Annotated in this window: 103 protein-coding genes and 1 pseudogene; 61 read left to right on the top strand and 43 right to left on the bottom strand. The window is 61.6% G+C overall.

The window, feature by feature from the left end; all coding sequences use genetic code 11:
* Positions 1–34: 34 nt before the first annotated feature.
* The 3 genes from L4G42_RS08255 to L4G42_RS08245 form a co-directional block, all read right to left on the bottom strand.
* Positions 35–697: a response regulator gene (locus L4G42_RS08255; RefSeq protein WP_237251308.1), complete on the bottom strand. Its 663-nt coding sequence runs from the start codon at positions 695–697 to the stop codon at positions 35–37.
* Positions 694–1,581: a sensor histidine kinase gene (locus L4G42_RS08250; protein WP_419789358.1), complete on the bottom strand. Its 888-nt coding sequence runs from the start codon at positions 1,579–1,581 to the stop codon at positions 694–696. Before L4G42_RS08250 ends, L4G42_RS08255 begins: the two co-directional genes overlap by 4 nt.
* Before the next feature lie 306 nt (positions 1,582–1,887).
* On the bottom strand, positions 1,888–2,391 hold the full coding sequence (locus L4G42_RS08245; protein ID WP_237251306.1) for an Hpt domain-containing protein: 504 nt from the start codon (positions 2,389–2,391) through the stop codon (positions 1,888–1,890).
* Positions 2,392–2,942: 551 nt separating this feature from the next.
* On the opposite strand from L4G42_RS08245, the gene L4G42_RS08240 reads away from it, so the two are divergent.
* Together L4G42_RS08240 and L4G42_RS08235 are read left to right on the top strand one after the other, a co-directional pair.
* Positions 2,943–3,869 (top strand): chemotaxis protein CheV, encoded by a 927-nt coding sequence (locus L4G42_RS08240; protein ID WP_237251305.1) that lies wholly within the window; start codon positions 2,943–2,945, stop codon positions 3,867–3,869.
* A gap of 118 nt (positions 3,870–3,987) precedes the next feature.
* Positions 3,988–4,794: an MOSC domain-containing protein gene (locus L4G42_RS08235; RefSeq protein ID WP_237251304.1), complete on the top strand. Its 807-nt coding sequence runs from the start codon at positions 3,988–3,990 to the stop codon at positions 4,792–4,794.
* 345 nt (positions 4,795–5,139) lie between these two features.
* Here the strand turns inward: L4G42_RS08235 and L4G42_RS08230 are convergent, their stop codons facing one another.
* Positions 5,140–7,068 carry a transglycosylase SLT domain-containing protein gene (locus L4G42_RS08230; protein WP_237251303.1) on the bottom strand — a complete coding sequence of 643 codons (1,929 nt, stop codon included), beginning with the start codon at positions 7,066–7,068 and terminating at the stop codon, positions 5,140–5,142.
* 214 nt (positions 7,069–7,282) lie between these two features.
* Between L4G42_RS08230 and L4G42_RS08225 the strand changes: the two genes are divergently transcribed.
* Positions 7,283–9,193 carry an ATP-binding cassette domain-containing protein gene (locus tag L4G42_RS08225; protein ID WP_237251302.1) on the top strand — a complete coding sequence of 637 codons (1,911 nt, stop codon included), beginning with the start codon at positions 7,283–7,285 and terminating at the stop codon, positions 9,191–9,193.
* Positions 9,194–9,259: 66 nt separating this feature from the next.
* On the opposite strand, the gene L4G42_RS08220 is transcribed toward L4G42_RS08225, so the two are convergent.
* Entirely contained in the window at positions 9,260–9,706 is a 447-nt protein-coding gene (locus L4G42_RS08220; RefSeq protein ID WP_192172363.1) for a universal stress protein, read from the bottom strand.
* Positions 9,707–9,816: 110 nt separating this feature from the next.
* On the opposite strand from L4G42_RS08220, the gene L4G42_RS08215 reads away from it, so the two are divergent.
* From L4G42_RS08215 to L4G42_RS08185, 7 genes are all read left to right on the top strand, one after another.
* Positions 9,817–10,254: a hypothetical protein gene (locus L4G42_RS08215; protein ID WP_237251301.1), complete on the top strand. Its 438-nt coding sequence runs from the start codon at positions 9,817–9,819 to the stop codon at positions 10,252–10,254.
* A gap of 573 nt (positions 10,255–10,827) precedes the next feature.
* On the top strand, positions 10,828–12,975 hold the full coding sequence (fadB, locus tag L4G42_RS08210; protein ID WP_237251300.1) for a fatty acid oxidation complex subunit alpha FadB: 2,148 nt from the start codon (positions 10,828–10,830) through the stop codon (positions 12,973–12,975).
* A gap of 23 nt (positions 12,976–12,998) precedes the next feature.
* Positions 12,999–14,174, top strand: a complete 1,176-nt coding sequence (gene fadA / locus L4G42_RS08205) for an acetyl-CoA C-acyltransferase FadA (protein ID WP_237251299.1) — start codon at positions 12,999–13,001, stop codon at positions 14,172–14,174.
* A 102-nt stretch (positions 14,175–14,276) separates the two neighbouring features.
* On the top strand, positions 14,277–14,513 hold the full coding sequence (locus tag L4G42_RS08200; RefSeq protein ID WP_237251298.1) for a DUF1653 domain-containing protein: 237 nt from the start codon (positions 14,277–14,279) through the stop codon (positions 14,511–14,513).
* Positions 14,514–14,622: 109 nt separating this feature from the next.
* Positions 14,623–17,226, top strand: coding sequence for a type I DNA topoisomerase (topA, locus tag L4G42_RS08195; protein ID WP_237259940.1), 2,604 nt, complete (start codon positions 14,623–14,625; stop codon positions 17,224–17,226).
* A gap of 150 nt (positions 17,227–17,376) precedes the next feature.
* On the top strand, positions 17,377–17,898 hold the full coding sequence (locus L4G42_RS08190; RefSeq protein ID WP_237259941.1) for a DUF6586 family protein: 522 nt from the start codon (positions 17,377–17,379) through the stop codon (positions 17,896–17,898).
* Between the two features lie 75 nt (positions 17,899–17,973).
* On the top strand, positions 17,974–18,210 hold the full coding sequence (locus L4G42_RS08185; protein WP_065988573.1) for a hypothetical protein: 237 nt from the start codon (positions 17,974–17,976) through the stop codon (positions 18,208–18,210).
* Between the two features lie 98 nt (positions 18,211–18,308).
* On the opposite strand, the gene sulA is transcribed toward L4G42_RS08185, so the two are convergent.
* Together sulA and lexA are read right to left on the bottom strand one after the other, a co-directional pair.
* A complete protein-coding gene (sulA, locus tag L4G42_RS08180; protein ID WP_237251295.1) occupies positions 18,309–18,812 on the bottom strand; it encodes an SOS-induced cell division inhibitor SulA in 504 nt (167 codons plus the stop codon).
* Positions 18,813–18,823: 11 nt separating this feature from the next.
* Positions 18,824–19,432: a transcriptional repressor LexA gene (gene lexA, locus L4G42_RS08175; RefSeq protein ID WP_237251294.1), complete on the bottom strand. Its 609-nt coding sequence runs from the start codon at positions 19,430–19,432 to the stop codon at positions 18,824–18,826.
* Positions 19,433–19,661: 229 nt separating this feature from the next.
* Here lexA and L4G42_RS08170 point away from each other — a divergent pair, with 229 nt between their 5' ends.
* The 3 genes from L4G42_RS08170 (at position 19,662) to L4G42_RS08160 (ending at position 22,229) form a co-directional block, all read left to right on the top strand.
* Positions 19,662–20,372, top strand: a complete 711-nt coding sequence (locus L4G42_RS08170) for a TetR/AcrR family transcriptional regulator (RefSeq protein WP_237251293.1) — start codon at positions 19,662–19,664, stop codon at positions 20,370–20,372.
* Positions 20,373–20,477: 105 nt separating this feature from the next.
* A complete protein-coding gene (gene nagZ / locus L4G42_RS08165) occupies positions 20,478–21,479 on the top strand; it encodes a beta-N-acetylhexosaminidase (RefSeq protein ID WP_237251480.1) in 1,002 nt (333 codons plus the stop codon).
* A gap of 9 nt (positions 21,480–21,488) precedes the next feature.
* Complete coding sequence (locus L4G42_RS08160; protein WP_237251292.1) at positions 21,489–22,229, top strand: S-methyl-5'-thioinosine phosphorylase; 741 nt, start codon at positions 21,489–21,491, stop codon at positions 22,227–22,229.
* Positions 22,230–22,618: 389 nt separating this feature from the next.
* On the opposite strand, the gene L4G42_RS08155 is transcribed toward L4G42_RS08160, so the two are convergent.
* Both L4G42_RS08155 and L4G42_RS08150 read right to left on the bottom strand, forming a co-directional pair.
* Positions 22,619–22,843, bottom strand: a complete 225-nt coding sequence (locus tag L4G42_RS08155) for a DUF6555 family protein (RefSeq protein WP_037011182.1) — start codon at positions 22,841–22,843, stop codon at positions 22,619–22,621.
* 260 nt (positions 22,844–23,103) lie between these two features.
* Positions 23,104–24,246, bottom strand: a complete 1,143-nt coding sequence (locus tag L4G42_RS08150; protein WP_237251291.1) for an aldose epimerase family protein — start codon at positions 24,244–24,246, stop codon at positions 23,104–23,106.
* Positions 24,247–24,622: 376 nt separating this feature from the next.
* Here L4G42_RS08150 and L4G42_RS08145 point away from each other — a divergent pair, with 376 nt between their 5' ends.
* From L4G42_RS08145 to araH, 5 genes are all read left to right on the top strand, one after another.
* Positions 24,623–25,333 (top strand): FadR/GntR family transcriptional regulator, encoded by a 711-nt coding sequence (locus tag L4G42_RS08145; protein ID WP_237251290.1) that lies wholly within the window; start codon positions 24,623–24,625, stop codon positions 25,331–25,333.
* Between the two features lie 76 nt (positions 25,334–25,409).
* Entirely contained in the window at positions 25,410–26,288 is an 879-nt protein-coding gene (locus L4G42_RS08140) for an SMP-30/gluconolactonase/LRE family protein (protein ID WP_237259942.1), read from the top strand.
* Between the two features lie 164 nt (positions 26,289–26,452).
* Positions 26,453–27,463, top strand: a complete 1,011-nt coding sequence (locus L4G42_RS08135) for a substrate-binding domain-containing protein (RefSeq protein ID WP_237251288.1) — start codon at positions 26,453–26,455, stop codon at positions 27,461–27,463.
* A gap of 93 nt (positions 27,464–27,556) precedes the next feature.
* On the top strand, positions 27,557–29,086 hold the full coding sequence (araG, locus tag L4G42_RS08130) for an L-arabinose ABC transporter ATP-binding protein AraG (protein WP_237251287.1): 1,530 nt from the start codon (positions 27,557–27,559) through the stop codon (positions 29,084–29,086).
* Between the two features lie 58 nt (positions 29,087–29,144).
* Entirely contained in the window at positions 29,145–30,110 is a 966-nt protein-coding gene (araH, locus tag L4G42_RS08125; protein ID WP_237251286.1) for an L-arabinose ABC transporter permease AraH, read from the top strand.
* 83 nt (positions 30,111–30,193) lie between these two features.
* Here araH and L4G42_RS08120 read toward each other — a convergent pair whose 3' ends face one another.
* The 5 genes from L4G42_RS08120 to L4G42_RS08100 all read right to left on the bottom strand — a co-directional run bounded on the left by L4G42_RS08120 (position 30,194) and on the right by L4G42_RS08100 (position 34,457).
* Positions 30,194–30,664, bottom strand: coding sequence for a helix-turn-helix domain-containing protein (locus tag L4G42_RS08120; RefSeq protein WP_237251285.1), 471 nt, complete (start codon positions 30,662–30,664; stop codon positions 30,194–30,196).
* Positions 30,665–30,987: 323 nt separating this feature from the next.
* Complete coding sequence (locus L4G42_RS08115; protein WP_237251284.1) at positions 30,988–31,626, bottom strand: PqiC family protein; 639 nt, start codon at positions 31,624–31,626, stop codon at positions 30,988–30,990.
* On the bottom strand, positions 31,623–33,299 hold the full coding sequence (locus L4G42_RS08110) for a PqiB family protein (protein ID WP_237251283.1): 1,677 nt from the start codon (positions 33,297–33,299) through the stop codon (positions 31,623–31,625). The genes L4G42_RS08115 and L4G42_RS08110 overlap by 4 nt, the downstream gene beginning before the upstream one ends.
* Positions 33,289–33,906 carry a paraquat-inducible protein A gene (locus L4G42_RS08105; protein WP_237251282.1) on the bottom strand — a complete coding sequence of 206 codons (618 nt, stop codon included), beginning with the start codon at positions 33,904–33,906 and terminating at the stop codon, positions 33,289–33,291. Before L4G42_RS08105 ends, L4G42_RS08110 begins: the two co-directional genes overlap by 11 nt.
* Positions 33,903–34,457, bottom strand: a complete 555-nt coding sequence (locus L4G42_RS08100; protein WP_237259955.1) for a paraquat-inducible protein A — start codon at positions 34,455–34,457, stop codon at positions 33,903–33,905. Before L4G42_RS08100 ends, L4G42_RS08105 begins: the two co-directional genes overlap by 4 nt.
* 476 nt (positions 34,458–34,933) lie before the next feature.
* Here L4G42_RS08100 and L4G42_RS08095 point away from each other — a divergent pair, with 476 nt between their 5' ends.
* Complete coding sequence (locus tag L4G42_RS08095; protein WP_192172382.1) at positions 34,934–35,287, top strand: SPOR domain-containing protein; 354 nt, start codon at positions 34,934–34,936, stop codon at positions 35,285–35,287.
* A 202-nt stretch (positions 35,288–35,489) separates the two neighbouring features.
* Here L4G42_RS08095 and L4G42_RS08090 read toward each other — a convergent pair whose 3' ends face one another.
* Positions 35,490–35,810: an ElaB/YgaM/YqjD family protein gene (locus L4G42_RS08090; protein ID WP_192172383.1), complete on the bottom strand. Its 321-nt coding sequence runs from the start codon at positions 35,808–35,810 to the stop codon at positions 35,490–35,492.
* A 201-nt stretch (positions 35,811–36,011) separates the two neighbouring features.
* On the opposite strand from L4G42_RS08090, the gene L4G42_RS08085 reads away from it, so the two are divergent.
* Complete coding sequence (locus L4G42_RS08085) at positions 36,012–36,269, top strand: hypothetical protein (RefSeq protein ID WP_122534790.1); 258 nt, start codon at positions 36,012–36,014, stop codon at positions 36,267–36,269.
* Positions 36,270–36,454: 185 nt separating this feature from the next.
* Here the strand turns inward: L4G42_RS08085 and L4G42_RS08080 are convergent, their stop codons facing one another.
* Genes L4G42_RS08080 through L4G42_RS08070 form a run of 3 tightly spaced genes read right to left on the bottom strand, consistent with a single transcriptional unit; the run spans position 36,455 to position 41,101 of the window.
* Positions 36,455–37,408: an aliphatic sulfonate ABC transporter substrate-binding protein gene (locus tag L4G42_RS08080; RefSeq protein WP_237260746.1), complete on the bottom strand. Its 954-nt coding sequence runs from the start codon at positions 37,406–37,408 to the stop codon at positions 36,455–36,457.
* The gene (locus L4G42_RS08075) at positions 37,405–38,805 is read right to left on the bottom strand and encodes an LLM class flavin-dependent oxidoreductase (protein WP_237254266.1); all 1,401 of its coding nucleotides are present in this window, start codon (positions 38,803–38,805) and stop codon (positions 37,405–37,407) included. The genes L4G42_RS08080 and L4G42_RS08075 overlap by 4 nt, the downstream gene beginning before the upstream one ends.
* A 46-nt stretch (positions 38,806–38,851) precedes the next feature.
* Entirely contained in the window at positions 38,852–41,101 is a 2,250-nt protein-coding gene (locus L4G42_RS08070) for a TonB-dependent receptor (RefSeq protein WP_237259944.1), read from the bottom strand.
* Positions 41,102–41,320: 219 nt separating this feature from the next.
* On the opposite strand from L4G42_RS08070, the gene L4G42_RS08065 reads away from it, so the two are divergent.
* Positions 41,321–42,367 (top strand): LacI family DNA-binding transcriptional regulator, encoded by a 1,047-nt coding sequence (locus L4G42_RS08065; RefSeq protein ID WP_237259945.1) that lies wholly within the window; start codon positions 41,321–41,323, stop codon positions 42,365–42,367.
* 7 nt (positions 42,368–42,374) lie between these two features.
* Here the strand turns inward: L4G42_RS08065 and L4G42_RS08060 are convergent, their stop codons facing one another.
* On the bottom strand, positions 42,375–42,857 hold the full coding sequence (locus L4G42_RS08060) for an LEA/WHy family protein (protein WP_237254269.1): 483 nt from the start codon (positions 42,855–42,857) through the stop codon (positions 42,375–42,377).
* 42 nt (positions 42,858–42,899) lie between these two features.
* A complete protein-coding gene (locus L4G42_RS08055; protein ID WP_237254270.1) occupies positions 42,900–44,417 on the bottom strand; it encodes a nucleobase:cation symporter-2 family protein in 1,518 nt (505 codons plus the stop codon).
* Positions 44,418–44,809: 392 nt separating this feature from the next.
* On the opposite strand from L4G42_RS08055, the gene L4G42_RS08050 reads away from it, so the two are divergent.
* The 4 genes from L4G42_RS08050 to L4G42_RS08035 all read left to right on the top strand — a co-directional run bounded on the left by L4G42_RS08050 (position 44,810) and on the right by L4G42_RS08035 (position 49,455).
* Entirely contained in the window at positions 44,810–45,103 is a 294-nt protein-coding gene (locus L4G42_RS08050; RefSeq protein ID WP_237254271.1) for an ArsR/SmtB family transcription factor, read from the top strand.
* A 587-nt stretch (positions 45,104–45,690) separates the two neighbouring features.
* Complete coding sequence (locus tag L4G42_RS08045) at positions 45,691–47,124, top strand: NAD-dependent succinate-semialdehyde dehydrogenase (protein ID WP_237254272.1); 1,434 nt, start codon at positions 45,691–45,693, stop codon at positions 47,122–47,124.
* A 175-nt stretch (positions 47,125–47,299) separates the two neighbouring features.
* Positions 47,300–48,769 (top strand): MFS transporter, encoded by a 1,470-nt coding sequence (locus L4G42_RS08040; RefSeq protein ID WP_237260745.1) that lies wholly within the window; start codon positions 47,300–47,302, stop codon positions 48,767–48,769.
* 98 nt (positions 48,770–48,867) lie between these two features.
* Complete coding sequence (locus L4G42_RS08035; RefSeq protein WP_237260743.1) at positions 48,868–49,455, top strand: LysE family translocator; 588 nt, start codon at positions 48,868–48,870, stop codon at positions 49,453–49,455.
* A gap of 25 nt (positions 49,456–49,480) precedes the next feature.
* Here L4G42_RS08035 and L4G42_RS08030 read toward each other — a convergent pair whose 3' ends face one another.
* The 6 genes from L4G42_RS08030 to L4G42_RS08005 form a co-directional block, all read right to left on the bottom strand.
* Positions 49,481–50,314 (bottom strand): AraC family transcriptional regulator, encoded by an 834-nt coding sequence (locus tag L4G42_RS08030; protein WP_237259946.1) that lies wholly within the window; start codon positions 50,312–50,314, stop codon positions 49,481–49,483.
* A gap of 6 nt (positions 50,315–50,320) precedes the next feature.
* A complete protein-coding gene (locus L4G42_RS08025) occupies positions 50,321–51,949 on the bottom strand; it encodes a phosphoethanolamine transferase (RefSeq protein ID WP_237260741.1) in 1,629 nt (542 codons plus the stop codon).
* Positions 51,950–52,179: 230 nt separating this feature from the next.
* Positions 52,180–52,920 carry a substrate-binding periplasmic protein gene (locus tag L4G42_RS08020; RefSeq protein WP_237254276.1) on the bottom strand — a complete coding sequence of 247 codons (741 nt, stop codon included), beginning with the start codon at positions 52,918–52,920 and terminating at the stop codon, positions 52,180–52,182.
* A gap of 15 nt (positions 52,921–52,935) precedes the next feature.
* A complete protein-coding gene (locus L4G42_RS08015) occupies positions 52,936–54,294 on the bottom strand; it encodes a GGDEF domain-containing protein (protein ID WP_237254277.1) in 1,359 nt (452 codons plus the stop codon).
* A 2-nt stretch (positions 54,295–54,296) separates the two neighbouring features.
* Positions 54,297–55,094: a substrate-binding periplasmic protein gene (locus L4G42_RS08010; RefSeq protein WP_237254278.1), complete on the bottom strand. Its 798-nt coding sequence runs from the start codon at positions 55,092–55,094 to the stop codon at positions 54,297–54,299.
* A 533-nt stretch (positions 55,095–55,627) separates the two neighbouring features.
* Positions 55,628–56,923 carry an MFS transporter gene (locus L4G42_RS08005; RefSeq protein WP_237259948.1) on the bottom strand — a complete coding sequence of 432 codons (1,296 nt, stop codon included), beginning with the start codon at positions 56,921–56,923 and terminating at the stop codon, positions 55,628–55,630.
* 302 nt (positions 56,924–57,225) lie between these two features.
* Between L4G42_RS08005 and L4G42_RS08000 the strand changes: the two genes are divergently transcribed.
* The 8 genes and pseudogenes from L4G42_RS08000 (at position 57,226) to pstB (ending at position 65,380) form a co-directional block, all read left to right on the top strand.
* Positions 57,226–57,849 carry a glutathione S-transferase family protein gene (locus tag L4G42_RS08000; protein WP_237254280.1) on the top strand — a complete coding sequence of 208 codons (624 nt, stop codon included), beginning with the start codon at positions 57,226–57,228 and terminating at the stop codon, positions 57,847–57,849.
* A gap of 28 nt (positions 57,850–57,877) precedes the next feature.
* A pseudogene (locus L4G42_RS07995) lies at positions 57,878–59,947 on the top strand (2Fe-2S iron-sulfur cluster-binding protein).
* Between the two features lie 29 nt (positions 59,948–59,976).
* A complete protein-coding gene (locus L4G42_RS07990) occupies positions 59,977–60,180 on the top strand; it encodes a hypothetical protein (protein WP_237254282.1) in 204 nt (67 codons plus the stop codon).
* A gap of 179 nt (positions 60,181–60,359) precedes the next feature.
* The gene (gene bla, locus L4G42_RS07985; protein ID WP_237254283.1) at positions 60,360–61,250 is read left to right on the top strand and encodes a class A beta-lactamase; all 891 of its coding nucleotides are present in this window, start codon (positions 60,360–60,362) and stop codon (positions 61,248–61,250) included.
* A 390-nt stretch (positions 61,251–61,640) separates the two neighbouring features.
* Positions 61,641–62,660 (top strand): phosphate ABC transporter substrate-binding protein PstS, encoded by a 1,020-nt coding sequence (gene pstS / locus L4G42_RS07980; RefSeq protein WP_237254284.1) that lies wholly within the window; start codon positions 61,641–61,643, stop codon positions 62,658–62,660.
* 70 nt (positions 62,661–62,730) lie between these two features.
* The gene (gene pstC, locus L4G42_RS07975) at positions 62,731–63,726 is read left to right on the top strand and encodes a phosphate ABC transporter permease subunit PstC (protein WP_237254285.1); all 996 of its coding nucleotides are present in this window, start codon (positions 62,731–62,733) and stop codon (positions 63,724–63,726) included.
* On the top strand, positions 63,723–64,601 hold the full coding sequence (gene pstA / locus L4G42_RS07970) for a phosphate ABC transporter permease PstA (protein ID WP_237254286.1): 879 nt from the start codon (positions 63,723–63,725) through the stop codon (positions 64,599–64,601). Before pstC ends, pstA begins: the two co-directional genes overlap by 4 nt.
* The gene (gene pstB / locus L4G42_RS07965) at positions 64,601–65,380 is read left to right on the top strand and encodes a phosphate ABC transporter ATP-binding protein PstB (RefSeq protein ID WP_237254287.1); all 780 of its coding nucleotides are present in this window, start codon (positions 64,601–64,603) and stop codon (positions 65,378–65,380) included. Before pstA ends, pstB begins: the two co-directional genes overlap by 1 nt.
* 323 nt (positions 65,381–65,703) lie before the next feature.
* On the opposite strand, the gene L4G42_RS07960 is transcribed toward pstB, so the two are convergent.
* Positions 65,704–66,627, bottom strand: coding sequence for a LysR family transcriptional regulator (locus L4G42_RS07960; RefSeq protein ID WP_237254288.1), 924 nt, complete (start codon positions 66,625–66,627; stop codon positions 65,704–65,706).
* A 325-nt stretch (positions 66,628–66,952) separates the two neighbouring features.
* On the opposite strand from L4G42_RS07960, the gene L4G42_RS07955 reads away from it, so the two are divergent.
* The 3 genes from L4G42_RS07955 to L4G42_RS07945 are packed head-to-tail and all read left to right on the top strand — an operon-like array spanning position 66,953 to position 69,831.
* Positions 66,953–67,753, top strand: a complete 801-nt coding sequence (locus tag L4G42_RS07955; protein ID WP_237254289.1) for a glucose 1-dehydrogenase — start codon at positions 66,953–66,955, stop codon at positions 67,751–67,753.
* Positions 67,746–69,596 (top strand): glycoside hydrolase family 15 protein, encoded by a 1,851-nt coding sequence (locus tag L4G42_RS07950; RefSeq protein ID WP_237254290.1) that lies wholly within the window; start codon positions 67,746–67,748, stop codon positions 69,594–69,596. The genes L4G42_RS07955 and L4G42_RS07950 overlap by 8 nt, the downstream gene beginning before the upstream one ends.
* Positions 69,597–69,621: 25 nt before the next feature.
* Complete coding sequence (locus tag L4G42_RS07945; protein ID WP_237259949.1) at positions 69,622–69,831, top strand: hypervirulence associated TUDOR domain-containing protein; 210 nt, start codon at positions 69,622–69,624, stop codon at positions 69,829–69,831.
* A gap of 92 nt (positions 69,832–69,923) precedes the next feature.
* Here L4G42_RS07945 and L4G42_RS07940 read toward each other — a convergent pair whose 3' ends face one another.
* The 4 genes from L4G42_RS07940 to L4G42_RS07925 all read right to left on the bottom strand — a co-directional run bounded on the left by L4G42_RS07940 (position 69,924) and on the right by L4G42_RS07925 (position 73,508).
* Positions 69,924–70,985 (bottom strand): SDR family oxidoreductase, encoded by a 1,062-nt coding sequence (locus L4G42_RS07940; protein ID WP_237254292.1) that lies wholly within the window; start codon positions 70,983–70,985, stop codon positions 69,924–69,926.
* A gap of 123 nt (positions 70,986–71,108) precedes the next feature.
* Positions 71,109–71,591, bottom strand: coding sequence for a DUF2938 family protein (locus L4G42_RS07935; RefSeq protein WP_237254293.1), 483 nt, complete (start codon positions 71,589–71,591; stop codon positions 71,109–71,111).
* A gap of 532 nt (positions 71,592–72,123) precedes the next feature.
* Positions 72,124–72,477, bottom strand: a complete 354-nt coding sequence (locus tag L4G42_RS07930) for a hypothetical protein (protein ID WP_237254294.1) — start codon at positions 72,475–72,477, stop codon at positions 72,124–72,126.
* Between the two features lie 506 nt (positions 72,478–72,983).
* Positions 72,984–73,508, bottom strand: a complete 525-nt coding sequence (locus L4G42_RS07925; protein ID WP_237254295.1) for a GNAT family N-acetyltransferase — start codon at positions 73,506–73,508, stop codon at positions 72,984–72,986.
* 267 nt (positions 73,509–73,775) lie between these two features.
* Between L4G42_RS07925 and L4G42_RS07920 the strand changes: the two genes are divergently transcribed.
* Together L4G42_RS07920 and greB are read left to right on the top strand one after the other, a co-directional pair.
* Positions 73,776–74,759: a GlxA family transcriptional regulator gene (locus L4G42_RS07920; protein ID WP_237254324.1), complete on the top strand. Its 984-nt coding sequence runs from the start codon at positions 73,776–73,778 to the stop codon at positions 74,757–74,759.
* A gap of 125 nt (positions 74,760–74,884) precedes the next feature.
* Positions 74,885–75,358: a transcription elongation factor GreB gene (gene greB / locus L4G42_RS07915; RefSeq protein WP_172613149.1), complete on the top strand. Its 474-nt coding sequence runs from the start codon at positions 74,885–74,887 to the stop codon at positions 75,356–75,358.
* A gap of 78 nt (positions 75,359–75,436) precedes the next feature.
* Here the strand turns inward: greB and L4G42_RS07910 are convergent, their stop codons facing one another.
* On the bottom strand, positions 75,437–77,950 hold the full coding sequence (locus tag L4G42_RS07910) for an ABC transporter permease (protein WP_237254296.1): 2,514 nt from the start codon (positions 77,948–77,950) through the stop codon (positions 75,437–75,439).
* Positions 77,950–78,633 (bottom strand): ABC transporter ATP-binding protein, encoded by a 684-nt coding sequence (locus tag L4G42_RS07905; RefSeq protein WP_237254297.1) that lies wholly within the window; start codon positions 78,631–78,633, stop codon positions 77,950–77,952. Before L4G42_RS07905 ends, L4G42_RS07910 begins: the two co-directional genes overlap by 1 nt.
* A gap of 10 nt (positions 78,634–78,643) precedes the next feature.
* Between L4G42_RS07905 and L4G42_RS07900 the strand changes: the two genes are divergently transcribed.
* The 4 genes from L4G42_RS07900 to L4G42_RS07885 all read left to right on the top strand — a co-directional run bounded on the left by L4G42_RS07900 (position 78,644) and on the right by L4G42_RS07885 (position 81,308).
* Positions 78,644–79,249 carry an arylesterase gene (locus L4G42_RS07900; RefSeq protein WP_237254298.1) on the top strand — a complete coding sequence of 202 codons (606 nt, stop codon included), beginning with the start codon at positions 78,644–78,646 and terminating at the stop codon, positions 79,247–79,249.
* A gap of 174 nt (positions 79,250–79,423) precedes the next feature.
* On the top strand, positions 79,424–79,888 hold the full coding sequence (locus tag L4G42_RS07895; RefSeq protein ID WP_237254299.1) for a thiol-disulfide oxidoreductase DCC family protein: 465 nt from the start codon (positions 79,424–79,426) through the stop codon (positions 79,886–79,888).
* Positions 79,889–79,959: 71 nt separating this feature from the next.
* Positions 79,960–80,256: a hypothetical protein gene (locus L4G42_RS07890; protein WP_065988524.1), complete on the top strand. Its 297-nt coding sequence runs from the start codon at positions 79,960–79,962 to the stop codon at positions 80,254–80,256.
* An 83-nt stretch (positions 80,257–80,339) separates the two neighbouring features.
* Positions 80,340–81,308 carry a L,D-transpeptidase family protein gene (locus L4G42_RS07885; protein WP_237259950.1) on the top strand — a complete coding sequence of 323 codons (969 nt, stop codon included), beginning with the start codon at positions 80,340–80,342 and terminating at the stop codon, positions 81,306–81,308.
* Positions 81,309–81,482: 174 nt separating this feature from the next.
* On the opposite strand, the gene oprI is transcribed toward L4G42_RS07885, so the two are convergent.
* Complete coding sequence (gene oprI, locus L4G42_RS07880; RefSeq protein WP_003199355.1) at positions 81,483–81,734, bottom strand: outer membrane lipoprotei OprI; 252 nt, start codon at positions 81,732–81,734, stop codon at positions 81,483–81,485.
* A gap of 634 nt (positions 81,735–82,368) precedes the next feature.
* Here oprI and L4G42_RS07875 point away from each other — a divergent pair.
* The gene (locus L4G42_RS07875; protein ID WP_237254301.1) at positions 82,369–82,650 is read left to right on the top strand and encodes a GNAT family N-acetyltransferase; all 282 of its coding nucleotides are present in this window, start codon (positions 82,369–82,371) and stop codon (positions 82,648–82,650) included.
* Between the two features lie 65 nt (positions 82,651–82,715).
* Here L4G42_RS07875 and L4G42_RS07870 read toward each other — a convergent pair whose 3' ends face one another.
* Positions 82,716–83,792, bottom strand: a complete 1,077-nt coding sequence (locus tag L4G42_RS07870; RefSeq protein WP_237259951.1) for a 3-deoxy-7-phosphoheptulonate synthase — start codon at positions 83,790–83,792, stop codon at positions 82,716–82,718.
* A gap of 304 nt (positions 83,793–84,096) precedes the next feature.
* Between L4G42_RS07870 and L4G42_RS07865 the strand changes: the two genes are divergently transcribed.
* The 5 genes from L4G42_RS07865 (at position 84,097) to cysB (ending at position 88,095) form a co-directional block, all read left to right on the top strand.
* Positions 84,097–84,432: a YbbN family protein gene (locus tag L4G42_RS07865; RefSeq protein ID WP_237254303.1), complete on the top strand. Its 336-nt coding sequence runs from the start codon at positions 84,097–84,099 to the stop codon at positions 84,430–84,432.
* A gap of 12 nt (positions 84,433–84,444) precedes the next feature.
* A complete protein-coding gene (locus tag L4G42_RS07860) occupies positions 84,445–85,413 on the top strand; it encodes a putative 2-dehydropantoate 2-reductase (protein WP_237259952.1) in 969 nt (322 codons plus the stop codon).
* Between the two features lie 46 nt (positions 85,414–85,459).
* Positions 85,460–86,380, top strand: a complete 921-nt coding sequence (locus tag L4G42_RS07855; RefSeq protein WP_065988518.1) for a 5'-nucleotidase — start codon at positions 85,460–85,462, stop codon at positions 86,378–86,380.
* Between the two features lie 94 nt (positions 86,381–86,474).
* The gene (locus L4G42_RS07850) at positions 86,475–86,969 is read left to right on the top strand and encodes a universal stress protein (RefSeq protein WP_237254305.1); all 495 of its coding nucleotides are present in this window, start codon (positions 86,475–86,477) and stop codon (positions 86,967–86,969) included.
* A 151-nt stretch (positions 86,970–87,120) separates the two neighbouring features.
* Positions 87,121–88,095: an HTH-type transcriptional regulator CysB gene (gene cysB, locus L4G42_RS07845; protein WP_122534560.1), complete on the top strand. Its 975-nt coding sequence runs from the start codon at positions 87,121–87,123 to the stop codon at positions 88,093–88,095.
* Between the two features lie 124 nt (positions 88,096–88,219).
* Here the strand turns inward: cysB and L4G42_RS07840 are convergent, their stop codons facing one another.
* From L4G42_RS07840 to rloA, 5 genes are all read right to left on the bottom strand, one after another.
* Positions 88,220–88,954 carry a phosphoadenylyl-sulfate reductase gene (locus L4G42_RS07840; protein ID WP_237254306.1) on the bottom strand — a complete coding sequence of 245 codons (735 nt, stop codon included), beginning with the start codon at positions 88,952–88,954 and terminating at the stop codon, positions 88,220–88,222.
* A gap of 302 nt (positions 88,955–89,256) precedes the next feature.
* On the bottom strand, positions 89,257–90,600 hold the full coding sequence (gene pabB, locus L4G42_RS07835) for an aminodeoxychorismate synthase component I (RefSeq protein WP_237254307.1): 1,344 nt from the start codon (positions 90,598–90,600) through the stop codon (positions 89,257–89,259).
* Positions 90,601–91,002: 402 nt separating this feature from the next.
* Positions 91,003–91,971 carry an alpha-L-glutamate ligase-like protein gene (locus tag L4G42_RS07830; protein WP_237254325.1) on the bottom strand — a complete coding sequence of 323 codons (969 nt, stop codon included), beginning with the start codon at positions 91,969–91,971 and terminating at the stop codon, positions 91,003–91,005.
* Positions 91,971–93,521 carry an osmotic stress tolerance membrane protein RloB gene (rloB, locus tag L4G42_RS07825; protein ID WP_237254308.1) on the bottom strand — a complete coding sequence of 517 codons (1,551 nt, stop codon included), beginning with the start codon at positions 93,519–93,521 and terminating at the stop codon, positions 91,971–91,973. The genes L4G42_RS07830 and rloB overlap by 1 nt, the downstream gene beginning before the upstream one ends.
* A 4-nt stretch (positions 93,522–93,525) precedes the next feature.
* Complete coding sequence (gene rloA / locus L4G42_RS07820; RefSeq protein WP_237254309.1) at positions 93,526–94,089, bottom strand: retropepsin-like aspartic peptidase RloA; 564 nt, start codon at positions 94,087–94,089, stop codon at positions 93,526–93,528.
* A gap of 296 nt (positions 94,090–94,385) precedes the next feature.
* Between rloA and L4G42_RS07815 the strand changes: the two genes are divergently transcribed.
* The 5 genes from L4G42_RS07815 (at position 94,386) to prpF (ending at position 101,093) form a co-directional block, all read left to right on the top strand.
* Positions 94,386–95,093 (top strand): GntR family transcriptional regulator, encoded by a 708-nt coding sequence (locus L4G42_RS07815; protein WP_237254310.1) that lies wholly within the window; start codon positions 94,386–94,388, stop codon positions 95,091–95,093.
* Complete coding sequence (gene prpB / locus L4G42_RS07810; RefSeq protein WP_237254311.1) at positions 95,090–95,980, top strand: methylisocitrate lyase; 891 nt, start codon at positions 95,090–95,092, stop codon at positions 95,978–95,980. The genes L4G42_RS07815 and prpB overlap by 4 nt, the downstream gene beginning before the upstream one ends.
* A gap of 95 nt (positions 95,981–96,075) precedes the next feature.
* Complete coding sequence (prpC, locus tag L4G42_RS07805; protein ID WP_237254312.1) at positions 96,076–97,203, top strand: bifunctional 2-methylcitrate synthase/citrate synthase; 1,128 nt, start codon at positions 96,076–96,078, stop codon at positions 97,201–97,203.
* A 62-nt stretch (positions 97,204–97,265) separates the two neighbouring features.
* On the top strand, positions 97,266–99,860 hold the full coding sequence (gene acnD, locus L4G42_RS07800; RefSeq protein WP_237254313.1) for a Fe/S-dependent 2-methylisocitrate dehydratase AcnD: 2,595 nt from the start codon (positions 97,266–97,268) through the stop codon (positions 99,858–99,860).
* Between the two features lie 51 nt (positions 99,861–99,911).
* On the top strand, positions 99,912–101,093 hold the full coding sequence (gene prpF, locus L4G42_RS07795) for a 2-methylaconitate cis-trans isomerase PrpF (RefSeq protein WP_237254314.1): 1,182 nt from the start codon (positions 99,912–99,914) through the stop codon (positions 101,091–101,093).
* A 209-nt stretch (positions 101,094–101,302) separates the two neighbouring features.
* Here the strand turns inward: prpF and ppsR are convergent, their stop codons facing one another.
* Positions 101,303–102,121: a posphoenolpyruvate synthetase regulatory kinase/phosphorylase PpsR gene (gene ppsR, locus L4G42_RS07790; RefSeq protein WP_074887131.1), complete on the bottom strand. Its 819-nt coding sequence runs from the start codon at positions 102,119–102,121 to the stop codon at positions 101,303–101,305.
* 150 nt (positions 102,122–102,271) lie between these two features.
* On the opposite strand from ppsR, the gene ppsA reads away from it, so the two are divergent.
* The 8 genes from ppsA to L4G42_RS07750 all read left to right on the top strand — a co-directional run bounded on the left by ppsA (position 102,272) and on the right by L4G42_RS07750 (position 110,576).
* Positions 102,272–104,647: a phosphoenolpyruvate synthase gene (ppsA, locus tag L4G42_RS07785; RefSeq protein ID WP_237254315.1), complete on the top strand. Its 2,376-nt coding sequence runs from the start codon at positions 102,272–102,274 to the stop codon at positions 104,645–104,647.
* A 170-nt stretch (positions 104,648–104,817) separates the two neighbouring features.
* The gene (locus L4G42_RS07780) at positions 104,818–105,810 is read left to right on the top strand and encodes an alpha/beta fold hydrolase (protein ID WP_237254316.1); all 993 of its coding nucleotides are present in this window, start codon (positions 104,818–104,820) and stop codon (positions 105,808–105,810) included.
* 225 nt (positions 105,811–106,035) lie between these two features.
* Complete coding sequence (rraA, locus tag L4G42_RS07775; RefSeq protein ID WP_237254317.1) at positions 106,036–106,524, top strand: ribonuclease E activity regulator RraA; 489 nt, start codon at positions 106,036–106,038, stop codon at positions 106,522–106,524.
* Between the two features lie 51 nt (positions 106,525–106,575).
* Entirely contained in the window at positions 106,576–107,571 is a 996-nt protein-coding gene (locus tag L4G42_RS07770; protein ID WP_237254318.1) for a zinc transporter ZntB, read from the top strand.
* Positions 107,572–107,657: 86 nt separating this feature from the next.
* Positions 107,658–107,927 (top strand): CrfX protein, encoded by a 270-nt coding sequence (locus tag L4G42_RS07765; RefSeq protein ID WP_133770678.1) that lies wholly within the window; start codon positions 107,658–107,660, stop codon positions 107,925–107,927.
* Between the two features lie 2 nt (positions 107,928–107,929).
* Positions 107,930–108,754 (top strand): mechanosensitive ion channel family protein, encoded by an 825-nt coding sequence (locus L4G42_RS07760; RefSeq protein WP_037011040.1) that lies wholly within the window; start codon positions 107,930–107,932, stop codon positions 108,752–108,754.
* An 89-nt stretch (positions 108,755–108,843) separates the two neighbouring features.
* Positions 108,844–109,434: an RNA polymerase sigma factor SigX gene (gene sigX / locus L4G42_RS07755; RefSeq protein WP_237254319.1), complete on the top strand. Its 591-nt coding sequence runs from the start codon at positions 108,844–108,846 to the stop codon at positions 109,432–109,434.
* A 107-nt stretch (positions 109,435–109,541) separates the two neighbouring features.
* Entirely contained in the window at positions 109,542–110,576 is a 1,035-nt protein-coding gene (locus tag L4G42_RS07750) for an OmpA family protein (protein WP_237259953.1), read from the top strand.
* Positions 110,577–110,739: 163 nt separating this feature from the next.
* On the opposite strand, the gene L4G42_RS07745 is transcribed toward L4G42_RS07750, so the two are convergent.
* Complete coding sequence (locus tag L4G42_RS07745) at positions 110,740–112,440, bottom strand: bifunctional protein-serine/threonine kinase/phosphatase (RefSeq protein ID WP_419789352.1); 1,701 nt, start codon at positions 112,438–112,440, stop codon at positions 110,740–110,742.
* A 3-nt stretch (positions 112,441–112,443) separates the two neighbouring features.
* Entirely contained in the window at positions 112,444–113,655 is a 1,212-nt protein-coding gene (locus tag L4G42_RS07740; protein WP_237254321.1) for a nitrate/nitrite transporter, read from the bottom strand.
* Positions 113,656–114,288: the final 633 nt, after the last annotated feature.

Here is a 114,288-nt window from a genome sequence, read left to right as displayed (position 1 = left end):
AGATGAGCCGCGACCGCGCGCTCATCCGGCGCCGTCAGTCATCCAGGCTGATGATTCGCTCCCTCACACAGAACAGCACAAGCCCGGGAACGTCGTAGATGTGCAGCCGTTTCATGATCTGCGCGCGGTGGGTTTCCACGGTCTTGACGCTCAGGCCGAGGCCGCCGGCGATCTCGCGGGTTGAGGTGCCCCGTACGACCAGCCGCAGGATCTCCAGCTGGCGGGCGGTGAGGTTATGGCTCTCGGCGGGTTCGGCAGGCGCGACCTGGCTGCTGACCAACGCCTGGCTGATGACCGTGTGAGCGATGGCCGGGCTCAGGTAGCGTTCGCCATCGCGCAGGGCGTTCAGCGCGTGCTCGATCTCGCTGGCGGTTGCATCCTTGAGGAGGTAGCCGTGGGCGCCGCACGCCAGCGCGCGCATGATCAAACGCGGTTCGGTGTGCATCGACAGGATCAGCACCTTGCTGTGCGGCAGCGTCTGACGCAGGCGTTGCAAGGCGTCCAGCCCGTCGCTGTCGCCCATGGAGATGTCGAGCAGAATGATGTCGGGTTCCAGCTGCAGACTCATTTCCAGGAGCTGATGGCCATTGCTGGCTTCGCCGATGACGGCGTAACCCGGGATGTCCGACACCAGCGCGCGGACACCGGCGCGGATCAGTGCGTGATCATCGACCAGCAGCACCTTGCAAACGCTCACGGCTGGCTGCCATCGGCGCGTCCGCGGACACGCGGCGCCCACGGAAACAACGCCTGAATGCAGGTGCCTTGCCCGGGCTCGCTGGCGACGCTCAATTCACCCCCCAGCAGGCTGGCGCGCTCCGCCATGCCCGCCATACCGCGTTGCCCTTGACCGGCGGGGCTCAGCGCAGGAGCGAGTCCCTGACCATCATCGCGAATGCTCAGCGACAACCCTTCCGGCCGGCGCTGCAGTTGCACGCGCAGGTTTTGCGCCTGGGCGTGGCGCAGCATATTGGTCACGGCTTCCTGAGTGATGCGGAATGCCGCCACCGCGATTTCTTCGGGAATACCGTCCAGGCGCTGCTGGCATTCCAGACTCCACTGCACGGAAGTGGCCGACAGCGTGCGCAGCAAATGCGCGCGCAGGCTGGCTTCCAGTCCCAGGCTGGTGAGCTGGCGGGGGTTGAGAATGGCGGACACGTCGCGAACCTTCGCCAGGGTTTCATCGAGGGTGTTGATGAGCATCGTGCACTGCGTGTGCAACTCCTGCGGGGCGCGGCGCTGAAGCCAGTCACTCTGCATTTTTGCTGCCGTGAGCATCTGGCCGATGTCGTCATGCAGCTCGCGGCTGAGGCGATGACGCTCGGTCTCCTGCACCTGCAGCATGTGATCGGCGAGTTCCTTGGGCTGAAACTGAATGGTCCGGTTCGGGCGGGTCATGCTGTAGCAAAGGCCTGCAAACGCCAGCCCGTTGATAATTGCCAGCTCCAGCGGCAGAGCGCCGCTCGCCAGATACGCGATCACATTGCAGCCCGTGGTCGCCAGGCACAGTAAGGCTGGCCAGCGAACCGTGCTGCCGGGGTTCATTCGCTGAACGCCAGGGAATTTGCTGCTGCCATGCATAGCGAATGAAGCCATCGATAATAAATGTCTACACCTGACGGGTCCGCCAGGCCATTTGAAAGGGCACTGCGAAAAACACAATGCTGAACTTCCTCTGTATGGGTACAACGTGTCCGAGTGACGATTCGAATGGACAGAAGAGTGCTGCTTCAAGCGTCCCTTCGAGCGCGCCGATAGTACATTAATTGTCGGCGTTATTAAGGGCTGAGGTTGAAACCCGACTGACATCAATAACAAAGCCGATTGTCCGTTCAGTCAGCTTTTCAAGTCCGGAATGCGAGTGTGTTTTTAGATATCAGCAGGCATTCATCGCGTTTCACTGTGATCGGCGTGCCTGGATGCGAGCACGTCGCACTGCCCGGTGTTGACCGACCAGCCCGGGTTGACGGCGACGGTGTTGTCCAGCTTGCCGACCCCGCACTGGCAGGCGAATGCGTCCAGCAAACCGCGCTGCTCGCTGTCGTCCAGCGCCAGCGATCCGGTGTGGGGGTCGATGAGCTCAAGCTGCCAGGCCATCAGTTCAAAGCAGCGTTTGAGCGCGGGCAATGCCATGGGCCGCAGGTGTCCGGCCGCGTTGGCGAAATAAAGGAGATAACGCAACTGGCGGGCGAAATCACAGACCGTTTCAACGCCATGTGTGTCTGCCTTGCCGGCAAGTTGGTGCAATGTGGTGAGCAGACATTCCATCGCGTCACGATCATCGCTGATCAATTCCAGATGACTGAGGCATTCATCGGCGCGGCATATGAGTGTCTGGGTATCGCTGAGAAACTCTGCGTGCAACTGCTGCCATTCATTGCCGTTCAGCATGTGCAATCTCCACTCTTCGCAAATGGCGACGTCAGGTCGCGTGGGGCGAGTGGCCCAAAGTTAATGTTGAAGGCACTGGAAAGTCTGTAGGGCGTTTCTGATTGTTGCGAATGGTTGGGCAGGGTGGCGTGATCGGCATGAACGCGTGAAACGATCATCTGCGCGCAGGCTCCACGAGAACGGGCCTTTTCAAGGGTTGGGGCCAGTCGTGGGGAAACTTCCGCGAGCGCAACCGCATGCTTGACTCCATTCATTTACGAGAAGGGCGTCACAGTAATGGCTATTGGAAAGGCCGAATATCAGGTCCACCCCGATTGCTCTTAGGGGTTACCCCTACGCGTGGTTCCAGGCTGCAGCGGATCTCATCGGGCCGCGCATCTGAAAGCCGCGCCGTTCGCCGGTTTCCCAGCGCTCAGGTATGTCGACAGCTCTTTGGTGATGTTAATGTGACATCAATTGCGCAATGCGCGTTCTACCCCGATTAAGGTCTGTCGTGGGGCTGCCGATACAAGGTAAGCGGACTTACTTGAACCCTGCTCCAGGAGCAACAGATGGCTGGCATTCTCGACACAGTAGACCAACGTACACAGCTGGTAGGTGAGAACCGCCTGGAAATCCTCATGTTCCGCCTGGCCGGCCGACAGTTGTTCGCAATCAACGTATTCAAGGTTCAGGAAGTCCTGCAACTGCCCAAGCTGACGCTGATGCCCCAGCGTCATCCGTTCGTGTGCGGCGTGGTCAACCTGCGCGGCCAGACCCTGCCGGTCATCGACCTGTCCCAGGCCATCGGCATGCGTCCGCTGGTGCCGGGGCCTTCGAGCACGATCATCGTTACTGAATACAATCGCTCGGTTCAGGCGTTTCTGGTGGGCGGCGTCGACCGCATCGTCAACATGAACTGGGAGGCGATCCTGCCGCCACCGACCAGCGCCGGGCGTCAGCATTACCTGACCGCCATCAGCAAGGTCGACGACCAGTTGGTGGAAATCATCGACGTGGAGAAAGTCCTCGCCGAGATCGTGCCGTACAGCGCCAAGGTGTCCCGCGACAAGCTGGACGATCCGGTCCTCGCCCGCGCGATCGGCCGCGAAGTGTTGCTGGTGGACGATTCAAACGTGGCGCTCTCGCAGTTGCGTGACACTCTGGGTCAGCTCGGCGTGAAGATGCACGTTGCCCGTGACGGGTTGAAAGCCCTGAACCTGCTCAAGAGCTGGGCCGACACCGGCGAGGTCATGACCGACAAGCTGTTGATGGTCTTCACCGACGCCGAGATGCCGGAAATGGACGGCTACCGCCTGACCACGGAAATCCGCAACGACCCTCGGCTGCGCGGCCTCTATGTGGTGCTGCATACCTCGCTGTCCGGGAGCTTCAACGAGTCCATGGTCAAAAAGGTCGGCTGCGATAACTTCCTCTCCAAATTCCAGCCGGACAAGCTGGTCGACGTGGTCCGCGAGCGCCTCATGCTCGACAACTGATCCCGGTTCTGTTTCAAGCCCCTTGCTGTATGGAGGGGCTTTTTTGCATCTGTACTGCTTGGTTTCCTGACGTCTCGTATAGAGTGGTGGCTTTCCGCTCTGGCATAAGGATGCGTACATGTTTCACCTCAGCGCACTGTATCGGTACCCCCTCAAATCCTGCATGGCCGAGTCGTTGCAGCAGGCCAGTTTCGATGAGTTGGGCATGAGTGGCGATCGTCGCTGGATGCTGGTGGATGAAGCCAGCGGGCGCTTTTACAGCCAGCGTGCGCTGCCGCAGATGTCGCAGCTGTCAGTGCTGTGGAAGGGCGACGGCGTAACGCTGTCGGCCCCGGGTCTGGGCAGTCTGGATGTGCCGGTGCCAGTGGACGAGGAAGCCAATCTGCGCGGCATCACGATCTGGCGCGACAGTTTCCGGGTGCCGGATGCGGGCGAGGACGCGGCGCGCTGGGTGAGTGCGTTGGTGGGTAAGCCGACGCGGCTGGTGCATGTCCCGAAAGAGCGCGCTCGCTGGTTGCCTTCCGGCTACGGGGCGATTGAGGACAGGGTCGGGTTTGCTGACGGTTTTCCGTTGTTGTTGATCGGACAGTCGTCGCTGGACGATTTGTCGCAGAAGGTGGGCCGCCCGCTGGAAATGTTGCGGTTTCGCCCGAATCTGGTGGTGGCCGGCGCCGAGGCGTTTGCGGAGGATGGCTGGAAGCGGATTCGAATTGGCGGCGTTGAATTGCGGGTGTTGAAGCCGTGCTCGCGGTGCATCCTGACGACGATAGATCCTGCAACGGGTGAACGCAGCGAGGACCGCGAACCGATGACCACGCTGAAGACCTATCGCGAGCGGGAAGGTGAGATCTGGTTTGGGCAGAACCTGGTGAGTGATGGGCCAGGGCTGGTCAAGGTGGGGATGGCGGTTGAGGTGCTGGAGTAGTCGAGCGCTTGGCATTACGCCTTCCCGGCTAAAGCCGGTCCTGCGGGATGTACGCAATCTCACTGCAGGAGCCGGCTTGCTGGCGAACGCGTTGGGTCAGGCGCTGCATAAGCGAATGTTCAACCGCGTTCGCCAGCAAGCCGGCTCCTACGGATTGACATACAGCCCAGACTTGAGGTTTGACGCCGACTCGTTGTAGGAGCGCGCTTGCCCGCGAATACGCCGGGTCAGACAACACTGCCGTTGCTGACCCACCGCGTTCGCCAGCAAGCCGGCTACTACAGGTTCATCTGGCCCGACTGGCCAATGCAATCGAGCCGGCAACCGCAGCCCGACTGCCGTCCTTTACAAATCATCAAAGAACCGCTCATGCCAGTCCACCAGCGGCTGCGGTGAATTGAGCTTCTGGCCGTAGATGACCGCGTACGACAGCACGTTCTGCACGTACTGACGGGTCTCGTCGAACGGAATGCTTTCGACCCAGACGTCGAAGGCCAGATGATTGGCGCCCCTCAACCACTGACGGACACGTCCCGGGCCTGCGTTATACGCTGCCGAAGCGAGCACCCGGTTGCCATTGAACTGCGCATGGACCTGGCTCAGGTACGCGGCGCCGAGCTGGATGTTCTTGTCCGGATCAAGCACCTGCGCCGGCGACGCCAGGGGAATGCTGAATTTGCGCGCGGTCTCTTTGGCGGTCGCAGGCATCAGTTGCATCAAGCCTGCGGCACCGACGCCGGAGCGGGCGTCGTCCATGAAGGCACTTTCCTGTCGCGTGATCGCAAACACCCAGCTTGAATGCAGCCCGCGAACCTGCGCTTCACGCACCAGGGTGTCGCGGTGGGCCATCGGGAAGCGGATGTCGAGGTCGTCCCAATATTGCGCCTGACTGATGGTGCGGATGGCCGGGAAGTACCAGTGCATGTCGTAGGCCAGCTTGGCCTGGGCAACCATTTCGTCCCGGCTGAAGCGACGGGTAACGTGGTACCACTCGCGACGGCCGTCGACGATCTGCCCGCGATCATAAAACTCCAGCGCGCGGCGCACGCCCGGGGTGTTGCGCACCTTGGTCATGAGCGCCTGACTCAGCACCAGCGGCTTGTTGTTGAGCATGTACGGCGTCTGGGTGCGGTCGGCGGCAAGGAAGCCATAGAAATCACGCTCCTTCGCCACTGCCTTGTACAACCCCGGCAGCAGCGGGCTGTTGGGCTGGGCCAGTTCCAGGGAGCGGGCCTGCCAGTAACGCCAGCGGTTCGTGGTCGCCAGGTCTTGCGGCAGGCGGCGGGTCAGCTCGTACGCGTCACTCCAGCGACCCAGTCGCAGCAACAGGCGCAGGCGCCATTCGGTGACGGTGTTGTCGCGCAGGTCCGGGTCGTACTTGGTCATGACCTCAAGGGCACGGCCGTCATAACTGCGGGCGAGAGTCAGGCCGATTTCCTTGGCGATCTGGACCTGTTCTTCGTGTGAGAAATGCAGCACGGGAGCGTAACTGTCGAGCAGCTCCATCGCCCGCTGCGGATCCTGCTTGGCGAGGCGACGCAGGCCCAGACCTACCACATCGGACATGGCCTCGTCGGCCGGCATGAACTGACCCTGGTTGTTGACCATCTCGGGCTTCTGCGCCACGGCAATCAGTAACCGGCCCTGAGGCGCGAGGGTGGTCATGCTGTTGACCAGTTGATTGGCCAGTGCGTAGTTGCGACCTTGGGCGGCGAGCTTGGCGCGCTGCCAGCGTTTCTGCTCGGTCAGCTGACCTTCGACCGCCCACTGGGTGAAGAATGTATCGCAGGCTGCCGGCAGCGTCTTGCCGGTCATCCAGGTTTTCTCGGCGTTGGCATAGCCTTCCGCGCGCTGGTTGTGGCTGAGCTGATACGAGCCATACAAACAGTCAAGCTCGACGAAATTCAGCTTGGGGTCGTAATACTTGACGAAAGGCTGCCAGTCACCGCGCGAAGCCAGCAGGCGCAGCCAGCGAAGCTTCATGTAGTTGGCTTGCGGCAGGTCGCCATGCTCGGCGAAGAACTTTTCGATTTCCTCGTTGCTCGCGCTGTTCAGGCGGGCGGTGAGTTCGTCGTAGGCCAGATACGGTTCGAGGGGGTAATCCGCCAACGCGGCGGCATAGGTGCGATAAGGGCCGCCGTCGCCCTTGGCCAAAGCACGTTTGGCTTCATCGTAATACTGGCGTTGGGTGGTGAGATCGACCGCTTGGACGGACTGGGCAGCGGTGGCCGACAGAAGCAGGCAGGACAAAAGGCTGAAGAAACGACTGCGCATGAGACTTCCGTGCAGATGCATCGTGAAAAGTGCGGCTAGCTTAGCCTGTTGCCCGCGCGGGTTGAAGCGCTGCCTCGCCCGTCGTGATAGATGGAAACAAAGCCCGGCCTACAATCGGCCGGCCACCGGGTCCGGACGACGTCCTGTCATCGATTAGCCGCCCATCTGCCGGGTTATCTCAGGTAGAATGCGCGCCCGGTTTTTGGAGAAGCTCATGACCCTGCTCAAATTCAGCGATGTGTCCCTTGCGTTCGGCGCCATGCCGTTGTTGGACAAGGTGTCCTGGCAGATCGCCCGTGGTGAGCGGGTCTGCATCATCGGCCGCAACGGCACTGGCAAGTCCAGCATGTTGAAGCTCGTCAAGGGCATTCAGATGCCCGACGACGGTAATGTCTGGCGCGCGCCCGGCCTGAAGATCGGCGAGCTGCCCCAGGAGTTGCCGGTCGCTGACGGCCGTACAGTGTTCGACGTGGTTGCCGAAGGCCTGGATGGCGTGGGCGAACTGCTCGCTCAGTATCACCACCTGAGCCAGAACATCGTTACCGCCGAAGACCTCGACAAGCTGATGCACGTGCAGTCGGACCTCGAAGCCCGTGACGGCTGGCGCCTGCAGCAGTTGGTGGACAGCACCCTCAGCCGTCTGCAACTGCCGGCCGACAAGACCCTCGCCGAACTGTCCGGCGGCTGGCGTCGCCGCGTGTTGCTGGCCCAGGCCCTGGTCTCCGAGCCTGATCTGCTGATGCTCGACGAACCGACCAACCACCTGGACATCGGCGCCATCGCCTGGCTCGAAGAAGCATTGAAGGAATTCCAGGGCGCGGTGTTGTTCATCACCCACGACCGTTCCTTCCTGCAAAACCTCGCTACGCGCATTCTCGAACTCGACCGTGGCGGCCTGATCGACTGGGACGGCGACTACGCCAGCTTCCTGGTGCACAAGGAAGCCATGCTCTCGGCGGAAGAAACCGCCAACGCGCTGTTCGACAAGCGTCTGGCCCAGGAAGAAGTGTGGATCCGTCAGGGCATCAAGGCCCGTCGTACCCGTAACGAAGGCCGCGTGCGCGCCTTGAAGGCATTGCGCGTCGAGCGTAGCGACCGTCGCGAACGCACCGGCAAGGCCAACATCCAGCTCGACACGGCAGACAAATCCGGCAAGCAGGTGATGGTGCTCGACAACGTCAGCTTTGCTCACCCGGGCGGCCCGATGTTGATCAAGGACTTCTCCATGGTCCTGCAGCGCGAAGACCGTATCGGTCTGCTCGGCGCCAACGGTACCGGCAAGACCACGCTGCTCAAGCTGATGCTCGACAACCTCCAGCCCACCAGCGGCAAGGTGGAAGTCGGTACCCGTCTGGACGTCGCCTATTTCGACCAGTTGCGTCACCAGCTCGATCTGGAAAAGACCGTGATCGACAACGTGGCCGAAGGCCGCGACTTCATCGACATCGACGGGCAGAGCCGCCATGTCCTCAGCTACCTGGGCGATTTCCTGTTCAGCCCGCAGCGGGCGCGGACGCCGGTCAAGGCATTGTCGGGCGGTGAGCGGGCGCGTCTGCTGCTCGCCAAACTGTTCAGCAAGCCGGCCAACCTGCTGGTCCTCGACGAACCGACCAACGATCTGGACGTCGAGACCCTCGAGCTGCTTGAAGAAGTGCTGTTGACCTTCAAGGGCACCGTGCTGATGGTCAGCCACGACCGGGCATTCCTCGACAACGTCGTCACCAGCACCCTGGTGTTCGAAGGCGAGGGCAAGGTCCGCGAATTCGTCGGTGGCTATCAGGACTGGATTCGTCAGGGCGGCTCGCCGCGTCTGCTGGGCGTCACCGACAGCAAATCCGGCAAGTCCGAGCTGGCCACTGCCGTGGTTGAGGCCGCACCCGTCGCGGCGGCAGAAATGCCGGTCGCCAAAAAGAAGCTCAGCTATAAACTGCAACGCGAGCTGGAAGCGCTGCCTGCGCAGATTGACAGCGTTGAAGCGCAAATGGCTGCGCTCACTGCCGAGATGGCCGAGGCCGGTTTCTATCAGCGTCCTGCGGAGCAAACCACAGCCGTGATGGCGCAGTTGGAAAGCCTGCAAGGCGAACTGGACGGGCTGCTTGAGCGTTGGGCCGAGCTGGACGAGTGATCGGTAACCTGCGGCAATAAAAAAGCCCGGACCTTTTTCAAGGGCCGGGCTTTTGCATGGGCGCGCTTATTTTTCCGGGCGCTTGATCAGGCGCACTGCCAGCACATCACACGGCGCGCCGTGCAGCACGTCGTTGGCGGTAGAACCGAGCAGCAGAGACAGGCCATGACGGCCGTGGCTGCCGACAACGATCAGATCAACGTGGTGCTCTTTCGCCAGGTTGTGGATTTCCTGACGCGGCTGGCCGTAGGTCAGATGGCTGTCGCCGGTTTTAACGTCGGGGTATTTGCGTTTCAGCGCTTCCAGCTTTTCCTTGGCCTGATCGAACTGCTGTTGCTGCAGCTGCGACAGATCCATCGGGACATCGCCACCGAAGGCCATGGCCATGGGTTCGACGATGTGCACCAGCGAAAGCTTGGAGTGGCCGGCCAACGCCAGCGCCATGGCTTTTTTGATAACCGGATCGCACTCTTCAGTGAGGTCCACGGCTACCAGGATATGTTCATAGGACATGGGGTGTTCCTTCTGAGGTTTGCGATGGTTTTGATTATGGCTCTTTTCACGCGCCTCTGGCACGCCGATGTGGTCCGCCGCCCGCCGCTAGCCGCGGGGGGCGTACAAATATGACGGTGTGGATAGTCCTGTCAATCATTGCGGTGGTTTTAAGTCCGCTGGTCTGGCTGCGACCCTCGCGCTCGCAGAGCGGCAGAATGGCCATGCGCATGCAGGCGCGGCGAATGGGGCTGGCCATGCAGCTGATCCCTCAGGAGTGGCCGCATTGGTTGCCCGCCGAGCCACCGAGTCCGTGCCCGCAGTATCATCGGCCACGTACCGCGCGGGCGCCCGATGTCTGGGTGTACTGGCAGATGGAGCCCGGCGTGTGGGTTAACCAGTGGCGCGAGCCGTGTGAAGATCCGCGCCTGCTCGAGCCGTTCAAGACGCTGCCGGCGGACGTCTACAAGATGGAAGCGGGCAAGCAGCTGATTGCCGTGTACTGGGCCGAGCGTGGCGAGCCTGAAGTATTGCAGCACATTGCAGCAGTGCTGAAGGCCTTGGCGTAACCCGTCCCGATGCCCGAATCGCGGGCATTAAAAAGCCCGATAGCAACATCGGGCCGGGGTTGGCCAGGCAGGCCGTAATTCATGTGTGGTGCGGTGCAATGCCGCGACCGTGGTCAATCGCGCTCATCTGACGGCAGTCTAATGACCCGTCTTGATGCGCAGTGCGCTGAATGTAGACCTTAATGGTGCATTTGTCTGCTGCCCCGCTGTTTATTTCATGCTGCCTTGTGAAGCCGCTTCCCGCCTCCACGCTCCATCTTGTTCAGTTTCATACCCCTACGATCATGCGCCTGAATAGCCTTGTATCAGGCGCACGTTTTACCTGCGATTTGCCGGTTTTGCCCGCTGTCTCCTGAATTGACAATTGCTGGAATATGGCAGAAGGTAGCCGCACCCAAATCAAACGGGCGTATGAATTGAGCGTTTGCCGTAGGAATGCTCTGACAGACGCTCGAATCGCGTCGACGGGGTGACTGGCGTTTGGTGTTTCGCCTCGACGGCAACGTCGTGCATAGCGCCGGATCTCAGCGTCTGACGCGTATTGTTCAGCTTCCATATCGTGGAGATCAGTTGATGATTTACGAAGGTAAAGCCATCACGGTTAAGGCTCTTGAAAGTGGCATCGTCGAACTGCAGTTCGACCTCAAGGGTGAGTCCGTCAACAAGTTCAATCGTCTCACCCTCAACGACCTGAGTCAGGCCATCGAAGCCATCAAGGCCGACAGCTCGATCAAGGGCGTCATTGTCACCAGCGCCAAGGACGTGTTCATCGTCGGCGCCGACATCACCGAATTCGTCGATAACTTCAAGCTGCCGGACGCTGAACTCGTCGCCGGCAACCTTGAAGCCAACAAAATCTTCAGCGCCTTCGAAGACCTCAACGTACCGACCCTCGCTGCCATCAATGGTATTGCGCTGGGGGGCGGTCTGGAAATGTGCCTGGCCGCTGACTTCCGCGTGATGTCCGCCACCGCCAAGGTCGGCCTGCCTGAAGTCAAACTCGGTATCTACCCGGGCTTCGGCGGCACGGTCCGTCTGCCACGCCTGATCGGTGTCGATAACGCAGTCGAGTGGATCGCGTCCGGCAAAGACAACAGCGCAGAAGATGCACTGAAAGTGGGCGCCGTCGATGCGGTGGTCGCCCCGGGCAAACTGCAGGAAGCTGCACTGGACCTGATCAAACGCGCCATCTCCGGCGAGTTCGATTTCAAGGCCAAGCGTCAGCCCAAGCTGGACAAGCTCAAGCTCAACGCCATCGAGCAAATGATGGCCTTCGAAACCGCCAAGGGTTTCGTGGCAGGCCAGGCCGGCCCGAACTACCCGGCCCCGGTCGAAGCGATCAAGACCATCCAGAAAGCCGCCAATTTCGGTCGCGACAAAGCGCTGGAAGTGGAAGCTGCCGGTTTCGTGAAGATGGCCAAGACTTCGGCTGCCGCGAGCCTGATCGGCCTGTTCCTGAACGATCAGGAGCTGAAAAAGAAAGCCAAGGTCTACGACGAAGTGGCCAAGGACGTGAAGCAGGCCGCCGTATTGGGCGCCGGCATCATGGGCGGCGGCATCGCCTATCAGTCGGCGGTCAAAGGCACGCCGATCCTGATGAAGGATATCCGTGAAGAAGCCATCGCCCTGGGCCTGGGCGAAGCGTCGAAGCTGCTGGGCAAGCGCGTCGAAAAAGGCCGTCTGACCACCGCGAAGATGGCCGAAGCGCTCAATGCGATTCGTCCTACGCTGTCCTACGGCGATTTCGGCACCGTCGACCTCGTCGTCGAAGCCGTTGTCGAGAATCCGAAGGTCAAGCAAGCCGTGCTGGCCGAAGTGGAAGGGCAGGTGGGTGACAACACCATTCTCGCGTCCAACACCTCGACGATCTCCATCAGCTTGCTGGCCAAGGCCCTCAAGCGTCCGGAGAACTTCGTCGGCATGCACTTCTTCAACCCGGTGCACATGATGCCGCTGGTTGAAGTCATCCGTGGCGAGAAGTCCAGCGAAGTCGCCGTGGCGACCACCGTGGCTTACGCCAAGAAGATGGGCAAGAACCCGATCGTGGTCAACGACTGCCCGGGCTTCCTGGTCAACCGCATCCTGTTTCCGTACTTCGGCGGTTTCGCCAAGCTGGTCAGCGCCGGTGTCGATTTCGTGCGCATCGACAAGGTCATGGAAAAATTCGGCTGGCCGATGGGCCCGGCGTACCTGATGGACGTGGTCGGCATCGACACCGGCCACCACGGTCGCGACGTCATGGCTGAAGGCTTCCCGGACCGCATGAAGGACGATCGCCGCACCGCCGTCGACGCCTTGTACGACGCCAATCGCCTCGGCCAGAAGAACGGCAAGGGCTTCTACGTCTACGAGACCGACAAGCAGGGCAAGCCGAAGAAAGTGGTCGACGCTTCCGTGCTGGAAGTGCTCAAGCCAGTGATCTACGAGCAGCGCGAAGTCAGCGACGAAGACATCATCAACTGGATGATGATCCCGCTTTGCCTCGAGACCGTGCGTTGCCTGGAAGACGGCATCGTCGACACGGCTGCCGAGGCCGACATGGGCCTGATCTACGGCATCGGCTTCCCTCCGTTCCGCGGTGGCGCGCTGCGCTACATCGACTCGATCGGTGTCGCTGAATTCGTTGCCCTGGCTGACCAATACGCTGATCTGGGCGCTCTGTACCACCCCACTGCGAAGCTGCGTGAAATGGCCAAGACCGGCCAACGCTTCTTCGGCTAAGTGCCCAACGAACAGGTGAAGATATGAGCTTGAATCCGAGAGACGTCGTGATTGTCGACTTCGGTCGCACACCGATGGGCCGCTCCAAGGGTGGCATGCACCGCAATACCCGCGCCGAAGACATGTCGGCGCACCTGATCAGCAAACTGCTGGAGCGCAACAACAAGGTCGACCCGGCGGAAGTCGAGGACGTGATCTGGGGCTGCGTCAACCAGACCCTGGAGCAGGGCTGGAACATTGCGCGCATGGCGTCGCTGATGACCCAGATTCCGCACACCTCCGCCGCGCAGACGGTCAGCCGCCTGTGTGGATCGTCGATGAGCGCGTTGCACACGGCGGCTCAGGCGATCATGAGCAACAACGGTGACGTCTTCGTCATCGGCGGTGTCGAGCACATGGGCCACGTCGGCATGATGCACGGTGTCGACCCGAACCCGCACATGTCGCTGTACGCCGCCAAAGCCTCCGGCATGATGGGCCTGACCGCCGAAATGCTGGGCAAGATGCACGGCATCACCCGTGAGGCGCAGGATGCTTTCGGTGTGCGCTCCCACAGGCTGGCGCAGAAGGCCACGCTGGAAGGGAACTTCAAGGAAGAAATCATCCCGATGCAGGGCTACGACGAGAACGGTTTCCTGAAGATGTTCGACTTCGACGAGACCATTCGTCCGGAGACGACGCTGGAAAGCCTGGCCGCCCTCAAGCCTGCGTTCAACCCGAAAGGCGGTACGGTCACGGCCGGCACCTCGTCACAAATCACCGACGGTGCTTCGTGCATGATCGTCATGTCCGGCCAGCGCGCCATGGACCTGGGCATCCAGCCGCTGGCGGTGATCCGCTCGATGGCAGTGGCCGGTGTCGACCCTGCAATCATGGGTTACGGACCGGTTCCGGCGACCCAGAAAGCGCTCAAGCGCGCAGGGCTGAGCATCGCCGATATCGACTATTTCGAGCTCAACGAAGCTTTCGCTGCACAGGCCCTGCCGGTGCTGAAAGATCTGAAAGTGCTCGACAAGATGGACGAGAAGGTTAACCTGCACGGCGGCGCCATTGCCTTGGGTCACCCGTTCGGTTGCTCGGGGGCGCGGATTTCCGGCACCTTGCTCAACGTGATGAAGCAGAATGGCGGCACTCTGGGTGTTGCTACCATGTGCATCGGTCTGGGTCAGGGCATCACCACCGTATTTGAACGCGTCTAAACGGTGTCAGTGTGCGAGCCGGGGCCTGGTGCCCCGGCTTTTGTTTTTTTCCGGAAATGTATTTTCGCCATTTTTTTTCTTGTCACACCCGAGGTCCCCCGCATGCCGCTACAGCCAGGTCTCTACCGTCACTACAAAGGCCCCGAATACCGTGTTTTCGGTGTCGCGCGGCATTCGGAGACTGAAGAGGAAGTGGTGTGCTATCAAGCGCTGTACGGCGAATACGGCCTGTGGGTACGCCCTTTGAGCATGTTTCTGCAGTCAGTTGAGGTTGACGGCGAGCAAGTGCCGCGCTTTGCTTTGGTTCAGGCCGAACCGGATCTTTTTCCCCGGCCCTGAAGCGGGGCCTTGCAGCAGCCATTGCTTGACCTCACCTTTCAGCCACTATATATAGCGGGGCCTCGACGGCTCTGACGTCTTTTTTCTCGCATTAGGAATTTTCCGATCCATGGGCAAATCGCTGGTCATTGTGGAATCCCCGGCTAAGGCCAAGACCATCAACAAGTACCTGGGCAACCAGTACGTGGTGAAGTCGAGTATCGGCCATATCCGAGACCTGCCCACCAGCGGTTCGGCTAGCGCCTCCAAAGAGCCTGCTGCCAAGCGCGGCAAGACCGCGGCCGAAGCGCCTGCGCTGTCGCCCAAGGAAAAGGCCAAGCGCCAGCTTGTGGCGCGCATGGGTGTCGATCCGGATCACGGCTGGAAGGCCAGGTACGAAATCCTTCCCGGCAAAGAGAAGGTGATCGACGAGTTGCGCCGCCTGGCCAAAGACGCCGACACCATCTATCTCGCGACGGACTTGGACCGCGAAGGGGAAGCCATTGCCTGGCACCTGCGCGAAGCCATCGGTGGCGACGATTCGCGCTACAAGCGTGTGGTCTTCAACGAGATCACCAAGAAAGCCATCCAGGAAGCCTTCTCCAAACCGGGCGAGCTCGACATTGACCGCGTGAACGCCCAGCAGGCACGCCGGTTCCTCGACCGCGTCGTTGGCTACATGGTGTCGCCGCTGCTGTGGCAGAAGATCGCCCGCGGTCTGTCGGCCGGCCGTGTGCAATCCGTTGCCGTGAAGCTGGTGGTGGAGCGCGAGCGTGAAATCCGCGCGTTCAACCCGGAAGAGTACTGGGAGATCCACGCGGACCTCGGCACCGCCAAAGGCGCCAACGTACGCTTTGAAGTCGCCCGCGAAAAAGGCGAGGCCTTCAAGCCGCTGAACGAAGCGACCGCCATGGCGGCGCTGGAAAAACTCAAGGCCTCGGCCTACAGCATCAGCAAGCGTGAAGACAAACCGACCAGCAGCAAGCCTTCGGCACCTTTCATCACTTCCACGCTGCAACAGGCCGCGAGTAACCGCCTGGGCTACGGCGTGAAGAAAACCATGATGATGGCCCAGCGTCTGTACGAAGCCGGTTACATCACCTACATGCGTACGGACTCGACCAACCTGTCGGCTGACGCAGTGGCCATGGCCCGCACCTACATCGAAACCGAGTTCGGCAAGAAGTACCTGCCGGAATCGCCGATCGTCTACAGCAGCAAGGAAGGCGCGCAAGAGGCTCACGAAGCGATTCGTCCCTCCGACGTCAACACACACCCTAGCAAGCTGACCGGCATGGAGCGTGACGCCGAGCGTCTGTATGAGCTGATCTGGCGCCAGTTCGTGGCCTGCCAGATGCCGCCTGCACAATACCTGTCGACCACCGTCAGCGTCGCGGCTGGCGATTTCGAGCTGCGCGCCAAGGGCCGCATCCTGAAGTTCGACGGCTACACCCGCGTGCTGCCACAAATGAGCAAGCCGGGCGATGACGACGTACTGCCGGACATGGCCCAGGGCGACAAGCTGAAGCTGATCAAGATCGATCCAAGCCAGCATTTCACCAAGCCGCCTGCGCGTTATTCGGAAGCGAGCCTGGTCAAGGAAATGGAAAAACGCGGCATCGGTCGTCCATCGACGTATGCGGCGATCATTTCGACGATTCAGGACCGTGGCTACGTGGCCCTGCACAACCGTCGTTTCTATTCGGAAAAGATGGGCGATATCGTCACCGAGCGCCTGTCCGAAAGCTTCTCGAACCTTATGGACTACGGCTTCACCGCCGGCATGGAAGAGAACCTCGACGACGTGGCCCAAGGTCAGCGCGACTGGAAGAGCGTCCTCGACGAGTTCTACGGCGACTTCAAGAAGAAACTCGAAGTGGCCGAAGCGCCCGACAGTGGCATGCGCGCCAACCAGCCGGTGATGACCGACATCCCGTGCAAGGTCTGCGGCCGCCCGATGCAGATTCGTACCGCGTCCACCGGCGTATTCCTAGGCTGCTCGGGCTACAGCCTGCCGCCGAAAGAGCGCTGCAAGGCCACGGTCAACCTCACGCCGGGCGACGAAATTGCCGACGACGATGAGGGCGAGTCCGAATCGCGTGTATTGCGTGGCAAGCATCGCTGCCCCATCTGCAGCACCGCGATGGATGCGTACCTGCTGGATGAGAAGCACAAGCTGCACATCTGCGGCAACAACCCGGATTGCTCGGGTTACGAGATCGAAGAGGGCACGTACCGCATCAAGGGCTATGAAGGCCCGAGCGTCGAGTGCGACAAGTGCGGCGGCGAAATGCAGCTCAAGACCGGCCGTTTCGGCAAGTTCTTCGGCTGCACCAACTGCAAGAACACCCGCAAACTGCTGAAGAGCGGTGAAGCGGCGCCGCCGAAGATGGACCCGGTGAAGATGCCGGAGCTCAAGTGCGAGAAGGTCGACGACACCTACATCCTGCGCGATGGTGCTTCGGGGTTGTTCCTGGCGGCCAGCCAGTTCCCGAAAAACCGCGAAACCCGTGCACCGCTGGTGATGGAGATTGCGCCGCACAAGGACGAGATCGATCCGAAGTATCACTTCCTGTGTGACGCACCGAAGAAGGACCCCGACGGTCGTCCGGCGGTGATCCGCTACAGCCGCAAGTCCAAGGAGCAATACGTGCAGACCGAAGTGGATGGCAAGCCTACCGGCTGGCGTGCGTTCTACGACGGCGGCAAGTGGAAGGTCGAGGACAAGCGCTAATCGTTTGAGCTCGATCCGACTGGTCAGCCCCGCCGCTTTGCGTTAAAAGAATCCCTCGGCGTGCTCGTGCGCTCCGAGGGATTTTTTTGTCTGCGGCTAACCCGCTGCGGGCAGGCTGGCGATTCACTCATCTCTACAGAGGCCACCGTTATGGCTCACGAACTCTATACCCGCACCAACCAGAAGCTCTTCTTCGCAGGCCTGGCACTGGAAGCGATGGCCAAGGCCAGCGAGAGCCGCGCGATGAACGCCCAGGGGCTTGAGCAGGCGGAGCGTGAGTCGGCGATCTTTCATCTTTACGGCGCCTTGCTCGGGCTGTGTCACGAGATTGCCGGATTCTACCGACTGCCACAGGCCCGCACCCCGCGTGCCGAGGACCTGCTGTCGCCAAAGGTACTGGAAGCTATCGCCATTCCGGAAATGGGTGAATTGGTGGAACTCGCTCAGCACCGCGAAACCTGGCTGGCACAGCTGCTGGCGTCCTACCACGCGTTGTTCATGCCGCCGAGCGCGCCGCGCAAACCCAAGGGTGACGTCACTCAGCCACTGATCATCGCAGTGGGATCGGACGAAGAGCCTGAGCAGGCATTGACGCGCGAGGAGATGGAAAGCTGGCGTCAGCAGCTCAAAAGCCTGGCAATCCGGTTCAGAGAAGGTCTGAGCGAGTGCTGATCCGGAATGATCGATGGACTAGGGACTGAGTCATCTGGCTGTTACAATGCCGGCCTTTCGTGGAGAACTGCTCTGATGCCAACATCGTTTCTGGAAATTGTTGAACTGCCTGACGGCCGCATCGAACTGCGCCGCGCTGAAGATGAAGGATCGCTCGTCACCCTGAATTTTTCAGAAGACGCCAAGGCGTTCTTGCAGGGTCAGCACGTTGAGGTCGCCAAGGCGATGCTCAGCGTCGGTGTGCAGATGGCAGGCCGTCTGGCCGAAGGCGAATTGACCAAGGATGAAGACGGGCCGCGCGTGCTGCATTGATCCTCGGGATCTGCAGTTCGCTCACACGCCGTCCCGCTTCTCGATTCGCAAGAAGCGCCTACACGCTCCAAACACCCTGAATAGTTCTGCCGACGTGCTCAGCCCAGACGAATGTTGAGGCTCTGCGCGTCGCCGATACGTGCTGCGCTTGCCAGTTGCTGGCGCGCACTGCCTGAGATTGGATTGATCCAGCTGACCACCGTATGGCTGCGGCCCAGGCGCAAGACCTCACGGGTCAGCTCCAGCGCGCTTTGAGTCCCGCGCGGGTGCATCAGAATAATACGTTCCCGATTCAGACCCGCGTCACGCAGCCATGCCTGGGTCACACTGGCGGGCGGTGCGACCAGCGTCAGCCAGCGATCATTGGTGTCCTGACTCAACTCGCGCAGGATCGGCGCCAGCAAGTTGAGGCAGTTCCCGGCAGCGCCGCGCAAAGACAATTCACTAAAGACTTCTGGTTCGTTGCTCCAGGGCGACTCGGCCATCTCTGCCAGCGTCGGAACCTGCAATAGCGGAACGTCGAGCATTGGCACGCCGGGCGCCATGAATGCTTCGAACAGCGGCAGTTGTGCATGTTGTTGCGGTGTCTGTGGGAACTGCATCTACGTTCTCCTTATCGACGTATCACGCCGACGCTCAAGCCTTCAATGACAAGATCCTGATCTTTGAGATTCACTTCGATCGGTGCGAAATCGGCGTTCTCGGCCAGCAGCCAGACCTTGTTGCCCTCACGCTTGAAGCGTTTGACCGTGACCTCGTCACCGATTCGCGCCACAACGATCTGGCCGTTGCGTGCTTCGCGAGTGGTGTGGACGGCCAGCAGGTCGCCGTCGAGAATGCCGACGTCTTTCATGCTCATCCCGTGTACCCGCAGCAGGTAATCTGCACTCGGGTGAAAGAAGGCCGGGTTGATGGCGAGGGATTCTTCGATGTGCTGCTGGGCCAGGATCGGCGCGCCCGCTGCTACGCGGCCAATGATCGGCAGGCCGTTGTCATCGGGTTTGGCTTCGAAGCCGGGGATACGAATGCCGCGGGAGGCGCCCGGGGTCATTTCGATGGCGCCTTTGCGGGCGAGTGCTTTCAGGTGTTCTTCGGCGGCGTTGGGCGATTTGAAGCCCAGCTCCTGAGCGATTTCAGCGCGCGTCGGCGGGTAGCCGTTGTCTTCCAGGCAGCGCTTGATGAAGTCCAGAATCTCGGCTTGGCGTGACGTCAGTTTGATCATGTGCATCGCTCTGGCTTTTTATACAGTGACTGGGATTATATACAGTGCTTGGGTCTTGGCAATGGTCCTTTTCGCCATGCCTGCAGTCAGCCCCTTCCACGAATGGCTACAGGCCGCGGTTTGTATGGTTAAATGCCCGTGACCGCATGGACAGAAAGCGGACGCTCAGGGTTGACAGTGCTGTGTATGAAACGTATGTTTCAAACACGTGTTTGTCAGGCGTTGAACCATGGCTCAGTCGGAAACAGTTGAACGAATTCTCGATGCAGCGGAGCAGCTATTTGCCGAGAAGGGTTTTGCCGAAACCTCGTTGCGGCTGATCACCAGCAAGGCGTCAGTCAATCTGGCAGCGGTGAACTACCACTTCGGTTCAAAGAAGGCCCTTATCCAGGCGGTATTCTCCCGCTTCCTCGGGCCTTTTTGCGTCAGTCTCGACCGCGAGCTGGAACGCCGCCAGGCCAAGCCTGAAAACAAACCCACCCTTGAAGAGCTGCTCGAAATCCTCGTCGAACAGGCATTGGTCGTTCAGCCGCGCAGCGGTAATGACCTGTCCATCTTCATGCGCCTGCTGGGCCTGGCGTTCAGCCAGAGCCAGGGCCACCTGCGGCGTTATCTCGAGGACATGTACGGGAAGGTGTTCCGCCGTTACATGCTGCTGGTCAACGAAGCGGCCCCGCGCATTCCCCCCATCGAACTGTTCTGGCGGGTCCACTTCATGTTGGGCGCTGCGGCCTTCAGCATGTCCGGCATCAAGGCACTGCGTGCCATCGCGGAGACCGATTTCGGCGTCAACACGTCCATCGAGCAGGTCATGCGCCTGATGGTGCCGTTCCTGGCGGCCGGCATGCGTGCCGAAACGGGCGTCACCGACAACGCCATGCTCACCGCACAACTTCGCCCCCGGACCAAAACCTCGGCACCGGTGCCTGCCAAGGTCTGACGCGCGCCACCGGCCGGCGGTGGCGTAATTTGCATCACATCCTTCGATCCCTCACCATGCCGGCCTGAGCATTGGTTGTTGAAGGATCTTCCTATGAGTTCTGGCCTGCAAGGCTCCCTGATGGTGGACGTCGCCGGTACCTGGCTGACCTCCGAAGACCGTCAGTTTCTGCGTCAGCCCGAAGTGGGCGGCCTGATCATTTTCGCGCGCAACATCGAGAGCCCACGGCAAGTTCGTGAGCTCTGCGCGTCCATTCGCGCCATTCGTCCCGAGTTGCTGCTCGCTGTCGATCAAGAGGGCGGCCGGGTCCAGCGCCTGCGCCAGGGTTTTGTGCGGTTGCCGCCGATGCGCGCCATTGCCGGGCATCCGAGTGCAGAAACCCTCGCCGAGCATTGCGGCTGGCTGATGGCAACCGAAGTGCTGGCGGTAGGGCTGGACCTCAGCTTTGCGCCGGTGCTTGATCTGGACTATCAACGCAGTGCGGTCGTCGGTACCCGTTCGTTCGAAGGCGACCCCGAGCGGGCGGCGGTACTGGCGGGCGCTTTTATCCGGGGCATGAACGCAGCGGGCATGGCCGCCACAGGCAAGCATTTTCCCGGGCATGGCTGGGCCGAGGCTGACTCTCATGTGGCTATCCCCAATGACGAGCGCAGTCTGGAAACGATCCGCGCCAACGACCTGGTGCCCTTTCAGCGCTTGAGCAAACACCTGGCAGCGGTCATGCCTGCCCACGTGATCTATCCCCGGGTCGATCCGCAGCCGGCGGGCTTTTCCCGCCGCTGGCTGCAGGACATCCTGCGCGGCGAGCTGGGATTTGAGGGCGTGATCTTCAGCGATGACCTGTCGATGGCCGGCGCCCATGTGGTGGGTGACGCCGCCAGCCGCATCGAGGCGGCGCTCACGGCCGGTTGCGATATGGGATTGGTCTGTAACGACCGCGCTGCGGCTGAGCTGGCGTTGAGCGCGGCGCAGCGCTTGAAGGTTTCGCCTCCTGCGGCGCGACTTCACAGAATGCGTGGACAGGGCATGGCGTCCACCGAGTACCGGCAGCATCCCCGCTGGCTGGCGGCGCTGACCGCCCTGCGCGCTGCTCAATTGATCGAATAAGGATTCCCCATGACTGTTTACGCGATTATCGGCGGCACCGGCCTGACTCAGCTTGAAGGGCTGACGATCCGTCAGTCCCTGTCAGTGAATACGCCATACGGCGCGCCGTCCGGCGATATCCATCTCGGCGACTACGCCGGCCGCGAGGTGATGTTTCTGGCCCGTCACGGGCACCCGCACCGCTTTCCGCCGCACAAGGTCAACTACCGCGCCAACATCTGGGCGCTGAAGCAGGCCGGGGCCGAAGCGATTCTGGCGGTCAACGCCGTCGGCGGGATTCATCCTGACATGGGCACCGGCCATTTCTGCGTGCCCCATGATCTGGTGGATTACACCAGCGGCCGCGAGCACACGTTCTTTGCCGATGACCTGGAGCACGTGACCCACATCGATTTCACCTTTCCCTACAGCGCGCCATTGCGGGCTCGACTGATCGCAGCGCTGGCGTCCGAAGGCTGCGCCCACAGCGACTTCGGCGTGTACGCCTGCACCCAGGGCCCGCGTCTGGAATCCGTGGCCGAGATTGTGCGGCTGGAGCGTGACGGCTGCGACATCGTCGGCATGACCGGCATGCCGGAAGCGGCCCTGGCGCGTGAGCTTGAACTGGAATACGCCTGCCTGGCGCTGGTGGTGAATCCGGCCGCCGGCAAGTCGGCGGCGGTCATCACGATGGCAGAAATCGAGCAGGCTCTGCACGACGGAATCGGCAAGGTCAAGGCAACACTGGCTAGGGTGCTCAGCGCTGCTTGAGCCAGGAAATCGTTACGCTGGCGGGGGTTTTTTTTAAACGCTGGCTAGGCCGGAGAGGGCAACAAAGTCAACGCCATTTCGTTGAAAAAGTTGTCCACGGAAAGCGTGAATATCTCTGTGGATAAGTTTCTGTAAGCCTGTATTTGCAAGGCCTTAGCTGCAATGGTCGTTTAATGATCAGGTTTGCCAATGGCGCCGATGCAGCGTGTTAATCGTCAGAATTCTCTGCCGATAAGGCTTGGAAGGGGCGAGGTAAATCGAGGGAGGCATCAGGCGTCGGGATGCCAGGCAGCGCGTCAATAATGACGCGCTGCCAAGGCAAATTTCCGTGGGTAAACTCATGTGGGCCAGCGAAAAGGTCAGCAGATGAGCAAGCCCTGATCGGCTGATCAGGACTCGGCCCACTCAACGTCGGTCAAACCCAGTTGCTCGGCTTTTGGCTTGGTCACCTTGGGGACTCGATCCGAACGGTATTTGGGAATCTGCCCAAACCCCGCATCCACCGAAGCCCAGTGCCAGGCAGATGCGTTGTCCATGGCTTCAGCGCTGATGTAGAAGCTTTTGTAGCTGCCGTGCAGCAGATAATCGATTCTGAAATGCTTGTACTGTGCCACGCTTGCAAACCTCCCTATCAGTCACTCTCTTTGTAACTGAGTCGTCACTGCCAGGAAAATTCACTCGAAGTTAGCTTTCTAAGCCAAATGGTTAGCTTTAGTACAGAACGGTGAGCAAACGGTCGCCCACCCTTACGAATGAGTGGCTGACCCCGGTTTTGAGCGGTTTCAGCGGCGGCATGGGGGCATGAAGCACTGTCCGATGCGGCAGCAACAACGTTTTAGGTCGCCCTGCCGCGCCGTTTTTTACACCCAAATGGTCACTTGTTCAGGAATTTGAACACAGTGGTCTGGGTGTAGGCCTTGCCTGGGTCCAAGCGCGTGGATGGGAAGGCTGGCTGGTTAGGCGAGTCCGGGTAGTGCTGGGTTTCCAGCGTGAACGCGCCCCAATGCGGGTAGATCTTGCCGCCCTTGCCTTTGACGGTGCCGTCGAGGAAGTTGCCCGTGTACAGCTGAACGCCAGGCTCGGTGGTAAACAACTGCAAACGGCGACCCGACTTCGGATCGACCACGTCCGCTGCCAGATTCGACAGCTTGCCCTTGGTCTCGAGCACCCAGTTGTGGTCGTAGCCGCCCTGGGTCGGTTCAGCAAACTTGAGCTGCGCGTTGTCTTCACGGATGCGCTTGCCGAAGGCGACTGGCTTGAGGAAGTCAAACGGTGTGCCGGCCACTGGCGGCAGCTCGCCGGTCGGGATCAGCGTCTCGTTGACCGGCGTGTAATGCGCAGCATGCACCACCGCCACCTGATCAAGGATGTCGCCGTTACCCGCGCCCGCCAGGTTGAAGTAGCTGTGATTGGTGAGGTTGAGGACGGTCGGTTTGTCCGTTGTCGCGTGGTACTGGATGCGCAGCTCGTTCTTGTCGTTCAGGCTGTAGGTGACTTCGGTTTTCAGCGTACCGGGAAAACCCATCTCGCCATCGACCGAGACGTACGTCAGCTTGACCCCGACCGAGCCTTTGTCCTTGACCTCTTCAGCCTTCCAGATCTGCTTGTCGAAGCCTTTCGGGCCGCCATGCAGTGAGTTGGTCTTGTCGTTCAGCGGTACCTGATAGCTCTTGCCATCCAGGGCGAACTTGCCGCCCGCCAGGCGATTGCCGAAGCGGCCAATGGTGGCGCCGAAAAACGCGGTGCCTTTGACGTAGCCGTCCACATCATCGAAGCCCAGGACCACGTCCTCAGCCTTGCCGTGCTTGTCCGGCACCAGTAGCGACTGCAGTGTGCCGCCGTAGGTGATGACGGTGGCTTGCATGCCCTGGCTGTTGCGCAGGGTGTATTTCTCGACGGGAGTGCCATCGGCGAGTTTGCCGAAAGCGCCGTGTTCGGTGGACAGTCCGGCGGCGTGCACTTGCAGGGCGGCGGCCATCAGCGACAGGCCTATGGCAGGTATAAGCGTCTTTCTCATTGCTTCGATCCTTTTGTTTTTATGGGCATGTTTTTATGGGCATGTAGTTGTGAGCATCTTGCTACGGGCGGTGTCACGGGTGTTGCCCGAAGGCAGCACCCTTGTTGCTCGAGCGCTGCGGCCCGTCGCGACGGCGCCAAGGCGCGGCATTCAGTGATTGGTCATACTATTTGAGCCTGTTGGCCCTGATATTTCGAGTTATAGATCAAAATCACTCGCTTTAAAAATAAATTGTAATACTATTTGGCGAAAGGCAGTGTCCGTCCTGACGCGGGAAGGTCTAGCCCAGGATTGCCCGTCTGTACAGGCGTTTGACTCCTAATCATATGATCATTAGCCTCAATTTACGGAACACACCGCAAATAGGGGCGGATCAATGAGCAGCAGTTTTCACGCGTCGACGGTAGACCGCCTGGGAGCCTGGATTGCTCAAGGCAGCGTGATGCCGGGGCAGTCGCTGAAGGTTGAAGCGGCGTTGGGTGAAGAATTCGGGGTCAGCCGGACGGTGATTCGCGAGGCCATCAAGACATTGGTGGCGAAGGGGTTGCTGGAAGTCGGGCCCAAGGTAGGCACGCGGGTATTGCCGGTGCGCAGCTGGAATCTGTTTGACCCACAAGTGGTGGGGTGGCTGGCGGCAAAAGGTCTGCCGGAAAGTTTTGTGCTGGACCTGCTGGATTTAAGGCGCGCCATTGAACCGATGGCCGTGCGTTGGGCGTGTGAAAGGGCGACACCGGAACAGATTGCCGGGATTCAGGCGGCTTACGTTCGGCTGGCGGCCAGCGTCGCCGACCTCGGTGATTACAACGCGGCGGACCAACGCTTCCATGAAGCGGTGCTCGCGGCGAGTCATAACCAGTTCATTGAGCAGATGCTGCCGGCACTGGGCGCGTTGCTGGCGATCTCGTTCGAAGTGTCGTCTGCGGTGCCCGGAGAGCTGGGCAGGACGTTGCCGTTGCACAAGGATCTGGCGGACGCCATCGCCAACCGGGATTCGGCGCGGGGTGTCTGGGCCTGCATGAGCCTGATTGAAAACGCCGGTGAAGTGATTGCTCGTTCTCGGGAACAACCGTTGTCGCGCAACTCATGACCGGCCGAGTTTGACGTTTGACAGGTGAGCTTTTTGAGTGGCTCACGGACCTACAATAATAAGCAGGAAATTTTCCATGAAATGGCTGCCGGTCTGCGACCAGCGTTTCAAATTGGCCGAAGGGCCGTTCTGGGACCATGCTCACCAGGCGTTGTACTGGGTCGACATCGCCGGCTTTCGCGCGTTGCGCCTGCACGCAGGCAAGCTGTCCCACTGGCAGTTCAGCGAGCCGGTTTCCGCCTTCATACTCACCACGCAAAGCGACGCACTGGTCACCCTCGCCAGCGGCGTCCATCGTCTCGACCTCGATTCCCCGTCCGATCAGCCTGCTGTCTCTTTGCTGTGTGCCGCCGACCCCGTAGCGGGCAACCGTGCCAACGAAGCCCGTTGCGACCGGCTGGGTCGGCTGTGGGTGGGGACGATGCAGAACAACCTGGACGAGCAGGGCGGTGACTTGCCGATCCAGCGCCGATCCGGTGGGCTTTACAGTGTCGACGGCGATGGCTCAGTCGCGTCTTTGCTGAACGGACAGGGCATCGTCAACACCTTGGTCTGGCCGGACAACGGTTCAGCCGTGCTGACCGCCGACACCCTGGACGGCGTGATCTATCGTTACCCGATCAATGATGATCACTCCCTCGGCGAGCGCGAGGTGTGGGCCCAGGAGCATTCCCGCGGCGCACCCGATGGCTCGGCGATGGACGAAGACGGTTTTGTCTGGAACGCCCGCTGGGGTGGGGGCTGCCTGATCCGGTTCGCCCCCGATGGCAGCGTTGACCGAATCGTCGAACTGCCGGTCAGTCACCCGACCAGTTGCGTGTTCGGTGGGCCCGAAATGACTACTTTATTTGTCACCAGCGCGCGGCCGGCGGAGGGTGCGCTGGAGCTGGATGGGTCTGTGATTCAGCTGGAAATCGGCGTTAAGGGCATGACCTCGCACCGCTTCGCGGGGTGACGCAAACGCCCTGCCGATGATGTGTGACACTCGGTTACATAGGCGTCATTGATAATATGATATGACTGTTTTCAGTCGGATGGACTGCGCTGTTTCAAGCTGCATACCGCCCCGACACTCACTGCTGAACGCTGTAGCTAGTCAATAAAAATAAGGAGTTAGCTATGTTGAGTCGCCACGGGATTCGTTCCCTGTGCTGTGCTGCTGTTGCCACTGCCATTCTGGGCATGAGCGCCGGTGTATCCGCCGCTGACGCCGAAAAGGTCAAAATCGGTTTTCTGGTCAAGCAGGCTGAAGAGCCCTGGTTCCAGACCGAATGGCAGTTTGCCGAAAAGGCCGGGAAAGACCACGGTTTCGAAGTCATCAAAATTGCTGTTCCCGACGGTGAAAAAACCCTTTCTGCCATCGACAGCCTTGCCGCCAACGGCGCCAAAGGGTTTGTCATCTGCCCGCCTGATGTTTCCCTCGGCCCGTCCATCGTCGCCAAAGCCAAGGCAAACGGTTTGAAAGTCATGGCCGTCGACGACCGTTTCGTCGATGCCAAAGGCAAGTTCATGGAAGACGTACCGTACCTGGGCATGGCGGCGTTCGAAGTCGGCCAGAAACAGGGCGCGGCCATGGCCGACGAGGCGAAGAATCGCAACTGGGACTGGAAAGAAACCTACGCGATCATCAACACCTACAACGAGCTGGACACCGGCAAGAAGCGCACCGACGGTTCGGTGGATGCGTTGAAGAAAGCCGGCTTGCCTGAAGACCATATCCTCTTCGCGCCGCAGAAGACCCTCGACGTGCCTGGCAGCATGGACTCCACAGGTGCGGCCCTGCCCAAGCTGCCAAGCGGGGCGAAAAACCTCATCGTTGGCGGCATGAACGACAACACCGTTCTGGGCGGCGTGCGTGCCACAGCGGGCGCTGGCTTCGCGCCGGCCAACGTGATCGGCATCGGCATCAACGGTACTGACGCCATCGACGAGCTGAAGAAGAAGGAAAGCGGCTTCTTCGGTTCGATGCTGCCCAGCCCTGACAAAGAGGGCTACAACACCGCCCTGCAGATGTACGAGTGGGTCACCACCGGCAAAGAGCCTGCGAAATACACCGCGATGGACGACGTGACGCTGATCACCCGCGCCAACTTCAAGGACGTGCTGACCAAGATCGGTCTGTACAAGTAACCGCGGCAGTCGAGTCGGGACGCCTGGCACTCAGGCGGATATCTGCAAGGCCCCGCTCCACCCGGCAAGGGTGGGGCGAGGTGGAGGTGATTCATGCAACAGGCATCAGTTCAGCAACAGGTTCAGCAAGGCGGCAGCCTGCGCTTCAACGGGATCGGCAAAACCTTCCCCGGTGTGAAGGCGCTGTCGGACATCAGTTTCGAAGCTCGGCCAGGCAGCGTTCACGCGCTGATGGGCGAGAATGGCGCGGGTAAATCGACGCTGCTGAAGATTCTCGGCGGCTCGTACCAGCCCAACAGCGGCGATCTGCAGGTCGGCGATCAGCATCTGGCGTTCAAATCCACGGCCGACAGTATCGCGGCCGGCGTGGCGGTGATTCACCAGGAACTGCACCTGGTCCCGGACATGTCGGTGGCGGAAAACCTGCTGCTCGGTCACATGCCCAATCGCTGGGGCATGATCAACCGTCGTGCCATGGTCCGCCGCGCGCGGGAGCTGCTCAAAGGCCTGGCCGACGAGATCGACCCGAACACGCGCCTGGGTGATCTCTCCCTGGGGCAGCGGCAACTGGTGGAAATCGCCAAGGCCATGTCGCGCAATGCCCACGTTATCGCCTTCGACGAACCCACCAGCAGCCTGTCGGCGCGGGAGATCGATCGGCTGATGGCGATCATCACCCGGCTGCGTGACGAAGGCCGGGTCATTCTCTACGTTTCCCACCGCATGGAAGAAATCTTCCGCGTCTGTGACGCCGTGACCGTGTTCAAGGACGGCCGCTTTGTGCGCACCTTCGAGGACATGGCCGATCTGGACCATGATCGTCTTGTCACCTGCATGGTCGGGCGCGACATTCAGGACATCTACAACTATCGGCCGCGTCAGCATCAGGGGCCGAGCCTGCGAGTGACCGGCCTGATGGGCCCGGGCTTGCAGGAGCCCGTCAGTTTTGCGGTGGAGAAGGGCGAAATCCTCGGCTTCTTCGGCCTGGTCGGCGCCGGTCGGACCGAGATGTTTCGCATGCTGTCGGGGCTGACGCGCAGTCAGGCCGGGACCTTGCAGCTGGAAGGCAAGCCGCTGAACCTGCGTTCACCGCGGGACGCCATCGACGCCGGTATTCTGCTGTGCCCGGAAGACCGCAAGAAAGAAGGCATCGTGCCGCTCTCCAGTGTTGCCGAGAACATCAACATTGGTGCGCGGCCTCGGCACGTCAGCCTGGGTTGCCTGATTCAGGGACGCTGGGAGCGTGACAACGCCAGGCACCAGATCAAATCGATGAACGTCAAGACGCCTTCGCCTGAGCAGCAAATGCTGTTTCTGTCGGGCGGCAATCAGCAGAAGGCGATTCTGGGCCGCTGGCTATCGATGCCGATGAAAGTGCTGCTGCTTGACGAGCCCACCCGTGGGATCGACATCGGCGCGAAATCCGAGATCTACCAGATCATCCATAACCTCGCAGCTGATGGCATTGCGGTCATCGTGGTGTCCAGCGACCTGATGGAGGTGATGGGGATTTCCGATCGCATTCTGGTCATGAGTGAAGGCGCCATCACCGGCGAACTGTCCCGCGAAGAAGCCAACGAGCAGCGTCTGCTGCAACTGGCATTGCCGCGTACCCGCGGCTGAACCCGGCAAAGAACTTGGTGATGAAAAACTGGCTATGAAAAATAAGAACGAGGTGCGTATGTCTACCGAATCCAGCCTGACGGCTCCCCGCCAAGGCACGAACCTGCGTCGATTCGTCGACGACTGGGCCATGCTGATGGCCGCCCTGGGCATTTTCGTGCTTTGTGCGCTGCTGATCGACAACTTCATGTCGCCACTGAACATGCGCGGCCTGGGCCTGGCGATTTCCACGGTCGGCATCGCCGCCTGCACCATGCTCTACTGCCTGGCGTCCGGGCATTTCGACCTGTCGGTCGGTTCGGTACTGGCCTGCTCAGGCGTCATTGCCGGGATCGTGATTCGCGACACCGACAGCGTGTTTCTGGGCGTATCGGCGGCGCTGGCCATGGGCTTGCTGGTCGGGCTGATCAACGGCATCGTCATCGCCAAGCTGCGCATCAACGCGCTGATCACCACGCTGGCGACCATGCAGATTGTGCGGGGTCTGGCCTACATCTTCTCCAACGGTAAAGCGGTGGGCGTTGGCGACGAGGCCTTCTTCGTGTTCGGTAACGGTCAGCTGTTCGGCGTGCCGGTGCCGATTCTGATCACTGTCGTCTGCTTTATATTCTTCGGCTGGCTGCTGAACTACACCACCTACGGCCGCAACACGCTGGCCATCGGCGGCAACCAGGAAGCGGCGTTGTTGGCAGGTGTCCACGTCGACAGGACCAAGATCATCATCTTCGCCGTGCACGGCTTGATTGGTGCGCTGGCCGGCGTGGTGCTGGCCTCGCGCATGACCTCGGGTCAGCCAATGATCGGACAGGGCTTCGAGCTGACGGTGATTTCCGCGTGCGTATTGGGCGGGGTGTCCCTGAGCGGCGGCATCGGCATGATTCGCCATGTCATCGCCGGGGTATTGATTCTGGCGATCATCGAGAACGCCATGAACCTGAAGAACATCGACACCTTCTACCAGTACGTGATCCGCGGCACGATCCTGCTGCTGGCGGTGATCATCGACCGGTTGAAGCGTCGCTGATTCCGGCGGTTAAAAGATGCGGTGCGCGGGGAGAGCCTTGCCCCGCGCATTGCTGTTCAGACTTCTGGCATCAAGAGGCGACTTCACCCCAGCTTCGAGGACTCGAAGATCAGGTGCATGGCGGCCTGAGCAAGTGACTGCGCTTGCAGTCGAACGCTTTCCAGCTGGACTTTCTCTTCAGCGGACCGGGTGTCGTGGCAACGTACGTCAATGAGCTGGGTGAGATCGCGCGACGCGTCGATCAGACCGTAAAGGTTGCGATACAGTTGATGGGTGACTTTCGTCAGATGGGGTTTTGCGGCTGCGTTGCTGCCAGGCTCAACCAGCGGCGCAAGACACGTTCCCTCGCCCGACGACCGGCTGCCACTCAAGACGTAATTAAGGTCCACGCCGGCTTCTGCGATGCGCAGCAGATACTGGGCCTTTGGCGACCGAGTGCCGTTTTCGTAATTTCCCTGTGCATTGGTCTCGACGCCCCCGATTGCGCCCAGTGCACTCTGCGACAGCTTCAGACGGTTGCGTTCCTGCCTGAGCCTCTGGCCAACGCCGTTCATGTTTAACTCCTTTTGACAGTCCCTGACATTAAGCAGTTGTTGTGATTCATGAGAGTCGACTCGAGTCGTCACGGGCAGATCAACGCAAATGGGTGCAGGCTTCGACGTTAAAGCCACTCGACAGGCCGCAAACATTACCTCCATCTGGAGCGTTTGTGGATCCGAATTCACTGGGGTGTAGGATTTTTCTCAAACGACGGTATGAATTCAATCCAGTCGGATGCTTTACCGTTCGATTCGCGGGGATTTTGAATAGGCAGTGCCTGCATGCAGGCAGAAGGGGGACCGTCAACCGGGCACTGGAAGTGCCCGGTTGGATGTATTCAGGAGGGGCAGCGGGCGTCGGATTGACGCGCCCATTGTGTGGCGGTGCGGGCGATTGTATCGGCCAGCGTCGAGACAGCCTTCTGGTGCGCGACCACCAGACCTTCCATGCCGATGCCGGCCGGTTGGCGAATGACGCTGCTACAGGTGACGGTCTGCCGCTTGGCACTGGACCCGGCGCCGCTGCCGCGCAGGCTCAGGTTCCAGACCACGTCGATCAGCGCGTATTGATCCAGCACCGATTCAAAGCGACGTACGTCGGTGCGCACCGACAGCACCGGCTGGTCACTTTGTTTGGGCAAACCCGCGAGGTCCCGGGAGCCGAAGCGCCGCTCCAGCTGTCCGGTCAGTGCGTCATGGAACTCATCGCCCAATGGCGCGCCCCATCGCTCATTTTCCAGGATCGCCAGGCTGCCGTCGCCCTGGCGGATGACCAGCGGCGGCTGATCGACCTGCACCGGCATGAGCACCGCCTGCATTTCAAACTGGAACGGCGCCTGACTCACATTTGCCGGCGCCGGAGTGGCCGGCGCGATCAGCGTGTAATAGTGGGTCGGCGTGGAGGCGCAGGCCGTCACACCAAGAACACAGGCCAGGGCGAGGAGAGAGTTACGCAAGGTCGATTCACGCAAGGTCATTGAGCAGGCTCCGGAGCGATTTCGCGGGAAGAGGATGGTCCTTTGTACGAGCCTGGCGCCGCATCACCGGAACGGCCGCGAATCAGCGATTCCGGGTGACGGCTGAGGAAGTCGGTCAACACGCGCACCGAGCGCGCCGTGCGCTGGACTTCTTCCATGGCCTGACCCAGTTGCTGACGCGCCGGGGAGTCATCCGACAGCGCTTCGTTGGCCGTGCCCAGGGTTTTCTGCGCTTGCTGCAACGCGCCGCGCATCTGAGGCAGCACGTCGCTGTTGACCTGCTTCATGGTTTTCTGAAGTTCGATCAGGCTGCCGTTGAGGTTCTTCGCCAGGTCGTCGAGGGGGATTTTGCCGAGCTTGTCGACGAACGCCTGCAACTGCTCCTGCAATTTGTCGAAGCTGCCGGGCACCGTTGGGATCTCCAGCGGCCGTGCCTTGGCGTTGTAGGCAATCTTCGCCGCCTTCGGATCGAAATCCATCGCGACGTAGAGCTGGCCGGTCAGCAGATTGCCCGTGCGCACTTGCGCCCGCAGCCCGCGCTCGACGAACTGGCCCAGGATCCGTGAGGTCTGCTCTTCGTCATCGCCACCGCCCGCTTGCTCTTTAAGCTTGTCATTCGCCGCACCCAGCCGCTGCGGATAAATAACTGCGCCAACAATGCCGGGAAACGTCCCCGTCGCCGGGTCGTAGTCAAGGTCCACGGACACCACGCGGCCCACATTGACGCCGAGGAAGTCCACCGGCGCATTGACCACCAGGCCGCGCAGCGATTGGTTGAAGCGCATGCGGATATATTTGGGCTCGCCATCGGGCGGCGCCAATGCAGTGGCCTGATCTTCGAACAGCTTGAATTCGGCGTTGCCGTCGGCCGGCTTGGCGTCCGGGCTGTATTTGGGTTCGCGGAACGCGATGCCGCCGGAGAGGATCGAGGCCATGGACTGGGTGGACACCCGCAGGCCCGACGCGCCGAGGGTGACGTCGACGCCGCTGGCGTTCCAGAAGCGTGAATCGGTGAGCACGTACTGATCGTTTGGCGCGCCGACGAAAATCTCGACGTCCACGCCCTTGCCGTCCTTCGCCAGTTCGTAGGCAACGACCTGGCCCACCTGGATGCGGCGGAAATACACCGGCGAGCCGATGTCCAGCGAGCCGAGGTCGTCGGTGTGCAGAATGAAGCGCTTGCCTTTCTCGCCGAAGGTCACGGCAGGCGGGGTTTCCAGGCCGGTGAAGTCTTTTTTGGTTTCTTCCGAACTGCCGGCATCGGCGCCGATGAAAGCACCCGACAACAGGGTGTCGACGCCGGTGACGCCGTGAGCACCGATGCGCGGACGCACCACCCAGTACTGCGTGTCGGCGCGGGTGAAGGGTGCGGCCGACTGATTCAGGTCGATGCTCGCCAGCACGTGGGTGCGGTCATCGCTGAGTTCGATGTCGGTGACCATGCCGATCACCACGTTCTTGTACTTGACCTGGGTTTTCTTGGCTTCCAGACCCTCGGCCGTGAGGAAGCTGACCACCACTTTGGGGCCGACGTTGAGGAAGTCATGAACCACCATCGACAGGCCGATCAGGGCCGCGACGATCGGCACCAGCCAGACCAGCGAAACGCGCACCTTGCGGGCCTTGACCTGCGGTCGAGTCGGCGGGGAGGGGGGTAGGGTGTTATCGGACATCTTCAACCTCTGCGTCCCAGATTAGCCGGGGATCGAACGTCATGGCGGCAAGCATGGTCATCACCACCACCAAACCAAAAAACAGAATGCCAAGGCGCGGCTCGATGGTGCTGAGCCCGCGAAACTGCACCAGCGCTGCCACCAGTGCGACCACCAGCACGTCAAGCATGGACCAGTAGCCGATCAATTCGATGAAACGAAACAGCCGCGAACGTTCGCGCATCGCCCAGGTGCTGCGGCGCTGGCATGTCACCAGCAGCAGGCCCAGTACCAGGAACTTGATGCAGGGCACGACCACGCTGGCGATGAAAATCAAGATGGCGATGTCCCACGACCCGCCTTCGGCGAACTCGATGACCCCACTCATGATGGTGTTCTCGCTGCTGCTGCCGAGCATCGTCGTGTACATCACCGGCAACAGGTTGGCCGGGATGTAGAAGATCAGCCCCGCAATCAGAAACGCCCAGGTGCGCGTCAGGCTGTTGGGCTTGCGCCGATGCACCGGCGAATCGCAGCGCGGGCATTCGTGGGCGTCGTCCGGGCAGACGTAACTGCAGACGTGGCACAGGGTGACTTTGTACTCGCGGGCGCAGGGAATGCCGTTCATTCAGGTCCGACTCCCAGTTCGTCCCACAGGCGGCGGATGTCCTTGCCGGCAATCAGCACGATCAGCACCATCAACATGGCCATGGCCCAAAGGCCTACGCCCGCATGCACATCCAGCATGCCCGCCAGTTTGACGATGGCCACCAGAATCCCCAGCAGGCACACCTCCAGCATGCTCCAGGGTCGCAGGTGTTCGAGGGTGCGCATGCACATTTTGAAACCGGGGGCGATCTCGCCGCGATGGGCGTGGGCCAGCACCCAGAACAGCAAGGCGATCTGCAGCGCCGGCGCAAGAATGATGGCCAGCCCGGCGACCAGGGCGATCAAGGTAATCTGCCCTTGGGCCAACGCTTGAACCGAACCCCACAGCGTTACTTCGTTGTGCAGGCCCTGCATGCTGATGCTGATGACCGGGAATACGTTGGCGAAGATGAACAGAACGCAGGCGGCGATGCTCAAGGCGAGCAATTGTTCGATGCTCAGCCGGTGACTGCGACGCAGGATCGCGGCGCAGCGCAGGCAATAGGCAGCCGCGCCTTTGTTCAGGGGCATGGCCTCATAGACCGAGTCGCAATGCTCACAGATGATCCACTGATCAGCGCGCGTCTGCGTCTCAGCGATCGCTGGAACGGGCGGCTGCTCGGATGCATGAGCCTGGCGGTGAGAAATGTCAGTCATCGGCGCGGGCGTCGCGGGAGTCATGGATGTGTTCACGATAGATCGGCTTTCGTCGATTGCGCGCCTGGGTGGCGGGCGGGCAACGATACACTGTCGGCGAAGCGCAGGCTTGCATTAGCTGAAGTGAACGTCATGAAAGGTACGCCTGCGAAAAGACTTGAGAGATTGACCACAGTGCCATCATCGGGTTCGGTTATTTGTAGGGCGGGCAGCAATCTTTTCAGGGCTCTGTGACCGGGGAGGGTTGAAGGCGGGTTCATTGCTGTCGCCACGGTGTCGCGGCGGGACGTTACAACTCCCGCCTGTCTGCGGTGATAGACTCCCGCCACTTCAAACGAGGAGCAACAGACGTGCGCAAGATGGCAATGATGGTGGCGGTGTTGATGCTGGCGGGTTGTGATGGCGGCAAGCCGGCGACGCCTGCCCAGGTTCCGAGCACTGATTCGACCGCTGAAGCGCCGACGCCCGCTTCACAGCAATGGACCATTCGTGTCCATTTGAAAGAAGCGCTGAGCGACATGACCTATTGGCTGGTCGAGCACCATTACCCGTCTTACGTGGTGAAGGTCGATGGCAGGGAAGTGGTGATGATCGGGCCGTTCGAGTCTCAGGCAGACGCCGAGAAGGCCAAGACAGAGATCGACGCCGCGATGGTCAAGGGCCATCGCCTGTCACAGCTGGAAGTGATCGCGCCGCGGTCATAACGTTTTTTTGAAGGGCTTCCCGGCTGAAGCCGGTCCCACAGTTAAAGCAGGGCCGGCCTCTTCCCGGCAGAAGCCGGTCCTACAGTTCGAGTAGGACCGGCTTTAGCCGGGAAGAGGCCTGGTCGGTCGCCCTGGATACCAGGGTCGGATGCCCGAAACCTCCCGGCTGAAACCTGTCCGTCAGCCGTTCAAACGTCGCTGCTCAGCGACGACCCAGCAACAAACCTACCACCAGACCAAAGCCTGCAGAGACCGCCACGGTCTGCCATGGATGGCCGCCGATGTAGTTTTCGGTGGCATCAACGGCTGGCTTGGCGCGTTCGCGCACGCTGCCCACGGATTCCAGCGCCTGCTTGAGCTTCTGGCTCAGTTGAGCACGCACGGTGTCGGCTTCTTCGCCTACCAGTGAGGCGCTGTCCTTGAGCAGTTTGTCGGACTCTTCAATGAGGGCGGCCAGTTCGCTGAACGCTTGATCCTTGATCTGTTCGACAGCGGCGTTTTGGGCAGCAGTTTTACGAGCCATGGCAAATTTCCTTTCAGTGGTTATGGCAGTGTGCAATGGAGTTATGAGCGTCTGAAAAGTTGCAGCACATTTCCGCCAGCGGCCAAAAAGTACAACGAATGGAGTCGGGATTCACCGTCGGCGGGTGTAAGATGCTGACGTTTTTCGAGCCAGTCACCGGCTCCGTTCATGCGTTTCGTTTTGCACATCGAGGTACATACCATGAGCTACAACCTGGCCAATAAAACCCTTCCGGAACGCGCTGCCATCGAGGACGAAAAGTCTCGCCTGTTCGATCTGTGGCAGAGCAATCTGGGCAAGGCCAAGGGTGACGCCGCCCGGCTAATGGGCGAACGGGCCAAGCGCAAGGGCAAATGGTCGGAGTGGGTGCGCGGCGAACTCGACGCCATGTCGCCGCCGGAGTACGCCAACATGGTGCGCGCCGAGGTCAATCGTCTGGTGGCAGCGGCGCGGGGTTAAGGGATACGCCTCCGATGCTTTGGTAGGACCGGCTTTAGCCGGGAAGAGGGCAGTTCAGGCGACATCGTGCTTGCGGAGCTCTGCGGCGTGGCGCCTGACGCCTTCCCGGCTAAAGCCGGTCCCACTAAAAGCGTAAAGCCGGTCCCACAGTTACAGCTCCGGCCGTTCCCATTGACAGAGTCCGGCTACGGCCTGGCCGCAGCGCTCACGTCGATGCGCCTGGGCAGCAAATGGTTTTCGAAGAACAGATCGGCCGTCTGCTGCTGCGCCGCTATGATCTGCGGGGTGATCGGCAGGATCGGCGAGGCAGGGCGGTTGTCCATGTAACGGGCAATCACCGCCTGAGGCAGACCCATCGAACGCGTCAGCACGTCCAGGCTTAGTTGCCGCTGGCTGCGGGTCAGCGCTTCGGCATGTGTCAGCTGTTCCAGCAATGCATTGATGAACGCCCCGTGCTCCCTGGCGTAGGGGCGTCTGGCCGTATAGATCGGCCCGGACAGTCCCAGGTCAGTGCCGTCCGCCAACAGCCGGGCATGGCCGCCGCTCAGGGCCAGCGACGAAAACGGTTCCCAGATCGCCCAGTCATCGACGCTGCCTTGCTCGAACGCCGCGCGGGCGTCGGCCGGGCTGAGGTAGACCGGCTGGATGTCGGTGTACTTCCGCCCGGCATGGTTCAGGGCGCGGAGGATCAGATTGTGCGAGCTCGAGCCTTTCTGGAACGCCACCTTCTTGCCCTCCAAATCCGCCACCTGATGCAGCGGGCTGTCTGCCGCGACCAGCAGCGTCTCCGCCTGCGGCTTGGCGGGTTCCGCGCCGATGTAGAGCAGATCGGCGCCGGCCGCCTGGGCGAACAGCGGCGGAATGTCCCCGGTGGAGCCCACGTCCAGCGCACCGATGTTCAAGGCCTCCAGCATCTGCGGCCCGGCCGGGAATTCGATCCACTGCACGTGGGTGTCCGGGAAGCGTTTCTCCAGCAGCCCCTGTTCCTTGGCCAGCACCAAGGCAATCGAACCCTTCTGATAGCCAATGCGCAGCTCGGCCGGATCGGCTGAATCAGCTGCACCCGCCAGGTCAACGCACGCCAGGTTGATCCCGATCACGGCCAGTAAAGCGCCGCCTAAAGTGCGCAATGTCCTCATACCTTCAAACCCTCTTCGTCCGTGTGTGTCACGCGATGCTCTCGCTGCGCGCTGAACCGGTTGGCCGGACGCTGCAAACCCAAGTGCTCGCGCAAGGTGCTGCCGGTGTAGTCCCGGCGGAACAAACCGCGCCGCTGCAGCTCCGGAATCACCTTGTGCGCGACGTCTTCCAGCCCGCCCGGCAAGTGCGGCACCAGCACGTTGAAGCCATCGGCTGCGCCCTGCTCGAACCATGCCTGCCAGTGATCGGCAATCTGGCTGGCGGTGCCAACGACACTGAAGTGACCCCGGCCGCCGGCGATTTTTCGTCCGAGCTGCGCCAGAGTCAGGTTCTCGTCCTGCGCCAGTTGCGAAAGCAGGGCCTGGCGGCTTTGCTGGCCACTCTGGGTCAATGGCAGCGCGGGCAAGGGTTCGTCCAGCGGGTAACCCGACAGGTCGAAATTGCCCAGCATTCTCCCCAGTAACGCGACACCGACGCGGGGCTCCACCAACGCCTGGAACGCCTCGAATTTGTCCCGGGCCTGGGCTTCGCTGTCGCCGACCACCACGAACATGCCGGGCATGATCTTGAGCGACTCGGGATCCCGGCCGAACCCGACGGCGCGGGACTTCAGGTCCTGATAGAACGCCTGGGCAGCGGCCAGCGAAGGCTGCGCGGTGAACACCACTTCGGCGGTTTGCGCCGCCAGCGTGCGGCCCGCCTCCGACGAGCCGGCCTGAACCACCACCGGCTGACCCTGGGGCGAGCGGGCCACATTGAGCGGGCCTTTGACCTTGAAGTGCTCACCCTGATGATCGAGCACGTGCAGACCGTCAGGGCGGTAATACGCGCCGCTGGCCTTGTCGCGCACGAAAGCGTCGTCGTCCCAGCTGTCCCACAATCCGGTCACCACCTGATGAAACTCGCGGGCGCGGCGGTAGCGCTCGGCGTGGTCGATGTGCTCGTCGCGGCCGAAGTTCAGGGCCTCGGCGGCGGCATCCGAGGTGACCAGATTCCAGCCCGCGCGGCCCCCTGAAAGGTGATCCAGGGAGGCGAACTTACGGGCGATGTGGAAGGGCTCGTTGTAGCTGGTGGTGGCGGTGACGATCAGGCCGATGCGCTCGGTCACGGCACTCAACGCCGAGACCAGCGTCAGGGGCTCGAAGTGGTCCGAACGCGCCATGCGGCTGGCGGCGTCTCCAGTCGCGGCCGCCACGCTGTCGGCGATGAACAGCGTGTCGAACTTCGCCGCTTCGGCCACCTGCGCCACGTGTTTGTAGTGCTTGAAGTCCAGGCCCGCATTGGCCGGCACGTCCGGGTGGCGCCACGCCGCAACGTGGTGCCCGGTGGCCATCAGGAACGCGCCCAGTTTCATCTGCCGGGGCCCAGTGCTTGTTTGCCGGGAATCAGTGCTCATTGCCGCTGCCTTTCATGCAGTGTCCTTGTGAAGGTTCGCCCATGGTTCAGAAATCCTTGCGCACTTGCACGCCGAAGTAGCGCTCGTCGTCCCGTGGCACGGCGCGGTAGATGTAACCCGAACCGCTGGCGAGGAGGGGGGAGTAGGATTTGTCGGTGAGGTTTTTCGCCAGCACCGCAACGCGCCAGCCGTTGCTGTAATCGGCCACGGCTGCGCTGGCATTCCACAGGCCGTAGGCGCCTTGCCTGGTGTCCGGGTTCTGGCTGATGTCGTACTGCACTTCGCTCTGCCAGCTGTAGTCAGTGCCCAGTTCGATGTCCAGTCCGTTGTTCAGCGGGATGGTGTAGTCAGCCCGCACGTAGCTTTTCCAGTCTGGCGCGTAGGGCAGCGTCTTGCCGTTCACGTCACAGGACGCCGCGGCGCCCGTCGGGCAGCTGAACTGGTCGATGCGCGCCTTGGTGTAGGCGATGGCGCCGGAGAACTTCAGGTTGCGTGTGGCCTGCAGAGCGTAATCGGCCTCGACCCCTTCGGTGCTGACGCTGCCGGCGTTGATCAGCCGGGTCACCACCTGGCCCGCGACGCTGTCGAAGAAGTTCGCCTGGTAGTTGCTGTACTCGCTGTGGAACACCGCGACGTTGGTGGTCAGGCGGTCGTTCCAGCTGGAGGCCTTGATGCCCAGCTCCCAGTTGTTCGAGGTCTCGGGTTTGAGGGCGGCAGTGTCCCGGGGCTGCATATTGAAAAACACGTTGTACGCCGGGCCTTTGTAGCCGCGCGAGTAGGTGAGGTAAGCCATGACCGAATCGCTCAAGTCATATTGCACGCCCAGCCGCCCGGACCAGCCGTCTTCGTCCACCGAACCGGAGCTGCTGGTGCCGGGCTGAATGCCACTGACTGTAGTGGCGGAAGTCGAGACGCGGCGGTGATCGTATTCCAGATCATCGTGGGTCCAGCGCAGACCGGCGATGCCGCGAAACGCCGAGGTGAAATTCAGCGTGCTTTCGCCGAACACCGCATAGCTGTCACTGGTGGTGCTGTAGTCGGCGACACCTGTGTTGGTCGCGGTGGGCGTGGTCAGCGTGCGGCGGTAGGTTTCGTCGTCCTTGCCGTGCATGTAATACAGGCCACCGACGTACTCGAGAAATTGCCCTTTCGGTGAGGCCAGTCGCAGCTCCTGGGAGTATTGGTTGAAATCCAGATCGCCCTTGTCTTCGGTGGCGGGGAAGGCGGCGCTGACGTTTGCCAGTCGGTCGCCATCCTGCCACTGCGTGTTGTTCCAGCCGCGCCAGGCGGTGATCGAGGTCAGCGTGTAATCGCCCAGGTTCCAGTCCAGCTGCGCCGACAAGCCTTTGTTGATGTCGTCGACATGGCTGCGGTAATCGCTGACCAGATCGCGGTTGTCGTTGCTGGCGTGCACCGGGGACAGCGCGTTGGCGAAGGCCGGTGTCAGCGACTGGCTGATGACGCCGTTCGGGGTGTCGTCACGGGACTGCATGTAGTCGCCGATGACGGTCAGTTTGACGTCTTCGTTGGGGGTGAACTCCAGCTTGCCACGCGCGCCTTTGTGGTTGTAGCCGTTGACCTCCTGCCCGTTGGTCTTGTTGTGCACGTTGCCGTCGTAGGTGCCGAACAGGGTGGTGACCGAGGCCTTCAAGGTGTCGGGGATCAGGCTGCCGCCAATGCCGAAACGGGTGCGGCTTTCATTGCCGCTGTAGTACGACTGATCGATGTAGCCGTGGGTCTCTGTGGTGGGCGCCTTGCTGATGATGTTCAACACACCGGCCGAGGCGTTCTTGCCGAACAGGGTGCCTTGGGGGCCGCGCAGGACTTCAATGCGTTCCAGGTCCAGCAGGTCCAGGGTCGCCTGGCCGGGCCGCGCGTAGACGACGCCGTCCACCACGGTCGCCACCGTGGGCTCGACGCCCGGGGAAGTGGAAATCGTGCCGACGCCGCGCATGAACAGTGAAGTGTCCTTGTTCGAGGCACCGGTGCGGAAATTCAGCGCGGGCACTTGTTGCGCGATGCTGGAAACGCCGTTGCGGTTGTCACGCTCCAGCTGCTCGCCGTCCAGCACGGTGACGGCGACCGGGACCTTCTGCAGCGATTCTTCCCGGCGGGTGGCGGTGACTGTAACGGCCTGCAGGGTGGCGGTTTCGGGTGATTGCTCCGCGACTGACGACGCGGTCGATACGTCCGCCGCGATGGCCGGCAGTGCGCACAGCGGCAGTGCCAGCGATAGTGCTGCCGCAATGGCCTGGCTGAGGTGACTCGGTGAATGGAACGCCCCTGTTTGTCGCATGATCGTTGCTCGCTGATGAATGCCTGTCGGAAGGTGGCTCTGCGGCCACTGGTGTGCTGCGCGGCAGAGAGGTGGGCATTCGCTCAAGCGAGTAGCTGATACTGTCGGTTAGCGCTAACATCCCCAGTATCGGTAATCAGCGGATAGACCGTCCAATACTGAAAAATCAGCTTTAAATAATCTCTGGTTATAACCAGACCTGCAGCAGGAGCGGGCGTTTTGATCGACACAGCTGATCCCCCACGCAAGCGACGCGGTGCCGGGCGCGTTACCCAAGACGCCGTGGCCCGTCATGTCGGCGTGTCGACGATGACCGTGTCGCGCTATTTCAATCAGCCGGATCAGGTGTCCGACGATCATCGTCAGCGCATCGCGGCGGCCGTTGCCGAGCTGGGTTATGTGCCTAATCTGGTGGCCGGAGGGCTGGCGTCGGCCAAGGGCAGGATCGTTGCGATGGTGGTGCCGAACATCTCCGGGCCGATTTTTGCGGACACCATCCAGGGCTTCAGCGACACCCTGGCCCAGCACGGCTATCAACTGCTGCTGGCGTCGAGCTACTTCTCCAGCGAGCAGGAAGAGCGGGCGATCCGCGCGTTTCTCGGCTGGTCTCCCGCTGCGCTGGTGGTCACCAGCCACTTCCACAGCGAGGCGACGGAGAAAATGCTCGCGGCGGCGGACATTCCGTTGATCGAAACCTGGGACTATCAGCCCGGGCGCGCGCCGATCCAGATCGGCTTTTCCCACCACGAGGTGGGGGTCACGGGTGCGCGTTATCTGATCGAGCGCGGCTACCGGTCTATCGCGTTTGTGCTCAACAGCGCGGCGGGGGACTTCAGTGCTCAGGAGCGTTGCGCCGGGTACGTGCAGGCGCTAGAGGAAGCCGGGCTCAGTACGCAGATTTTCACACCCCATGGCGACCTCGCGCCGTTCGAAGCCGGCAAGCAGGCGCTCACCGAGCTGATGCAGTGCGCCGAGCCCCCCGATGCAATTTTCTTCGCCAACGACAACCTGGCGGCCGGTGGTTTGCTCGCGGCGCAGCGTGCAGGGATAGGCATTCCGGTTGATTGCGCGATGCTGGGTTTCGGTGATTACCCGTTCGCCGAGATGCTCATGCCAAGTCTCAGTACGATCAAGCCGCCCGCGTTGCAGATCGGTGTGCTCGCTGCCGAGCGGGTGCTGCAACGCCTGGGCGTGATCGGCGCGGACGAGGTCTTTCAGCGTCTGAATCTGCTGGAGTGCCGGCTGATCGGTCGGGAAAGCACCTGAGTCGCCATCACCAACTGCCGCTGGCCGGTTTCGGCAGGCTCAGCGTGCCGCTGTCCTCAAAGCGCATCGTGCCGAACAATCCGCCGGCCAGCTTGCCGTGCAGCTCGTAGGGCAGGTTGTCCAGCTGCTGCTGATCGGCGAGGCCCACCGCCTGGCGCAGGGCGGCAAAAGCCGAAACGGTGACCGGCACCGTCAAAACGCCTTCGGAAAACCGCCCGATCGTGCCTTTCTGATCACTGACGCCTGCGGCCAGCAACCGGCCGTTGACGTCCAGATTCAGCGCCACGCCGTCGTACTGGATGTCGGTGTCATTGGGGTTTTGCAGGCGCAGCTTCACGGCGAAGCGGATTTCCAGATCCTGGCCGGGCAGGGGATCGATGCCGACCACGTTGATGTTCAGCGGGTCGCGGTTGGGAAACAGCGCGCAGGCACTCAGTGCGAGCACCATGGCCAGGCCGGCGAGGAGGGTGCGGATCGGGCGTAGCGGCATCGGTGACTCCCGTGGCAGGCAGCTGGGGCGTAACACGCCCCTTCAAACGTCCTGACGATTCAACTGTGCGACCTCGCGCGCCGGCAGAGGTTCTGCGTCAGGTTCTGCCTCAGGGCTGGGGGGCGGGTCCTGCAGCACCTTGAAGGTGGCGGCTTCCGGGTCGAAATCGGTGAGCTCCGGCTCCTGGTATTCCTCCGGCAGAAAGATATTGAGGATGATCGCGCAGAACGCGCCGACGGTGATGGGCGATTCGAAAATGTTGTGCAGCGCCCTGGGCAGCTCGCGCAAGACCTCCGGCACGGCAGCCACGCCCAGGCCCATGCCCAGGGAAATCGCCACGATCAGCATGTTGCGGCGATGCAGGCCGGCCTCCGAGAGGATCTTGATACCCGCCACAGCGACCGTGCCGAACATGATCAGCGTCGCGCCACCCAGCACCGGCTTCGGCATCAGTTGCAGCACGGCGCCGATGACCGGGAACAGGCCCAGCAGCACGAGTATCCCGGCAATGAAAAAAGCCACGTAGCGGCTGGCGACACCGGTCAGCTGAATGACCCCGTTGTTCTGCGCGAAGGTCACCATGGGCAGGCTGTTGAATGTCGCGGCCAGCGCCGAATTCAGTCCGTCTGCCAGCAGTCCCGATTTGATCCGGCGGATGTAAACCGGCCCGCTCACCGGCTGCTGGGAAATCATCGAGTTGGCGGTGAGGTCCCCGGCGGCCTCCAGTGGCGACACGAGGAAGATCACCGCGATGGGGATGAACGCCAGCAGATCGAAGGAAAACCCGTATTTGAAGGGCACCGGAAGGCTCATCACCGGCACATGGGGCATCTGCGCGAAATCCACCCGGCCCATGAACCACGCGACGGCGAAGCCCAGGGTCAGGCCGATGATGATTGCGCTCAGGCGCAGTAACGGAATATTGAATCGGTTGAGCACCACGATGGTGATCAGCACCAGTCCGGCCAGGCCCATGTTCGCCGCCGAACCCAGGTCGCTTGCGCCGAAGCCGCCGGCCATGTCGGTCATCGCCACTTTCAACAGCGACAGGCCCATCAGGGTAATGATCGTGCCGGTGACCACCGGGGTGATCAGCTTGCGCAATTTACCGATGAACTGGCTGAGGGCGACCTCGACGAACGCTGCGCAGAAGCACACGCCGAAGATCGTCGAGAGGATTTCGTCGGTGCCGCCGCCGCGACTCTTGACCAGAAACCCGGCGCTGAGAATCACGCTGAGGAAGGAGAAACTGGTGCCCTGCAGGCACAGCAGTCCCGAGCCGATCGGGCCGAAGCGCTTGGCCTGAACGAAGGTGCCCAGCCCGGAGACGAACAACGCCATACTGATCAGGTAGGGCACTTCGCTGTCGAGCCCGAGTACGCTACCGACAATCAGGGTGGGGGTGATGATGCCGACGAAACTGGCCAGCACGTGCTGCAACGCCGCGAAGATCGCGGCGGCGAAATGCGGTCGGTCATCGAGCCCGTAAATAAGTTCGGTTCTGGATGCGACCGAGGCTGAAGCCGAGCGGGTCGGGGCGCTGTTCTGGGGTGCTGTCATGGTTAGCCTGCCATTTTGTTTTTATGGGGTCATGGGCTTTGCGGATGACACATCTCCGACCGGTACGGACATCTTGTCTTGCCGGTCAGGATTGCCGACTGTACAACATGTCCACAAGCAGAAGTACACGTTATTGAAATATTGTGTACAAAGCGCAAAGCGAGGCATGGCGGTCGGTCGTGGGGAAAAGGGCGCGCAGGATGCCAGAAAACACTACGCAGGTCAGCGGGCAACGTCGGGTGGCTCGCAGGCAAATGCTCAAGGCGCTGAACGATCTTTTGCCCCGAGCCTCCATAGTGGTGACCGCCATCAGTGGCGACCGTTATTAGCCTGTCGAGTTTGTTCTGCAGTATTTCTGGACAAGGAGTTTTTACTGGGGCGTCACGATGATCATGAGCACGGCACAGCCGTTTCCGTTGAGTGAGTCGCAAATCGCATCGATAGCCCGGGCGCTGGCTGACAGCCGCCGCTTCCGGATTCTGGTTCAGATCGGCGAAAGCGAGCAGGCGCTGCCATGCGCCGAGGTGCTGAAGGTTCATCCGGTCAGCGCCGCCACCGTTTCCCACCACACCAAAGAGCTTGAGCGCGCCGGCCTCATCGCCACCCTGCGCGAAGGCAAATACGCCAGCTTCATGATCCAGCGCGAGGTGCTGCACGCCTACGCTCGGCAGTTGATGCAGATCTAGGACGCTCCGCGTGGTAGCGCCTCCCGTAACGCTCTGCGTCGCGTCGCCCGGACATAAATGCGCGTCGTCTGCAGGACGCGGAGCGTGGGAATAATCAACATTTGTGGTGAACGAACCGGCCCCTTCCCGGCTAAAGCCGGTCCCACAAATGCATCGCATGCATCCGGTGGGATTGGCGTCGACTGTAGGACCGGCTTTAGCCGGGAAGCTCTTGACCTGCTTTGATCTTGATCTTCATACACAAGAGGCTCAGTCAACGCCAATCGCGACTTGGGTGCAGGCCGAACGCAGACGACGCGCAGTGGGCCGAGCCGCATGGATGCGGCGAGAGCGCCGTCAGGACATGGATGTCCGTTCGGCGCGGGCCCACGGAGCGTCGTCGGAGTGAGGGAACCCTGAGGAACGAAGGGCCTAACCAGGAGCAAGCACCCTTGGTTACTTGGGGTGCTTTTCCAAGTAACTCGCCGAAGGCGAAACAGTCTGCCCCCAGGCAGACGCCTTTGATCCGCTTCAGATCTTCTTCAGCCCCATTGAAAATAGCCCTGACCACCCCTATGTCTTGAAAAGTCCCGCATCCGGAGTTCCCCATGTACCCAGACGTTCAGCTGTTCATTGATGGTCAATGGCGTGCCAGTGCCGACGGCCGCACCCTCGATGTCATCAACCCCGCCGACGGCGAAACCCTCGGCACCGTGGCCCACGCCGACATCGCCGATCTGGACCAGGCGCTGGCAGCGGCCGAACGCGGCTTCGAAACCTGGCGCAGCACCCCGGCCTACGACCGCTACAAAATCATGCAGAAGGCCGCCAATCTGCTGCGCGACCGCGTCGATCACATTGCCAACATCATGACCCGCGAACAGGGCAAGCCGCTGGCCGAAGCGCGCATGGAAACCCTGTCTGCCGCTGACATCATCGACTGGCTGGCCGAAGAAGGTCGCCGCGCCTATGGCCGTCTGGTGCCGTCGCGCAATGTCTCGGTTGAGCAGAAAGTCATCAAGGAGCCGGTCGGTCCGGTGGCGGCGTTCACGCCGTGGAATTTCCCGATCAATCAGGTGGTGCGCAAGCTGTCTTCGGCGCTGGCGGCCGGCTGCTCGATCATCGTCAAGGCCCCGGAAGAAACCCCGGCGTCGCCTGCCGAACTGGTCCGCGCCTTCGTCGATGCCGGCGTTCCGGCGGGCGTCATTGGCCTGGTTTACGGCGATCCGGCGCAGATTTCCAGCTACCTGATTGCGCACCCGACCATCAAGAAAGTCACCTTCACCGGCTCCACTCCGGTCGGCAAGCAGCTGGCGGCGTTGGCAGGCCAGCACATGAAGCGCGTGACCATGGAGCTTGGCGGTCACGCCCCGGCGCTGGTGTTCGACGACGCGGACATCGACCTGGCGGCGCGCACGCTGGCCGGCGCCAAGTTCCGCAACGCCGGGCAGGTCTGCGTGTCACCTACGCGCATTCTGGTTCAGCGCGGGGTGTTCAATGCGTTCGTCGAGAAGTTCGTCGGCCACACCCACGAGCTGAAAGTCGGCAACGGCCTGGAGCAGGGTGTGACCATGGGCCCGGTGGCCAACGAGCGACGCATTCCGGCGTTGAGCGCGTTGATCAAGGACGCCAGCGACAAGGGCGCCAAGGTCCATGTCGGCGGCAAGGCCATCGAAGGGCCGGGCTACTTTTTCCAGCCCACCGTTATCAGTGGTCTGACCACCGAAATGCGCATCATGAACGAAGAACCGTTCGGCCCGGTGGCGCTGCTGGTGCCGTTCGACACGGTGGAGGATGCGGTCAAGGAATCCAACCGCGTGCCGTTCGGCCTGGCGTCGTATGCCTTCACTTCATCGATGAAAACCACCCACATCCTCAGCACCCGCATCGAAGCTGGCATGCTGTCGATCAACCATCAGGGCATCGGTCTGGTTGAAGTGCCGTTCGGCGGCATCAAGGATTCCGGCTACGGGTCCGAGGGCGGTACCGAAGCGATCGAGGCGTACCTGAACACCAAACTGGTGACGGTATTTAACGTTTAACGCCTACTGCAGGAGCCGGCTTGCTGGCGAACCGTGACTGCCAGCCACCCTTGAGGCGGCTGACCCAGCGCATTCGCCAGCAAGCCGGCTCCTACAGGTATTGAGTGCGGCTGAACTCCCACGCCCCCCGCGAACTCTGAACCCACAGATCACTTCCGATCCACGGGGACGAGTCATGGCGATCAGCAGCGTGCAGACAGTAGCGGCAGACCCCAAAGGCGCGGTGTTTGAAACGGACCTGCCGGCCCGGCTCGATCGTCTGCCGTGGGGGCGGTTTCATACGTTGCTGGTGTTTGCGCTGGGCATCACCTGGCTGCTCGACGGGCTCGAAGTGACACTGGCGGGCTCGGTCTCCGGGGCGTTGAAAGACAGCCCGGTCCTGCACCTGACCAATGCCGACATCGGTCTGGCCGGCGGCGCCTATATCTGCGGCGCGGTACTGGGGGCGTTGTTCTTTGGCTGGCTGACGGACCGTCTTGGCCGGCGCAAACTGTTCTTCATCACCCTCGCGCTGTACATCACCGCGACCGCCGCCACGGCATTTTCCTTCAGCCTCTGGAGTTTCCTGCTGTTCCGGTTTCTCACCGGCATGGGCATTGGCGGCGAGTACACGGCGATCAACTCGACCATCCAGGAATTCACCCCGGCGAGGTTCCGGGGCTGGGTGGATCTGACCATCAACGGCACTTTCTGGATCGGCGCGGCCTTGGGCGCGGTCGGCTCCATCGTGCTGCTGGACGCCCCATGGGTGGGCGCGGACATGGGCTGGCGCCTGTGTTTCGGCATCGGCGCGGTGCTCGGTCTGATCATTATGCTGATGCGCCTGTGGCTGCCGGAAAGTCCGCGCTGGTTGCTGATTCATGGCCAGGGCGAGGAGGCGAGGGTGATTGTGGAAGGGATCGAAGACCGCCTTCGCCGTCAGGGCCACGACCTGTCCGAGCCGGTTGGCCCGCCGTTGCGTTTGCATGCGCGGGACCACACGCCGCTGAAGGAGATTTTCCACACGCTGTTCAACACCTACCGCCGTCGCGCCTTGGTGGGGCTGACGTTGCTGACCGCCCAGGCGTTCTTCTACAACGCGATTTTCTTCACCTACGCGCTGGTGCTCACCGAGTTCTATCAAGTGCCGTCGGCCTCCATCGGCTGGTACGTGCTGCCACTGGCGCTGGGCAATTTCTGCGGGCCTTTGCTGTTGGGGCGGCTGTTCGATGTGGTTGGGCGGCGGGTGATGATCAGCCTGACCTACGCCGTCTCCGGGGTCTTGCTGACCCTCAGCGGCTACCTGTTTCAACAGGGCGTTCTGGATGTCACGCAACAGGCCATCGCCTGGATGATCATTTTCTTCTTCGCGTCGGCAGCGGCCAGTTCGGCCTACCTGACTGTCGCGGAAACCTTTCCGCTGGAAATCCGCGCCTTGGCCATCGCCGTGTTTTACGCGTTCGGCACGGCGCTGGGTGGCATCGTCGGCCCGACGCTGTTCGGCCAGTTGATCGACACCCATGAGCGGGGCCCGGTGTTTTTCGGCTATCTGATCGGTGCCGCGTTGATGTTGCTGGCCGCCGTGGTGCAGGCGATCTGGGGCGTGGCCTCGGAAGGCAAATCCCTGGAAGAAGTGGCGCGGCCATTGTCCCAGGCCCACGACTGACTCAAGCGCGCCGTCGGCGATTGGTCAGTTTTGTTCAATCGCCAGCCTGTGCGCCCTTCGTACACTCACCCCACAGTCAACGAAGGGTGAGACGTGCAATGAACCTGATGATTTCCATGGCGGCGTTCGCACTGGCCGCGTCCATATCGCCGGGGCCGGTGAACGTCGTGGCGCTCAGCTCGGGCGCCCAGTTCGGCTTGATCGCCAGCTTGCGCCACGTGCTCGGCGCGACGGTGGGCTTTGTCGTGCTGCTGATGTTCACCGGGTTCGGCCTGCATGAAGTGCTGCAGCGTTACCCGATGCTGACCGAGATCATTCGCTGGGCCGGGGTGGCGTTTCTGCTGTATCTGGCGTGGAAACTGGCGATGGACGACGGCCGCCTCGATGTCGCCAAACCGACCCGCGAGCCGTCGTTTCTGCACGGTGCGGCGATGCAGTGGCTGAACCCGAAAGCGTGGCTGGCGGCGGTGGCGGGGATGGGGGCGTTCGTGGCCGATGGCGAGGCGCGACTGATCGGTCTGTTTGCGCTGATCTACTTCGTCGTGTGCTACCTGTCGGTGGGCTGCTGGGCCTACGCCGGTGCTTTTCTCGGCCCCTGGTTGCGCAGCCCCGGGCGCATCCGCGTGTTCAACCGCAGCATGGCGGCGCTGTTGGCAGGCTGCGCGGTGTCGCTGTTTTACGAATGAGCCCCTTGCGAGCAGCAACAGCCGATCAGGACTTGTACTGACCCGGCGTTGCCGCCAGATGCTTTTTGAACGCCCGTTGAAAGTGCGCCTGATCGGCAAAACCACTCTGCTGCGCGATGTCGGCGATGGGCTCGCCGCTGCGCAATTGCGCCTGGCCGTGCTGAATGCGCCGGTTGACCAGCCAGGCGTGCGGGGTCATGTGGTACTGCTGCTCGAACGCACGAATCAGGTAGGCCTCGGAAAGATTCGCCACCGCGCACAATTCTTCCAGCCGAATCGGTTGCAGATAATGCGCATCGATGTACCGCGCCGCGCGTTCGACCTTGGGATTGGCCTGTCTCGGCGGCAGGCTAGAGCCGCCCAGACGCTGCTCCACCAGGGTGAAAAACGCGACAACGGCTTCATGCCTTGCCAGCGGATCCAGCTGCGAATCCACCAGCCGCCCATGCAGACCCAGCAGGCCGTTGAACAACTGCGGATCACGACTGTGGGTTGCCGAATACCCCCGAAACACGCCCCCGTTGCTCACACCGCAATCGCGCTGTAGCGCGCCCAGCCACTGCGCGTTGACGTACAGCATCAGGTAGGACCAGGGCTGATCGTCGATGGGGTTACAGGCGTGGACCTCGCCGGGGTTCATCACCACAACGGTGCCGGTGGCGATGGTCTGGGTGGTCTTCTCGTGAAGGTACGTGCTTTGTCCGGCGGTGATTGCGCCGATGGAAAACACGTCGTGGGAGTGACGGGAATAACAGACCTTGCGCCCATCCTCGATGGAGCGCGCTTCAATGAACGGCAGCTGCGCGTCCCGCCAGAACACCGGTTTATCAGGCTGTATCACCGGGTTCTGGCAGGTCATTTCAACTCATCCCTTGTTGCGTTTGCAGCTGTGAAAGAGGTCCAGCGCCGGCTGGTATTCCGTGCTGGTAACGCCGAGCAAGCCTAGCACCGAATGAAACATGTAGTCATGGCTCAGGTCCGGCTGGTCTTGCTTGGCGGCCAGACAGCTTCGATCAACGCTGGCGTCTTCCAGGGTCGAGTGGCCGAACCACATCACCATCGGCACGTGGGTCTGCGCCGCCGGCGCGATGGCGTAAGGCGCGGCATGCAGGTAGATGCCGTTTTCGCCGAGGGACTCGCCGTGGTCCGAGACGTAGATCATCGAGGCATCGACCTTGTCCTGATTGCGCTTGAGCAACTCGATGGTCTGCGACAGGAAGTGGTCGGTGTACAGAATGGTGTTGTCGTAGACGTTTTTCAGCTCGTCGGTTGTGCAGCTGCCCAGCTGATTGGTGTGGCAGACGGGCGTGAAGCGCTCCAGGGTCTTGGGGTAGCGATCGTAGTATTCCGGGCCGTGGCTGCCGTCGGAATGGAGGACGATGATGGCGTTGTCCTGTAGCGAATCGATGTAGTCCTGCAAGCCCACCAGCAGCGATTCGTCGAGGCAATTCTGGCCATCGCAGAACGGGCTCGGCTGGTTTTTCGGGATATCACTGTGGGGTACGCGCAGGCAGGTGCCCTTGCAATCGCTGTTGTTGTCCAGCCACACCACCTTCAGCCCGGCGCGCTGGAGCATGTCCAGCAGCCCCTCGTAGGTCTTGCCCTTCTTGTCGCTGTAATCGCTGCGTGGAAACTTCGAAAACATGCACGGCACCGAGACCGCGGTGGAAGTGCCGCACGATGCCACGTGGGTGAAGTTGAGAATGTCCTGCTGCTTCAGCTCCGGATTGGTTTCCCGCCCGTAACCGTTGAGCGAGAAGTGGTCGGCCCGGGCCGTTTCACCGACGACGAAGATCATCAGGCTCTTTTTCGGCCGCTGTTGCGCTTGCGGGCTGAGCGCGGCGTCGGCACCGACGGTCTGGATTTTCAGCGTCTCCTTGATGGCGACGGTCTGCTTGGTCAGTTTGCCGACGGCGTAGAGGTAGTTGGTCGGGTTGATGAAGTGGGTGAGCTTGTCTTCATCGCGAAAGATCGGCGCGTATGTCGAGTAGAAGGGCCCGACCGCAGCGGCGACTACCAGCAGACAGCCGACGCACACCAGCACTTTGTTGACCAGCCCGGGGAGCACGCGGCGATAGGTCACCGGCAGCCGCCAGATCAGCGCGATTGGCAGTACGCCCAGCAGGCCCAGGTAGAGAAACAGCGTGCCGCTCAATAGGGCCTTGGCCTCGCCGGGGTTGGTCTCGAGCACGTTCTGCATCATCGTCGTGTCGATGCTGATGCCGTAGGTGTTCATGAAATACGCGGCGGCGGCCGAGCAGAGTGCGACCAGGCTGAGCACCGGTTTCAGCGTCGGGCGGAAGGAAAAGGGCGTGAGCAGCAGGGTGATCGCGGCCCATAGCAAGAAGGCAAACGAAACATAGAACGCGATGGCTTTGACGCCTTGCAACTGCGCCAGGTCAACCAGCGCGCGCCAGGTCGTCAGGTTGTAAAACAGCACCAGGCACAGGGAAAACACCATCACCAGACGAGTAGACGTGACCGGTTTGACCATCGAATTCATTTCCGTATAAGAGGCCGCGCAATGCTTGGGATGCGGATGCATCAGGCATTTCCATCCTTGGGGCCGAGACGTCAGGTGAGTCAGTCAATGGCTGCCGGGAGGTAGGCGGGACAGACCGCGCGGATTTTTCCAAATCGATTGTGAAGGCTTTGTGAAAGGGCCAAGTCGTCGGTTCCTCCCGCTTCAAACCCGCTTTTGCGTAGGGTGTCGAGTGCTTATGTTTAATGGCCCGCGATGACCTTGTCCACCGTGCCGTCCTGCTTGAGCAGGGCGAATGCAGCGGCGATTCGTTGCACTGTCTCCTCCGGGGTGCTGGCGCTAAGGGCGACGTAGAGACCTTTGGACAGTTCGTCGAGGGTGAAGACGCTTTCCAGGTCCTCGAACGCGATGTGCAGATCGGCGCATTGCTCCCGCGCCTCGCGCTCGGGCATGGGGATCAGCTCGACCTGGCCGCTGATCAGTTTGCGCAGGTTGTCGAGGTTATTGGGCGAGACCACCATCCTGCTGAAACCCTTGCCCTCCAGGTACTGCTGCCGCGAGTCATCGCGCACGACCCCGACGGTGTAACGGCTGGCGTCCTGCAAGGCCTTGACCACCACATCGCGGCGCTCGCGGAGTTTGTAAAACGACGGGGTGACCTGTTCCAGCTCACCGACCCACTTGAACAGTGCCTCGCGTGCGCTGCTGCGAATCATCGGGTAGATCAGCACGTTCGCTTCCAGGCGAGCGATGTCGTAGGCCCGCGCCCATGGGTACAACGCCATGTGGTAATCGGTGATGCCTGCGTTGGCGAGGGTCATCTCGACCACTTCGCTGGCCACCCCGATCACTTTGCCGCCTTCGAGGGCGCTGTATGAGGAGTCTTCGGTCACCACTTGCAGCGTCGTGGCGCCGGCGTTCAGGCACACGAACAGCATCAGGAAAGTGGCCAGAACGCTGCGCTGACGATGATTTTTTCCCATGGCATTCCTCTCGGTTCAGATCACACAGCGGTCCCGGCCCTGGCTTTTCGCCCGGTACAGCGCCCGGTCGGCACTCTGCAGCAGTTGATCGAAGTGCTCCATGTTCGCCGGGTCGAGCTCGGCCACGCCGATGCTCAAGGTCACGAAAGGCGAGACCGGTGAAGCGCTGTGTACCAGTTGTTGCCGGGCCAGCAGGCCGCGCAGGCGATCGGCCGAGGCCAGCGCCTGTTGCTCATCCTGGCCCGGCAGCAGCACGGCGAACTCTTCGCCGCCGAGCCGCGCCACCAGTTCGCCAGAGCGCGAGAACAGCGCGCTCATGGCCAGCGCCACATCGCGCAGGCATTGATCGCCCCGGGCATGGCCGTAGGTGTCGTTGTAAAGCTTGAAGAAATCGATGTCGCACATCAGCACCGACAGCGGCTGGCGATGACGCAAGGCGCGGTTGAATTCCAGCGCCTTGAGTTCGTCGAAATGGCGGCGGTTGGCGAGGCCCGTGAGCGGATCGAAGCGGGTCAGGGCTTCCAGTCGCGTGTTGGCGGCCTTGAGCTGTGCGGTGCGCTGCTCGACCAGTTCGGCGAGCTGGTCGCGGCTGGCGGCCAGGGCGATTTCGTCGCGGGCCTGACGCTCCAGGTGCGCGGCCAGTTTGTCCTGCAGGTCATTGACGCCCGCTTCGAGCAGGTCAAGTTCGTCACCGGCCTTGCCGCGCCGCTCCAGGGTCAGGTGGGTCTTGAGGTTGAGCGGCGTCAGGTGCTCAAGGTGTCGGGCAATGCGCCGCACGTGCAGGGTCACCGAGCGGTTGAACATCCCCATGATCAGCCCGGCGAGCGCCAGGGACTGAATGATCTGGGTGAGCATGATGATCGCGACTTCTTTCCACAGGCGTTTCCACAGCAGGCTTTCGTCGCCTTCGATGGTCAGCTCGCCGACCACTTCGCTCGCGCCGGGGTAGGGCGCGATGGTCAACTGCCGATGCAGCGCCGGGGCGCGGATCGAGCCGGTGTGACCGTTGTGCTGGCGTTCCAGAATTTCAGGGGCGCGACCGGGCCGCAGGATCTTCAGCTGGACCCGGCCCACCGGCGCCGCCGTGGCCACGCTGTCGATCTGGGTCTGCAGCGCCTGATCATCCATTTCCCACACGGCTTTGGACAGCGTGCCCTGAAACACCTGATCGATTAGGGTCAGCTCGGCGTTCATGTTCGCCAGGTTGGTGTTCCAGGCGAACCAGGTGCGCACCAGCACCGTCGCGGCAGTGAACAGCACGCAGAACGCCAGCGTCGCCAGCACCAGACGCCGCGCCAGCGAACCGGTGCGCTGTCCGGTGCGGGTGGTCGGGCGGGTGTCGCCGGGTGGGTCGGAAGGCGTTTCGATCTGCATGCTCATTGCCACTTGCGCGCGATGGCGTCGTAGGTGCCGTTGGCGCGAAGGGTGTCCAGGGCTTTCTGAAACAGCTGCACCGTGGCGTCGGGTGTGCCGACGCTGAACGCCATGTTGATGCCGCCGGCTTCTTCCAGCTCTTTTAAGTGCAGGGACTGCACCAGCGTCCGGGTGGGGTCATCGCCGACCTGCCGGGCGAGGTAGTAAGCGTTGAGCTCGTTGGAAATCCACAGGTCGACGTGGCCGGTCTGCAGTTTCTGGTAATTGAATTCGTAGCGGTTGCTCGATTGCAGCTGGTGGCCGATCACGAACTTGCGCGCCATCAGGTACTGCTCGCCGACGTCTTTGTTGACCGTCGCGGTCTGCCAGTCCCGGGCGTCGTCCAGGCTCAGGAGCGTGACGGGATGGCTGGCAGATGAATACAGAAACCAGCGCGACGCGGCGATGGTGCCGACCCACTTGAACAGCCGCTCGCGCTCGGCGGTGCGGGTGATCGAGTAGATCAGCACGTTGGGGGTGTGCAGCGCCAGGTCATAAGCCCGCGCCCAGGGCATGGACTGAATGGAGGCCTGCACATTGACCTCCTTCAACACCGCCTGAACCACCTCGGTGCTCATACCGGTGAGCACCCCGTCGCGGGTCATGTTGTAGGGCGGGAGTTCTTCGGTGACAACATGGATCTCGACACGAGCCGGGTCAGAATGAATCGATTCAGCTCCAGACGCGCCCGAGCCCACGCACAGCAACAGCGCCACACAGAGTGCGCTGCCCAGTGTGTGAATGAGCGAATGGAGTGTCATCGATAACTACCTCATGGAGTGCAGAAGCGAGAGATTCCGGGCCGTGAACATTCCGGCGCAACCGTAACCGACTGCCTTGCACACCGGGATATCGGCTGAATAACCCGTCACTTGAGACGGCATCCTGCCGGCCATCCTAACAGCTTGAACAGACGAATCCGGTTCGCCGGCCGCCGCGCCCAACCTCTCGCCACCTTCCCGACGTCCTGACGACGCACATCACGGGGCGAGCACCGATCTCCAGTGCCTGAACAGGCCTGTTCCCGGCTAAAGCCGCTCCTGCCAGGGCATCGCATGGATCCAGTGGGATTAACGCTGGTTATGACTGTAGGACCGGCTTTAGCCGGGAAGCTGTTGATCTGCTTTTGATCTTCATACGCAAAAAGCCCAATCACCGCGATACGCGACTTGGGTGCAGGCTGAACGCAGGGCCCACGGAGCGAGACCGGAGTGAAGGAACCCGGACGAAGGGAGGCGCTGATGGCCGTGGGTTATGGGATGTGGCCGACCGCGCGGCAGTGGTTTTAAGCGGCTTATGAGGTAGCGGCAACCTTGGCCGTTTTCACCGGCGGCACGATGGACAGCGCGATCAACGCGGCAATCGCGCACAGCAGGCCGGAAATGAAAAACGCCGGCAGGTACGTGGCGAAATGCGTGCGTGTCCATCCGGCGCCGAAGGCGGCAAACGCAGCACCCAGCTGATGCCCGGCGAACACCCAGCCGAACACGATATTGGCGCGCTCGGTGCCAAATCGCTGGGCGGTCAGCTTCACTGTGGGCGGCACCGTGGCGATCCAGTCCAGCCCGTACAACAGGGCAAACACCGAGAGCCCGAACACGGTGAAATCCAGAAACGGCAGCAGCACCAGCGACACGCCGCGAAAGCCGTAGTACCAGAACAGCAGCCAGCGATTATCGAAGCGGTCCGACAGCCAGCCGGAACCGATGGTGCCGAAGAAATCGAAAATCCCCATCACCGCCAGCATGCCGGCCGCCGTGGTTGCGGCCAGGCCGTAGTCGCCGCACAGGCTGATGAAGTGCGTCTGAATCAGGCCGTTGGTGCTGGCGCCACAGATGAAAAACGTCATGAACAGCACCCAGAACGTCCAGGTTTTCGACACGTCGCGCAGGACCCGCAACGGCGTGATCAGCAGCTGAACGAAGGTCTGGGAACTCGCGGCAACGGGTTGAACCTCCTCGTCGCCGTAGAGCGGCAGTTGCAGATCGGCAGGGCGGTTGCGCATCAACGCCAGCACCGCCACGCCCGCAATCACGATGGCCGTGCAGATGCTCGCCAGTGCCGTGCGCCAGCCGAAATGCTCGGTCAGGTTCGCCAGCATCGGCATGAACACCAGTTGGCCCGTGGCAGAACTGGCCGACAGCAAACCCATCGCCAGGCCGCGATGTTTTGAGAACCAGCGGGTCGCGACGGTGGCGCCAAGCACCATCGCCGTCAGCCCTGTGCCGAAGCCAACCACCACGCCCCACAGGACCACCAACTGCCAGAACTGGGTCATGAACAGCGACAAGACCATGCCGCTGGCGACCAGCGTCAGTGCGGCCAGCACCACCTTGCGCACGCCGAAGTGGTTCATGAACGCGGCGGCAAAAGGACCGACCAGCCCGAACAGGGCAAAACGTATCGCCAGCGCCGAAGAAATCTCGGCCGTGTCCCAGCCGAATTCCGCTTGCAGCGGCCGGATGAACACCCCGGGCGCGCCCACTGCGCCGGCCATGACCAACATGGTCAGGAAGGTGACGGCCAGGATCACCCAGCTGTAGTGAATGCGACGGCGCGACAGAGAAGCCGCCAGAACAGAGGAAACCATGGGAATTCACCAGAAAGCGGAGCAATTGGATGATGGCTGTACTGCAATATGAACGCTCAGCCCTCGGGCCAACGTCAAGCGGATATTTCTGAATGTTGCAGACACCCGGATGCTCAGCCATCAAAGCGGCCTCGGCAGCACGGTTTCACGCCGGGCATTTCACACGGTGAAACAGTGGATTGCTTTTTCTGGTCATTCCCCAGTTCGGCAGGCAGGCCCACTATCCGTTCCACCAGCGCGGCACACCACTGCGGCACCGCCGCCCCACGCTGAGTCGACCCACTTGCCCAGGAGCCAACCCCATGACCGCCATCACGCTCTATCACTTCCCGCTGTCCGGCCACTCTCATCGCGCCGAGCTGATGTTGTCGCTGCTGGGACTTGCGCCGAACATTCAGTTCGTTGACCTGGCCAAGGGAGAGCAGAAGAAGCCGGAATTCCTGGCCATCAACGCCTTCGGCCAAGTGCCGGTGATTGAAGACAACGGCGTCATCGTCGCCGATTCAACGGCGATCCTGGTGTACCTGGCGAAGAAGTACGACACGTCGGGCCGCTGGTTGCCGAATGATCCCGAGGGCGCAGCGCAGGTGCAGCGCTGGTTGTCTGCCGCGTCCGGCGCGATTTATCTGGGCCCGGCGCGGGCGCGTCTGATCACCGTTTTCGGCGCGGGCTTCGATCCGAAAGACACGATTCAGCGTGCCCACGACGCGCTTCGCGTTATTGATCAGCACCTGACTGGCCGCGAATTTCTCGCCACCGATCACCCCACCATCGCCGATGTCGCCGCCTACAGCTACATCGCCCACGCGCCTGAAGGGAATGTTTCGCTGGACGAATACGTCAACGTGCAGGCATGGCTGGCACGCATCGAGAACCTGCCGGGCTTTACGCCAATGCCGCGCACGGCAGCAGGCTTGGTCAAGTAACGCTATGTGATGCCAGGGAGTTCGCGCCATGAACGATATTCGCACTGAAATACCATCGCCATGGCATTCCGGCGAGCGCGCTCTGCAGGCCAAAGTCGGCGTTGCGGAGCGCATGGAAACCTTGGGCAAGCGCGTCATTCGCGACTACATGCCCGATCAGCACCGTGAGTTCTACGAGCACCTGCCGTATCTGATTCTCGGCGCCGTCGACAATGAAGGCTGGCCGTGGGCGACCCTGCTGGACGCCCAGTCGGGGTTTATCCATTCCCCCGATGCCAGGCGTCTGGACATTACCCGACGCCTCGATGCCGACGACCCGTCTGGCGCCGAATTTGCGCCGGGTGCGGCGTTGGGCATGCTTGGCATCGACCTGCACACCCGCCGTCGCAACCGCATCAACGGCCACATCAGCGACGTGTGGGAAAACGGTTTTTCCGTGAGCGTCGAATACTCGTTCGGCAATTGCCCGCAGTACATTCAGCTGCGGGCATTGAAACAGCTGCCGTTGCCGACACTGCCGCAACGGCCTGCTGCGCAACGCTTGACCGCACTGGATGACGCCGCGATCGCCACCATTCGTGGTGCTGACACCTTCTTCGTCGCCAGCTATGTCGACCTGGAGGGCGCGCAGCCCCATCGTTCGGTGGACGTGTCCCATCGTGGCGGTCAGGCCGGTTTCGTGCGGGTGGACGGCGACGTGCTGACCATCCCGGATTTCGCCGGCAACCTCTTTTTCAATACGCTGGGTAATTTCCAGGTCAATCCCAAGGCGGGTCTGCTGTTTGTTGATTTTCAGACCGGCGAGCTGTTGCAGGTGGCGGGCACTGTCACGTTGATTCTCGAAGGGCCGGAAATCGCGGCGTTTCAAGGCGCCGAGCGGCTCTGGCAGGTGCGGGTGGAGCAGGTGGTGCGTCGGCCGGCGGCGTTGCGCTCGCGCTGGGAGTTCCAGGGTTGGTCGCCGAACAGCCTGATGACCGGCGACTGGCAGCAGACTGCCGCGCGCCTGCAAGCCGATGCTCTGCGCGATCAATGGCGGCCCATGCGGGTGACGCGGATCGAGGACTAAAGCGACGGCATTCGTTCGTTCTATTTCGAGCCTGCCGACGGCGCCGGTTTGCCCGCGTTCAAGGCCGGTCAGCATCTGCCGCTGCGGCTGGCGCTCTCCCCATCGCAGCAAGGTCGTACGCCGCCGCTGATTCGCACGTACAGCCTGTCCAGCGCGCCGTCCGACGGATTCTTCCGCATCAGCGTCAAGCGGGACGGACTGGCCTCGGCGTATCTGCACGATCAGGTCAAGGTCGGCGATCTGCTCCAGGCGCGGGCACCCCAGGGCAGTTTCGTGTTGCATCCGCAAGAGCGCCGGCCGCTGGTGCTGCTGGGTGCAGGCATCGGGGTCACGCCCATGCTGTCGATGCTGCGAGAAGTCATTTACGAAGGCAAACGGGTGCGGGGCGGGCGGGCGACGTGGTTCATCCAGAGTGCACGTCGTCTGGCCGACCTGGCGTTTCGCGAAGAAGTGGACACACTCATTGCCAGGGCCGGCGATCAGTTGACAGCGATCCGGGTGCTGAGCCAGCCGGAAACGTCGGCGCGTGTGGGTGAGGATTTTCACCTGACCGGCCGCATCGACCTCGATCTGCTCAAGGCGCTGCTGCCGTTCGACGATTTTGATTTCTATGTGTGCGGGCCGGCGGCCTTTACCCAGGAAATCTACGACGGCCTGCGCGCCCTGCACATTCGCGACGAGCGCATCCATGCCGAGACCTTCGGCCCGTCCAGCCTCAAGCGAAGCGGTGATTCCCGAGCGATTGCTTTTGAGCAGCCGCCTGCCGCGACCGAAGCGGTGCCGGTGGTGTTCGAACGCTCCGCCAAGGAAGCGCGCTGGCAGCCCGCCGGTGGCAGCTTGCTGGAACTGGCCGAAAGCGGCGGGCTGAGCCCGGAGTTCAGCTGTCGCGGCGGATCCTGCGGCACCTGCAAGACCCGGCTCATCAGTGGCCAGGTGCATTACCCGGTCCCGCCCGCTGAAATGCCGGCGCCGGACCACGTGCTGATCTGCTGCGCAGTCCCGGCTTCAGGGCCGTTGGTGCTCGATCTGTAACCATCCATGCGTGTGCGGGAGAGGCGGCGATGAACCCATGGCCAGCGTTCGAGAAAGATGAAACACCGATGCCGTATCAGGCAACCGAGCAGGAGATTTCCTGGCTGTTGCCGCAGTCGCTGGCGTCCCTGGCCGGCGAGCTGGCAGCAAGCCACGAGCATATCGACAAACCTGCGACGCTGCGGCTGTTCATGTGGGTGCGTTCGGTGTCGGGATTTGATCGGCCGCGTTAACGGCAGCGGCGGGGTGAGCAGGACGTTTGTTCCGGCAACAGTTGAAATGAGGCAGCGTCTGGTCGGATGATGTGCGCCGGTTTGCCCACCGTTCGCAGCGGCTCACTGGCGGCTCCTCCCAGCGGGGCGAGTGGCCATGATCCGTGCGGCGCTCGTTGCCCTTCACAAGGACGTTCATCTTGATCACCCGCAGAACCCTCCTCGGCGCGTCGTTGCTGGCTGTGCCCACGTTGTTGAGTCTTTCCTCACTGGCTGCCGAGCGTCGCTCCGGGCCGTCTTCCGACCGGGCCATTGAGCAGCAACTGGCCGACCTCGAGCGTCGTCACGGCGGCCGGCTGGGTGTCGCCATCCTGGACACGGCCAGCCAGCGCCTGATCAGCCATCGCGGCGATGAACGCTTTGCCTTGTGCAGCACCTTCAAATGCCTGGCCGCCGCCTACGTGCTGGCGAGGGTCGATCAAAAACAGGAAGACCTGTCGCGGCGCATCGTCTATTCCGCCGAGCAACTGGTGCCGTATTCACCGACCACCGAGTTGCATGTGGGCGGGCAGGGGCTGAGCGTCGGTTCGCTGTGCGAGGCGGCGATGACGCTCAGCGATAACACCGCGGCCAACCTGCTGCTCGACAGCATGGGCGGTCCCGAAGGGTTGACCACCTGGCTGCGTTCGATCGGTGACACGCAAACGCGCCTCGACCGGCGCGAGCCCGATCTGAATGAAAACCGGCCGGAAGATCTGCGCGACACCACCACGCCCGTCGCCATGCTGCAGACATTGAACACGCTAGTGCTGGGCGACGAACTGAGGTTGCCGTCCCGCGATCAGTTGACGGCGTGGCTGGTGAATAACCGGACCGGCGACAAGAAGCTGCGGGCCGGCGTGCCCGGCAGCTGGCGTGTGGGGGATAAGACCGGTTCGGGTGCCAACAACGCCAGTAACGACGTTGCCGTGATCTGGCCCGGCGACCGGCCACCCATTCTGGTGACGGCTTATTACACCGGCTCGAAAGCCAGCGGTGATCAGATCAACGCGCTGATGGCCGACATCGGACGGCTTGCCGCTACGGTGTAAGGGCGAGTGTCGGGGTGTATCGAGGTGAGCCGAAAAATCTCGATACACAATGCCGCGATGAATCGCCCGTGCGGCACAGAGGGTGGTCTCTGCCGACGCTCAATGACGGCCCTGCGCCGCCCGATACACCGCTCAACTGCCACAAATTCGATTCCCTCAAACCGATATGTGGCGCATTGATATTAAATTCCCTTCCGCTAGACAACCTCAGCCTTAGCCAACAAAACCGGGCACTTCAGTTTTACACGCTGTAGGAAATGGCTGACAGACGTCTCCGTTTTTGCGCGCGGTCTCAAGACTGTCATCAAACAGAAATGTTTCCAGTTTTAAATCTGCCTCGGGTCTTCAACTGTGACCACACACACAAAATTCTCTTGTTGAGGTATTGCCGTGATTCTGCTGACTAAAAAACGCCTGTCGCTTCTGATGGCTTCGATGTGCCTGTCGGGTATGGCACACGCCGTTGATGTGACTGGCGCTGGTTCGAGTTTCGTATTCCCGGTTATCTCCCAGTGGTCGCAGGACTACAGCAAAACTGCTGACAATCGCGTCAACTACCAGTCGATCGGTTCGGGCGGCGGTATTGCTCAGATCAAGGCGGCAACCGTTGATTTCGGCGCGTCCGACGCCCCGATGTCTGCTGAAGATCTCAAAGCCGGCGGCCTGGGTCAGTTCCCAAGCGTGATCGGCGGTATCGTCCCGGTCGTCAACCTGGAAGGTGTCAAAGCCAACGACGTGAAATTGAGCGGCCAGGTCCTCGCCGACATCTTCCAGGGCAAAATCACCAAGTGGAACGACCCTGTCATCACAAAACTGAACGATGGCGTGAAACTGCCTGATACCAACATTACTGTCGTCCACCGTTCGGACGGCTCGGGCACCTCCTTCAACTTCACCAGCTACCTGACCAAAGTCAGCGACGCATGGAAATCGGGTCCAGGCACCGGCTCAGCTGTTCAATGGCCAGTGGGCGTGGGCGGCAAGGGTAACGAAGGTGTGGCTGCTTACGTAAAACAGATCAAGGGCTCGATCGGTTACGTTGAATACTCCTACGCCACCAAGAGCGATATCGCTTTCACCCAACTGCAGAACTCTGCTGGCGAATTCATCAAGCCTGACGCCAAAGCCTTCGCCGCAGCGGCTGACACTGCTGACTGGGCCAACGCCAAAGACTTCAACCTGATCATGACCAACGCGCCGGGCAAGACGGCATGGCCGATCACCGCGACCACCTGGATCATCATGTACAAGCAACCGAAGAACGCCGAGAAAAGCGCTGCTGCTTTCGACTTCTTCAAATGGTCCCTGGAAAAAGGGCAGAGCGCAGCTGAAAAACTGGAATACGTACCTCTGCCTGCATCGCTGGTCAGCAAGATCGAAGACTACTGGAAAACCGAGTTCACCAAGTAACTCGACGTAATCCGGCTAACCCCTGTCACCGAGCGCTCGGTGGCAGGGTTTCCTTGCGAGTGGACCTACCATGACTGAGAACACCCAATACATGTCCGCTGTGATTCCGGATGCAATATCCGAGAGCGAAAAACGCGCGGCCCGCGATCACCGACACGACGCCTGGTTTCGGCGCACGATGCTGGGAGCGGCTCTGTTGGTGCTGCTGTTGCTGGCGAGTATCGCCGGCTCGACACTCTGGGGCGGTGCCCTGGCGTTCAAAACCTTTGGCTTCGAATTTCTTACCAGTACCGAATGGGACGTGGTCAACGGCAAGTTCGGCGCGTTGGTGCCGATCTACGGCACGTTGGTGACCTCCTTTCTCGCGCTGCTGATCGCCGTTCCGGTGAGCTTCGGCATCGCGGTTTTTCTGACTGAAGTCGCACCACCCTGGTTGCGCATGCCCATCGCTTCGGCGGTGGAACTGCTGGCGGGCATTCCTTCGATCATCTACGGCATGTGGGGCCTGTTCGTCTTCGGCCCGTTCATGGCGCAATACATGGCCCCGTGGATCAACGACAACCTCGGCGCACTGCCGCTGATCGGTCCCGTGTTTCAGGGCCCACCCCTGGGCATCGGCATGCTCACCGCCGGCATCGTGCTGGCGATCATGATTATCCCGTTCATCACCTCGGTCATGACCGAAGTGTTCCGCAGCGTGCCCATTGCCCTTAAAGAGTCGGCTTACGCACTGGGCGGCACGACCTGGGAAGTGGTCTGGGACATCGTCCTGCCTTACACCCGCTCTGCGGTGGTCGGCGGTGTGTTCCTGGGCCTGGGCCGTGCGCTCGGTGAAACCATGGCGGTGACCTTCGTGTTGGGCAACGCCCACCAGTTCTCCGCATCGCTGATGATGCCGAGCAGCTCGATTGCTTCGGTGATTGCCAACGAGTTCAGCGAGGCCTACACCGACCTGCACCGTTCTGCGCTGATTGCCCTGGGCTTCCTGCTGTTCGTCGTTACCTTCATCGTGCTGGCAATCGCCCGTCTGATGCTCTCTCGTCTGTCGCGCAAGGAGGGTCTATGAGTAAGGCCGATAACGATAACCTGTACCGCTCCCGCGCGATCAAGAACAGGATCGCGATGGTCCTCAGCTGCGCCGCGACGGCCTTCGGCCTGTTGTGGCTGGTGTGGATTCTGCTGACCACGATCGTCAACGGTTTCGAAGCGCTGAACCTGCGGCTGTTCAGTGAAATGACCCCGCCACCTGGCTCATCGGGCGGTCTGGCGAACGCCTTTTACGGCAGCATTCTGATGTCCGGCATCGGCCTGCTGATCGGCACGCCGATCGGTTTGATGGCCGGTATCTGGCTGGCAGAGTTTGCGCGCAACACCAAGCTGGGCAACGCGGTGCGTTTCATCAACGACATTCTGCTGTCGGCGCCGTCGATCGTGCTCGGTCTGTTCGTGTACACCGCGGTGATCCTGCCCCTCAGCGCGGTGACCAACCATCAGGTCGGTTTCTCTGCCATCGCCGGCGCCTTGGCACTCGCACTGCTGGTGATCCCGGTGGTGGTGCGGACCACCGATGAAATGCTTCAGCTGCAACCGTCGACCATGCGCGAAGCCGCATTGGCGCTCGGTGTGCCGCAATGGAAGCTGACCCTGCAAATCGTCCTGCGTGCGGCCAAGGCCGGCGTGGTGACCGGCATCCTGCTGGCGCTGGCGCGCATCACCGGCGAAACCGCGCCGTTGCTGTTCACCGCCTTCGGCAACCAGTTCTGGAGCAGTGACCTTCTCAAACCGATCGCAAGCGTGCCTGTGGTGATCTTCCAGTACGCCATGAGTCCGTTCGATGACTGGCATTCCCTGGCCTGGGCCGGCGCTTTGATTATGACCATGTTTGTGCTGGTACTGAGCCTCAGTTCCCGTCTTCTCCTTTTGCGCAATAGGGCGTCCTGATGAACAACCTTTCCCTCGCCGACGAAAAAACCAAAATCCAGGTACGCGGTCTCGATTTCTTCTACGGCACTCAGCGTTCGCTGAAGTCGGTCGACATGATCATCCCCGAGAAGCGCATCACCGCGATCATCGGGCCGTCGGGTTGCGGCAAGTCCACGCTGCTGCGTGTGTTCAACCGCATCTACTCGATGTACCCGAAACAGGAAGCCAAAGGCGAAGTGATGCTCAACGGGGAGAATATTCTCGCCCCGGGTTATTCGATGAACCGCCTGCGCAGCAACGTCGGCATGGTGTTCCAGAAGCCGGTGCCGTTCCCGATGTCGATCTACGACAACATCGCCTACGCGGTGCGTCACCACGAGAAACTCTCTCGTCGCGAGATGGAAGAGCGCGTCGAGCAGGCCCTGCGCGGCGCGGCGCTGTGGGACGAAGTCAAAGACAAGCTCAAGCAGAGCGCCCAGAGCCTGTCCGGTGGTCAGCAACAGCGTCTGTGCATCGCCCGCACCATCGCGTTGCGCCCGCAAGTGCTGCTGCTGGATGAGCCGACTTCAGCCCTCGACCCGATCTCCACCGGTCGCATCGAACAGCTGATCACCGAGCTCAAAGAGCAGTTCACTGTGATCATCGTCACCCACAACATGCAACAGGCCGCGCGCTGCTCGGACTACACCGCGTTCATGTTCATGGGCGAACTGATCGAACACGGCGACACCGACACCATCTTCACCAAGCCTTCCAAGACCCAGACCGAGGATTACATCACCGGTCGTTTTGGCTGAGTGGGAATATCGCTGGCCTCTTCCCGGCTAAAGCCGGTCCTGGTATGGGATCGCGAATCATCTGTAGGACCGGCTTCAGCCGGGAAGGCGTCGGCCGCAACGCCGCAAATTCTGTGGTGTACAAACCGACCTCTTCCCGGCTAAAGCCGGTCCTACTGTGGGATCGCGAATCATCTGTAGGACCGGCTTCAGCCGGGAAGGCGTCGGCCGCAACGCCGCAAATTCTGTGGTGTACAAACCGACCTCTTCCCGGCTGAAGCCGGTCCTACTCTCGGATCGCGGACTCTCTGTACGACCGGCTTCAGCCGTGAAGGCGTCAGGCGCTACCGCGCGGAGCTGGTAGCGCTTGAATCCCCCATGAATGCCTCCAGCCGCTTGCGCAGCCAGCGTTCCGCAGGGTCGGTGTCCATGACGCTGAGCCAGACCATCGACAGCTCAAGATTCGGCGTCACGAACGGCAGCGGTTCGCCGCGCAGACCGGTTCGGCCCATGGCCCGGCTCAGGTGATCCGGCAAGTTGCACAGCAGATCCGTCCCCTCCATCAATGCCGGCAGCGTGCTGTATTGCGGCACCGACAGTACGGCAGTGCGCTTGCGTCCGATTGCCGCCAGCCACTCATCCGCGAAACTCGAAATGTTCGCGACGTGGGACACCACGACGTGGGGCCGCGTGCAGTACTCGTCCAAAGTGATCGGGTCAAGCGACGAATCGGCCCGCACCACCATCGGCTGCACGCTGCGCAGCAGTTTCCGCTTGGCGTTGGCCGGCAGCTCACGGGTCAGGCAGACGCCGACGGTGATGTCGCCCGACATGAGCAATTCCGAGACATTCCAGAAATTGACCTGCTTGATCACCAGCACGATGCCCGGCGCTTCCTCACGGATGGCGCGCAGCATCGGCGGCAACAGGCTGTATTCGACGTCGTCGGACAGCCCGATGCGGAAGGTCATGTCGCTGCTGGCCGGATCGAATTCCCGCGTGAGGCTCAGGGCCACGGACATCGCGTCCAGCGCCGGCGACAGGTGACTGATGATTTCATTGGCCCGCGCGGTGGGTTCCATGCGGTGACCGACACGAATGAACAGCGGATCGTTGAACAGCGCACGCAGGCGGTTGAGGGCAGCGCTGATGGTGGGCTGGCCGAGGAACAGCTTCTCGGCGGCGCGGGTCACGTTACGCTCTTGCATCAAGGTCTCGAACACCACCATCAGGTTGATGTCGGCCTTGCGCAGCTCATTGCGATTCATACATCGTCCCCGTTACCCGACATTCGTCACCCTGCTGTGGAAGGCCTGCGACATATGGGCGCCAGTTTATGGAGGGCGGTCGTTCGGCGTCCAGCCTTCCCGGCTAAAGCCAGTCCCACCGGACGGATGCGCGCATCGTAGGACCGGCTTCAGCGGGGAAGGGGCCAGCGTGAGCGCCCTCGATTTTGCGGTGTGACCGCGCAAGCCTTGCCTGCCAATGCCACCGCCCGCAGCGTTTTGCCATTGGAGCGAACCTTTTCCCGATGAACTTCAGCAGAACCCCATGAGTCAGCATTAAAACGCTCACCATGAGGCTCGACATTCCATGCAGATTTCCTTGAAAGGCCAGGTCGCCCTCGTCACCGGCGCCAGTTCCGGCCTGGGTGCCGGCGCGGCCAGAGGGCTGGCAGCGTCCGGCGCGGCGGTGGTCGTCAACTACCACTCGCAACCCGAACCCGCGCAGAAGCTCGCGCAAGAAATCATTGATGCCGGCGGCCAGGCCATCGCCATTGGCGCGGACGTGTCCAACGAGCAGGACGTGGAAAAGCTGTTCGCCGAGACCCTCAGAGCGTTCGGCCGTCTGGACATTCTGGTGGCCAATTCCGGGCTGCAGAAAGACGCCGCCATCGCTGACATGACCCTGGAAGACTGGAACACCGTGATCAACGTCAACCTGACGGGTCAGTTTCTCTGCGCGCGCGCTGCAGTGCGGCAGTTCGCCAAACAGGACATCCGGCCCGAGGTGTCTCGCGCTCTGGGCAAGATCATCCACATGAGCTCGGTGCATCAGGTCATTCCCTGGGCCGGCCACGTCAATTACGCCGCCTCCAAAGGCGGTGTCGATCTGTTGATGCGCAGCATTGCCCAGGAGGTGGGCGAGCAGCGTATCCGCGTCAACAGCATCGCGCCGGGGGCGATTCGCACGGCCATCAACACCAAGGCCACCAGCGGCGACGCCGAGAAAAAGCTGCTCGAGCTTATTCCGTACGGCCGGGTGGGCGAGGCTGATGATGTGGCCAACGCCATCGTCTGGCTGGCCTCGGATGCGTCCGATTATGTGCATGGCACGACGCTGTTCATCGACGGCGGCATGAGCCTTTATCCGGAGTTCCGCAACAATGGCTGAACACACCCCGAACCCGGATGATCCGGCCGAGCAGGAACCGCAGAACGCCATCGAAAACCACGGGATCATTGGCGACATGCGCAGCGCCGCGCTGGTCGCCGACACCGGCAGCATCGACTTCTGCTGCTGGCCTGACTTCGACAGCCCAAGCATCTTCACCGCGCTGCTGGACACGCCCGACGCGGGCATTTTCCAGTTGGCGCCGATCCTGCCGGATGCTCGTCGCCAGCAGCTGTATTTGCCGGAAACCAACGTGCTGATGACGCGCTGGATCGCTAAGGACGCAGTCGTCGAAGTCACCGACCTGATGCCCATTGCTTCCGAAGTCGACAACCTGCCGCGCCTGATCCGCCGCATTCATGTTCGTCACGGCCAAACGGCGGTGCGCATGCTCTGCCGGGTGCGTCACGACTACAGCCGCGCTGACACGACCGCGCTGATGGACGGCGAGGACATTCGTTTTGAGGCTGAAGGCCAGCCTGCCATGCGTCTGGCGGCGACCACCGAATTGATGCTCGAAGGCCAGGCTGCGGTGGCTGAGTTCGAGATGAAGCAGGGCGATGTCGTCGAGTTCATGCTCGGCGGAGCCGATGATCCGCTGGTCAAGGCCACGAATTGCGACTGCGATCTGAAAAACACCGTCAACTACTGGCAGCACTGGAGCCGGCATTCCAACTACCGCGGTCGCTGGCGTGAAGTGGTCAATCGCTCGGCCCTGGCCCTCAAGCTGCTGACCTCGCGCAAGCATGGCGGCATCGTCGCTGCGGCGACCTTTGGTTTGCCGGAAGAAGAGGGTGGCGAGCGCAACTGGGACTACCGCTACACCTGGATCCGCGACGCGTCATTCACCGTCTATGCCTTCATGCGCCTGGGTTACACCGACGAAGCCAACGCCTTCATGCATTGGGTGCGTGAGCGCATGGGCGACTGCTGCGAAGACGCCAATAAGCTCGGCATTCTCTACTCGCTGGACGGCCGCGAAGAATTGCCCGAAGAAGAACTGGATCACCTCAGCGGCTACGGCGGCGCGTCGCCCGTGCGCATCGGCAACGAGGCCTACAAGCAGACGCAGCTGGATATCTACGGCGAGCTGCTCGACGCGGTGTACCTGGCCAACAAATACGGCGAGGCCATTTCCCACGAGGGCTGGAAGCACGTCACCCGGCTGGTGAACGAGCTGTGCGAAACCTGGAACAGCAAGGACGTCGGGATCTGGGAAATGCGCGGCGACGATCAGCATTTCCTGCATTCGCGACTGATGTGCTGGGTCGCGCTGGACCGGGCGTTGCGGCTGTCGCTAAAACGTTCGCTGCCGGCGCCGTTCGAGCGCTGGGACCGGGAGCGTCAGGCCATTCATGACGACATCTGGGAGAACTTCTGGGATGCCGATCTGGGCCATTTCGTCCAGCACAAGGGCAGCAAGAATCTGGATGCTTCCATGTTGCTGATGCCGCTGGTTCGCTTCGTCGGCGCCAGTGATCCCAAGTGGCTCAAGACCCTGGACGCTATCGAACGCACGCTGGTGCGCGACGGCATGGTCTTCCGTTATCGCAATGATGACGACTACCACGACGGCCTCGACGGTGAAGAAGGCGCGTTTGTCGCCTGCTCGTTCTGGTACGTCGAGTGCCTGGCCCGCGCCGGGCGGGTGGAGCAGGCGCATCTGGAGTTCGAACAGTTGCTGCGCTACGCCAACCCGCTGGGCCTGTATGCCGAGGAGTTCGACGACCACGGCCACCACTTGGGCAACACGCCGCAAGCCCTCAGCCATCTGGCGCTGATCAGTGCGGCGAGTTTTCTGGATCGCAAGCTCGAAGGCAGCCAGACCCTCTGGCAGCCCTGACTTCCTGAATTAACGGAGCAAATCGATGGCTCATGCATACAAGGTAGGTGATCACGTGCGCTGGAATTCCGAAGCCGGGCACATCGTCGGCAAGGTGACGAAGGTGCACACCAAGGAGGTGGAGTTCATGGGCCGTCACCGCCATGCGTCGCCCGACGCGCCGCAGTACGAGGTCAAGAGTGACAAGACCGGTCACCTGGCGATGCACAAAGAGGATGCGCTGGAGAAGGCTTGAGCCCGAGTTCTTGATTACAGATGGCTCGGATAAAAAAAACGCAGCGATGACCGAAATCATCGCTGCGTTTTTTTTGTGGCCGGATCAGCAGATCAAGGGATCAGGCGCTGTGCCCGCAACGTGTCGAATACATCAAAGAATGCCTGGTCACTGGCCTGAAACTCCTTGAAACCCAGGATCCGGCTTTTCGACATGTCGGTCACCACTTCGATCGGGCGGCCGAGGTCGGCGTCGGTGTGCCACGGCGAGATCAGGCGACTGATGTCGGCTTCTTTCAAACCGTGGGCGCGCACGAGTTCGTCCCACGCCCCTTGATCGTTGGCCATCTGCTCCTCCAGCGGGGAAACCTTCTCCGGGAATGCGGCAGGGTGCACACCGAAGTACTCGGCGATCTGGCCCCACATCCACTTCCAGCGGAACACGTCGCCGTTGGTGATGTTGAACGCCTGACCTGCCGCAGCCGGCGTCGTGGCCGCCCACAGTTGCTGTTTGGCCAGTTGCCGCGCGTCGGTCATGTCGGTGAGGCTGTCCCACTGCACGCGGGAGCCCGGGAACACGAACGGACGGCCGGTCGCTTTGCAGATCGACGCATACACCGCGAGGGTGGTCGCCATGTTCATCGCGTTGCCCACCGCGACGCCGGTGACGGTGTGCGGACGGTGCACGCTCCAGGTGAAACCGTCGCGCCTGGCAGCGGCAAAGACTTCATCTTCCTGGGCGTAATAGAAATTCTCGATGTCCAGCCGACTCTGGGACTCGCGGAACGGCGTCTGCGGCAGAGTGCCTTTGCCGTAGGCTTCGAACGGGCCAAGGTAATGCTTCAGACCGGTGACCAGCGCGACATGCTTGACGCTCTTCGCCGGGCTCAACGCGTCCAGCACGTTACGGACCATGCCCGCGTTGACGCGGATGTTTTCCGCTTCGGTGGCCTGACGCGACCAGGTGGTGAGGAAGACGTGGCTCGGCTTGAGGTCCACGAGGGCCTCTTTGACCGATGCCAGGTCTTGCAGGTCCGCTGCGACAGGGATCACGCCCGGCGTTTGGGAGGGGCGGCGGGAAAGGGCAGCCACCTGCCAACCGTTATCGAGCAGCAGTTGAGTGGTTGCGCTGCCGACGATGCCGCTGGCGCCGACGACCAAGGCCGTTTGGGTCATGAGGGTCTCCTGATTGATCGAGTTGAACGGGCTTCGTAACGATGCAGCTCTCAGGTTTCAGAACGGCATCGCTGCCCATAGGTTCAGCGCGATGGGCCAGCTGCGACCCCACACCGCGCTTGCTCACCCGACCAGCAGCGCCGCCCCATACATGCCAATGGCAAAGACCACATGCCCGACCACGTTTTGCAGCCGCGCCACGTTCGGATTCGGTGCCTGGTTGCAGGCCACGCCAACGCCCATGCCGGGCTGGAGGATGAACCAGCCGGCGCCGACGGTAACCAGCCCGACGATCAGCGCCGGTAGAAAGGTCGGCGCGTGCGCCCACTGCACGCCCCAGATGAACAACAGCGCGGCAGCGAACAGCACGCCGACGGTGTAATGCATGAACCAGCCAATCGCCAGCTCATTGGGCACGGGAGGGGAATTGCCGATGCCATTGCGGTGCACGAACTGCCCCTTCGGCAGCCCGGCAAACCAGCGGCCGACGAGGTGCCAGGGCGGCGTGGGCAAACCCAGCACCGCCTTGAGCAACAACGCCCAGAGATCCAGCAGCGCCGTGCCGCCCATGCCGATGAGAATTGCCAGGTAGATGAATTCGAACATGTCCGTCCCTGCGTGCTGTCAGTGATCGATGGGCGAGTAATGGCCGGACACGTTAGCAGTTTTGACGGGGAAAGCGGCAGGGGTTGAATGCACGCATCGCTTGGTAAAACCCGGCGCAATTCCACTGAACACACGCGATGCTGCAGTAGGACTGGCTTCAGCCGGGAAGAGGCCCGCATGAACACCGCTGGATTTGCGGTGTGACGCCTGCTGCCTTCCCGGCTAAAGCCGGTCCCACATTCAGGCCCACAGCCAGTCTCACTGAATGCACGCGATGCGTTAGTGGGACCGGCTTCAGCCGGGAAGAGGCCCGCATGAACACCGCTGGATTTGCGGTGTGGCGCCTGCTGCGTTCCCGGCTAAAGCCGGTCCCACATTCAGGCCCACAGCCAGTCTCACTGAATGCACGCGATGCGTTAGTGGGACCGGCTTCAGCCGGGAAGAGGCCCGCATGAACACCGCTGGATTTGCGGTGTGACGCCTGCTGCCTTCCCGGCTAAAGCCGGTCCCACATTAACGTCCGCGTGAGGGCTTACCAGCGGTCATTGCCACGACCGTGATCAAACCCCCTGCGATAACCACCGTCGTAGTAGCCATGGGGCGGCGGTGGTGCGAAGCGGCGATACTCGACCCGCTCACGCACCGGCACATAGACAACCTGCTGGTACTGCGGCTGATAACGCGGCGCATAGCGCGGTTGCGGGCGGTAATCCTGATAGCGATCGTGACGGTCGTTGTTCGACTGACTGATCACCGCGGCCAGTACGGCACCGACGGCGGCTCCGGCGATGACAGGCACAATCACGTTACGTTCGCTGGCGGACGCCGCACCGGCGCTGGCGAGCAGACCGGACAGGATCAGGGCTTGGGTCATCTTGGAAATCATGGTGTCTCCTTTGGCGAAAGAGTGGGTTCGCCATGGACGTATGAAACACCGGATCCGTGTAAGCCCACGTCTAGGATCGGTAAAGATTGGGTAAACCCGGATCGATCCTGAAACGGCTCATTTCCCAGGCCTGGCCTCGGGTTGAACCTCTGGGCTTAGAACCCAGCTGCGCCAAACGAGCGAAAACAACGACCGCCGATCAGCCAGCAGCTGCGCTGAGGAAACCTCCGGCGACAAGTTGAATCAACTGGTTACGTATGTGAGGGTGAGGGGAAGGATGATGGTGACCGACGATCTTGTCCGGTGGAACAGCCACTGGCGGTTAACCGACCACACAGTGCTGTGCAGGACCTGCAAAGCCAGGCAAAGCGAAGCGGAGAGAGAAGCGACTTTCGTGCATTTACCGACGTGCGGTTATGCCCGGGAAGCCGTGCGCCCTTGGGATGAACTCGACGCCAGTTGCGGCATGCACGCTGCCCACTGATGGGCGCTGCGGCAAGCACTGCTCACTGTGCAGCGCTGGCGACGGCCCTGAACAACAGGCTCGGGGCCTGACCGGGTACGTCATCCAGCTCACCGCAACGTTGCATGCCGATTTTCTCCAGCACGCGAATCGACGCAGCGTGGGTCGGTCGCACGTAGCCGTAGACATCTCCCAGCCTCAAGCTCGAAAACCCGAACGCCAGCGCCGCTTTGCCCATTTCCGTTGCAAACCCCTTCCCCCACGCCTCAACGGCAAACCGATAGCCCAGATTGACCCTCTGCTCCCCCTTGAAATCATGAAGCCCGATGCCGCCAAAGCCAATGATCTGTTCGGGCGCATTTTTGTGCGCGATTGCCCACCAGCCATAACCGTGGGTCTGCCAATGCTCGATCCAGCCCTCAAGCATGGCTGCTGCCTGGGCCTCGTCGGTCATCGGCCCGGACGGGTTGAACAGCTGGGTCTGCGGGTCGCTGTAGATGGCGAACAGGCGGGCGAGGTCATCAGGTTCGGGTGCGCGGTAGATCAGATGAGCGCTGCTCATGGGCATGACGGGTGATCCTTCGGAAAGCTGTCACGGTATTTGCAGCGGATCGCTGACGTTGACGCTCTGATCTACCAGTTGAATGCGGTGACGTCCACTCCGCTTAGCGTCCGTACAGCGCAACCGGCGCGCTGTCGCATCAGCGCGTAGGATCGCGCCGTTCCGCTAGAATGGCGCGCATCCCGGTTCAGTCCCAGTGGACAATCGGCAACACCCCAGGCAGGACGCACAAGCGAGGCGGCAGTGATCGAGCGGCGAGAATTCAGCGGAGGCATGAAGGGCAAGAACCTTCGCTACGTGGATGAGAACAGGCGAACCCCCTCGGCCCAGAGCCGAACCGGCTTCGTGCTGCTCGAGCACTTCTCGTTGCCGGCCTTCACCCAGGCCCTGGACACGTTCGTCACGGCCAACCTTCTGCGCCCCGAGCTGTTCACGTCGCGGACATTCGGCTTGCACGAGGGCGAAGTGATCAGTGATCTGGGGCTTGTGATCCGGCCCGACGCACGGCTCGACGTGTCGGCGCTGAGGGACCTGGACCTGCTGGTCGTCTGCGGCGGTTATCGCACCGAGCTCAAGGCCGATGAGCAACTGGCGCACCTGCTGAACACCGCCGCCGAGCATGGCATTACCCTCGCCGGACTCTGGAATGGCGCCTGGTTCCTCGGTGCGGCCGGTCTGCTCGACGGCTACCGGTGCGCGATTCACCCCGAGCACCGCGCCGCTCTGGCAGAGATCTGCAAAGTCAGTGAGGTGACCAGCGAAGCCTTCGTCATCGACCGCGATCGCCTCACCGCCGCAAGCCCGGCGGGGGCCTTCCATATGGCGCTGGAATGGATCAAGACGCTGCACGACAAGGCCCTGATCGAAGGCATCGAGGACATTCTGTCTTTCGAGGAATCGCGTTATCGGCGGATCAAGCCAAGCCGGCATATGACGGTCAGCGCGCCGCTCAAGGAAGTGGTCAAGTTGATGGACGCCAACCTGGAGGAACCCCTGGAACTGGAACAACTGGCGGTGTACGCCGGACGTTCACGGCGACAGATCGAGCGGCTGTTCCAGGAACAGTTGGGCACCACCCCGCAGCGTTACTACCTGGAATTGCGCATCACCGAGGCCCGGCGCCTGCTGCAGCACACCGAGCTGTCCCAGGTGGAGGTGCTGGTGGCCTGCGGGTTTGTCTCGCCGAGCCATTTCAGCAAATGCTACAGCGCGTACTTCGGCTATCGGCCCTCGAAAGAAAAGCGTCTGGTCAAATGAGCGCCGCCTTGATTTACCCGCCCGCCAGCCCAACCCTGTAGGCTTCGTTCTGACAAGGACGGGCCAGGACAGACAAGCACGGCCGAACCAGGCTCGCCCGCACAGAGACAGCGTTAATGAGTGAAATCAGCACCAAAATCATCACCGTCGAGGGCCACGCCGCCCTGAAGAAGGAGCTCGACTACCTCTGGCGCGAGCACCGGCCTGACATCACGCAAAAAGTGGCATGGGCCGCTTCCCTGGGTGATCGCAGCGAGAACGCCGACTATCAATACAACAAGAAGCTACTGCGCGAGATCGACCGTCGGGTGCGCTATCTGCGCAAGCGTCTGGAAGACATGCGCGTAGTCGCCTATTCGCCGGAGCAGGAAGGCCGGGTGTTCTTCGGCGCGTGGGTCGAGGTCGAGGACGAGGAGGGCGAGAGCAAGCGTTTCCGCGTCGTCGGTTATGACGAGATCTATGGGCGCATGGACTACATCTCCATCGATTCGCCCATGGCCCGAGCGCTGCTGAAGAAGGAGGTCGGCGATGAAGTCTCGGTGCCGGTTCCGTCCGGCAGCAAGCAATGGTGGATCACTAAAATCGAATACCTGAAATAGCCGCGGCTTTGCGGTCGCCGGTCTGGCCATTTGAACAGACGGTGGGGGGCGCAGTGCCGCCCAACGTCTACCCCACACCTAACCCTCGCGCAGCACTTGCAGGGGACTTGCGTTCAGCGCCCGCCGCGTGCCGAACACGCCCGCGCCGCCCACCAGCAAGGCGCCGATCAATGGCAGCACCAGCAGCCAGGCATGGGGGTGCCACTGCAGGTTAAAGGCGTAGCGGTAGAGTACAAAGCTCACCAGTTCACAGCCAATCGCCGCCAGTACACCGCTGACCGCCCCGAGCAGACCGAACTCTATGCGCCGGGCCTTGGTCAGCAACGCGCGGTTGGCGCCCAGCGCCCGCAACAGCGCGCCCTGTCGAATTCGCTCATCGAGCGTTGCCTGCAAGCCGGAGAACAGTACTGCCATCCCCGCTGCCAGCACGAACAGCAGCACGTACTGCACCGCCATCGTCACCTGATCGAGGATGCTGCGCAGTTGCTCCAGCAACGCTTCTACCTGCAGGATCGTCACCGCCGGGAAGGCCCGGGACAGCTCGACGATCTGCTGATCATTGCCCGGCGCCAGATAGAAACTGGTCAGGTACGTGGCCGGCACGTCCTTGAGCGTGCCGGGCTGGAAGATCATGAAGAAGTTGGGCTGAAAGGTGTCCCAGTTGATGTCGCGCAGGCTGGTGACCTTGACCTCGCGGGTCAGCCCGCCGATCACGAAACCGAGGGTGTCGCCCAGTTTCATGTTCAGGCTGTTGGCCAGTTTGGTTTCCACCGACACGCCGGGAACCACGCCATCCGCAGGCGGCTGATCGCTGGTCCACCACTGGCCGGCGGTGATGCTGTTGCCTTCCGGCAGCGTTGCTGCCCACGTCAGGTTGAGATCGCGCTGTGTCGCGTTTTCGCCACGGGAGTCCTTGGTGACGAACTTGTTCACCGGCTCGCCGTTGATGGTCATCAAGCGCCCTGGAATCATGGGATACAACGGCGCGCTGTGGGTCGACAGGCGGCCCATACGCTCAGCGAAATTGTCTTTGTCGTTGGGCAGGATGTTCAGGGCGAAGTAGTTCGGGGCATCCTTGGGCAGCTGATTTTGCCAGGTGTCGAGCAGCTCGCCGCGCAGCAGCGCAATCAGCCCCATCGACAGCAGAATCAGACCGAATGCCAGGGACTGGCCGGCTGCGGCCATGGGATGGCGCAACAGCTGACCCAAGCCCAGACGCCATGGCAGCGACGCCCCGGCCAGCAAGCGGCGAAGGCTTTTCAGCGCCAGCAGCAACACGCCGCCGAGCACCAGCGCCGCGATCAGACCGCCGCCGAGCAGGGCGAAGGTCAGCACCAGGTCCAGACTCAAGCGCCACATGATCAGGCCCAGCGCGAACAGCGCTGCGCCATAGACCAGCCAGGTGCTGGCCGGGATGGGCAGCATGTCCCGACGCAGCACCCGCAGCGGTGGCACGCGACCCAACGCTGCCAGCGGTGGCAGCGCGAAACCGGCGAGGGCGACGAGCCCGGTACCGATACCGGCGACTGCCGGCAGCCAGCCCCCCGGCGGCACCGCAGCAGGCAGCAGGTTTTCCAGCAGATGAAACAGGCCCAGTTGGGCAAACCAGCCAAGCAGGGCGCCCGCCGCGCTGGCCGCAACACCGAGCATGGCCAGCTGCAAACCGAACAGAACCAGTGCTTCATTGCGCGACAGGCCGAGGCAACGCAGGAGCGCGCTGGCATCAAAGCGGCGCACCGCGAAACGCGCCGCCGACAAGGCAACGGCCACGCCGGCCAGCAGCACGGCGACCAGACTGGCCATGTTCAGGTAACGCTCGGCCTTGCCCAGCGCGCCGCCAATCTGTTGATTGCCATCACGGGCGTCGTCGATTTTCTGATTCGGCGCCAGCCCGGGTTCAACGGCCTTGCGGTAGGCCGCGAGGTCCAGCGGCGTGCCGCGCCACAGATCCCGATAACTGACGCGGCTGCCGGGCTGCACGACTTTGGTGGCTTCAAGGTCGGCCATGTTGATCATCACCCGGGGCGTCAGGCTGTAGAAGTTGCCGGCGCGGTCGGGCTCGTAGGTCAGCACCCGGGTCAGTTTCAAGGTCTTGGACCCGACGTCAATGCTGTCGCCGACTTTCAGGTTCAGCGCCACCAGAATCCGCGCTTCCGCCCATGCTTCGCCGGGTTGCGGTTCGCCGCCAACGGTTTCAGCTTCGTACGGGGCAGGCGCGCTTTTCAGCTCGCCGCGCAACGGGTACGCCCCATCGACGGCCTTGACGCTGGCCAGCTGAATGCCGTTATCGGTGGCCACGACGCTGGAAAAAATCACGATCTGCGAGTGATCCAGCTTCAGCGCCTTGCCGACGTCGATCTGCGCAGGCGTCGCCGGGGCGGAGCCGCCGAGAATTAGGTCGGCGCCGAGAAATTCAGTTGCTCGCAGCAGCATCGCGCTGTTGAGGCGTGCGCCGAAATAACCGATGGCCGTGCTGGCGGCAACCGCCACCACTAACGCGAAGAACAGCACGCGCAGCTCGCCAGCGCGGGCATCGCGCATGAGCTGGCGCGCCGCGAGGCTGAGCAGGCGTGAAAAAGGCAGGCGTGCCATCAAGGCTCCATTGGGGCGACCAGTCGGCCACCCTCGAGACGGATCAGGCGCCGGCAACGGTGGGCCAGACGCTCATCGTGGGTGACCAGCACCAGGGTGGTGTTGCGTTCCTGGTTCAGCTCGAACAGCAAATCGCTGATGCGCTCGCCGGTGTGGCTGTCCAGGTTGCCGGTGGGCTCATCGGCGAACAGTACGTCCGGGTCGGCAGCAAACGCGCGGGCGATGGCGACTCGTTGCTGCTCGCCGCCCGACAGTTGCCGTGGCGTGTGGGTCAGACGTTGACCCAGACCGACGCGTTCCAGCAGATGCCGGGCCTGATCACGGGCGTCTTTGCGGCCTTCCAGCTCCATCGGCAGCATGACGTTTTCCAGCGCGTTCAGGCTGTCGAGCAACTGGAAGGACTGGAACACAAAGCCCACGTGTTCTGCGCGAACCCGGGCGCGCTGGTCTTCGTCCAGCTCGCTGAGATTGCGCCCCGACAGGACGACGTAGCCGGCGCTGGGCAGGTCGAGGCCGGCCAGCAGACCGAGGAGGGTGGATTTGCCCGAGCCCGACGCGCCGACGATGGCCAGCGTGTCGCCCTTGTTTAGTTCCAGGGAGAGTTCGTGCAGGATGGTCAAGTCACCTTCGGTGCTTGGGACCACTTTGCTGAGGTTCCGAGCACTGAGAATACTTTCGCTCATGGAGAATCCGATGCGTGCGTGGTTTTTAAGTGCTGGCCTGGGTTTGCTGCTGGTATCACAAGGCGCGATGGCAGGCACGGTGCTGATCGTTGGCGATAGTATCAGCGCGGCTTTCGGCCTGGATACCCGGTTGGGTTGGGTCAGCCTGCTGGAACAGCGTCTGGCGAAGGAAGGCTTCAACGAAAAAGTGGTGAATGCGTCGGTCAGCGGCGACACCAGTGCCGGAGGCCAGGCGCGGCTGGCGTCGCTGCTTGCCGAGCACAAACCGGCTCTGGTGATCCTCGAACTGGGCGGTAATGACGGCCTGCGCGGGCAGCCGCCTGCGCAATTGCAACAAAACCTTACCGACATGGTTGAGCAATCCAAAGCGGCGGGGGCCAAGGTGCTCTTGCTGGGCATGAAAATCCCACCGAACTACGGTGAGCGCTACACCACGGCCTTCGCGGCGGTGTACCCGAAAGTCGCCGAAGCCACTAATGTTGCGCTGGTGCCGTTCATGCTGGAAGGTGTTGGCGGCAGGCCTGACATGACGCAGCAAGACGGCATTCACCCCAATGTACCTGCTCAGCCTTACTTGCTTGATAACGTGTGGCCGGTGCTCAAACCGTTGCTTTAGTCGCCACCGCAAACATCGGGCTGATCCAGGCAGGGCGCCATACTTCGAACCGTGCAGATTGCTGCGTCTTCTTCCTGGAATGGCGGGGCGTCAGACATGAGGTGCGAGGGACTGCTCATTGTCAGTACGTGGGTTTGCGCCTATGGTGGAACAAACCTATACAGGACCAAAAAGATGTACAAGAAAGAGCAGTGGCCTCTCACGCTGTACTTCGACGGTGACTGCCCGCTTTGTGCGCGGGAGATCAAGCTCCTGCGTTCCCATGCATCGGCGCACGTGTCCGCAGGCGCAGACGAAACACCAGCGCGATTGAGTTTCGTCGACATCAGCGAAGAGGGGTTTGATGCCCGGGCGCTCGGATTCACCCATGAGCAGATGCAGTCGTTGTTGCATGCCCGATTCGACGATGGCACCTGGGTTACGGGGCTCGACGCCACCCTCTGGAGCTGGCGCGCAGCCGGGCTTGGCATCTGGGCTGCGCCGCTGTCGTGGCGGCCACTGAGGCCCTTGCTGAACCTCGGTTATCGCTTGTTCTGCCGCTGGCGTCCCCATCTGGCGTGGTTGCCTCATCCGGAGGGCAGCCGTCGATGCCGCGACGGCCGCTGCGCGGTTTCCAGACCTTCAGACCAAAACCGCTGATTTAAAGGCCTGCAGGCCTTTTCCGGACCGGGGCTTTCGGCTAATGTGGCGCCCCCGATCTGGAGCCCCCGATGCCGCGCCGCCCTGCCTGGTCCCTTTATGCCTATCAACTGATCGAGCCTGACGAACAGCTCGACCTGTTCGCGTGCCAGGAAATCCTTGTGCATCTGGTCGCTCGCCAGCTCGAACTGGCAGGCTCCGCCGACCGCACGTTGTGCGGCACCTTGCTGCCCGCCCAGCCGCGCTGGTCGGAAGTGCAGCAGACGGTTTATCAGGATGAGCGGCTGTGCCCGCTGTGCCGGGCGATCATCGACGCGCAACGGCGCGGCTGGCACCCCATCTGGCCGGAATTGGAAGCTGGCGTTTAAGGGCGCGCGAGCACTCCCGAACGTGCAGGCGTGCGTGTACAATCGCGCACAATCAAGCCTTCCGTTTACCAAGGATTCTCCGGATGTTGTCGCGCATTCCAGCTTTCGCCCGCTGTCTGTCGCTCGCTGCGCTGTGCGCGGCAGGCCCCGTCTCCGCCCTGGAGTTTCCATTGCCGCCGCCGGGTGAAGACATCATCGGCCAGGTGCAGACCGTGACTGCCAAGTACGAAGACACCTTCGCTGACCTGGCCACCCGCTACGACCTGGGCTACCTGGAAATGATCGCCGCCAACCCGGGCGTCGATGCCTGGCTGCCGGGCGCAGGCACCCAGGTGGTGTTGCCGACGCGTTTCATCCTGCCGCCGGGTCCGCGCGAAGGCATCGTCATCAACCTCGCCGAGTACCGTTTGTACTACTACCCGAAAGGCCGGAACGTGGTGTACACCTTTCCGCTGGGCATTGGTCGCGAGGGCTGGGGTTCCCCGGTTTCCACGACCAAGGTCACCGCCAAAACACCGAACCCGACCTGGACGCCGCCGGCCTCGGTCAAGGCCGAGCACGCCGCCGACGGCGACATCCTGCCCAACGTGGTGCCGGCCGGGCCGGACAACCCCCTGGGCCCGTTCAAATTCGGCCTCGGTCTGCCGGGCTACCTGATCCACGGTTCGAACAAGAAGTTCGGCATCGGCATGCGCACCAGCCACGGCTGCTTCCGCATGTACAACAACAATGTGCTGGAAATGGCGGACATGGTCCCGGTGGGCACCCCTGTGCGCATCATGAGCGAGCCGTACAAATTTGGCGTAAGCGGCGGCAAGGTCTACCTCGAAGCGCACACGCCGCTGGACGAGAGCGGCAAGCCGTCGGTGGTCGACAAGCATACGGCCGTGATCAACGCACTGCTCAAGCGCGAAGACCTGGCCAACAGCCTGCGGATCAACTGGGATGAAGTGCGGGACGTGGTCGCTGCCGGAGACGGCATGCCGGTCGAGATTGCCGTGCCGACAACGCCGGCGCCCGTGGTGGGCGGCGCGCCGATGACGCTGCAATAATCCCCGCGCTGCGAACCAGGGCGGTGCTGATGCCCGCCCGTCCTGCGCTCATTGCGCAGGCGGGCGGGTTTTTATTGCCCGAGAAATACCGCCTGAAGAGGCCGCCGGCAAACGCCGGGCAATAAAAAAGCCGACCCGTTAACGGGTCGGCTTATCAATAATCCCGAGGGATTATTACTTGCGGCTAGCCTTGTCCAACATACGCAGAGCGCGCTCGTTGGCTTCGTCAGCAGTTTGCTGAGCTTTTTGAGCTGCAGCCAGAGCTTCATCAGCCTTGCGGTAGGCTTCATCGGCACGGGCTTGCGAACGAGCGGCTGCGTCTTCAGTTGCAGTCAGACGAGCTTCGGTTTCTTTGGATGCGCTGCTGCAACCGGTAGCCAGAACTGCGGCCAGGGCCAGAGCAGAGAATTTCAGAACGTTGTTCATCGTGTTCCCCTTAAAGGACTTCTATCAAATTAGTCATCTCTCGAGAGTGAGAAAACGACCGGCGTACATCTTACTCATTGTTTGTAGTAAGTAAACGGACCGCGCGCAACATCTGCATAAAATTCTTGGGTTTGAACGTGTTCCGTGCGACTCCTCACGCTTTTTCTTCGCCCAGGAAAAACCTCGGGCGAAGGCGTCTGTCAGGCGACTCAGGTCCAGCCGACTTCGCAATGTTGGCGACCTTTTTTGTATAGTCGATTATCGTGACAGGCGCATCTTTGAGGGCGGTTTAATTGACCTTCACGTGACTTGGGTCCCGGCGTTGCGTCTCAATGGACATTCGTCGGCGATAACAGGTTCCATGCGTTACGCGGTCAGATGTGCGGCAGCGCAATTAACAGTTGATTCACTTGAGCGCACTTGCTCAGGGCGCCTACTATTTGCCTGTGCTCAAATTGTTTGAGAACAGCGATGCTCTTCGTGGTGTCCAAACGGCACGGGGTGGCGCAGTCATCTCTATTGCAGAAGGCTCTATTGCACAAGCCAATAGTTTTCATACTGCCTGTAGAGGTTCCTTCGCCGGGAAAATGTCGATAAGGTAAGGGTCCAATTCCAAGACCCGCGAGGAGTAGTGATGAGCGAGGCGTTGTCCATCCACCATGACGAGACCGGTCACCAGTTCGAAGTCAACATCGACGGCTACCGTGCCTATCTGACGTACATGGACCTGGGTAAAGAGACCCTGGATATCTACCGTACGTTTGTTCCCAACGAATTGCGCGGACGGGGGATAGCGGCAGCATTGACCGAAGTGGCCCTCGACTACGCCGACCGGATCGGCTACACCGTGATTCCTTCGTGCTCCTATGTGGAGCGCTACATGGAGCGCAACCAGCGGCAGGCTGCCAAGATCTGACCCAACCGCGCTTCACACAGAAAAACGCCGAGCATGTGCTCGGCGTTGTCGTTTCTGCGGGCCGGTCAGTCGCGTTGGCGCTTGGGCAGTACGTCCTTGAGCTTGGCGTGCATGCTGCGCAGGGTTTTTTCGGTGCTTTCCCAATCGATGCAGGCATCGGTAATGGACACGCCGTATTGCAGGTCGGCGAGGTCTTTGGGAATCGCCTGGCAGCCCCAGTTCAGATGGCTCTCGACCATCAGGCCGATGATCGATTGGTTGCCTTCGAGAATCTGGTTGGCAACGTTCTCCATCACCAGCGGTTGCAGTGCCGGGTCCTTGTTGGAGTTGGCGTGGCTGCAATCGACCATGATGTTCGGCTTGATCTTCGCCTTGTTCAGCGCCTGTTCGCACAGGGCAACGCTGACCGAATCGTAGTTGGGCTTGCCGTTGCCGCCGCGCAATACCACGTGACCGTAGGCATTGCCTTTGGTGGTGACGATGGACACGCCGCCTTCCTGGTTGATACCGAGGAAACGATGGGGGCTGGACACCGATTGCAAGGCGTTGATCGCCACGGTCAGGCCGCCGTCGGTGCCATTCTTGAAGCCGACTGCCGAGGACAGGCCCGAGGCCATTTCCCGGTGAGTCTGGGATTCAGTGGTGCGCGCGCCGATCGCCGACCAGCTGATCAGGTCTTGCAGGTACTGAGGCGAAATCGGGTCGAGCGCTTCGGTCGCGGTCGGCAGGCCTTTTTCGGCCAGATCGCGCAGCAATTGGCGGCCGATGTGCAGACCGTCCTGAATCTTGAAAGAGTCGTCCAGGTACGGATCGTTGATCAGGCCTTTCCAGCCGACGGTGGTGCGTGGCTTCTCGAAATAGACGCGCATGACCAGATACAACGTGTCGGACACCTCGGCAGCCAGTGCTTTCAAGCGATCGGCGTATTCGTGGGCGGCCTTGAGGTCGTGGATCGAGCAGGGCCCTATCACGATGAACAGGCGGTGATCCTTGCCATCGAGGATGTTGCGGATGACTTCGCGGCCCTGGCTGACAGTGGCCTGGGCGGCGGCGGTCAGCGGGATTTCGCGTTTCAGCTGATCCGGGGTGATCAGTGTCTCGTTGGAGGCAACGTTGAGGTCGTCAATCGGTAAATCAGCCATCGTGTTACTCATCAGGTCACGGATGCTGGCCGCCAGCGTCCCCGTGCGGCGGAGCCGAGCATGATTGAGCGCAACGGGGGAGCCGAACCTTAGCGCGTTAGCCGGTGGTTCGACAATGGGTAAACGTGGCTTTCGTCCAACGGTTGCGGCATTGTCTGACCTGTTTCGGGCGGCGGAACGGGACGATAGATAATCCCGGTTAAAGCCGGTCCCACTGATACACCGGGATTCCCGGCTAAAGCCGGTCCTGCCGAAGCCGGCGACGGACATTCAATCACCCGATCATCATTCAGAGGAGACGCGCGTGGATCAATTGCAACTGACGGACTTCGACCTCGACCAGCAACTTCTCAATCTGCCCGGCGTCTCACTGCTGATTTTCACCAGCCTGGGTTGCTCCAGTTGCCGCTGGGCCCGGCACCATTTGCCCGAGCAATCCTTGCCGCTGGACCGCCTGTGCTGGATCGATGCCGAAGAGAACGGCGGCGCGGTGCAGCGCTATGGCGTGTTTCATCTGCCGGCGATGTTTGTGGTGCGCGACGGCGCCTTCTTCGGGCCCCTTCGCACGCAAATGTCCGCCGAGGCCATCGTCACGGGCTTGGCACACGCGCTGGCGACGCCGCCAGACGAATTACCCTGAAGCGGAGTTTCTATGAGCGAAAGAGCAGCGAGCGAAAGCACAACCAAACCCCGGATCGGCATCATCGGCACCGGCGCGATCGGCGGCTTCTATGGCGTGATGCTGGCCCGGGCCGGCTTCGATGTGCATTTTCTGCTGCGCAGCGAATTCGATGCCGTCGCCCGCAACGGCCTGCGTGTGGACAGTCAGGTGCACGGCCAATTGGCGCTGGACAATTTTCAGGCCTACGCCTCCGCCGCCGATATGCCCCCCTGCGACTGGTTGTTGATCGGCGCAAAGACCACTGGCAATGGCGGGGTGGCCTCCGCCATTGTTCAGGCTGCGGCGCCGGAGGCCAAGGTTCTGCTGCTGCAAAACGGGTTGGGTGTTGAGGATCAATTGCGCGCCGAGCTACCCGACTCCCTGCATCTATTGGGTGGCCTGTGTTTCGTCTGCGTTCATCGCACAGGGCCGGGGCAGATCACCCATCAGGCCTTCGGCGCCGTGAATATCGGCTACCACAGCGGGCCGGCCGACGCGGCTACGCGCGCGGAATGGGTCGAGCAGGGCGCTTCGCTGTTTCACCAGGCTGGCATTGACTCCGTGGCGATGGACAACCTCGACAAGGCGCGCTGGCAGAAACTGGTGTGGAACGTGCCCTACAACGGGCTTTCCGTGCTGCTCAACGCTAGCACCACGCCGCTGATGGCCGACGCCGACAGCCGCGCGCTGATCCAGGGCCTGATGGCGGAAGTGGTGCAAGGTGCCGAAGCGTGTGGGCACGTGCTGCCGGAGGGCTACGCCGAGCAATTGCTCAAGGTCACCGGTCATATGCCGGATTACCGGCCGAGCATGTACCACGACTTTACCGAAAAACGCCCGCTGGAACTCGACGCCATCTACGCCCGGCCCCTCGCGGCTGCGCTCGCCGCCGGCTGCGACATGCCCAAGGTGCGCGCCCTGTATCACGGGCTGGCGTTTATTGATCGCGGCAATCGTTGACGGCCATTGCCGTGCGCTTGCCCACCTCCCGCTTTAAGGAAGACTGATGAGCACCGAGCTGAACGTTAAAACCCCGGGGAGCAAGCTGGTGCTGGCGATTTCCTCGCGGGCGCTGTTTGATTTGCGGGAAAGCCATGACGTTTATATGGCCAGCGGGGTCGCGGCCTACCGTCAGTACCAGATCGACCACGAAGATGAAATCCTCGAGCCGGGTGATGCGTTCCGTCTGGTGGAAAAACTGCTCAGTCTGAACGCCAGCCTGAACCAGTCCCGGGTGGAAGTGGTGCTGGTCTCGCGCAACAGCGCCGACACCGGCTTGCGCGTGTTCAATTCGATTCAGCATTACGGCCTCGACATTTCCCGCGCCGCGTTCGTCGGCGGGCGCAGTCCGTTTCCGTATCTGGCCGCTTTCGGCAGTCATCTGTTTTTGTCGACCCACGCCGAAGACGTGCGCAGTGCGCTGGACGCTGGCTTCGCCGCCGCGACCATCCTCTCCGGTGGCGCCCGTCGCGCGGCCAGTGCCGAGCTGCGCATCGCGTTCGACGGCGACGCCGTGCTGTTTTCCGATGAGTCCGAGCGCGTGTATCAGTCCGGTGGGCTTGAGGCGTTCCAGGCCAACGAGCGCGAAGCGGCGCGACGGCCCTTGCCCGGCGGGCCGTTCAAACCCTTTCTCGCGGCATTGAACGCGCTGCAGCGCGAATTCCCCGAAGAGTCCTGCCCGATTCGCACGGCGCTGGTCACCGCGCGCTCAGCCCCCGCCCACGAACGGGTGATTCGTACCCTGCGCGAGTGGGACATCCGTCTGGATGAGTCACTGTTTCTCGGCGGCCTGGACAAGTCGGCGTTTCTGGAGGCATTCGCTGCAGACGTGTTCTTCGACGACCAGCCGGGCCACTGTGAGCGCGCGCGCGAAGTCGTGGCGACCGGGCACGTGCCCCACGGCATCAGCAACGAGCTAAAACCCTGAGGCGTTAGACCGAAAAGCAGCAGTCGGCCGTCGGAGTGCGCGGCGCGCTGCTACGCTGATTAAGTCTTCACTTCAAAGGCTGACCGGGGGTCCCATGATCCGCTCGATGCTCTACGCCACGGACCTCGGTGCTTATGCGCCGTATACGCTGCAGCACGCGCTGGTGCTGGCGCGGACCTTCGATGCCGAATTGCATGTCGTGCATGTGGTGGAGCCGATGGGCTTGTTCGCTGAGTCCGTTCTGCAGAGTTACCTGGCCGCAGACGTGCTCAAAGAGCTGCACAGCGAGGGTGTCAACACGGTGATCGACGGCATTGAGGCGCGGGTGCTGGCCAGTTTTCGCGAGGAACTGGGCGAGGGGCATGAGGACCTGGCGCTGATTCGCAGTGTTCGCGTGGTCCAGGGCGACCCATCCAACGTGATACTCGATCAGGCGCGCCTGCTCGGCGTCGACTTGCTGGTGGTGGGCAGTCGCAGTCACGGCGGGGAGGGCGATACGCCGATTGGCCGAACGGCGGCGCGGGTCCTGCAACTGTCCGACGTGCCGGTGTACATGGTGCCGATGCTGCAAAGGCGTGCACAAACGTGATCGCGTTCCGGGAATGTGCCAAGGGCGTTAAAAGCTGCGTGCCATTACCGGGTAAAAGTGATAAAAAGTTCTAGCTTTGCCTTCCTGACCAATAATCCAGTTATATACCGTCGCTGATGCCCGTGGCGTCTTCCGGCTTTGAGGGATACATATGAAGCTTCAACAACTGCGCTACATCTGGGAAGTGGCGCACCACGACCTCAACGTTTCGGCGACGGCGCAAAGCCTCTACACCTCGCAGCCCGGCATCAGCAAGCAGATCCGCCTGCTGGAAGACGAGTTGGGCGTCGAGGTTTTCGCCCGCAGCGGCAAGCACCTGACCCGCGTCACCCCGGCAGGCGAACGCATCATCACCACCGCCGGCGAGATCCTGCGCAAAGTCGAGAGCATCAAGCAGATTGCCCAGGAATTCTCCAACGAGAAAAAGGGCACGCTGTCCATCGCCACCACCCACACCCAGGCGCGTTATGCGCTGCCGCCGGTGATCAGCAATTTCATCAAGCAGTACCCGGACGTCGCGCTGCACATGCACCAGGGCTCACCGATGCAGATCGCCGAAATGGCTGCCGACGGTACCGTCGATTTCGCCATCGCCACGGAAGCGCTGGAACTGTTCGGCGATCTGGTGATGATGCCGTGCTACACCTGGAACCGCTGCGTGGTGGTGCCCCAGGGCCATCCGCTGACCAAGGTGCCGAAGCTGACCCTGGAGATTCTGGCCGAATACCCGATCGTGACCTACGTGTTTGGTTTCACCGGCCGTTCCAAGCTCGACGAAGCATTCAGCCATCGTGGCCTGACGCCGAAGGTGGTGTTCACCGCTGCCGACGCGGACGTTATTAAGACCTACGTGAGATTGGGCTTAGGCGTCGGCATCGTCGCGAAGATGGCCGTCGACCCGAAGCTGGACAGCGATCTGGTGGTGCTCGACGCCAGCGAACTCTTCGAAGCCAGCGTGACCAAGATCGGCTTCCGCCGTGGCACCTTCCTGCGCGGCTTCATGTGCGATTTCATCGAAAAATTCGCCCCGCACCTGACCCGCGACGTCATGGCCAAAGCCATTCAGTGCCACAACAAACAGGAACTGGAAGAGCTGTTTGCCGGGGTTGAACTGCCGGAGCATTGACAGGCTGCGCACGCCAAACCTGTAGGAGCGCGCTTGCCCGCGATTGCTGACTGTCAGTCACCTCAGTGTGACCGGTGCATCGCAATCGCGGGCGAGCGCGCTCCTACATTAGTTCGGTGTGTGCTCAGGACTTGGCGATCATGTTCCCCGCATGCAGCCCGCATTCCTTCTGCGTCGCTTCTTCCCACCACCAGCGGCCTTCGCGTTCGTGCTGATTTGGCAGAACAGGGCGCGTGCAGGGTTCGCAGCCGATGCTGATGAAGCCGCGCTCGTGCAGCGTGTTGAAGGGCAGTTCGAGCATGCGGATGTAATTCCACACATCGGCGCTGCTCATCTGGGCCAGCGGGTTGAATTTGTACAGCGTGCGCTCCGGGGTCGAGAACGCGCTGTCGATTTCCACCACTGCGACGTTGTTGCGCGTGCTCGGGCTCTGGTCGCGGCGCTGACCGGTGGCCCAGGCGCTGACGCCTGCCAGCTTGCGGCGCAACGGCTCGATCTTGCGGATTGCGCAGCACTCGCCATGGCCGTCGCGATAGAAGCTGAACAAGCCCTTTTCCTTGACCATCGGCTCCAGCTTTTCGCGGTCCGGGCTGACGATGTCGATGTCGATTTTGTACTGCTCGCGGACCTGATCGATGAAACGATAGGTCTCCGGGTGCAGCCGGCCGGTGTCCAGGCTGAACACTTTGACGTTCTTGTTTATTTTCCAGGCCATGTCCACCAGCACCACGTCTTCCGCGCCACTGAAGGAAATCCACAGGTCGTCGCCGAAGTGCTGGAAGGCGAATTTGAGGATGTCGGACGGGGATTTGTTAGCGAAGGTGGCGGCGATGTCGTCGACGTCGAAAGGGTGGTTCATCAGGCGGCTTCCTAATCAGGGCTGGCGCTTAGGCGCTCGTAATGGCGCAGATGGTAACAAAAAAATTCGGGGCGTTTGGCTGAAAGCAATGGCGCGGAGGGGGACACGCGGAGGTGGCCACTGTCTGCAGGAGCCGGCTTGCTGGCGAACGCGTAAGGTCAGACGTTACGGTATTGACTGCCACGTCCCATTCGCCAGCAAGCCGGCTCCTACGGATCTGCGTAGGCTCACGCCCCGTTAGGCCACCGTAGCCCCGACGATTTGCGTAAGCGCGCAGTCCATCAATGAGCGGGATCTGCCGCTTACAACCCCTCTAGCGTCTGCATCAACACCCGCACTTTGGTGAAGGTCTCTTGATATTCCGCTTCCCACTGTGAGTCGGCGACGATGCCGCCGCCGCCCCAGCAGGCGATCTGGCCTTCTTTTGCCAGCAGGCTGCGGATGGCGATGGAGCTGTCCATCTCGCCGCGCACGTCCAGGTACATCAACGAGCCGCAATACAGCGCCCGGCGGTTGGGTTCCAGTTCGTCGATGATCTGCATCGCGCGGATCTTCGGCGCGCCGGTGATGGAGCCACCCGGAAAACTGCCGCCAATCAGGTCTAGCGCGTCCTTACCGTCGGCGAGTTCGCCGGTGATGGCGCTGACCAGATGATGCACGTTGGGATAACTTTCCAGGCTGAACAGCTCCGGCACTTTTACCGAACCGATCCGGCAAGTGCGCCCCAGGTCGTTGCGCAGCAGGTCGACGATCATCAGGTTCTCGGCGCGGTCTTTGTCGCTGGCGAGCAGCTCTTGAGCGAATGCGGCGTCTTCAACGGTATCGCGCCCGCGCGGACGCGTGCCTTTTATAGGCCGGGTCTCGACCTGCCGCTGACTGACTTTGACGAACCGCTCCGGCGACAGGCTCAACACCGCGCCTTCCTCAGGCAGGGCCAGATACCCGGCGAACGGCGTGGGGCAGGCCACTCGCAGCGCTTGATACGCCGCCCACGGATCACCGAGGTACTGCCCGCGAAAGCGCTGGGCGAAATTGACCTGATAGCAGTCACCGGCCTGGATGTAGGCGTGAATCCGCTCGATGGCCTGCCGGTACTGCTCGGCATTGATGTCCGTCGCAAAGGGCGCTGTCAGCTTGAACGATGCGTCCGGTTGCGCCACCGGTTGCTCGAACAGCGCGATCAGCCGCAGGCGTTCGGCGTGATCAAGGGCGGGGTGAAACACCAACTGGCTGGAGTGCTCGTGGTGATCGCTGATCAGCGCCCAGGCGTAGAGCCCCAGCCGCGCGGAGGGCAGGTGCAAGTCATCGATGGCTTGATCGGGCAGGGGTTCGAACAGGCGGCCGAAGTCGTACGCCAGATAGCCGATCAATCCGCCGGCGAACGGCAGCGCGCAGTGCTCCGGCAGATCGGCTTCACCGAGGCGGGCCAGTGATTCACGCAGGCGCTGAAGAAAGGCCGGGCCGGATTCGTCCGCAACCGGCTGCAGGGTGTCCAGCGGCCAGGCGCTGAGCAGATCGAAGCGGCCACGGTCCGCCGTCGGGCGACCGCTGTCCAGCAGCACGGCGCCCGGGGCAACGCGCACGCGGGCGAAGTAACCGCTGGGGTCGGCGTCATAGAGCAGTGGGTGTACGGAGCAAGTTGGCATGCGAGGCGTGGGTCAGTCAGTGCGCGAGGACGGCGATTGTAGTCTTCCCCAAGGTCGAGTCCTAGGGGGCAATCGCCCGCGGCTCACCGTGCAGAATTTTCTGGGCATCCTCCGGCGTGAGCGCGTAATCGAAAAAGCGCCGGTGGAAGTCCATCGTCTGTGCCGCCATGTCCACGTCCGCAGACGACGCCGGATGCAGTTGCGGTGGGCAATCTTCGACTTGGGTATGCGGTGCGACGCCTGACGCATTCCCGGCTAAAGCCGGTCCTACCGTCGGAGTTCCAGCCGGTCCTACTGACTGCACGCGGTATCTGGCAGGACCGGCTTTAGCCGGGAAAGGGCCGGTGTGACCGCCGTCAGTTTGTCGCGGAACACCGAACGGCGTGATCGGCCGGCAAATGCTCAAACGTGCCCGAACAGCCCTTGGGCAAACTTGACCCGCTCTTCCGGGCTTTCGTGTACGCCTTCCGCCGCCAGTTCTTCCAGCCGCTTCTCCACGGCCACGGTGCGGTGAGTAAGCCCGCAGTCATTGGCGATCTGGATGTTGAGCCCTGGCCGCGCGTTGAGCTCCAGAATCAGCGGGCCTCGATCCTGGTCCAGGACCATGTCGACGCCGATATAACCCAGGCCGCAGAGCTCGTAGCACTCTGCCGCGAGCTTCATGAAACCGTCCCAGTTCGGCAGCTGCACGCCATCCACCGCATTGGTGGTGTCGGGGTGCTTGCTGATGATGTTGTTCAGCCAGGTGCCGCGCAGCGTCAGGCCGGTCGCCAGATCGACGCCGACACCGATGGCGCCCTGGTGCAGGTTGGCCTTGCCGCCGGACTGCCGGGTTGGCAGGCGCAGCATGGCCATCACCGGATACCCCATCAGCACGATCACGCGGATGTCCGGGACACCCTCGTAACTGATGCTCTTGAATATCTGGTCGGGCGTGACCCGATATTCGATGAGCGCGCGGTCGCGATGGCCGCCCAGGGAATACAGCCCGGTGAGGATGCTGGAAATCTGATGCTCGATTTCGTCGTGGCTGATGATGCGCCCGGACACCGTGCGGAAGCGCTCCTCGAAACGGTCGGCGATGACCAGAATGCCGTCGCCGCCCGCGCCCTTGGCCGGCTTGATAACGAAATCGTTGCGCCCGCCGATGATCGTGTCGAGCTTGTCGATTTGCTTTTCGGTGGAAATGATCCCGTACAGCTCTGGCACATGAATGCCCGCCGCGATGGCCCGCTCCTTGGTGATGATCTTGTCATCGACAATGGGGTAGAGGCTGCGCTTGTTGTACTTGAGCACGTAGTCGGCGTTCCGCCGGTTGATGCCCATGATCCCCTTGGCTTCCAGCGCCTTCCAGGTTTTCCACCAGCCGATCATTTATGGTGTTCCCGCTCGGCGTCTTCCTTCAGAAAGGCCTTGAAGCGGATCAGCTCGGTCAGCCGATAACCGCGATAACGCCCCATCGCCAGCATGAAGCCCACCAGAATCAGGAGGATTGCCGGGAAGGTGAACACGAAGTAGATGAACTCTGGAATGCTCATGATGATGTGCGCAAGAGACGCCGCGAACAGCGTGCCGATGGCGACCTTCATCGCATGGCCGCCGCCGCGTTCTTCCCAGGTGATCGACAGGCGTTCGATGGTCATGGTCAGAATCACCATCGGGAACAGCGCCACCGACAGCCCGCGCTCAAGGCCCAGCTTGTGGCTGAACAGGCTGATGGCGGCAATCAGCACCACCACGAAGGTCAGCACCACCGACAGCCTCGGCAGCATTTGCAGCTTGAGGTGTTCGAGGTACGAGCGCAGAGAGAGGCCCAGCGCCGTGATAATGGTGAACAACACGATGCCGAAGCCCAGCTGGGTCTCGCGGAACGCCAGCGCGATGAGCACCGGGGTGAACGTCCCCAGCGTCTGCAGGCCCACCAGGTTGCGCAGGATCAGGATCACCAGCACGCCGATCGGGATCATCACCATGATCATGAAGGTCTGCTGGGTTTGCAGCGGCAAGCTGTAGAGCGAGTATTCGAGGAAGTCGGCGTCGGTGCTTTCGTCAGTCAGCTTGGCCAGACGAATCGCATTCATCTCGCTGTTGTTCAGGCTGAAGTTGACCGTGGCCTTCTTGCCGCCCTCGACGGAGATCAAATTGTCGTCGCCGATCCACCACAGCAGGCGGTCCTGGGGCAGGCCCGCTTCACCGGTTTCCGGATTGAAATACAGCCAGTCCTTGCCATTAAAGCTGCGCAGCCACAGTTCGGGCGACTGCGGCTGATCGGCGACCAACCGGATGGTATGGACTTTCTCCACCGGCACGTGGGCGATGGACAGCAGGGTTTCGGTGATCCGCGCCTTGTTCTGCACCGACGTATCGCCGGCCAGCAGCAGCTTGACGTTGTCGTCGCTCAGATTGTTGACACGCTTGATGGCTTCGCTGACGAAGGTTTCGACGTCGGCGGAATGCTGTCGGATCGGCGCAAGCAGCGCGTCGGCGGCGATTTTTTCCGGGCCTTCGACCACCACGCTGTCGCGGAAGATCGGTCCTTTGATCTTGGCTTTTTCGCCGCTGTAGCGCTTGGTCAATACCAGCCGGTAGTACAGCGTCTGATTGCCGTTGGCCCGCCGCGCGGACCAGGTGACCTTGCGGTTGCCGTCGGCGCGGTTGACGTTCACGCCATAGTTGTTGGAGATGAAGCTTTCATTGAGGCTGATGTAATCCCGGGAAAGGGGTGGCACGTACATCTGCACCTTGACCGTGTCCTTCGGGTTGGCGACGAACTCGACCTTGGCGTCGATGTTCCACAGGTCGTCGGTTTCGTCTTCGGTCACCGGAATGCCGAGCACCAATATCTGATAAGCCGTGATTGCGATGCCCAGCGTGACGAGGGTCGCGATCAGGATCTTCAGATGGAGGGTAAGAGAGCGCATGTCGTTACTCTGCGGTTTGAGCATCGGTGACGCAGGCAGGCTTGCCCGCTGCGTATTTCAGGCTTGGATCGACCAGCGCGTCGAAGTGCTTGAGGGCTTCGGAGCCAATCAAAAGTGGGTATTGGAATGCACTGCGGTCGGTCAAGTTCACTTCTATGGTGCGCAGCGCCCCGCCCATGCAGACATCCAGGCTGATGACCGGGCGGGCGGTGTATTTCTTGTCGTCATCGGCATCGATGTCGCCTGCGCGCCGCTTGATCTTGCTGACCCGGGCCAGGGGGCGTTCGATGGGGTGTTCGTGGGCGTCGTCAATGGCCAGGTAAAAACGCACCCAGGATTCGCCATTGCGCTTGAAGCGTTTGATGTCGCGGGCGCTCAGGGAGGCGGTTTTGGCGCCGGTGTCCAGCTTGGCCGCGACCTGCAGGTCGATGTCGGCAAGCTCCGCGTATTCGTTCAGGCCATACACCGTTTTTTCAGCGGCCAGGGCCAAGCCGGGTTGAAGCAGGCCCGGCAGAAACAGGCCCGGCAGGTACAGAGATAAGAGGAAGAGAAGAGGGTGGCGGCTCATAAGTCCAGGCGCGATAAAAGGTGAAAGAGCTGCTTTGACGTCGAAATGTGGTTTTGGTTTGACCAAGGGTGCCGCTCCTGCGAAAGCCGCCTGCTGCCCGCGTGGGCGGTCTGAGGCGGCCGGCATTCTAGCATGAAGCTTTTATGGCGCGGGCGAAGGGCGGCGCAGATGCGAGCCGTCTGACATTTCGTCAAAATGTGTCGCCCTTAGACGATTGTCGACAATTACCCATTTAACTTTGACGGAACTGGCTTATTTCGCTAGATTTGCTGACATTCACTCTTAAGGTGTCAACAATGTTAGATGCCGCAGAAATCCTGCCCGCCACGTCAGTCGATGCCGAGACGCTGTCCGAGAACGTGTTTCGCCGTATTCAGGCGGCCATCGTCAAGGGCGATATCGCCCCCGGCAGCAAGATCTCCGAGCCCGAGCTGGCGCGGACCTACGGCATCAGCCGGGGACCGTTGCGCGAGGCCATTCACCGGCTCGAAGGCCAGCGCCTGTTGGTGCGCGTCCCCCACGTCGGCGCTCGCGTGGTCTCGCTGAGCCATGCCGAACTGGTCGAGCTGTACGAGATTCGCGAATCCCTCGAGGGCATGGCCTGTCGCCTGGCCGCCGAGCGGATGACTGTCGAAGAAGTCGACGAACTGCGCCGGGTTCTGGAAACCCACGAATGCGACAGCGCCTTTCAGGCCGGCGTCGGCTATTACCAGCAGGAAGGCGACTTCGACTTTCATTACCGGATCATCCAGGGCGCGCGCAACAGCACGCTGACCCAGATGCTTTGCGATGACCTGTACCAACTGGTGCGCATGTACCGCATCCAGTTCTCGACGACGCCCAATCGTCCGCGCCAGGCGTTCGCCGAGCATCACCGTATTCTAGATGCCATCGCCGCGCGTGACGGTGAGCTGGCCGAGCTGTTGATGCGCCGGCACATCGCCGCGTCCAAACGCAACATTGAGCAGCACTTTCAAGCTGCAACTGCCCGAGGTGAACAATGACCACAAGAACCACTCCCGGCCAACGCTTCCGTGACGCCGTTGCCAGCGAGCATCCGCTGCAAGTGGTCGGCACGATCAACGCCAACCACGCGCTGCTGGCGCAACGGGCCGGCTTCAAGGCGATTTACCTCTCCGGCGGCGGTGTCGCGGCGGGTTCGCTGGGCGTGCCGGACCTCGGCATTACTGGCCTGGACGACGTGCTCACCGACGTGCGCCGCATCACCGATGTCTGCGACCTGCCGCTGCTGGTGGACGTCGACACCGGCTTCGGTGCCTCGGCGTTCAACGTGGCGCGTACGGTGAAGTCGATGATCAAGTTCGGCGCAGCGGCGATGCACATTGAAGACCAGGTCGGCGCCAAGCGCTGCGGTCACCGGCCCGGCAAGGAAATCGTCTCGCAGCAGGAGATGGTCGATCGCATCAAGGCGGCGGTGGATGCGCGAACCGACGACAGTTTCGTGATCATGGCGCGCACCGATGCGCTGGCGGTGGAAGGGCTGGAATCAGCACTGGATCGCGCCGCCGCGTGCATCGAAGCGGGCGCGGACATGGTCTTCCCGGAGGCGATCACCGAGCTTGAGATGTACAAGCTGTTTGCCTCGCGGGTGAAGGCGCCGATCCTCGCCAACATCACCGAATTCGGCTCGACGCCGTTGTTCACCACCGACGAGCTGAAGTCTGCCGACGTGGCGCTGGTGCTGTACCCGCTGTCGGCGTTCCGGGCAATGAACAAGGCGGCGGAAAACGTCTACACCGCGATCCGTCGCGACGGCACCCAGAAGAACGTCGTCGACACCATGCAGACGCGCATGGAGTTGTACGAGCGCATCGACTATCACGCGTTCGAGCAGAAGCTCGATGCGCTGTTTGCGCAAAAGAAAGGCTGATCACGGCCCAGTGCAGGCGCGCTCCTACAGATAAAGCATCTTGCGTACTGGAAAGAATTGCCGATTCCCACACAACTACAAGACTGGAGACAGCAATGGCTGAAGCAAAAGTATTGAGCGGCGCAGGCCTGCGGGGCCAGGTGGCCGGGCAGACCGCGTTGTCTACCGTCGGCCAGGCCGGCGCCGGGCTGACCTACCGCGGCTATGACGTGCGTGAACTCGCCGCCGACGCCCGATTCGAAGAAGTCGCGTACCTGCTGCTGTACGGCGAACTGCCGACCCAGGCGCAACTCGACGGCTACCTGAAGAAACTCCAGGGCCTGCGTGACCTGCCCCAGGCGCTGAAAGAAGTGCTGGAGCGCATTCCCGCCGACACCCACCCCATGGACGTGATGCGCACCGGCTGCTCGATGCTCGGCAATCTCGAGCCCGAAGCCAGTTTCGCTGACCAGCTCGATTCCACCGACCGCCTGCTGGCCGCGTTCCCGGCGATCATGTGCTACTGGTACCGGTTCAGCCACGAAGGCAAGCGCATCGACTGCGTCACCGACGAGGTGTCCATCGCCGGGCACTTCCTGACACTGCTGCTGGACAAGGCGCCCAGCGAACTGCACCGCAAGGTCATGGACGTGTCGCTGATTCTCTACGCCGAGCACGAATTCAACGCCTCGACTTTCACCGCACGGGTCTGCGCATCGACCCTGTCCGACCTGTTTTCCTGCATCACGGCGGCCATCGGCACCCTGCGCGGTCCTTTGCACGGCGGGGCCAATGAAGCGGCGATGGAGATGATCCAGAAGTTTTCGTCGGCCGAAGAAGCGACCCAGGGCACCCTGGCGATGCTGGCGCGCAAGGACAAGATCATGGGCTTCGGCCACGCGATCTATAAGGACAACGACCCGCGTAACGAGGTGATCAAGGGCTGGTCGAAAAAGCTCGCGGAGGAGGTGGGCGACACGGTGTTGTTCCCGGTCTCCGAAGCCATCGACAAGACCATGTGGGAACAGAAGAAACTCTTTCCCAACGCCGACTTCTACCACGCCTCGGCGTACCACTTCATGGGCATCCCGACCCAGCTGTTCACCCCGATCTTCGTTTGCTCGCGCCTGACCGGCTGGGCCTCCCACGTGTTCGAACAGCGCGCCAACAACCGCATCATCCGACCAAGCGCCGAATACATCGGCGTCGAACAGCGCAGGTTCGTGCCCATCGAGCAGCGCTGATGGGGAAAGGAGAGTTCCACGGGGCTCTCCACCCGTAACTTTTCCGTGATCGAGTCCTGACGATGAACACTGAATACCGCAAACCGCTGCCCGGCACTGTGCTGGATTATTTCGACGCCCGCGCGGCAGTCGATGCGATCAAACCCGGTGCCTACGCCACGCTGCCGTACACCTCCCGAGTGCTCGCCGAAAACCTGGTGCGCCGTTGCCATCCGACGACGCTGACGGCCTCGCTGACGCAGTTGATCGAACGCAAGCGGGACCTCGATTTCCCGTGGTTTCCGGCGCGCGTTGTCTGCCACGACATCCTCGGCCAGACCGCGCTGGTGGACCTCGCCGGCTTGCGCGACGCCATCGCCGACATGGGCGGCGACCCCGCGCAGGTCAACCCGGTGGTGCCGGTGCAGTTGATCGTTGATCACTCCCTGGCCGTCGAATGCGGGGGCTACGACCCGGACGCGTTCAGCAAGAACCGGGCGATTGAAGACCGTCGCAACGAAGACCGCTTCCACTTCATCAACTGGACCAAGCAGGCGTTCAAGAACGTCGAAGTGATCCCGCCGGGCAACGGCATCATGCATCAGATCAATCTGGAGCGGATGTCGCCGGTGATCCAGACGCTGAACGGCGTCGCCTTCCCGGATACGCTGGTCGGCACCGACAGCCATACGCCTCACGTTGATGCCCTGGGCGTCATCGCCATCGGCGTCGGCGGGCTTGAGGCCGAGAACGTCATGCTTGGCCGCGCCTCGTGGATGCGCCTGCCGGACATCATTGGCGTCGAACTGTCGGGCCGTCCGCAGCCGGGCATTACCGCCACCGACGTGGTACTGGCGCTCACCGAATACCTGCGTCAGCAAAAGGTCGTCGGCGCGTACCTGGAGTTCTACGGCGAGGGCGCCCGCGCGCTGACCCTCGGCGACCGCGCGACCATCTCGAACATGGCCCCCGAATACGGCGCGACCGCGGCCATGTTCAGCATCGATCAACAGACCCTCGACTATCTCCGGCTGACCGGTCGCGAAGACCAGCAAGTGCAGTTGGTCGAAACCTTCGCCCGCCACACCGGGCTTTGGGCCGACAGCCTGGACACGGCCGAATACGAGCGCGTGCTGCATTTCGACCTGTCCAGCGTGGTGCGTAACATGGCCGGGCCGTCCAACCCCCATGCGCGGGTGGCGACCGCCGATCTGGCCGCCAAAGGCATCGCGGCGCCGTGGGAGGAGACCCCGGGCGAAATGCCGGACGGCGCGGTGATCATCGCTGCCATCACCAGCTGCACCAACACCAGCAACCCGCGCAACGTCATCGCTGCAGGCTTGCTGGCGCGCAACGCCAATCGCTTGGGCCTGACGCGCAAACCGTGGGTCAAGTCGTCCCTGGCGCCGGGCTCGAAAACCGTCGCCTTGTACCTCGACGAAGCGGGGCTGACCGGCGAGCTGGAGCAACTGGGTTTCGGCATCGTCGCGTTCGCTTGCACCACCTGCAACGGCATGTCCGGCGCGCTGGATCCGCTGATCCAGCAGGAAATCATCGACCGCGACCTTTACGCCACGGCGGTGTTGTCGGGCAACCGCAACTTCGACGGGCGCATTCACCCTTACGCCAAACAGGCCTTTCTTGCCTCGCCGCCGCTGGTGGTGGCCTACGCCATCGCCGGAACGATCCGCTTCGATATCGAGAAAGATGTGCTGGGCCTCGGCCCTAATGGCGAAGAAATCCGCTTGAAAGACCTTTGGCCAAGCGACGCCGAGATTGATCAGGTGGTGAAAGCCTCGGTCAAGCCGGAGCAGTTCCGTCAGGTGTACATCCCGATGTTCGCCATCCACGAAGACACCGGGCCAAAGGTCGCGCCGCTGTACGACTGGCGCCCGATGAGCACCTACATTCGACGCCCGCCGTACTGGGAAGGCGCCTTGGCCGGCGAGCGAACCCTCAAGGGCATGCGTCCGCTGGCGGTGCTGCCGGACAACATCACCACCGATCACCTGTCGCCGTCCAACGCGATCATGCTCGACAGCGCGGCCGGCGAATACCTGGAAAAAATGGGCCTGCCGGAAGAGGACTTCAACTCCTACGCCACACATCGCGGCGATCACCTGACCGCCCAGCGCGCCACGTTCGCCAACCCCAAGCTGTTCAATGAAATGGTGGTGGAGAACGGCAAGGTCAAGCAGGGTTCCTACGCGCGGATCGAGCCGGAAGGCCAGGTCACGCGGATGTGGGAGGCCATCGAAACCTACATGGCGCGCAAGCAGCCGCTGATTATCATCGCCGGCGCCGATTACGGTCAGGGCTCGTCCCGGGACTGGGCGGCCAAGGGCGTGCGCCTGGCGGGTGTCGAAGTCATCGTCGCCGAGGGCTTCGAGCGTATCCACCGCACCAATCTGGTGGGCATGGGCGTGCTGCCGCTGGAGTTCAAACCGGGCACCAATCGCCTGACTCTGGGCATCGATGGCAGCGAAACCTACGACGTGATTGGCTCGCGCACCCCGGGGGCCACCTTGACGCTGATCATCCAGCGCAAGAATGGCGAGCGTGTGGAGGTGCCGGTCACCTGCCGCCTCGACACGGGTGAAGAGGTGTTGATCTACGAGGCCGGCGGCGTGTTGCAACGCTTCGCCCAGGACTTCCTCGAATCCGCGGCCGTCGCCTGAGCCGCCGCGTTTTCTGCTCTCTATATAAGAAAGAATAAGAAGGAACAGTTCATGGCGTCCACAGCACAGATCAAGATTCCCGCGACCTACATGCGCGGCGGCACCAGCAAGGGTGTGTTTTTCCTCCGGGACGACCTGCCCGAAGCCGCGCAAACCCCCGGCCCGGCGCGTGACGCCTTGTTGCTGCGGGTGATTGGCAGCCCCGACCCGTACGCCAAGCAGATCGATGGCATGGGCGGGGCGACGTCGAGCACCAGCAAAACGGTGATCCTGTCGAAGAGCACACGGCCCGATCACGACGTCGACTACCTGTTTGGGCAGGTTGCCATCGATACACCCTTCGTCGACTGGAGCGGCAACTGCGGCAACCTGTCGGCAGCGGTCGGCCCGTTTGCCATCAGCAACGGTCTGGTTGATCCGGCGCGCATTCCGCAGAACGGCGTGGCGGTGGTGCGCATCTGGCAAGCGAACATCGGTAAAACCATCATCGCCCACGTGCCGATGACCGACGGCGTGGTGCAGGAAACCGGCGATTTCGAGCTCGACGGCGTGACCTTCCCGGCGGCCGAAGTGCAGCTGGAGTTCATGGGCCCGGCGGCGGACGAGGAGGGCGCTGGCGGCTCGATGTTCCCGACCGGCAATCTGGTCGATGAGCTTGAAGTGCCGGGCGTGGGTACGTTCAAGGCGACGATGATCAATGCCGGCATCCCGACAATCTTCGTCAACGCCCGCGACATCGGTTATACCGGCAGCGAATTGCAGGACGCGATCAACAGCGACCCGAAGGCCCTGAGCATGTTCGAAACGATCCGGGCCTATGGCGCCGTGCGCATGGGGCTGATCGGCACTGTCGAGGAGGCCGCAACGCGTCAGCACACGCCCAAGGTGGCGTTCGTGGCCGCGCCTGCGCAATACCTGTCTTCCAGCGGCAAAAGGGTCACAACCGAAGACACTGATCTGTTGGTGCGCGCCATGTCCATGGGCAAGCTGCATCACGCGATGATGGGCACAGCGGCAGTGGCCATCGGCACAGCGGCGGCGATTCCCGGCACGCTGGTCAATTTGGCAGCGGGCGGCGGCGAGCGCAGTGCCGTGCGCTTCGGCCACCCCTCCGGCACCCTGCGCGTCGGCGCTGAGGCCGTGTTGGTCGACGGAGAATGGCAGGTCAAAAAAGCCATCATGAGCCGCAGCGCGCGGGTATTAATGGAAGGAATGGTCCGCGTGCCGGGCTGAAAGCTCGGCTTCATAGAGCACCGAAATCCGGAGCCAGCATCTTATGGGTACACGACTGCATCGAATTCCGGGCTAGACACCGATCAAATTGTAGGAGCGACCGGGGTGGCGCTCCACCTTGCCCGCGAATGCGTCGTGTCAGAAACAATGATGCGACTGATACGCCGCCATCGCGGGCAAGCGCGCTCCTACAGTTTGAGGCTGCGCGCTTATTTAAACCGCCGCTCCACGCCTTTTTCCACCAGCACTTTCGCCGAAATTTCCTCAACCGAGAAATGCGTGGAATTGATGTGCGGGATGTTTTCGCGGCGGAACAGGCCCTCGACTTCGCGCACTTCGAACTCGCACTGGGCGTAGCTGGCGTAGCGGCTGTTGGGCTTGCGTTCGTGCCGTATGGCGGTGAGGCGATCGGGGTCGATGGTCAGGCCGAACAGCTTGTCCCGGTGCAGCTTCAGCGCAGCGGGCAACTGCAGGCGCTCCATGTCGTCCTCGGTCAGCGGGTAATTGGCCGCGCGGATGCCGAATTGCATGGCCATGTAAAGGCAAGTCGGGGTTTTGCCGCAACGCGACACGCCGACCAGGATGATGTCGGCCTTGTCGTAATAATGGGTTCTGGCGCCGTCGTCGTTGTCCAGCGCGAAGTTCACCGCCTCGATCCGCTCCATGTAATTGGAGTTGTGCCCGATGGAGTGGGATTTCCCCACCGAGTAGGAGGAGTGTGAACTAAGCTCCAGCTCCAGCGGGGCGAGGAAGGTCGAAAAGATGTCGATCATGAAGCCGTCGGAGGTCGCGAGAATCTCGCGGATGTCCTGGTTGACGATGGTGTCGAAGATGATCGGACGGGCCTCGTCCTTCTCGGCGGCCTTGTTGATTTGCTGCACCATGGCCCGCGCCTTCTCGACGCTGTCGATGTAGGGCCGCGTGAACTTGTTGAATGTAATGTTTTCAAATTGCGCTAACAGGCTCTGGCCAAGGGTTTCGGCGGTGATGCCGGTGCCATCGGAGATGAAAAAAGCGGATCGTTTCATTTGCGCCCCGGGGCCTTAAGCTGAAGACAGTTTGTGGATATGATAGGTCGGCTTGCGGGCCATGACTGGCCGCATTCTACCTGTTTTCAATCGCCGCGATTCCCGCACCAAAAGCGTTCCCAACAATAACCGGTTAGTGGAGAGATCACCTTGGTAGAGTACGTAGTTTCCCTCGATAAGCTCGGCAAACATGATGTTGAGCACGTGGGGGGCAAGAACGCATCCCTCGGCGAGATGATCAGCAACCTGGCGGGCGCAGGCGTGTCCGTTCCCGGTGGCTTTGCCACTACCGCTCAGGCCTACCGTGATTTTCTTGAGCAGAGTGGTCTGAACGATCAGATCCACCAGGCCCTCGATGCGCTCGATGTCGACGACGTCAACGAGCTGGCCAGAACCGGCGCGAAGATTCGTCAGTGGATCATGGAGGCTGAATTCCCCGAGAAGCTCAACGCCGAAATCCGCACCGCCTTCGCCGAGCTCTCGGCGGGCAACCCGGACATCGCCGTTGCCGTGCGCTCTTCCGCCACCGCTGAAGATTTGCCGGACGCCTCCTTCGCCGGTCAGCAGGAAACCTTCCTGAACATCCGTGGCGTCGAAAACGTGATCCGCGCAGCGAAAGAGGTGTTCGCTTCGCTGTTCAACGACCGCGCCATTTCCTACCGCGTGCATCAGGGTTTCGACCACAAGCTGGTGGCGCTGTCCGCTGGCGTGCAGCGCATGGTGCGTTCTGAAACCGGCACCGCCGGCGTCATGTTCACCCTGGACACCGAATCCGGTTTCCGCGATGTCGTCTTCATTACCGGTGCCTACGGCCTAGGCGAGACCGTCGTACAGGGCGCGGTCAACCCGGACGAATTCTACGTTCACAAAAACACCCTTGAAGCCGGTCGCCCGGCGATCCTGCGCCGCAATCTGGGCAGCAAGGCGATCAAGATGATCTACGGCGAAGAAGCCAAGGCCGGCAAATCGGTCAAGACCATCGACGTCGATCTGGCCGACCGCGCGCGTTTCTGCCTCAGCGACGAGGAAGTCAGCAACCTGGCACGCCAGGCGATGATCATCGAAAAGCACTACCAGTGCCCGATGGACATCGAGTGGGCCAAAGACGGCGATGACGGCAAGCTGTACATCGTGCAGGCGCGTCCCGAGACCGTGAAAAGCCGCACCTCGGCCAACGTCATGGAGCGTTACCTGCTCAAAGAAAAGGGCACCGTTCTGGTGGAAGGCCGTGCTATCGGCCAGCGCATCGGCGCCGGCAAGGTGCGGATCATCAAAGACGTGTCCGAGATGGACAAAGTCCAGCCCGGCGACGTGCTGGTTTCCGACATGACCGACCCGGACTGGGAACCGGTGATGAAACGCGCCAGCGCGATCGTCACCAACCGCGGCGGGCGCACCTGCCACGCAGCGATCATCGCTCGCGAGCTGGGTATTCCGGCGGTAGTGGGTTGCGGCAACGCCACCGAGCTGTTGAAGGAAGGTCAGGGCGTCACCGTGTCCTGCGCCGAGGGCGACACCGGTTACATTTTCGAGGGCGAGCTGGGCTTCGACATCAAGCAGAACTCCGTCGACGCCATGCCTGACCTGCCGTTCAAAATCATGATGAACGTCGGTAACCCCGATCGCGCGTTTGATTTCGCCCAGCTGCCCAACGCCGGTATCGGCCTGGCGCGTCTGGAGTTCATCATCAACCGCATGATCGGCGTGCACCCCAAGGCGCTGCTGAACTACGCCAACCTGCCGCAAGACATCAAGGAAAGCGTCGACAAGCGCATCGCCGGTTACGACGATCCGGTCGGTTTCTATGTCGAGAAGCTGGTCGAAGGCATCAGTACGCTGGCGGCGGCGTTCTCGCCGAAGAAAGTCATCGTGCGCCTGTCGGACTTCAAGTCCAACGAATACGCCAACCTCATCGGCGGCAAACTCTACGAGCCGGAAGAAGAGAACCCGATGCTGGGCTTCCGTGGCGCGTCGCGTTACATCAGCGAAAACTTCCGCGACTGCTTCGAGCTCGAATGCCGCGCCCTCAAGCGCGTGCGCAACGAGATGGGCCTGACCAACGTCGAGATCATGGTGCCGTTCGTCCGCACCCTGGGCGAAGCGAGTCAGGTCATCGATCTGCTTGCCGAAAACGGTCTGGCCCGCGGCGAGAACGGTCTGCGCGTGATCATGATGTGCGAGCTGCCGTCCAACGCCCTGATGGCCGATGAGTTCCTCGAATTCTTCGACGGTTTCTCCATCGGTTCCAACGACCTGACCCAGCTGACCCTGGGCCTGGACCGTGACTCCGGGATCATCGCCCACTTGTTCGACGAGCGTAATCCTGCGGTCAAGAAGCTGCTGTCCTACGCCATTCAGGCCTGTAACAAGGCTGGCAAGTACATCGGCATCTGCGGCCAGGGCCCGTCCGATCACCCGGATCTGGCGCGGTGGTTGATGGAGCAGGGGATCGAAAGCGTGTCCCTTAACCCCGATTCGGTACTGGAGACCTGGTTCTTCCTGTCCGAAGAGGACGCTCCAACCTGATGCAGATCGAGTAAGATGCCGGCCCGTTTCCGTGGGCCGGTTTCCCGAGAGGGCGGTTTTTAACGAATCCGCCCTTTTTTGTGGGTGATTTTCAGTGCGCTGGCAGCGTCAACTGCTGTCACACCCAACCGCCGTTCCCCCATCCACCAAGAGCGTCCAGCAAGAGCACCATGCAAAGCAGCAGTCATCTCTTTCCCGTGGCCCTGATCAGTGCCGAGCGTCGTGGCGACCTGACCGAGGACGTCTACCGTTTGAAGCCCGGCAACAGCCCGGATTTCACTGTCGAAATCGCCGTCACCCGGCTGGGTCGTGTGTCGGCCCCGGATGCCCGAGGCGTGCCGGTGGTCCTGCTGCACGGCAGCTTTTCCAATCGACGCTTCTGGTATTCCCCCAAAGGCATCGGTCTGGGCGCGTACCTGGCCCGTGCCGGGTTCGATGTGTGGATTCCGGAAATGCGCGGGCACGGTCTCTCGGCGCGCAATAGCGCGTTTAAAACCAACTGCGTCGCCGATTACGCGCGCTTCGATGTGCCGGCCATCGCCGCGTTCGTGCGCGAGCAGACCGGCGAAGCGCCCCACTGGATCGGCCACTCCCTGGGCGGCACGACTCTCGCCGCGGCATTGGGCGGGCAGTATCTGACGGCTGACGCCGCAGCCTCGGTGGCGCTGTTCGGCAGTCAGGTCACCCGCAGCCACTGGCCGCTCAAAGTGCCGCCGCTGCAATGGACCGCACGGCTGCTGCTCAAGCGCTTCGAGCACGTTTCGGGCCCGCGTTTCAAGCGTGGCCCGGAAGACGAACCCATGGGCGTCCTTCTGGAAAGCATGCGCTGGCATGGCCTGTTCGGCGGCTTCGGGCACAAGAAGGATGACTGGTGGGCCGGGCTGCAACAGGTCACGGTCCCGCTGCTGTGCGTTGCTGGCGCTGGCGATCATCAGGACCCGGAATGGGCCTGCCGCGAGCTCTTCGAGCAGTTCGGCAGCGACGACAAGACGTTTCTCGTCCTGGGCCGCGAGCACGGGTTCAGCGAAGACTTTGGCCACGTGCCGATGCTGGTCAGCAAAGCCGCGCAAACCCAGGTGTGGCCGCGGGTGGCGGACTGGCTGAACCGGCATGTTGCGGTGGTAAAGGCTGAATCAACGCTGAACATGATGGCAACTCCGTGATTGTCATGGGCGCAGCCATTCCTTGGGCGCTGACTTGGGGATAAGCTGCACCCATTCTCAACACCGGGGCCAAATAGCAGGTGGCGACTCGTTGGTCAGATTTTCTGTTCTGGATGAGGTGCTATATAAGGATGCAATGCGCGTGGAGCGTCGGTCGTTCACGCAAGCCGTCTATCCTAGTGGCTGTCTACCCTCATCACCGAGCTTTCCTGACAGGAGTTACCCATGCATTACATCACCCCGGACTTGTGCGACGCCTACCCCGAGCTGGTTCAGGTGGTAGAGCCGATGTTCAGCAACTTTGGTGGCCGTGATTCATTTGGCGGCGAGATCGTCACGCTCAAGTGCTTCGAAGACAATTCGCGGGTGCGCGAGCAGGCCGAACAGGATGGACACGGCAAAGTCTTGGTCGTGGACGGCGGAGGCTCGCTGCGTTGCGCGTTGCTCGGCGACATGATCGCTGAAAAGGCAGTGAAAAACGGTTGGGAGGGCATGGTGATTTTTGGCTGCGTCCGCGACGTGGACGTCCTGGCACAGACCGACCTCGGTGTGCAGGCATTGGCCAGTCACCCGCTCAAGACCGAGAAGCGCGGCCTGGGTGACCTGAACAAGGCGGTGACCTTCGGCGGTGTGACGTTCAAGCCGGGCGAATTCATCTATGCCGACAACAACGGCATCATCGTCTCGCCCAGCGCACTGAAGATGCCGGACTGACCGGCCTTATTATTCTTTACGCGGTTAGCGATTCACTCAGCAAGGATATGAATGTTCGACGAAACAAACGCGCAGTGGGGGCTGGTTCATGCCCTCGTGTTGGACGGAAAGGGCGGGGCGCGTTCAATCCCCCGAACTGCACTGGATGGCCTGCAGCTGGAGCCCCACGAAAGTGTGTGGCTCCATTGGGACCGCAGCCACCCGCAGACCCAGACGTGGTTGCGCACGACCAGCGGTCTCAGCGAATTCGTCTGCGACCTCATGCTGGAAGAGAACACCCGGCCACGCCTGCTGGCCTTGCCGGACCACGAATTGCTGCTGTTCTTGCGCGGGGTCAACCTGAACCCTGGCGCCGAGCCGGAAGACATGGTGTCGGTGCGTATTTTTGCCGCCGCCCAGCGCGTCATCTCGTTGCGCCTGCGCTCGTTGCGGGCAACCGACGAGCTGATCGCATCATTGAATGAAGGCAAGGGCCCGAAAACAGCCTCGGAATTGCTGTTGTATCTGGCTCAGTTTCTCACCGACAAGGTTCAAGCAGTGGTCAGCGAGCTGACGGAACTGGTCGATGACATGGAAGAACGCATAGATGCCGACGAGCGGTATCTGCCCGAGCACGGCAACATGGTGCACATCCGCAGGCGGGCGGCGGGACTGCGTCGATTCCTTGCGCCACAGCGGGAAATCTATGCCCAGCTGACGCGCAGCAAGATGCCGTGGTTCGTGGAGGACGATGCGGATTACTGGAACGAATTGAACAACAGCCTGACGCGATATCTCGAAGAGCTGGAATTGACCCGAGAGCGCGTGGGGCTGGTGCTTGAGGCTGAAGACAGGCGCCTCAACGAGCGAATGAACAGGACCATGTATCGGTTTGGCATCATCACTGGCATCTTCCTGCCGATGAGCTTCCTGACAGGATTGTTGGGGATCAATGTGGGGGGTATCCCCGGGTCGGAAAATCCCTTCGGATTTGTGTATGCCTGCGGCCTGATGCTCATCGTGGCCGTCGGCCAGATGTGGCTGTTCAAGCGATTGCGCTGGGTGTGAGGATGAAAAATCGGAAGGCGTTCATGTGTGTCGTGTGACTTCGGCAGAATTGGCTGCGTCTTTCAGTGACATTGCGTGAGGTGCCTATGCACGACCCGTTTGAAGAATCACTGCGCGACATGCTCAACGCTTCGTCCAGCAGCCGGGACGACGATGCCGTTCTGGGTCGAGTATTGAAGACCGCCAACCGTCAGGTGGGCGCTGGTGATCTGTTCAGTCTTCTGGGTCGTTGCACGCAGGCTTTGATGATCGCCGTGAATAACGGCTCCGCTCACGTTTCACCTGTTTCCCGCCGCAAGGCGACACGTGCCGGTACTACGTTTACCGGTACCGGTGCACAAGACAAGGCTGATTGAATATGGAATTGGATCTCTGGACGCAGAGCCTGGTTACTGCAATGACTGCGCTGTGGACCAAAGTTGCGAACTTCATCCCGAATCTGTTCGGCGCGCTGGTCGTGGTGCTTCTGGGTTTCGTGGTGGCAAAGCTGCTCGACACCCTGCTGTCCAAGTTGTTGGCCAAACTCGGTCTGGATCGCCTGATGGGCGGCACCGGGTTGACCAAGCTGATCAGCCGCGCGGGGATTCAGGTCCCGATTTCGACCCTGATCGGCAAGATCGTTTATTGGTTCGTTCTCTTGATTTTCCTGGTGTCGGCGGCAGAATCGCTGGGGCTGGAGCGGGTTTCCGCGACGCTGGACATGCTGGCGCTGTACCTGCCGAAAGTATTCGGCGCCGCGTTGGTGTTGCTGGTGGGTGTCTTGCTGGCGCAGTTGGTCAACGGTATTGTGCGGGGCGCCGCCGAAGGTGTAGGGCTGGATTACTCGGCCGGCCTGGGGCGAATCGCTCAATGGCTGGTGATCATCATCAGTATATCGGTGGCGATCAGTCAGCTTGAGGTCAAAACCGACCTGCTGAACCACGTTATTGTTATCGGATTGATTACCGTTGGTCTGGCCGTTGCGTTGGCCATGGGCCTGGGAAGCCGCGAAATTGCGAGCCAGATCCTGGCAGGAATTTATGTGCGTGAGTTGTATCAGGTAGGGCAACAAGTGCGTGTGGGTGAGGTCGAAGGGCAGATCGAAGAAATTGGCACGGTGAAGACTACCCTGCTGACCGAGGAAGGCGAGTTGGTGTCATTGTCCAACCGGATCCTCCTCGAGCAGCGAGTGAGCAGCCGTTGAGCCGGCGAATCTGCTAATGTATGCCGCCGCAAAACCTGGGCGATTCCCGGGTGCGGCGGACATCTACCCGACTGTCGGCACGACTTGTTTTGAATAACGTTCAATCGCCCTCTCTGCGCTACGACCCACGCGAGCTCTCTGACGAGGAGCTGGTTGAGCGTTCGCACGCCGAGCTGTTTCACGTAACGCGGGCGTACGAAGAGCTGATGCGTCGTTACCAGCGGACACTTTTTAACGTGTGCGCGCGGTATCTGGGGAACGATCGCGATGCGGACGATGTCTGTCAGGAAGTGATGCTTAAGGTGTTGTATGGCTTGAAGAACTTTGAGGGTAAGTCGAAGTTCAAGACCTGGTTGTACAGCATCACCTACAACGAATGCATCACGCAGTACAGGAAGGAGCGGCGAAAGCGTCGGTTGCTGGACGCTTTGAGTCTTGACCCCCTCGAGGAAGCGTCGGAAGAAAAGACGCCAAAATCAGAAGAAAAGGGCGGGCTTGATCGCTGGCTTGTGCATGTGAACCCGATCGACAGGGAAATTCTGGTGCTACGATTTGTCGCAGAGCTGGAATTTCAGGAGATCGCAGACATCATGCACATGGGCCTGAGTGCCACCAAAATGCGTTACAAACGGGCACTTGATAAATTACGTGAGAAATTTGCAGGCGTTACCGAAACTTAACTCGGCGCAAATATCTCTAACGAGCAGGCAAGTTCTGATAGACTTGCCGACGAGTTGTCTCTCGCTGAGGGGGACTGCTTTACAATCACCAGATGGGGATTTAACGGATGAAACTGAAAAACACCTTGGGCTTGGCCATTGGTACTATTGTTGCCGCAACTTCGTTCGGCGCTCTGGCACAAGGCCAAGGCGCAGTCGAAATCGAAGGCTTCGCCAAGAAAGAACAGTTCGACAGCGCTCGTAACTTCAAAAACGACGGCAACCTGTTCGGCGGTTCTGTTGGCTACTTCCTGACCGACGACGTTGAATTGCGTCTGGGCTATGACGAAGTGCACAACGTCCGTAGCGACAATGGCCAGAACATCAAGGGCGCGAACACCGCTCTGGACGCTCTGTACCACTTCAACAACCCGGGCGACATGCTGCGTCCATACGTTTCGGCTGGTTTCTCCGATCAGAGCATCGATCAGAACGGCAGCAACGGTCGTAACCGCTCCACCTTCGCCAACATCGGCGGCGGTGCCAAGCTGTACTTCACTGACAACTTCTATGCCCGTGCTGGCGTTGAAGCTCAGTACAACATCGACCAGGGTGACACCGAGTGGGCGCCAAGCGTCGGTATCGGCGTAAACTTCGGCGGCGGTTCGAAGAAAGTTGAAGCAGCACCGGCTCCAGTAGCTGAAGTGTGCTCCGACAGCGACAACGACGGCGTTTGCGACAACGTTGACAAGTGCCCGGACACCCCGGCAAACGTGACTGTCGACGCTAACGGCTGCCCAGCTGTTGCTGAAGTCGTACGCGTTGAGCTGGACGTTAAATTCGACTTCAACAAGTCGGTTGTGAAGCCAAACAGCTACGGCGACATCAAGAACCTGGCTGACTTCATGAAGCAGTACCCACAAACCACCACCACTGTTGAAGGTCACACTGACTCCGTCGGTCCTGACGCTTACAACCAGAAGCTGTCCGAGCGTCGTGCAAGCGCCGTTAAGCAAGTTCTGGTTAACCAGTACGGTGTTGGCGCTAACCGCGTAAACTCGGTTGGCTACGGTGAAACCCGCCCAGTTGCTGACAACGCAACTGACGCTGGCCGCGCTGTAAACCGTCGCGTAGAAGCACAAGTAGAAGCCCAAGCTAAGTAATTAGCCTCGCTTCACGAAAAACCCGGCTCAGGCCGGGTTTTTCTTTGCCTGCGATTTAACCCCCCTGTGATCCTCCTTGATTCGCTTCTGGCCGTCTAAGCGAAAAGACTTGGACGGACGTGGATCCATCTAAGCGGGTACCCTCATGAAGACTAAGCCCGCACTAGCGTTTGAGTAGCAACCACCACAGAACCAGGTTGATCAGCAGCGACGTCAGGGCAACTGCACGCCAGGCCTTAAGGGGCTCACGCTCCAGCAGTGGGATTGTGCGTGTGTTCAGCGGCGAAAGTTCGCCCTGTTGAAAGTGCACGAGCCAGTGCTCCGCGGTCTCGAAGCGCTTCAGCGGATCGGCCCGCAGGGCGCGCTCTAGATGCTGTTCCAGCCAGTCCGGCACATCCGGTCGGTAACGACTGACCGGCAGCGGCTTGCCGAAGCGACGGCGCTGGAAGGGCTCGATCTCGCCGTAGGGGTAGTGGCCGGTCAGCAGGAAATACAGCGTGACGCTGGCGGCATACAGGTCGAAGCCAGGGCTGGGTTCCGCGCCTTCGAAGGCTTCAGGGGCCATGAAGCTGGGCGTGCCGGGCACGTCGCTGCTTTCACCCACTGACAAACCTGGGCTGTAGGCGAGCCCGAAATCCAGAATGCGCAAACCTCCCGCTTGCTCAAGCAGCAGATTCTCCGGCTTGATGTCACGGTGAATGATGTTGCGACGGTGCAGCAGGCCGACGGCAGCGATCAGTTCCCGGGCCAGACCCAGCCACGGCGACAGCGCCATCGGCCCCTCCTGATCGAAGATGTCAGCGAGGGTGTGGCCGGAGTACTCACGCATCACGTAGTACAAATGCTGGCGCTGGCCGAGGGGGTGCAGCTCTGGAAAGAAGCGGCCCGCAACGCGACGCAGGAACCATTCTTCAAGCAGCAAGGCCTCCGCCGCGCCGGCCTCGTCAAGGCGCGAGGGCGGCAGCGTCTTCAATAACCACTGTTGCTGTTGGCTGTCGCGTACGCGATACAGAAGGGACTGTCGCGAGTCGCTCAAACGCGCCTCGACCTGCCAGCCTTCAAACGTCTGGCCTGCTTTGAGAAGGGGTGGGACAGGCCATTGCTGAAGTTGCAGCAGCGTTTCACCCAGGCTGTCCGAGCCCAGTTGATCCACCTGTATCAGCAAAGCGCTTGCATTGTCGTCACTGCCGGACAGGTGCGCGGCATTGATCAGCGTTCGGACAGCCGTATTCAGATCGGCCTGTTCGTCGAGAATCGAGCCGATTCGGTCATCGCCCAAGGTTGCCCACACGCCGTCGCTGACCAGCAGCAAACGCTCGCCGTGGCGCAGCTCGCCGTCCAGGTAATCCATGACCACGTGTTGATCCAGACCCAGCGCGCGTTTCAGCACATGCTGCATGTCCGGCTGTTCCCAGACGTGGTCCTGGCTGATTCGCTGGAGCTGGCCTGAGTGCCAGCGATACACGCGACAGTCGCCGACATGGGCGAGGGTGAAGCGACGCCCGCGCAGGACCAGCGCGCTGAGGGTGGTCAACAAGCCGTTGGCCTGCAGCCAGCGATTCTGCGCCAGCAGCAGGCGGTCGAGGGCCTGAGCGACGCTCCAGGTCTCCGGCGTCGCGTAATAATCCATGGCCAGCGCCTGGAGCGTGGCCCTGGATGCCAGCCCGCCGTCGGCGCATTGGCTGACGCCGTCGGCGAGGGCAAACAGGTAACCCTTGCTGGCGGCCAGCGCCGGGGCAGGGGTGACCACGCGAATGGCGTCCTGATTCTCCGCCCGCGGCCCGGTCGCGCTGAACTCGGCGACGCGCAGCTGCAAGCCGGTCGTAGTGGGCGCGACCGGCGTCAGCGGCTGATTGACGCTCACGGCCTAGACACGGGCGGCGGTGACAGCGGCCGAGCCCCAGGTGGTTCTCCAGCGACGCTTGACGTTCATCAGGCCGAACCAGGCCAGCACGCCCAGGAACGCGAACAGCCACAGGCCCAGTTGATACTCGCCGGTGTTCTGCTTGATGGCGCCGAGCCCGGCGGCGAGCAGGAATCCACCGATGCCGCCGGCCATGCCGATCAGGCCGGTCATGACGCCGATCTCTTTGCGAAAGCGTTGCGGTACCAGCTGGAACACCGCGCCGTTACCCGCGCCAAGGCCGAGCATGGCCGCGACGAACAGCGCCAGTGCGGCCCAGGAGCTGGGCAGGTTGAAACCGACGGCGGCGATGCAGATCGCGGCGACGGCGTACATGCCGGACAGCGTGCGAATCCCGCCGAAGCGGTCGGCGAGGGCGCCGCCCAGTGGCCGCATCATGCTGCCGCCGAAGACGCAGGCGGCGGTGTAGTAACCCGCAGTGACCGGGCTCAGGCCGTATTGATCGTTGAAATAGCCGGGCAGGGCACTGGCCAGGCCGATGAAGCCGCCGAAGGTCACGCTGTAGAAGAACATGAACCACCAACTGTCGCGGTCGCCAAGGGCTTTGAAATAGTCAGCCATGGATTTGGCCTTGGGGCGTTCCGGGGCGTTTTTCGCCATGAGGGAGAAAGCGATGAGGGTCAGCAGCAGTGGCGCCACGGCAAAGCCGAACACGTTGTTCCAGCCGAAGCTGGCGGCGAGGACTGGCGCGATCAGTGCCGCGAACACAGTGCCGGAGTTGCCGGCGCCGGCGATGCCCATGGCTTTGCCCTGGTGCTGCGGCGGATACCACTGCGAGGCCAGCGGCAGTGCCACGGCGAAAGACGCGCCGGCCATGCCGAGGAACCCGCCGAGCAGTAGCGCCTGTTCATAGCTGTGAATGCCCAGTTGCCAGGCGCCAAGCAGTGCGGCAATGACGATGACCTGGCCGATGATCCCGGCCGTCTTGGGCGATAACTGGTCGGCGAGCATGCCCATGATGAAGCGCAGCACTGCACCCGCGAGAATCGGCGTTGCGACCATCAGGCCGCGTTGCTGGGTGGTCAGGTGCAGGTCGGCGGCAATCTGCACGGCCATCGGGCCGAGCAGGTACCAGACCATGAAGCTCAGGTCGAAATACAGGAACGCTGCGAACAGTGTGGGTTTATGGCCGGCTTTCCAGAAACTCGTGTTCATCTAACACCTCATCTGCAGGGATTCGCGTTCGGTGGAGGTGTCGCTCGCACCGCTACGGGTCAGGTCATGCAGGCGAAGCACCAGACCGGCACTCCACCCGCCCGATGTATTCAGGGCAAAAACGAAAAAACGCCGCAGCCCTGTGCGCTTTCGCGAAGGGGTGCGACGTCTTTGTCGTGAGTGGGCAACCGCCGTTGGCTACCTGTGATGTGTCACTAGCAATAGGTGGGCCAATTGAACACCGGACTTACAGTTGGATGAGTCCGGCAGGCCCTGCGCATTTTTTCGTAGGAGCCGGCTTGCTGGCGAAGGCAGTGGGTCAGCGGCGCAGATGTCAGCTGACACAGTGGGTTCGCCAGCAAGCCGGCTCCTGCAGTGGACTCGCCTCAAACGAGCAAATGGCGTCGGCCACTGAACCTGTAGGAGCGCGCTTGCCCGCGAAGGCGGAGTGTCAGGCGATTGGTTCGTCACAGGCACACCGCGTTCGCGGGCAAGCGCGCTCCTACAGTGGATCTTCGTAAGGCACCCAATTTTTGGCATACCCAAGGCCGTATATACCGGCTTGCTGGCGAATGCAGCGTGTCAGTCGACATGTGAAGAGCTGACTGACCGTGTTCGTCCGATCGCGGCCCG

Origin of the sequence: Pseudomonas petrae (assembly GCF_021728295.1) — a bacterium.
Lineage (GTDB): Bacteria > Pseudomonadota > Gammaproteobacteria > Pseudomonadales > Pseudomonadaceae > Aquipseudomonas > Aquipseudomonas petrae.
Note: the sequence above shows the minus strand (reverse complement) of the source record. Positions and strands in the feature narration are given on the sequence as shown.

Bases quoted from the DNA above. Each gene is read 5' to 3' on its own strand.
- L4G42_RS08250 (WP_419789358.1), bottom strand. From the start codon at position 1,581: ATGCATGGCAGCAGCAAATTCCCTGGCGTTCAGCGAATGAACCCCGGC.
- L4G42_RS08005 (WP_237259948.1), bottom strand. From the start codon at position 56,923: ATGGTTTCCTCTGTTCTGGCGGCTTCTCTGTCGCGCCGTCGCATTCAC.
- L4G42_RS07955 (WP_237254289.1), top strand. From the start codon at position 66,953: ATGCAGATTTCCTTGAAAGGCCAGGTCGCCCTCGTCACCGGCGCCAGT.
- fadB (WP_237251300.1), top strand. From the start codon at position 10,828: ATGATTTACGAAGGTAAAGCCATCACGGTTAAGGCTCTTGAAAGTGGC.
- L4G42_RS08050 (WP_237254271.1), top strand. From the start codon at position 44,810: ATGAGCACGGCACAGCCGTTTCCGTTGAGTGAGTCGCAAATCGCATCG.
- araG (WP_237251287.1), top strand. From the start codon at position 27,557: ATGCAACAGGCATCAGTTCAGCAACAGGTTCAGCAAGGCGGCAGCCTG.
- L4G42_RS07840 (WP_237254306.1), bottom strand. From the start codon at position 88,954: ATGAACCACCCTTTCGACGTCGACGACATCGCCGCCACCTTCGCTAAC.
- L4G42_RS08240 (WP_237251305.1), top strand. From the start codon at position 2,943: ATGGCTGGCATTCTCGACACAGTAGACCAACGTACACAGCTGGTAGGT.
- L4G42_RS07925 (WP_237254295.1), bottom strand. From the start codon at position 73,508: ATGCCCATGAGCAGCGCTCATCTGATCTACCGCGCACCCGAACCTGAT.
- L4G42_RS08225 (WP_237251302.1), top strand. From the start codon at position 7,283: ATGACCCTGCTCAAATTCAGCGATGTGTCCCTTGCGTTCGGCGCCATG.
- topA (WP_237259940.1), top strand. From the start codon at position 14,623: ATGGGCAAATCGCTGGTCATTGTGGAATCCCCGGCTAAGGCCAAGACC.
- L4G42_RS07885 (WP_237259950.1), top strand. From the start codon at position 80,340: ATGTTGTCGCGCATTCCAGCTTTCGCCCGCTGTCTGTCGCTCGCTGCG.
- lexA (WP_237251294.1), bottom strand. From the start codon at position 19,432: ATGATCAAACTGACGTCACGCCAAGCCGAGATTCTGGACTTCATCAAG.
- acnD (WP_237254313.1), top strand. From the start codon at position 97,266: ATGAACACTGAATACCGCAAACCGCTGCCCGGCACTGTGCTGGATTAT.
- L4G42_RS08135 (WP_237251288.1), top strand. From the start codon at position 26,453: ATGTTGAGTCGCCACGGGATTCGTTCCCTGTGCTGTGCTGCTGTTGCC.
- L4G42_RS07875 (WP_237254301.1), top strand. From the start codon at position 82,369: ATGAGCGAGGCGTTGTCCATCCACCATGACGAGACCGGTCACCAGTTC.
- fadA (WP_237251299.1), top strand. From the start codon at position 12,999: ATGAGCTTGAATCCGAGAGACGTCGTGATTGTCGACTTCGGTCGCACA.
- L4G42_RS08245 (WP_237251306.1), bottom strand. From the start codon at position 2,391: ATGCTGAACGGCAATGAATGGCAGCAGTTGCACGCAGAGTTTCTCAGC.
- pstB (WP_237254287.1), top strand. From the start codon at position 64,601: ATGAACAACCTTTCCCTCGCCGACGAAAAAACCAAAATCCAGGTACGC.
- araH (WP_237251286.1), top strand. From the start codon at position 29,145: ATGTCTACCGAATCCAGCCTGACGGCTCCCCGCCAAGGCACGAACCTG.
- L4G42_RS07760 (WP_037011040.1), top strand. From the start codon at position 107,930: ATGGAATTGGATCTCTGGACGCAGAGCCTGGTTACTGCAATGACTGCG.
- L4G42_RS08220 (WP_192172363.1), bottom strand. From the start codon at position 9,706: ATGTCCTATGAACATATCCTGGTAGCCGTGGACCTCACTGAAGAGTGC.
- L4G42_RS07890 (WP_065988524.1), top strand. From the start codon at position 79,960: ATGCCGCGCCGCCCTGCCTGGTCCCTTTATGCCTATCAACTGATCGAG.
- L4G42_RS08075 (WP_237254266.1), bottom strand. From the start codon at position 38,805: ATGAGCACTGATTCCCGGCAAACAAGCACTGGGCCCCGGCAGATGAAA.
- L4G42_RS08025 (WP_237260741.1), bottom strand. From the start codon at position 51,949: ATGGTCAAACCGGTCACGTCTACTCGTCTGGTGATGGTGTTTTCCCTG.
- L4G42_RS08230 (WP_237251303.1), bottom strand. From the start codon at position 7,068: ATGCGCAGTCGTTTCTTCAGCCTTTTGTCCTGCCTGCTTCTGTCGGCC.
- L4G42_RS07990 (WP_237254282.1), top strand. From the start codon at position 59,977: ATGAACCCATGGCCAGCGTTCGAGAAAGATGAAACACCGATGCCGTAT.
- L4G42_RS07940 (WP_237254292.1), bottom strand. From the start codon at position 70,985: ATGACCCAAACGGCCTTGGTCGTCGGCGCCAGCGGCATCGTCGGCAGC.
- L4G42_RS08190 (WP_237259941.1), top strand. From the start codon at position 17,377: ATGGCTCACGAACTCTATACCCGCACCAACCAGAAGCTCTTCTTCGCA.
- L4G42_RS08020 (WP_237254276.1), bottom strand. From the start codon at position 52,920: ATGGGAAAAAATCATCGTCAGCGCAGCGTTCTGGCCACTTTCCTGATG.
- L4G42_RS07920 (WP_237254324.1), top strand. From the start codon at position 73,776: ATGAAGGGCAAGAACCTTCGCTACGTGGATGAGAACAGGCGAACCCCC.
- L4G42_RS08105 (WP_237251282.1), bottom strand. From the start codon at position 33,906: ATGAACGGCATTCCCTGCGCCCGCGAGTACAAAGTCACCCTGTGCCAC.
- L4G42_RS08085 (WP_122534790.1), top strand. From the start codon at position 36,012: ATGAGCTACAACCTGGCCAATAAAACCCTTCCGGAACGCGCTGCCATC.
- L4G42_RS08185 (WP_065988573.1), top strand. From the start codon at position 17,974: ATGCCAACATCGTTTCTGGAAATTGTTGAACTGCCTGACGGCCGCATC.
- L4G42_RS08055 (WP_237254270.1), bottom strand. From the start codon at position 44,417: ATGACAGCACCCCAGAACAGCGCCCCGACCCGCTCGGCTTCAGCCTCG.
- L4G42_RS08060 (WP_237254269.1), bottom strand. From the start codon at position 42,857: ATGCCGCTACGCCCGATCCGCACCCTCCTCGCCGGCCTGGCCATGGTG.
- L4G42_RS07750 (WP_237259953.1), top strand. From the start codon at position 109,542: ATGAAACTGAAAAACACCTTGGGCTTGGCCATTGGTACTATTGTTGCC.
- L4G42_RS08120 (WP_237251285.1), bottom strand. From the start codon at position 30,664: ATGAACGGCGTTGGCCAGAGGCTCAGGCAGGAACGCAACCGTCTGAAG.
- L4G42_RS07945 (WP_237259949.1), top strand. From the start codon at position 69,622: ATGGCTCATGCATACAAGGTAGGTGATCACGTGCGCTGGAATTCCGAA.
- L4G42_RS07900 (WP_237254298.1), top strand. From the start codon at position 78,644: ATGCGTGCGTGGTTTTTAAGTGCTGGCCTGGGTTTGCTGCTGGTATCA.
- L4G42_RS08140 (WP_237259942.1), top strand. From the start codon at position 25,410: ATGAAATGGCTGCCGGTCTGCGACCAGCGTTTCAAATTGGCCGAAGGG.
- prpC (WP_237254312.1), top strand. From the start codon at position 96,076: ATGGCTGAAGCAAAAGTATTGAGCGGCGCAGGCCTGCGGGGCCAGGTG.
- L4G42_RS07910 (WP_237254296.1), bottom strand. From the start codon at position 77,950: ATGGCACGCCTGCCTTTTTCACGCCTGCTCAGCCTCGCGGCGCGCCAG.
- L4G42_RS08080 (WP_237260746.1), bottom strand. From the start codon at position 37,408: ATGAGGACATTGCGCACTTTAGGCGGCGCTTTACTGGCCGTGATCGGG.
- L4G42_RS08170 (WP_237251293.1), top strand. From the start codon at position 19,662: ATGGCTCAGTCGGAAACAGTTGAACGAATTCTCGATGCAGCGGAGCAG.
- L4G42_RS07765 (WP_133770678.1), top strand. From the start codon at position 107,658: ATGCACGACCCGTTTGAAGAATCACTGCGCGACATGCTCAACGCTTCG.
- L4G42_RS08235 (WP_237251304.1), top strand. From the start codon at position 3,988: ATGTTTCACCTCAGCGCACTGTATCGGTACCCCCTCAAATCCTGCATG.
- L4G42_RS08070 (WP_237259944.1), bottom strand. From the start codon at position 41,101: ATGCGACAAACAGGGGCGTTCCATTCACCGAGTCACCTCAGCCAGGCC.
- sulA (WP_237251295.1), bottom strand. From the start codon at position 18,812: ATGCAGTTCCCACAGACACCGCAACAACATGCACAACTGCCGCTGTTC.
- L4G42_RS07935 (WP_237254293.1), bottom strand. From the start codon at position 71,591: ATGTTCGAATTCATCTACCTGGCAATTCTCATCGGCATGGGCGGCACG.
- L4G42_RS08015 (WP_237254277.1), bottom strand. From the start codon at position 54,294: ATGCAGATCGAAACGCCTTCCGACCCACCCGGCGACACCCGCCCGACC.
- pstC (WP_237254285.1), top strand. From the start codon at position 62,731: ATGACTGAGAACACCCAATACATGTCCGCTGTGATTCCGGATGCAATA.
- L4G42_RS08000 (WP_237254280.1), top strand. From the start codon at position 57,226: ATGACCGCCATCACGCTCTATCACTTCCCGCTGTCCGGCCACTCTCAT.
- L4G42_RS08150 (WP_237251291.1), bottom strand. From the start codon at position 24,246: ATGAGAAAGACGCTTATACCTGCCATAGGCCTGTCGCTGATGGCCGCC.
- pabB (WP_237254307.1), bottom strand. From the start codon at position 90,600: ATGCCAACTTGCTCCGTACACCCACTGCTCTATGACGCCGACCCCAGC.
- L4G42_RS08160 (WP_237251292.1), top strand. From the start codon at position 21,489: ATGACTGTTTACGCGATTATCGGCGGCACCGGCCTGACTCAGCTTGAA.
- cysB (WP_122534560.1), top strand. From the start codon at position 87,121: ATGAAGCTTCAACAACTGCGCTACATCTGGGAAGTGGCGCACCACGAC.
- L4G42_RS08200 (WP_237251298.1), top strand. From the start codon at position 14,277: ATGCCGCTACAGCCAGGTCTCTACCGTCACTACAAAGGCCCCGAATAC.
- prpB (WP_237254311.1), top strand. From the start codon at position 95,090: ATGACCACAAGAACCACTCCCGGCCAACGCTTCCGTGACGCCGTTGCC.
- L4G42_RS07870 (WP_237259951.1), bottom strand. From the start codon at position 83,792: ATGGCTGATTTACCGATTGACGACCTCAACGTTGCCTCCAACGAGACA.
- L4G42_RS08215 (WP_237251301.1), top strand. From the start codon at position 9,817: ATGACGGTGTGGATAGTCCTGTCAATCATTGCGGTGGTTTTAAGTCCG.
- pstA (WP_237254286.1), top strand. From the start codon at position 63,723: ATGAGTAAGGCCGATAACGATAACCTGTACCGCTCCCGCGCGATCAAG.
- rraA (WP_237254317.1), top strand. From the start codon at position 106,036: ATGCATTACATCACCCCGGACTTGTGCGACGCCTACCCCGAGCTGGTT.
- L4G42_RS08110 (WP_237251283.1), bottom strand. From the start codon at position 33,299: ATGTCCGATAACACCCTACCCCCCTCCCCGCCGACTCGACCGCAGGTC.
- ppsR (WP_074887131.1), bottom strand. From the start codon at position 102,121: ATGAAACGATCCGCTTTTTTCATCTCCGATGGCACCGGCATCACCGCC.
- L4G42_RS08090 (WP_192172383.1), bottom strand. From the start codon at position 35,810: ATGGCTCGTAAAACTGCTGCCCAAAACGCCGCTGTCGAACAGATCAAG.
- L4G42_RS07905 (WP_237254297.1), bottom strand. From the start codon at position 78,633: ATGAGCGAAAGTATTCTCAGTGCTCGGAACCTCAGCAAAGTGGTCCCA.
- rloB (WP_237254308.1), bottom strand. From the start codon at position 93,521: ATGCGCTCTCTTACCCTCCATCTGAAGATCCTGATCGCGACCCTCGTC.
- L4G42_RS07780 (WP_237254316.1), top strand. From the start codon at position 104,818: ATGCAAAGCAGCAGTCATCTCTTTCCCGTGGCCCTGATCAGTGCCGAG.
- L4G42_RS07850 (WP_237254305.1), top strand. From the start codon at position 86,475: ATGATCCGCTCGATGCTCTACGCCACGGACCTCGGTGCTTATGCGCCG.
- L4G42_RS08145 (WP_237251290.1), top strand. From the start codon at position 24,623: ATGAGCAGCAGTTTTCACGCGTCGACGGTAGACCGCCTGGGAGCCTGG.
- prpF (WP_237254314.1), top strand. From the start codon at position 99,912: ATGGCGTCCACAGCACAGATCAAGATTCCCGCGACCTACATGCGCGGC.
- L4G42_RS08010 (WP_237254278.1), bottom strand. From the start codon at position 55,094: ATGACACTCCATTCGCTCATTCACACACTGGGCAGCGCACTCTGTGTG.
- L4G42_RS08040 (WP_237260745.1), top strand. From the start codon at position 47,300: ATGGCGATCAGCAGCGTGCAGACAGTAGCGGCAGACCCCAAAGGCGCG.
- L4G42_RS07960 (WP_237254288.1), bottom strand. From the start codon at position 66,627: ATGAATCGCAATGAGCTGCGCAAGGCCGACATCAACCTGATGGTGGTG.
- L4G42_RS08045 (WP_237254272.1), top strand. From the start codon at position 45,691: ATGTACCCAGACGTTCAGCTGTTCATTGATGGTCAATGGCGTGCCAGT.
- L4G42_RS07950 (WP_237254290.1), top strand. From the start codon at position 67,746: ATGGCTGAACACACCCCGAACCCGGATGATCCGGCCGAGCAGGAACCG.
- L4G42_RS07930 (WP_237254294.1), bottom strand. From the start codon at position 72,477: ATGATTTCCAAGATGACCCAAGCCCTGATCCTGTCCGGTCTGCTCGCC.
- L4G42_RS08100 (WP_237259955.1), bottom strand. From the start codon at position 34,457: ATGCCCCTGAACAAAGGCGCGGCTGCCTATTGCCTGCGCTGCGCCGCG.
- rloA (WP_237254309.1), bottom strand. From the start codon at position 94,089: ATGAGCCGCCACCCTCTTCTCTTCCTCTTATCTCTGTACCTGCCGGGC.
- L4G42_RS07895 (WP_237254299.1), top strand. From the start codon at position 79,424: ATGTACAAGAAAGAGCAGTGGCCTCTCACGCTGTACTTCGACGGTGAC.
- L4G42_RS07815 (WP_237254310.1), top strand. From the start codon at position 94,386: ATGTTAGATGCCGCAGAAATCCTGCCCGCCACGTCAGTCGATGCCGAG.
- L4G42_RS07860 (WP_237259952.1), top strand. From the start codon at position 84,445: ATGAGCGAAAGAGCAGCGAGCGAAAGCACAACCAAACCCCGGATCGGC.
- L4G42_RS08115 (WP_237251284.1), bottom strand. From the start codon at position 31,626: ATGACCTTGCGTGAATCGACCTTGCGTAACTCTCTCCTCGCCCTGGCC.
- L4G42_RS07770 (WP_237254318.1), top strand. From the start codon at position 106,576: ATGTTCGACGAAACAAACGCGCAGTGGGGGCTGGTTCATGCCCTCGTG.
- L4G42_RS08035 (WP_237260743.1), top strand. From the start codon at position 48,868: ATGAACCTGATGATTTCCATGGCGGCGTTCGCACTGGCCGCGTCCATA.
- oprI (WP_003199355.1), bottom strand. From the start codon at position 81,734: ATGAACAACGTTCTGAAATTCTCTGCTCTGGCCCTGGCCGCAGTTCTG.
- L4G42_RS07855 (WP_065988518.1), top strand. From the start codon at position 85,460: ATGAGCACCGAGCTGAACGTTAAAACCCCGGGGAGCAAGCTGGTGCTG.
- L4G42_RS08030 (WP_237259946.1), bottom strand. From the start codon at position 50,314: ATGACCTGCCAGAACCCGGTGATACAGCCTGATAAACCGGTGTTCTGG.
- L4G42_RS07740 (WP_237254321.1), bottom strand. From the start codon at position 113,655: ATGAACACGAGTTTCTGGAAAGCCGGCCATAAACCCACACTGTTCGCA.